99 protein-coding genes and 9 pseudogenes (1 of these 108 cut by a window edge) are annotated in these 115343 nt (G+C 59.8%); 49 read left to right on the top strand and 59 right to left on the bottom strand.

Annotation, left to right across the window (positions count from 1 at the left end; translation table 11 throughout):
- Positions 1-261: 261 nt before the first annotated feature.
- The 4 genes from ACVWY3_RS05720 to ACVWY3_RS05705 form a co-directional block, all read right to left on the bottom strand.
- Positions 262-396: a hypothetical protein gene (locus ACVWY3_RS05720; RefSeq protein ID WP_456837585.1), complete on the bottom strand. Its 135-nt coding sequence runs from the start codon at positions 394-396 to the stop codon at positions 262-264.
- A 580-nt stretch (positions 397-976) separates the two neighbouring features.
- Entirely contained in the window at positions 977-1159 is a 183-nt protein-coding gene (locus ACVWY3_RS05715; protein WP_456837584.1) for a hypothetical protein, read from the bottom strand.
- Positions 1160-1247: 88 nt separating this feature from the next.
- Positions 1248-1409, bottom strand: coding sequence for a hypothetical protein (locus ACVWY3_RS05710; RefSeq protein ID WP_456837583.1), 162 nt, complete (start codon positions 1407-1409; stop codon positions 1248-1250).
- A gap of 689 nt (positions 1410-2098) precedes the next feature.
- A complete protein-coding gene (locus ACVWY3_RS05705) occupies positions 2099-2506 on the bottom strand; it encodes a hypothetical protein (protein WP_456837582.1) in 408 nt (135 codons plus the stop codon).
- A gap of 377 nt (positions 2507-2883) precedes the next feature.
- Here ACVWY3_RS05705 and ACVWY3_RS05700 point away from each other — a divergent pair, with 377 nt between their 5' ends.
- Positions 2884-3240, top strand: coding sequence for a hypothetical protein (locus tag ACVWY3_RS05700; protein WP_456837581.1), 357 nt, complete (start codon positions 2884-2886; stop codon positions 3238-3240).
- 1281 nt (positions 3241-4521) lie between these two features.
- Here ACVWY3_RS05700 and ACVWY3_RS05695 read toward each other — a convergent pair.
- From ACVWY3_RS05695 to ACVWY3_RS05685, 3 genes are all read right to left on the bottom strand, one after another.
- Positions 4522-4710, bottom strand: coding sequence for a hypothetical protein (locus tag ACVWY3_RS05695; RefSeq protein ID WP_456837580.1), 189 nt, complete (start codon positions 4708-4710; stop codon positions 4522-4524).
- Between the two features lie 66 nt (positions 4711-4776).
- The gene (locus ACVWY3_RS05690) at positions 4777-5067 is read right to left on the bottom strand and encodes an ATP dependent DNA ligase (RefSeq protein WP_456843298.1); all 291 of its coding nucleotides are present in this window, start codon (positions 5065-5067) and stop codon (positions 4777-4779) included.
- A 985-nt stretch (positions 5068-6052) separates the two neighbouring features.
- On the bottom strand, positions 6053-7006 hold the full coding sequence (locus tag ACVWY3_RS05685; protein WP_456837579.1) for an FAD-binding oxidoreductase: 954 nt from the start codon (positions 7004-7006) through the stop codon (positions 6053-6055).
- A gap of 51 nt (positions 7007-7057) precedes the next feature.
- Between ACVWY3_RS05685 and ACVWY3_RS05680 the strand changes: the two genes are divergently transcribed.
- Positions 7058-8158: an IS4 family transposase gene (locus ACVWY3_RS05680; RefSeq protein WP_456836948.1), complete on the top strand. Its 1101-nt coding sequence runs from the start codon at positions 7058-7060 to the stop codon at positions 8156-8158.
- 173 nt (positions 8159-8331) lie between these two features.
- On the opposite strand, the gene ACVWY3_RS05675 is transcribed toward ACVWY3_RS05680, so the two are convergent.
- Positions 8332-8772, bottom strand: a complete 441-nt coding sequence (locus ACVWY3_RS05675; RefSeq protein ID WP_456837578.1) for an FAD-binding oxidoreductase — start codon at positions 8770-8772, stop codon at positions 8332-8334.
- On the opposite strand from ACVWY3_RS05675, the gene ACVWY3_RS05670 reads away from it, so the two are divergent.
- The 3 genes from ACVWY3_RS05670 (at position 8771) to ACVWY3_RS05660 (ending at position 12017) form a co-directional block, all read left to right on the top strand.
- Positions 8771-9790, top strand: a complete 1020-nt coding sequence (locus ACVWY3_RS05670; RefSeq protein WP_456837577.1) for a LysR substrate-binding domain-containing protein — start codon at positions 8771-8773, stop codon at positions 9788-9790. The genes ACVWY3_RS05675 and ACVWY3_RS05670 overlap by 2 nt on opposite strands.
- 285 nt (positions 9791-10075) lie before the next feature.
- The gene (locus tag ACVWY3_RS05665) at positions 10076-11275 is read left to right on the top strand and encodes an IS256 family transposase (RefSeq protein WP_456837576.1); all 1200 of its coding nucleotides are present in this window, start codon (positions 10076-10078) and stop codon (positions 11273-11275) included.
- A 235-nt stretch (positions 11276-11510) separates the two neighbouring features.
- Positions 11511-12017, top strand: coding sequence for an NUDIX domain-containing protein (locus ACVWY3_RS05660; RefSeq protein ID WP_456837575.1), 507 nt, complete (start codon positions 11511-11513; stop codon positions 12015-12017).
- A 351-nt stretch (positions 12018-12368) separates the two neighbouring features.
- Here ACVWY3_RS05660 and ACVWY3_RS05655 read toward each other — a convergent pair whose 3' ends face one another.
- The 5 genes from ACVWY3_RS05655 to ACVWY3_RS05635 form a co-directional block, all read right to left on the bottom strand.
- Positions 12369-13133 (bottom strand): SDR family NAD(P)-dependent oxidoreductase, encoded by a 765-nt coding sequence (locus ACVWY3_RS05655; RefSeq protein ID WP_456837574.1) that lies wholly within the window; start codon positions 13131-13133, stop codon positions 12369-12371.
- Between the two features lie 45 nt (positions 13134-13178).
- Positions 13179-13724 carry an aldo/keto reductase gene (locus tag ACVWY3_RS05650; RefSeq protein ID WP_456837573.1) on the bottom strand — a complete coding sequence of 182 codons (546 nt, stop codon included), beginning with the start codon at positions 13722-13724 and terminating at the stop codon, positions 13179-13181.
- On the bottom strand, positions 13711-14337 hold the full coding sequence (locus tag ACVWY3_RS05645) for an autoinducer binding domain-containing protein (RefSeq protein WP_456837572.1): 627 nt from the start codon (positions 14335-14337) through the stop codon (positions 13711-13713). Before ACVWY3_RS05645 ends, ACVWY3_RS05650 begins: the two co-directional genes overlap by 14 nt.
- Positions 14338-14677: 340 nt before the next feature.
- On the bottom strand, positions 14678-15169 hold the full coding sequence (locus tag ACVWY3_RS05640) for a DUF302 domain-containing protein (protein WP_456837571.1): 492 nt from the start codon (positions 15167-15169) through the stop codon (positions 14678-14680).
- A gap of 138 nt (positions 15170-15307) precedes the next feature.
- Positions 15308-16033 (bottom strand): hypothetical protein, encoded by a 726-nt coding sequence (locus ACVWY3_RS05635; RefSeq protein ID WP_456837570.1) that lies wholly within the window; start codon positions 16031-16033, stop codon positions 15308-15310.
- Positions 16034-16230: 197 nt separating this feature from the next.
- Here ACVWY3_RS05635 and ACVWY3_RS05630 point away from each other — a divergent pair, with 197 nt between their 5' ends.
- Positions 16231-17406, top strand: a complete 1176-nt coding sequence (locus ACVWY3_RS05630) for a vWA domain-containing protein (protein WP_456837569.1) — start codon at positions 16231-16233, stop codon at positions 17404-17406.
- 46 nt (positions 17407-17452) lie between these two features.
- Positions 17453-18295 (top strand): AAA family ATPase, encoded by an 843-nt coding sequence (locus ACVWY3_RS05625; protein WP_456843297.1) that lies wholly within the window; start codon positions 17453-17455, stop codon positions 18293-18295.
- Between the two features lie 133 nt (positions 18296-18428).
- Here ACVWY3_RS05625 and ACVWY3_RS05620 read toward each other — a convergent pair whose 3' ends face one another.
- Positions 18429-18902, bottom strand: coding sequence for a MaoC family dehydratase (locus tag ACVWY3_RS05620; RefSeq protein WP_456837568.1), 474 nt, complete (start codon positions 18900-18902; stop codon positions 18429-18431).
- Between the two features lie 123 nt (positions 18903-19025).
- Entirely contained in the window at positions 19026-19826 is an 801-nt protein-coding gene (locus ACVWY3_RS05615; protein ID WP_456837567.1) for an SDR family oxidoreductase, read from the bottom strand.
- Positions 19827-20032: 206 nt separating this feature from the next.
- Here ACVWY3_RS05615 and ACVWY3_RS05610 point away from each other — a divergent pair, with 206 nt between their 5' ends.
- The gene (locus ACVWY3_RS05610) at positions 20033-20821 is read left to right on the top strand and encodes an enoyl-CoA hydratase/isomerase family protein (protein ID WP_456837566.1); all 789 of its coding nucleotides are present in this window, start codon (positions 20033-20035) and stop codon (positions 20819-20821) included.
- 16 nt (positions 20822-20837) lie between these two features.
- On the opposite strand, the pseudogene ACVWY3_RS05605 reads toward ACVWY3_RS05610, so the two are convergent.
- A pseudogene (locus tag ACVWY3_RS05605) lies at positions 20838-22925 on the bottom strand (3-hydroxyacyl-CoA dehydrogenase NAD-binding domain-containing protein).
- Between the two features lie 192 nt (positions 22926-23117).
- Here ACVWY3_RS05605 and ACVWY3_RS05600 point away from each other — a divergent pair.
- Positions 23118-24080, top strand: coding sequence for an NAD(P)H-dependent flavin oxidoreductase (locus tag ACVWY3_RS05600; RefSeq protein WP_456837565.1), 963 nt, complete (start codon positions 23118-23120; stop codon positions 24078-24080).
- 122 nt (positions 24081-24202) lie between these two features.
- On the opposite strand, the gene ACVWY3_RS05595 is transcribed toward ACVWY3_RS05600, so the two are convergent.
- A complete protein-coding gene (locus ACVWY3_RS05595; RefSeq protein WP_456837564.1) occupies positions 24203-25150 on the bottom strand; it encodes a LysR family transcriptional regulator in 948 nt (315 codons plus the stop codon).
- A 765-nt stretch (positions 25151-25915) separates the two neighbouring features.
- On the opposite strand from ACVWY3_RS05595, the gene ACVWY3_RS05590 reads away from it, so the two are divergent.
- The 4 genes from ACVWY3_RS05590 (at position 25916) to ACVWY3_RS05575 (ending at position 28793) form a co-directional block, all read left to right on the top strand.
- The gene (locus tag ACVWY3_RS05590) at positions 25916-26725 is read left to right on the top strand and encodes a 3'(2'),5'-bisphosphate nucleotidase CysQ (RefSeq protein WP_456837563.1); all 810 of its coding nucleotides are present in this window, start codon (positions 25916-25918) and stop codon (positions 26723-26725) included.
- Positions 26726-26771: 46 nt separating this feature from the next.
- The gene (locus ACVWY3_RS05585) at positions 26772-27635 is read left to right on the top strand and encodes a VOC family protein (protein WP_456837562.1); all 864 of its coding nucleotides are present in this window, start codon (positions 26772-26774) and stop codon (positions 27633-27635) included.
- 103 nt (positions 27636-27738) lie between these two features.
- Positions 27739-28218: a serine hydrolase gene (locus tag ACVWY3_RS05580; RefSeq protein ID WP_456837561.1), complete on the top strand. Its 480-nt coding sequence runs from the start codon at positions 27739-27741 to the stop codon at positions 28216-28218.
- A 32-nt stretch (positions 28219-28250) separates the two neighbouring features.
- On the top strand, positions 28251-28793 hold the full coding sequence (locus ACVWY3_RS05575; protein WP_456837560.1) for a serine hydrolase domain-containing protein: 543 nt from the start codon (positions 28251-28253) through the stop codon (positions 28791-28793).
- Between the two features lie 1392 nt (positions 28794-30185).
- On the opposite strand, the gene ACVWY3_RS05570 is transcribed toward ACVWY3_RS05575, so the two are convergent.
- The 3 genes from ACVWY3_RS05570 to ACVWY3_RS05560 all read right to left on the bottom strand — a co-directional run bounded on the left by ACVWY3_RS05570 (position 30186) and on the right by ACVWY3_RS05560 (position 34762).
- On the bottom strand, positions 30186-31271 hold the full coding sequence (locus ACVWY3_RS05570; RefSeq protein ID WP_456837559.1) for an alkene reductase: 1086 nt from the start codon (positions 31269-31271) through the stop codon (positions 30186-30188).
- A gap of 62 nt (positions 31272-31333) precedes the next feature.
- Positions 31334-32518 (bottom strand): acetyl-CoA C-acyltransferase, encoded by a 1185-nt coding sequence (locus tag ACVWY3_RS05565; RefSeq protein ID WP_456837558.1) that lies wholly within the window; start codon positions 32516-32518, stop codon positions 31334-31336.
- A gap of 771 nt (positions 32519-33289) precedes the next feature.
- Positions 33290-34762, bottom strand: coding sequence for a coniferyl aldehyde dehydrogenase (locus ACVWY3_RS05560; protein ID WP_456837557.1), 1473 nt, complete (start codon positions 34760-34762; stop codon positions 33290-33292).
- Positions 34763-34884: 122 nt separating this feature from the next.
- Here ACVWY3_RS05560 and ACVWY3_RS05555 point away from each other — a divergent pair, with 122 nt between their 5' ends.
- The 3 genes from ACVWY3_RS05555 (at position 34885) to ACVWY3_RS05545 (ending at position 36602) form a co-directional block, all read left to right on the top strand.
- Positions 34885-35520 carry a DUF2306 domain-containing protein gene (locus ACVWY3_RS05555; RefSeq protein WP_456837556.1) on the top strand — a complete coding sequence of 212 codons (636 nt, stop codon included), beginning with the start codon at positions 34885-34887 and terminating at the stop codon, positions 35518-35520.
- Positions 35521-35602: 82 nt separating this feature from the next.
- On the top strand, positions 35603-35956 hold the full coding sequence (locus ACVWY3_RS05550) for a nuclear transport factor 2 family protein (RefSeq protein ID WP_456837555.1): 354 nt from the start codon (positions 35603-35605) through the stop codon (positions 35954-35956).
- Between the two features lie 67 nt (positions 35957-36023).
- Entirely contained in the window at positions 36024-36602 is a 579-nt protein-coding gene (locus ACVWY3_RS05545) for a TetR/AcrR family transcriptional regulator (protein ID WP_456837554.1), read from the top strand.
- Positions 36603-36822: 220 nt separating this feature from the next.
- Here the strand turns inward: ACVWY3_RS05545 and ACVWY3_RS05540 are convergent, their stop codons facing one another.
- Positions 36823-37293: a winged helix-turn-helix transcriptional regulator gene (locus ACVWY3_RS05540; RefSeq protein WP_456837553.1), complete on the bottom strand. Its 471-nt coding sequence runs from the start codon at positions 37291-37293 to the stop codon at positions 36823-36825.
- Between the two features lie 373 nt (positions 37294-37666).
- Positions 37667-38662 (bottom strand): quinone oxidoreductase family protein, encoded by a 996-nt coding sequence (locus ACVWY3_RS05535; protein WP_456837552.1) that lies wholly within the window; start codon positions 38660-38662, stop codon positions 37667-37669.
- A 634-nt stretch (positions 38663-39296) separates the two neighbouring features.
- Between ACVWY3_RS05535 and ACVWY3_RS05530 the strand changes: the two genes are divergently transcribed.
- Positions 39297-40493: a thiolase family protein gene (locus ACVWY3_RS05530; RefSeq protein ID WP_456837551.1), complete on the top strand. Its 1197-nt coding sequence runs from the start codon at positions 39297-39299 to the stop codon at positions 40491-40493.
- Positions 40494-40582: 89 nt separating this feature from the next.
- Here ACVWY3_RS05530 and ACVWY3_RS05525 read toward each other — a convergent pair whose 3' ends face one another.
- A complete protein-coding gene (locus tag ACVWY3_RS05525; protein ID WP_456837550.1) occupies positions 40583-41074 on the bottom strand; it encodes a winged helix-turn-helix transcriptional regulator in 492 nt (163 codons plus the stop codon).
- 171 nt (positions 41075-41245) lie between these two features.
- On the opposite strand from ACVWY3_RS05525, the gene ACVWY3_RS05520 reads away from it, so the two are divergent.
- The 3 genes from ACVWY3_RS05520 to ACVWY3_RS05510 are packed head-to-tail and all read left to right on the top strand — an operon-like array spanning position 41246 to position 44957.
- On the top strand, positions 41246-41737 hold the full coding sequence (locus ACVWY3_RS05520; protein ID WP_456837549.1) for a (2Fe-2S)-binding protein: 492 nt from the start codon (positions 41246-41248) through the stop codon (positions 41735-41737).
- Positions 41734-44106 (top strand): xanthine dehydrogenase family protein molybdopterin-binding subunit, encoded by a 2373-nt coding sequence (locus ACVWY3_RS05515; RefSeq protein WP_456837548.1) that lies wholly within the window; start codon positions 41734-41736, stop codon positions 44104-44106. Before ACVWY3_RS05520 ends, ACVWY3_RS05515 begins: the two co-directional genes overlap by 4 nt.
- Entirely contained in the window at positions 44103-44957 is an 855-nt protein-coding gene (locus ACVWY3_RS05510; protein WP_456837547.1) for an FAD binding domain-containing protein, read from the top strand. Before ACVWY3_RS05515 ends, ACVWY3_RS05510 begins: the two co-directional genes overlap by 4 nt.
- On the opposite strand, the gene ACVWY3_RS05505 is transcribed toward ACVWY3_RS05510, so the two are convergent.
- From ACVWY3_RS05505 to ACVWY3_RS05455, 11 genes are all read right to left on the bottom strand, one after another.
- Positions 44937-45434 carry a winged helix-turn-helix transcriptional regulator gene (locus ACVWY3_RS05505; protein WP_456837546.1) on the bottom strand — a complete coding sequence of 166 codons (498 nt, stop codon included), beginning with the start codon at positions 45432-45434 and terminating at the stop codon, positions 44937-44939. The two genes, ACVWY3_RS05510 and ACVWY3_RS05505, sit on opposite strands and share 21 nt — an antisense overlap.
- Before the next feature lie 139 nt (positions 45435-45573).
- Positions 45574-46794, bottom strand: coding sequence for an ABC transporter substrate-binding protein (locus ACVWY3_RS05500; protein WP_456843296.1), 1221 nt, complete (start codon positions 46792-46794; stop codon positions 45574-45576).
- Positions 46795-46880: 86 nt separating this feature from the next.
- Positions 46881-48161, bottom strand: coding sequence for a CaiB/BaiF CoA transferase family protein (locus tag ACVWY3_RS05495; RefSeq protein ID WP_456837545.1), 1281 nt, complete (start codon positions 48159-48161; stop codon positions 46881-46883).
- Between the two features lies 1 nt (position 48162).
- Positions 48163-48960: an enoyl-CoA hydratase/isomerase family protein gene (locus tag ACVWY3_RS05490; RefSeq protein ID WP_456837544.1), complete on the bottom strand. Its 798-nt coding sequence runs from the start codon at positions 48958-48960 to the stop codon at positions 48163-48165.
- 88 nt (positions 48961-49048) lie between these two features.
- Positions 49049-50038, bottom strand: a complete 990-nt coding sequence (locus ACVWY3_RS05485) for a fumarylacetoacetate hydrolase family protein (RefSeq protein WP_456837543.1) — start codon at positions 50036-50038, stop codon at positions 49049-49051.
- 375 nt (positions 50039-50413) lie between these two features.
- Positions 50414-51022 carry an SDR family oxidoreductase gene (locus ACVWY3_RS05480; protein WP_456837542.1) on the bottom strand — a complete coding sequence of 203 codons (609 nt, stop codon included), beginning with the start codon at positions 51020-51022 and terminating at the stop codon, positions 50414-50416.
- A gap of 411 nt (positions 51023-51433) precedes the next feature.
- On the bottom strand, positions 51434-52207 hold the full coding sequence (locus ACVWY3_RS05475) for an enoyl-CoA hydratase-related protein (RefSeq protein ID WP_456837541.1): 774 nt from the start codon (positions 52205-52207) through the stop codon (positions 51434-51436).
- Between the two features lie 72 nt (positions 52208-52279).
- Positions 52280-53425, bottom strand: coding sequence for an acyl-CoA dehydrogenase family protein (locus tag ACVWY3_RS05470; RefSeq protein ID WP_456837540.1), 1146 nt, complete (start codon positions 53423-53425; stop codon positions 52280-52282).
- A 17-nt stretch (positions 53426-53442) separates the two neighbouring features.
- Positions 53443-54624, bottom strand: a complete 1182-nt coding sequence (locus tag ACVWY3_RS05465; protein ID WP_456837539.1) for an acyl-CoA dehydrogenase family protein — start codon at positions 54622-54624, stop codon at positions 53443-53445.
- An 11-nt stretch (positions 54625-54635) separates the two neighbouring features.
- Positions 54636-55373 (bottom strand): SDR family oxidoreductase, encoded by a 738-nt coding sequence (locus ACVWY3_RS05460; protein WP_456837538.1) that lies wholly within the window; start codon positions 55371-55373, stop codon positions 54636-54638.
- 29 nt (positions 55374-55402) lie between these two features.
- Positions 55403-56980, bottom strand: coding sequence for a class I adenylate-forming enzyme family protein (locus ACVWY3_RS05455; RefSeq protein ID WP_456837537.1), 1578 nt, complete (start codon positions 56978-56980; stop codon positions 55403-55405).
- 202 nt (positions 56981-57182) lie between these two features.
- On the opposite strand from ACVWY3_RS05455, the gene ACVWY3_RS05450 reads away from it, so the two are divergent.
- Both ACVWY3_RS05450 and ACVWY3_RS05445 read left to right on the top strand, forming a co-directional pair.
- Entirely contained in the window at positions 57183-57923 is a 741-nt protein-coding gene (locus ACVWY3_RS05450; RefSeq protein ID WP_456837536.1) for an SDR family NAD(P)-dependent oxidoreductase, read from the top strand.
- 2 nt (positions 57924-57925) lie between these two features.
- Positions 57926-58593, top strand: a pseudogene (locus tag ACVWY3_RS05445) (glutathione S-transferase family protein).
- A 222-nt stretch (positions 58594-58815) separates the two neighbouring features.
- Here the strand turns inward: ACVWY3_RS05445 and ACVWY3_RS05440 are convergent.
- Positions 58816-59271, bottom strand: coding sequence for a winged helix-turn-helix transcriptional regulator (locus ACVWY3_RS05440; RefSeq protein WP_456837535.1), 456 nt, complete (start codon positions 59269-59271; stop codon positions 58816-58818).
- Positions 59272-59386: 115 nt separating this feature from the next.
- Here ACVWY3_RS05440 and ACVWY3_RS05435 point away from each other — a divergent pair.
- From ACVWY3_RS05435 to ACVWY3_RS05425, 3 genes and pseudogenes are all read left to right on the top strand, one after another.
- Positions 59387-60504 (top strand): annotated as a pseudogene (locus ACVWY3_RS05435) (alkene reductase).
- Between the two features lie 102 nt (positions 60505-60606).
- Entirely contained in the window at positions 60607-61395 is a 789-nt protein-coding gene (locus ACVWY3_RS05430; protein WP_456837534.1) for a thioesterase family protein, read from the top strand.
- Positions 61396-61887: 492 nt separating this feature from the next.
- Entirely contained in the window at positions 61888-62607 is a 720-nt protein-coding gene (locus tag ACVWY3_RS05425; protein WP_456837533.1) for a hypothetical protein, read from the top strand.
- A 90-nt stretch (positions 62608-62697) separates the two neighbouring features.
- Here the strand turns inward: ACVWY3_RS05425 and ACVWY3_RS05420 are convergent, their stop codons facing one another.
- Positions 62698-63897: a CaiB/BaiF CoA transferase family protein gene (locus ACVWY3_RS05420; RefSeq protein ID WP_456837532.1), complete on the bottom strand. Its 1200-nt coding sequence runs from the start codon at positions 63895-63897 to the stop codon at positions 62698-62700.
- A 49-nt stretch (positions 63898-63946) separates the two neighbouring features.
- Positions 63947-64582 (bottom strand): DsbA family protein, encoded by a 636-nt coding sequence (locus tag ACVWY3_RS05415; RefSeq protein WP_456837531.1) that lies wholly within the window; start codon positions 64580-64582, stop codon positions 63947-63949.
- Between the two features lie 202 nt (positions 64583-64784).
- Here ACVWY3_RS05415 and ACVWY3_RS05410 point away from each other — a divergent pair, with 202 nt between their 5' ends.
- Positions 64785-65303, top strand: a complete 519-nt coding sequence (locus tag ACVWY3_RS05410; protein WP_456837530.1) for a winged helix-turn-helix transcriptional regulator — start codon at positions 64785-64787, stop codon at positions 65301-65303.
- Here the strand turns inward: ACVWY3_RS05410 and ACVWY3_RS05405 are convergent.
- Positions 65300-66920: pseudogene (locus ACVWY3_RS05405) on the bottom strand (long-chain-fatty-acid--CoA ligase). The gene ACVWY3_RS05410 and the pseudogene ACVWY3_RS05405 sit on opposite strands and share 4 nt — an antisense overlap.
- 29 nt (positions 66921-66949) lie before the next feature.
- A complete protein-coding gene (locus ACVWY3_RS05400) occupies positions 66950-68149 on the bottom strand; it encodes an ABC transporter substrate-binding protein (protein ID WP_456837529.1) in 1200 nt (399 codons plus the stop codon).
- A 265-nt stretch (positions 68150-68414) separates the two neighbouring features.
- Between ACVWY3_RS05400 and ACVWY3_RS05395 the strand changes: the two genes are divergently transcribed.
- Positions 68415-69236 (top strand): enoyl-CoA hydratase, encoded by an 822-nt coding sequence (locus ACVWY3_RS05395; protein WP_456837528.1) that lies wholly within the window; start codon positions 68415-68417, stop codon positions 69234-69236.
- 309 nt (positions 69237-69545) lie between these two features.
- Here ACVWY3_RS05395 and ACVWY3_RS05390 read toward each other — a convergent pair whose 3' ends face one another.
- On the bottom strand, positions 69546-70247 hold the full coding sequence (locus ACVWY3_RS05390) for an SDR family NAD(P)-dependent oxidoreductase (protein WP_456837527.1): 702 nt from the start codon (positions 70245-70247) through the stop codon (positions 69546-69548).
- Positions 70248-70479: 232 nt separating this feature from the next.
- Positions 70480-72051 (bottom strand): fatty acid--CoA ligase, encoded by a 1572-nt coding sequence (locus tag ACVWY3_RS05385; RefSeq protein ID WP_456837526.1) that lies wholly within the window; start codon positions 72049-72051, stop codon positions 70480-70482.
- 184 nt (positions 72052-72235) lie between these two features.
- Here ACVWY3_RS05385 and ACVWY3_RS05380 point away from each other — a divergent pair, with 184 nt between their 5' ends.
- From ACVWY3_RS05380 to ACVWY3_RS05370, 3 genes are all read left to right on the top strand, one after another.
- On the top strand, positions 72236-74023 hold the full coding sequence (locus ACVWY3_RS05380; RefSeq protein WP_456837525.1) for an acyl-CoA dehydrogenase C-terminal domain-containing protein: 1788 nt from the start codon (positions 72236-72238) through the stop codon (positions 74021-74023).
- A 146-nt stretch (positions 74024-74169) separates the two neighbouring features.
- Entirely contained in the window at positions 74170-74961 is a 792-nt protein-coding gene (locus ACVWY3_RS05375; protein ID WP_456837524.1) for a crotonase/enoyl-CoA hydratase family protein, read from the top strand.
- Between the two features lie 186 nt (positions 74962-75147).
- On the top strand, positions 75148-76137 hold the full coding sequence (locus ACVWY3_RS05370; protein ID WP_456837523.1) for an NAD(P)H-dependent flavin oxidoreductase: 990 nt from the start codon (positions 75148-75150) through the stop codon (positions 76135-76137).
- A gap of 133 nt (positions 76138-76270) precedes the next feature.
- Here the strand turns inward: ACVWY3_RS05370 and ACVWY3_RS05365 are convergent, their stop codons facing one another.
- Both ACVWY3_RS05365 and ACVWY3_RS05360 read right to left on the bottom strand, forming a co-directional pair.
- A complete protein-coding gene (locus ACVWY3_RS05365) occupies positions 76271-76912 on the bottom strand; it encodes a TetR/AcrR family transcriptional regulator (RefSeq protein ID WP_456837522.1) in 642 nt (213 codons plus the stop codon).
- Positions 76913-77882: 970 nt separating this feature from the next.
- A pseudogene (locus ACVWY3_RS05360) lies at positions 77883-78844 on the bottom strand (PQQ-dependent sugar dehydrogenase); the annotation flags it as partial.
- Between the two features lie 296 nt (positions 78845-79140).
- On the opposite strand from ACVWY3_RS05360, the gene ACVWY3_RS05355 reads away from it, so the two are divergent.
- Both ACVWY3_RS05355 and ACVWY3_RS05350 read left to right on the top strand, forming a co-directional pair.
- The gene (locus ACVWY3_RS05355; protein WP_456837521.1) at positions 79141-80661 is read left to right on the top strand and encodes a molybdopterin dinucleotide binding domain-containing protein; all 1521 of its coding nucleotides are present in this window, start codon (positions 79141-79143) and stop codon (positions 80659-80661) included.
- A gap of 9 nt (positions 80662-80670) precedes the next feature.
- Positions 80671-82163: pseudogene (locus ACVWY3_RS05350) on the top strand (short-chain fatty acid transporter).
- A 399-nt stretch (positions 82164-82562) separates the two neighbouring features.
- Here ACVWY3_RS05350 and ACVWY3_RS05345 read toward each other — a convergent pair.
- From ACVWY3_RS05345 to ACVWY3_RS05310, 8 genes and pseudogenes are all read right to left on the bottom strand, one after another.
- Positions 82563-83519: an FAD-binding protein gene (locus ACVWY3_RS05345; protein ID WP_456843295.1), complete on the bottom strand. Its 957-nt coding sequence runs from the start codon at positions 83517-83519 to the stop codon at positions 82563-82565.
- 113 nt (positions 83520-83632) lie between these two features.
- Positions 83633-84208 (bottom strand): annotated as a pseudogene (locus tag ACVWY3_RS05340) (FAD-binding protein); the annotation flags it as partial.
- An 85-nt stretch (positions 84209-84293) separates the two neighbouring features.
- Positions 84294-85112, bottom strand: a complete 819-nt coding sequence (locus ACVWY3_RS05335; protein ID WP_456837520.1) for a sugar phosphate isomerase/epimerase family protein — start codon at positions 85110-85112, stop codon at positions 84294-84296.
- On the bottom strand, positions 85112-85768 hold the full coding sequence (locus tag ACVWY3_RS05330) for a hypothetical protein (RefSeq protein WP_456837519.1): 657 nt from the start codon (positions 85766-85768) through the stop codon (positions 85112-85114). Before ACVWY3_RS05330 ends, ACVWY3_RS05335 begins: the two co-directional genes overlap by 1 nt.
- Before the next feature lie 14 nt (positions 85769-85782).
- On the bottom strand, positions 85783-86265 hold the full coding sequence (locus ACVWY3_RS05325; protein WP_456837518.1) for a type II 3-dehydroquinate dehydratase: 483 nt from the start codon (positions 86263-86265) through the stop codon (positions 85783-85785).
- Positions 86266-86296: 31 nt separating this feature from the next.
- Positions 86297-87577 (bottom strand): TRAP transporter large permease, encoded by a 1281-nt coding sequence (locus ACVWY3_RS05320; RefSeq protein WP_456837517.1) that lies wholly within the window; start codon positions 87575-87577, stop codon positions 86297-86299.
- Between the two features lies 1 nt (position 87578).
- Complete coding sequence (locus tag ACVWY3_RS05315) at positions 87579-88088, bottom strand: TRAP transporter small permease (RefSeq protein WP_456837516.1); 510 nt, start codon at positions 88086-88088, stop codon at positions 87579-87581.
- A 75-nt stretch (positions 88089-88163) separates the two neighbouring features.
- Positions 88164-89183 (bottom strand): TRAP transporter substrate-binding protein, encoded by a 1020-nt coding sequence (locus ACVWY3_RS05310; protein WP_456837515.1) that lies wholly within the window; start codon positions 89181-89183, stop codon positions 88164-88166.
- 229 nt (positions 89184-89412) lie between these two features.
- Between ACVWY3_RS05310 and ACVWY3_RS05305 the strand changes: the two genes are divergently transcribed.
- Genes ACVWY3_RS05305 through ACVWY3_RS05295 form a run of 3 tightly spaced genes read left to right on the top strand, consistent with a single transcriptional unit; the run spans position 89413 to position 92190 of the window.
- A complete protein-coding gene (locus ACVWY3_RS05305) occupies positions 89413-90072 on the top strand; it encodes a GntR family transcriptional regulator (protein WP_456837514.1) in 660 nt (219 codons plus the stop codon).
- 49 nt (positions 90073-90121) lie between these two features.
- Entirely contained in the window at positions 90122-91294 is a 1173-nt protein-coding gene (locus tag ACVWY3_RS05300) for a M24 family metallopeptidase (RefSeq protein WP_456837513.1), read from the top strand.
- Complete coding sequence (locus ACVWY3_RS05295) at positions 91291-92190, top strand: SMP-30/gluconolactonase/LRE family protein (RefSeq protein WP_456837512.1); 900 nt, start codon at positions 91291-91293, stop codon at positions 92188-92190. The genes ACVWY3_RS05300 and ACVWY3_RS05295 overlap by 4 nt, the downstream gene beginning before the upstream one ends.
- A gap of 60 nt (positions 92191-92250) precedes the next feature.
- Here the strand turns inward: ACVWY3_RS05295 and ACVWY3_RS05290 are convergent, their stop codons facing one another.
- Positions 92251-93996 carry a tannase/feruloyl esterase family alpha/beta hydrolase gene (locus ACVWY3_RS05290; protein ID WP_456837511.1) on the bottom strand — a complete coding sequence of 582 codons (1746 nt, stop codon included), beginning with the start codon at positions 93994-93996 and terminating at the stop codon, positions 92251-92253.
- On the opposite strand from ACVWY3_RS05290, the gene ACVWY3_RS05285 reads away from it, so the two are divergent.
- The gene (locus tag ACVWY3_RS05285) at positions 93977-94369 is read left to right on the top strand and encodes a hypothetical protein (protein WP_456837510.1); all 393 of its coding nucleotides are present in this window, start codon (positions 93977-93979) and stop codon (positions 94367-94369) included. The two genes, ACVWY3_RS05290 and ACVWY3_RS05285, sit on opposite strands and share 20 nt — an antisense overlap.
- A 445-nt stretch (positions 94370-94814) precedes the next feature.
- Here the strand turns inward: ACVWY3_RS05285 and ACVWY3_RS05280 are convergent, their stop codons facing one another.
- Positions 94815-95615 carry a GntR family transcriptional regulator gene (locus ACVWY3_RS05280; protein ID WP_456837509.1) on the bottom strand — a complete coding sequence of 267 codons (801 nt, stop codon included), beginning with the start codon at positions 95613-95615 and terminating at the stop codon, positions 94815-94817.
- 209 nt (positions 95616-95824) lie between these two features.
- Here ACVWY3_RS05280 and ACVWY3_RS05275 point away from each other — a divergent pair, with 209 nt between their 5' ends.
- The 6 genes from ACVWY3_RS05275 (at position 95825) to ACVWY3_RS05250 (ending at position 101751) form a co-directional block, all read left to right on the top strand.
- On the top strand, positions 95825-96703 hold the full coding sequence (locus ACVWY3_RS05275) for a fumarylacetoacetate hydrolase family protein (protein WP_456837508.1): 879 nt from the start codon (positions 95825-95827) through the stop codon (positions 96701-96703).
- A 64-nt stretch (positions 96704-96767) separates the two neighbouring features.
- Positions 96768-98183 (top strand): FAD-dependent monooxygenase, encoded by a 1416-nt coding sequence (locus ACVWY3_RS05270; protein WP_456837507.1) that lies wholly within the window; start codon positions 96768-96770, stop codon positions 98181-98183.
- The gene (locus ACVWY3_RS05265; protein WP_456843294.1) at positions 98098-98385 is read left to right on the top strand and encodes an aromatic-ring hydroxylase C-terminal domain-containing protein; all 288 of its coding nucleotides are present in this window, start codon (positions 98098-98100) and stop codon (positions 98383-98385) included. The genes ACVWY3_RS05270 and ACVWY3_RS05265 overlap by 86 nt, the downstream gene beginning before the upstream one ends.
- On the top strand, positions 98382-99578 hold the full coding sequence (locus tag ACVWY3_RS05260) for an FAD-dependent monooxygenase (protein ID WP_456837506.1): 1197 nt from the start codon (positions 98382-98384) through the stop codon (positions 99576-99578). The genes ACVWY3_RS05265 and ACVWY3_RS05260 overlap by 4 nt, the downstream gene beginning before the upstream one ends.
- Before the next feature lie 14 nt (positions 99579-99592).
- Complete coding sequence (locus ACVWY3_RS05255) at positions 99593-100468, top strand: VOC family protein (protein WP_456837505.1); 876 nt, start codon at positions 99593-99595, stop codon at positions 100466-100468.
- Positions 100469-100512: 44 nt separating this feature from the next.
- Positions 100513-101751: an ABC transporter substrate-binding protein gene (locus ACVWY3_RS05250; protein ID WP_456837504.1), complete on the top strand. Its 1239-nt coding sequence runs from the start codon at positions 100513-100515 to the stop codon at positions 101749-101751.
- Positions 101752-102286: 535 nt separating this feature from the next.
- On the opposite strand, the pseudogene ACVWY3_RS05245 reads toward ACVWY3_RS05250, so the two are convergent.
- Positions 102287-103199: pseudogene (locus ACVWY3_RS05245) on the bottom strand (LysR family transcriptional regulator).
- Between the two features lie 177 nt (positions 103200-103376).
- Between ACVWY3_RS05245 and ACVWY3_RS05240 the strand changes: the two are divergent.
- From ACVWY3_RS05240 to ACVWY3_RS05230, 3 genes and pseudogenes are all read left to right on the top strand, one after another.
- On the top strand, positions 103377-103775 hold the full coding sequence (locus tag ACVWY3_RS05240) for a DoxX family protein (protein ID WP_456837503.1): 399 nt from the start codon (positions 103377-103379) through the stop codon (positions 103773-103775).
- A gap of 103 nt (positions 103776-103878) precedes the next feature.
- A complete protein-coding gene (locus ACVWY3_RS05235) occupies positions 103879-104922 on the top strand; it encodes an Atu2307/SP_0267 family LLM class monooxygenase (protein ID WP_456837502.1) in 1044 nt (347 codons plus the stop codon).
- A 5-nt stretch (positions 104923-104927) separates the two neighbouring features.
- A pseudogene (locus ACVWY3_RS05230) lies at positions 104928-105912 on the top strand (glutathione S-transferase family protein).
- Positions 105913-106479: 567 nt separating this feature from the next.
- Here ACVWY3_RS05230 and ACVWY3_RS05225 read toward each other — a convergent pair.
- Positions 106480-107367, bottom strand: coding sequence for a LysR family transcriptional regulator (locus ACVWY3_RS05225; protein WP_456837501.1), 888 nt, complete (start codon positions 107365-107367; stop codon positions 106480-106482).
- 104 nt (positions 107368-107471) lie between these two features.
- Between ACVWY3_RS05225 and ACVWY3_RS05220 the strand changes: the two genes are divergently transcribed.
- Entirely contained in the window at positions 107472-108614 is a 1143-nt protein-coding gene (locus ACVWY3_RS05220) for an ABC transporter substrate-binding protein (RefSeq protein WP_456837500.1), read from the top strand.
- A gap of 478 nt (positions 108615-109092) precedes the next feature.
- Here ACVWY3_RS05220 and ACVWY3_RS05215 read toward each other — a convergent pair whose 3' ends face one another.
- The 3 genes from ACVWY3_RS05215 to ACVWY3_RS05205 all read right to left on the bottom strand — a co-directional run bounded on the left by ACVWY3_RS05215 (position 109093) and on the right by ACVWY3_RS05205 (position 112052).
- Positions 109093-110070, bottom strand: a complete 978-nt coding sequence (locus ACVWY3_RS05215; protein ID WP_456837499.1) for a tripartite tricarboxylate transporter substrate binding protein — start codon at positions 110068-110070, stop codon at positions 109093-109095.
- A 70-nt stretch (positions 110071-110140) separates the two neighbouring features.
- Complete coding sequence (locus ACVWY3_RS05210) at positions 110141-111043, bottom strand: VOC family protein (RefSeq protein ID WP_456837498.1); 903 nt, start codon at positions 111041-111043, stop codon at positions 110141-110143.
- A gap of 16 nt (positions 111044-111059) precedes the next feature.
- A complete protein-coding gene (locus ACVWY3_RS05205) occupies positions 111060-112052 on the bottom strand; it encodes a zinc-dependent alcohol dehydrogenase family protein (RefSeq protein WP_456837497.1) in 993 nt (330 codons plus the stop codon).
- Positions 112053-112162: 110 nt separating this feature from the next.
- On the opposite strand from ACVWY3_RS05205, the gene ACVWY3_RS05200 reads away from it, so the two are divergent.
- From ACVWY3_RS05200 to ACVWY3_RS05190, 3 genes are all read left to right on the top strand, one after another.
- Positions 112163-112864 (top strand): FCD domain-containing protein, encoded by a 702-nt coding sequence (locus tag ACVWY3_RS05200; protein WP_456837496.1) that lies wholly within the window; start codon positions 112163-112165, stop codon positions 112862-112864.
- Positions 112865-112957: 93 nt separating this feature from the next.
- Complete coding sequence (locus tag ACVWY3_RS05195; RefSeq protein WP_456837495.1) at positions 112958-113821, top strand: fumarylacetoacetate hydrolase family protein; 864 nt, start codon at positions 112958-112960, stop codon at positions 113819-113821.
- Positions 113822-113829: 8 nt separating this feature from the next.
- The gene (locus ACVWY3_RS05190; RefSeq protein WP_456837494.1) at positions 113830-114405 is read left to right on the top strand and encodes an amino acid synthesis family protein; all 576 of its coding nucleotides are present in this window, start codon (positions 113830-113832) and stop codon (positions 114403-114405) included.
- A gap of 497 nt (positions 114406-114902) precedes the next feature.
- Here the strand turns inward: ACVWY3_RS05190 and ACVWY3_RS05185 are convergent, their stop codons facing one another.
- Positions 114903-115343 carry the 3' end of a LysR family transcriptional regulator gene (locus ACVWY3_RS05185; protein WP_456837493.1) on the bottom strand. The gene runs 459 nt beyond the window's last position, so 441 of the gene's 900 nt are visible here — the last part of the coding sequence; its start codon lies beyond the right edge, outside the window; it ends in the stop codon at positions 114903-114905.

The raw sequence follows: 115343 nt of genomic DNA, 5'->3' as shown, positions 1-115343 counted from the left end.
ACATTTGTTGTCGCGGGAACTGGAGGTGCCGGGAAGATTCGGCATACCGGGGCTGGTTGAATAGTTCACCTAGATCGTTTCGCCCGGTTCATTTGACCTTGCGCGGGCCGCAGCGATGGACTTCGCTGCGGCCTTTCGTGATCACCGCCAAAGTCCCGGAGTTTGTCGCGGGCATCAGGTATGCAGTCGAGCACGGCTGGCTCGAGCTGCACGGGACCTATGTGCGGCTACTGACAAATCGAGAGCCGCCAACTAAGCGGGCTAGTTCATCTTGCGGCGCAGCCTCTGGATGATCTCTCGGAGGTCGGCGGCGTACTCCTCAATGATGCGCCGCGCCTCGTCCAGCCGGGACGGCTTGGCTTCCTTACCCTCAATCTGTTTGTCGGGGTCGGGCATGGCTCGATGGTCCGCGGCGGACGCACGCGCCGCTTGAGATAAATCAAGTCTCCGCTGCATGGGGAACGGCTCGTGGGCTTGCGACTTAGGAACGTGTCTGGCTTAGGCAACTTGAGCGCTTCAGCCGCTTGCGCCGTCATTTATCGAATGCGAGCGCACTCTTCTGCGATTCGGAAGCCAGTCCGTGTATTTGCTCGTGAGTAGCCATGACGGCGCTCCCTTCGCTTTGCAGGCGGGAGCGCTCTCGGTCTCTCAGCCAACGACGCCTCCGGCAGAGGCTTGGCCGGTGATGGAAGGTAAACTACCCCGAATTGCTTTGGTTCAGAACTGAACTTATTGCTCAGGCCAGTGGCGATCCAACCAATCCGCCAAGACCTTGTATTCGCGAGCCATTTCCAACAGCTCCAGCTTGGCCGCCGGGGTAGTTGAGACGGCCGCCTGATGGCGGCAGAGGGCCTCAAGCGACCGATATGACTCGGATCGAGGATGCATCAGGAGCACCGTGGCCCTCGATGCGGTTCGCGTCCATCACTTGTGTTACAAAGTGTACATTCGACAATGTGTGCAAGATCCCTCGGCCTTAGTCATTCTCGGCCTTTACTTGCTCGATCGCTCTTTCGAGCTCTGTAGCGAGGAACTTGTAGTGAGAGACCACCCGCTCGAACGCCGCTCGCTTGATCTGCGACTTGGCCGTATCTCTCAACTGCTCGCATTTTACGATCTGCTCGCGCAACGTGGCGAGGTGTTCGAGCATGTCCTTCATGGCGCGTTCCCCTCAGGAACTAGCTTAGGGCCAATCAGGACGCTGGCAAATCAATTCAACACTCGGAATCGAATGGGGACGGCGGCGCTTAATGCTCGCGAGAGGTCCGCCTTTGTGCTTTCTCCGCCATCGCCATCCACTCTTCAGCCAGCTTTAGCCATGCCTGCTTGTCGGCAGTGCGAGTGGCTTTCTCTGCCTCATCAAAGCAAGCCTTCGCTTCGCGGAGGTATCTGGCAGTGATGTCTTCCATGGGCGCAAAATGCATAGGCGGGCCAAAAGTGCCCACAAAAAAGCCGCAGGCTCTGCTCTGGAACAGGCCCGCGGCGCGCGCCACGCCAATGGGGGCAAAGACGCGACACGACATACGCTAACACGAATGCGAAGCGCGCCGCTTCCTAACTATTGCCATGGCGGATTCACATTTGTGATCGCGGGAACTAACGACGCCGGGAAGATTCGGCAAACCGGGGCTGGCTCCATAGTTCACGTAGATCGTTTCACCCGGTTCTTTGACCTTGCGCGGGCCGCAGCGATGGACTTCGCTGCGGCCTTGGTTGTCGAGCACCCTGCTTCGAGCTGCGCGAGAGCGGAAGTTACGTGAGGCTGCTGAGGCCAGGGCAAGCTCGCTCGAATAACTAACCTGCTGCACATCCTTGGCTGCGAAGGCGTCGCGCCCGACTTCGTCCTGCCTTTGCTGGCCAATGCTCGCCACCAGTGGCCTCTGAGCCGCCGGTATCGAATACTTCGCAACGCAAGCAGCGCGGACATTGAAACTGGACTAGCCGGTAGAAGCCTGACACAGGACCAGAGACTGCCATCGGCCAAGCCCCGCACTGCGGACAGGACGGCAAGATGCAATCGGAGAACGACATCGCGCGGCTCGTTTCATGCCCCCGCTCGCACGAACCGGCTTCTTTTGCACAAGTTCCTGATTGCGGCTCAGAGCAGCGCTACCGAGGAACGACGTCGCTTCCGGACACTTTTGCAGGAATGTCGAATGTCTCGCCGGGAATGCTTAGGCCGCTGCGGCTCGCGCTGCTCTATAGGCATCTGGTCGCGCGAGGTAAGTGGCTCTACCATCCGGGCGGGGCGTACCCAGTCTGCAGCTTGTTCTTGGCGCAGCAGATGATCGAGGCCGGTTTGCTTATAAAGGTCGGGTTGCGGTACGAGCTGAGCCTCGAAGGCAGAAGGTTCGCAGCCTGACGAACGAATATATCGCAATCGTTTACTGCCTGTTGAGACGATCCCTGTCGATGGCGGCGCGCGCCATTCGAAGATCGCGACAATGATCGCAACGAGAGCGCCACCAACGAGCGTCAAGATGAGAAGCCTTTCCAGCCGAAGCATTCGCGTCGCCCGCCCCGCCTTTCACGCCGCGAAAGTTAAATTGGACAGTTGTTCCACAAGCGGCGAGGCGGACGTGTCCATTTTTTTCACTTGGTTTAATGCAGAGCTCGAGCAGCATGTGCACCCTTGGCATGCTGCCGCGGCGGATCTCTCCGGCAGACATCGGCCCTAGCCGTTTGGACCCTCCAGACCAAGACGCAGCCGGGCCTATCTGCTCACGCTCGCCGCCGGACTGGCGGAGCGACCCCATGGCCGTGTCCTCCCATAACCCTGGCGGCCCGGGGTCGCTTCCGACCTTCTTGGAAGGCATACGCGCAGTGATTCGCCTTCTCCCTGCGCGCCTCCTAGTTTGGACTCTGGGCACTGGAGTTTTGCGTATGGCCTTCCCTTCCATCGTTCCGAATGATCGCCTCGACAAGGACTTTTACCTTGTGCTGGAGGAGTTCCGGGACGGGGCTGTGTTTCGTGAGACTGACGAGGGCATCGACCGCGCGGCCTTGATCGAAGACCTGCTTGCCGGTCAATACAGTCAGGTACTACGTATCGTCACTTTCAACCCGGTTGAGGGCTGGTCACGAGATGCATCTGAAGACATCGCCGGAGAGATCGAGCGGCGAATGGCCGCCGAAGGTCGAGATATCTCCGACGGCTTAAATGATTTCGTCGAGAGCCAGCTCGGCCGACGTATCGGCGTGCAGCTGGCTCTGCCGCTGAGGATCGATAGCCATGTCTGACAAAGGAAAGCCCGTCGGGGCTCGACCACCGCAACGCGAAGCTGATCACTACGTCCTCTGCACGATCTGTGGTCAGATATTCGACATGCGCGAGCTTGACCACTGCTTGATCATCTGCACGGCCAGGAGATCGAGGAAGAGCCGACGAAGCATTAGAGGAGAACGAAAGTGGCGTGCGTACGTTGCGCCGATACCCACTGGGTTTGCGAGAACCATCGCGACCGGCCTTGGGAAGGACCTTTGGCTTGCGGTTGTGGAGCAGCCGGCGCTCCCTGCCCATCTGCAACGGCGCCGACCCGAACGACCTGCCGTTGTTGCCGGAGGATTTCGAAACAAGTTTCACGACGACCGAGATCATGAGGCCGCTTCTTCGAAACAAGTCTCGCGTAAAACGACCGCGTGACCCGAATTAACCCCTCTTGGCCCGCCGGCCTTTTGGCCGTTTTCTTCTTCTCGACGCAGAAACCTTTGAACAACGGACGAGGCGCGTTACCGGCGCTGCCCGACGATTGTCTCTCTGGCTCGGCATGTTCGGCGCTCTGCACGCCGCCATCCCCGCCCCATCGGGCGGAGCATTACGGCGACTGCCAGCACGAAAGCCAATATCGCAATGCGCTGCATACCCTTAAACGCCTGGTCGGGCTGGTTGCCGATCGCCTAGGAACGGAGGGTGGCGTTCACCCATTATCGCCCTATGGAAAACGCCCCCAACGACCGAGACCCCCGCCAGACGCCGACGGATGATCCTCGGCAGCAGACCGACGAGCCCACCCACAGGCAGACCAACAAACCGTGGACGGGCAACCCCGAAAAGGACCAACTTCCGCCGGACCGGCCCGGATCTCGATCTTGAGAAATGGCTGGAGTCCAACACCCACTGAGGCCTGAGTAGCGTGATGTACCAAACGAGAGAGTACCTGGAGTGCGCCGAGAACTGCGCCGAGCTGGCGGAGGAGGCCGAGACCTCCCCCGCCGCGCGCCGCTTCCAGAGGATGGAGGCGGCGTGGCGCGCTTTGGCCGAGGAGCAGCAGTGGCTTAATGGGGAAGTGCCCCCAGTGCCACTCGTACATTCGCCAGTCATAATGAGGAAGGGCCCTGGCGCCTCTTCCCATTTGTTGTTTGACCTTAGCAAGAACAACGGAGCTTCCGGCGGCCAGTGAGCGCGGCGATCGGCGCGCTCGGAGGGTCGGATCGTCAACATGGCCGATTGACAATCAAGCGGCGACTGCCGAAACGGCCCTCGGCCCGGGAGCAGCGGTGGCAAGAGTTTTCCGGGCGCTCCTAGTGGTCCTGACGAAGTTGCCGCTCAATATCGATTGCTTGATCTGCATTGCGTGCTCGCTTGAGCAAGGCGTTGCGCTCGTCGCCGGGAGGCTTTCCATCCGCCCGCTCACGCATGTCCTGTGCAAATTGCTCGAGTCGCGTTTCTAGAGAATCGGTCTGCTTGAATCGCCTGCGCTTCAATCCCATCGCATGTTCCTTCTGCTGATGGGTATTGATTGTACGTCCGCGTGCAGATCACCGCAGGAACATAAGTTATTTCCGGGTTAAACCTTTGGACGAGCTGGCGCGTAGCAGTCCTTCCGAGGTTATGTCGCGATACGCGATTTCAGCAACAAACTTCGGCTCGACCCAAGTGGCTCTGGGTTTCTTGAGTTGCTTACTCAATTTACTCTTCGAGCTGATTACAGTGTCGAGCGCATCCCTGATGCGCGAGGTGGTCCGGCTCCAACCCGTGCCGACCTTGCCCATGTAGCCCAGATCCTTCCCTTCCTTCTTGCCTAGGTAGAGCGCAGCGACACCCGACGGGTCTTTGATGAACCCCACCACGGGGAATTTGCCTTTCTGCAGGGTCTTGATCTTCTGCCAGGCTTCCACCCTCTCCGACCGGTAAGGAGCATCAACTCGCTTGGAGATGATGCCCTCGTACTTCAGCTTGCTCGCGGCCTCGAACAGCGCCTGCCCATCTCCTTCATGATGCTCGCTGTAGAGGATGCGCTCGCCAACAAGCTCGCCCGGATCGCGTGGTCGGTCCTCAACAAGGGACGCGCCTTCGAATGCGTCAAGACGGATGAAACGGCGTCCCGACCTGCCTGATCCTCGCGCCGTGCTCGGGGCCGTCAAGGCGCAGCCTGGCAGCGGTAGCGCCAGACGTCGGGACAGCACGACGGCCCGGCCTTGACGGCCCTTGCGCGCGGCGCACCTTCGCACCCGCGGGCCGGGACGAAGGAACGACCGCCAGGCACGAACAAAGGAACAGGGCGAAGTGAGGAACGATCGATGACGTAACCAACACCCTTACCCGCCGAGGTCTGCGAGAGGATGAGATGACGATGGAGGATCAGTCTTCCCGGCGCATGCGAACACTGGTGACCCAAATGGCCCGTTCGAGGCCTGTCCGCTAATCAGCTCGCATGCGCGCTGATATCCATGATGGCCCGGAGCACCACATGCTCCAAGCAGAGGCCGGATACATTGATGCAAGACCGCATCTGCCAGGTTGACGAAACCTCTTGCAACGCGCGGCCGGACCATACATTGGGGTCAAAACGTGAAGAGATCACCGTGAGCAAATCCGGTCTGCTGTACTCCGCTAGGCCGACCTTAGCGAGACGTGCAGCCACTTCGCCGATAGGCCATTACCGGAAGTGGCCCAGCGCAAATCATTGACTTGGTGGCGATGACAGTTCGGCGAACCTAGCGGCCGCCAACTATGGGAGTCATTGGGCTCTGTGACGCGCTTGGTCGAATGAGCCATCGCCTAGTCAGGCATGGACCACATTGCCCCTTTGAGCCCCTAACACGATTTCAGTCAGACCAATGGCCTGATATTTTGATTCATGCGGAAAAAGTTCTTGGGATCGTATTTGCTCTTCAGCTCGCGAAGACGACGGTAATTCGATCCGTAGGCCGCGGGAGCGGGATCGATGCCTTCGTCTTCCCCGAGATAGTTCACGTATTTGCCAGTCGCAGCGAAGGGCTCCATCTGTGCGTAGGTATCGCGGGTCCAGGCAATACACCGGTCGGTCATCGCAGCGTCCAGCCATTGGGTCAAGATCAGGAAGTTGTAGCCCTCTTGTCGATGCGGGAACGCCGTTTCCTCGACGCCGACGCGCACTGCGGCTCCATGGATGTGCTCGACAAGAAGCTGGCCCATGGGAGTCGGGCAGCGGGCAAAGCAGGCGATCATGGTCCCTATCGCGTCATCGCTGAGCTCTCGCAGGAAGGTGGATTTCCAGTAGTTGAACGCCCCCTTGGGATAGCCTGCGTCCAGCATGCTGTTGAGCTCGCAGTAGTCCATGGGACCGATGCCGTCCAATGCTGGAGTGCCGAATTGCTTGAGCGGACGCACTGCCAATTCACCGGCTGCGAGCGGACCGCAATGACACGTCGCCATCGCCGCCAGTTTCATGCCCGAGCCATCAGGTGCATGCGCCAATGTGGCGACAAGGATCTGCTCATCCGGAAGCGATGATGTGCTTTCGCGGAACCGCGACAGCACGTCGCGGCTGCGATCGAACGGGTGCGCGATCAGACCACCCGTGATGGTGGGCCCTATTGGGTGAAGCTGATATTCTAGCGTGGTGGCGATACCAAAATTGCCGCCGCCACCACGAGCAGCCCAAAACAGGTCCGGTTCGTCCGTTTTGCTGGCGCGCATCAATTCGCCCTGGGCGTTGACCAATTCGAGCGAGGTAAGGTTGTCGAGAGCCAGACCATATTTTCCCATCAGCCAGCCGATACCCCCGCCCAGGGTTAGCCCCATAGGCGTTAAGTTTATTCTTGAGTGTTGGAATCACACGTGATTCCAAGGGGCATGGCAGACGAATCGCTTCTAAATGAGGACTGGACGAGAGTGGTTGCGCAGCTGGGTGGGGCTGAGCAGCTTGAGATAAGCGCGCGCCAGACGAAGGCTTTCGCGCGGCGGCGCCAAATTCCAGACGCGGTGGCGTTGCTTCGGCTGATGCTGGCCTATTGTTTAGGGGAAAGAGGATTGAGATCGACAGCTGCGTGGGCGGCTTCTGTTGGCCTTGCGGACCTCAGCAGCGTGGCGTTGTTCTATCGCCTGCGTCAATGTGGCGATTGGTTTGCAGTGCTGGTGGAGAGCTTGCTCGATGCGGCAGCGCCGAAGGCGAGCCGAGGCCGCCTGATCCGCATCGTCGATGCGACGACAGTACCTCAGGCCGGGCCGACTGCCCGCAGGAGCAGTGAGCTTTGGCGGCTTCATAGTGCATTTGATCTGCCAAGTGAGCGCTTTGGTCACTTCGAGCTAACGGATCAGCAAGAGGGCGAAACGTTTGACCGGATACCAGTAGTCAAGAACGAGATCCGCATTGCTGACCGCGCTTATCTGCAACCTGACCGCATCGCGGCTGTCCGCGCGGCTGGTGCCGACGTTCTGATCCGAGCAGGCTGGAAGAACGCGCGCTGGCTTGATGCCCAAGGCCTTCCATTCGATCTGATGGCCCAATTGCGTGCGGCAAAGGCACGCGGACTGATCGATCGGAGGATTTGGATCAAACGCAAGGACGGGGCGCCTCTGGCTATGCGTCTGGTTGCGGTCAAGAAGCCCACCGGTGCGGCCGCGGCTTCGCGTCGTAAAGCTCGGCGAGACGCACGAGACGAAAACCGCATCATCTCCAAAGGGACTCTGGAAGCCGCGGATTGGGTCATTCTGGTCACGTCGCTCGCACGGGACGAGTTCTCCGCCAAGGATGTGCTTGCACTCTATCGACTGCGATGGCGGATCGAACTTGGCTTCAAGCGACTGAAAAGCCTGATTGGTCTCAAGACACCGCCTGGAACTGATCAGCGTTCGGCGAAGCCCTACCTGCTGGCTCACCTCTTGATTATCCTGCTGCTCGAGCCGCTTGTCCGCGACTTCGAGGACTCTCCCCACTGGAAGCAGGCCGCCTGACGACACCTGGCGGTTGGCGTATCTTGCAACAACTCGTTGCATCCTTGCTGCAAGCAATCATTCCACAACCAACCATCCGCCGCTTGCGCCGCAGTAAGCGAGCGCTCGGGCGGCACCTGCGCGAGCCTCCCCGAAAACGTCAATATCAATCAATGCTTGCGCTACCTTAACGCCTATGGGGTTAGCCCCGCGATGCCCGTGCTCGAAACGACTCCCCCAGTGACCGCCAGACCATGTCGCTGAGTTTCGCGATTAAGCTCTGCCCAGGTCACGCCGCCTTGTGCGCGTGCCCTTCGACGTTCCGGGTCGACCTCAATACTTTTCATCTGCGAGAGATCGATCATCACGCCGCCGTCGATCGTGGCGCGCCCTGCTACATTGTGTCCGCCGCCACGGACCGCCACCTCGAGACCAAGTCGTTGGGTGAGCCTTATCGCATCGGTTACATCGGAGGTATCGCGACATTGCGCGATGAGCGCAGGCCGTTTGTCGACCAGCCCATTGTGGACCTTTCTTGCCTCCTCGTAGCCCGCATCGTCCGGCCGCATAAGTAAGCCACGGAAGGTTTTGCCAAATTCCGCCGCCTCAGCAGCTACCGATCGGACTGTCGTCATGTGCGATGCCTTCGTTGCGCCTCGTCAGTTGTCACACCCTCATTGCGCGAAAGGCAAATTCAAAGAATTTGACTTGAAGATGAATATTATTCATCTAGGCTGGGGCATGACCAAGTTGCCGCCGCTTATCGAACTACGGGCCTTTGAGGCTGCCGCACGCAACCTGAGTTTCAAGAAGGCCGCCTCCGAACTCGGCGTAACGCCTACTGCGATCAGCCACCAAGTGCGCTTGTTGGAGCAATATTGCGGAAAGGCACTATTCCGGCGCAGACCGAGACCCCTGTCGTTGACGGATGCCGGCGCTCGGCTCTTTCCGGTCGTGCGCGATGGTCTAGAGGCGTTCGCCACTGCGCTCGGCACGATCAGGCGCAAAGACGATCAGCAGGCCCTTCGCATCACGACAACGAACGCATTTGCCGCTCGATGGCTCGTGCCGCGCCTGCCGCACTGGAGAAAACAGCGTCCCGATGCACCGCTCGATATCATCGGCACCGACAGTGTTCTTGACTTACCTGCGGGAGATGCGGATGTCGCAATCCGCTATGCCACGTCCCGCCAAGCGCCGCGAGAAGGCATTGCAGAACAGTTTTTGAGCGACACGTATTGGCCGGTGTGCAGCCCTGAATTGCTTTCCGCCAGAGGCCGGCTGAAGAATGTGGCCGATCTTCGAAAGCAAGTCCTCGTTCATTCCTATTGGTTTCCGTCTGACATAGACCCACCTAGCTGGCAGCGATGGCTCTCGGTGGCCAGGCGCAGGTGGCGCAACCTGCCCGATTTCACGGACATGCAACATCTGAGTTTCCGAGAGGAGCTTCACGCCATCGAGGCGGTCGTCGCAGGCCAAGGTGTCGGGATTTTTAGCGATGTGCTCGTGGCGGCCGAGCTCGCGTCCGGCGCGCTTGTAAAGGCGTTTGACCTCAGTTTACCCGGATATCAGTTCTACGTCGTCCGCAGGCCAAGCCATCCCCGCGAAAAGATCATTCGCGCATTCTCGGCCTGGTTGTTATCGGTTCGATAGGCTCGGATCGACACAGCACACCAAGGCGCAGAGGCAGGTCCCCTCAGGGACCCCGAACGGACACGCATAGCAGGAAACAGCTCTATTCGATCGCCTCGGCGGGCGCACAAGTCGGCTACGGCAAACTCGGTCGTGTCCCAAGGAGTGGTGTAGCTGATTAGCGAAGCCGCTCGCGACGCGCGCCCCCACATAGCGCCGTAGCGAGCGAGCGGCTTTGCGGGTGGTCACCGATGATTCGTCGGTAAGGTTTGGGTTGCGACACCAACCTGATTCGAGGAACCACCGATGACCGACGACATGATGAACCTGCGCGCGCTCGTGGAGAAGACCCCTGATGCCGATCTGTTGCGCGAGATGATCGGCTTTGCCGCCCACCGGCTGATGGAGCGGGAGGTCGAGGGCCTGACCGGGGCCGGGTATGGCGAGAAGAGCCAGGAGCGGCAGGTCCAGCGCAACGGCTACCGCGATCGGAGCTGGGAGACGCGTGCCGGCACCGTCGAGCTGCGCATTCCCAAGCTGCGCAAAGGCTCCTACTTCCCGGGCTTTCTCGAGCCGCGACGGATGGCCGAGAAGGCGCTCACTGCCGTGGTGCAGGAGGCTTATGTGCAGGGCGTCTCCACCCGCTCGGTCGACGATCTGGTGCAGGCGATGGGCATGAGCGGCATCTCCAAGAGCCAGGTGTCGCGGCTGTGCGGTGAGATCGACGACAAGGTGAAGGCCTTCCTCAATCGCCCGATCGAGGGTGACTGGCCCTATCTGTGGATCGACGCCACCTATGTGAAAGTGCGCCAGAACGGGCGCATCGTCTCGGTCGCAGTGATCATCGCAGTCGGGGTCAACAGCGACGGCCGGCGCGAGGTGCTCGGCATGGATATTGGTCCGTCCGAAGCCGAGACGTTCTGGACCGCGTTCCTACGCAAGCTCGCCCGCCGCGGCCTGCGCGGGGTCAAGCTGGTCGTCTCCGACGCCCATGAGGGGATCAAGGCCACGGTCGGAAAGGTTCTCAACGCCACCTGGCAACGCTGCCGCGTGCACTTCATGCGCAACGCGCTGGCGCATGCCGGCAAGAGCGGACGGCGCGTCGTCTCCGCCTTCATTGCCACCGCCTTTGCCCAGGACGACGCGGAGGCGGCACGGGCGCAATGGCGGCGCATCGCCGACCAGCTCCGCCCCAAGCTGCCCAAGCTTGCCACCGTCCTCGACGAGGCCGAGACCGACGTGCTCGCCTATATGAGCTTCCCGGCCGCGCACCGCGCCAAGCTGCACTCGACCAATCCGCTCGAAAGGGTCAATGGCGAGATCAAGCGCCGAACCGAAGTGGTCGGCATCTTCCCCAATGAAGACGCCATCGTCCGCCTCATCGGTGCGATCCTGCTCGAGCAGAACGACGAGTGGGCGGTCCAGCGCGGCCGCTACATGACACTGGAAACCATCGCCCCGTTGGGCGATGATCCCGCCGTCAGCTTCCCGGCAATCGCCACCTGACCGATCCGGCCCATGCCGGCGAATGCGGTGACCGCACTCAGCTACACCACGCCCGGGGACACGATCCAGCAGGCAAGTGCTATTCGATCTCCTTTGTCAGCTCGCACCAATATGGACGTGGGCATCTTTCGAATGTCGAGGGCTCGGCTTCAGGGTCACCAAAAGATTGGGACAACAGCCCGAGAGCCAGTGAAAAACTGTCCTTCTTACCGGCAAAGATAGTAGAGGTTGATCCATGTCAGACCTTGGACAAACTCGACGTTCCACGCTTCTCGATGCTGCCTGGCGGACAGCATACCGCGTCGGTTTCCCGCTTGCCCGCATTTGGTGGCGACTGCGACACCAGCAGCATGAAGGGGCACTTGTGGCTGTCTACGTCGGTCAGGCACTGCTGCTGGTGCGCTCGTCGTATAGAGTCGAGTGGAACTTCCCCGGCGGCAGTGTGCGGCAGGGTGAGACGCCTGAAGTAGCAGCTCGCCGCGAGCTGGCAGAAGAGATCGGCCTCGCCGGAGCACTCCCACTGGTCGCCATGGGCGACGCCCGAGGCCTGTGGGAAGGGCGAAACGATAGAGTGCATTTCTTTGAACTACGGCTGGATCGGCTGCCCGAGATACGGCTCGACAACCGCGAGATCATCGACGCACGATTGATATCACCGAGCGAGTTGCGCGGCATGGCGCTAACCGGGCCGGTCGCCGTCTATCTTGGCAGGACGATTGCGCCGGGCTGCCATTCAGAGTGACCGCGCAACGCTACTGCAATGTTCACGATCCTTGAAGGCTGAAAGCTTCCGATCGAGGCGAGCGGATGGCGACCGATGATACGAATGTCATTGGCACGGCTGGGAGCGCGCATCATTGGCATGAGGGGCTGTGTTGTGCGTCACAACAAAGATTGGCCGCCCATGTCTGAATCGGGTCAATCGTGACGGTTTGGCCCGGTTTAAGTCAGGTCCGGTCTACCCCTAACCGCCGACATATCCCGGACGTGGAATGCGGCTGCGATGGGCCACAACCGGACTCATGGGACGCACCCGAACGATCACCGTTAAGGACCAGGAAGGGACGGAAATCAGTATAACTTGTTCCCGCAATCAGTGAGCAGTGAACCCGCCGTCTACAGGCAAGCTGATGCCGATGACGAAACTCGCGGCCGGGCTGCACAGCCAGAGTACCGCCGCGGCGACCTCCTCCGGGCGCCCGAGCCGTCCGATCGACTGCTGCTTCATGACCTCTGCCATGGCATCGGATTGACCTTGCAGCATGTCCGCAACCATCGGAGTGTCGATCGTACCCGGACAAACAGCATTGATCCGGATGCCGCGCGGCGCATATTCCACGCCGGCGCTCTTGGTCATGCCGAGCACCGCATGCTTGGTCCCATGATAGGCCCCCCGCTGCGGCAAGCCGACGAGGCCTCCGAGCGAGGAGCAATTCACGATAGCGCCCGAGCCCTGTTTGCGCATGACCCGGAGTTCATGCTTCATGCAGCTCCAAACGCCCCGCTGGTTGACGGCGACTACGCGATCGAACTGCTCGATAGGCTCGTCAGCGGCATCCGACGGCACCTGAATCCCAGCGTTGTTGAACGCCATATCGAGCCGCCCGTATTCGGCAACCGCCCGATCGACAGCCGCCGCAACCTGCGCTTCGTCGGAGACATCGCACCTCAATCCGAGCGCCGAGGCTCCGCTGCGGACGATCTCGTCCGCGGCTTGTGCGGCTAAGTCGCCGTCCAGATCGCAAAGAACGACGGAAGCACCGCTCTCAGCGAACATCCGCGCGGTTGTCAGCCCCATGCCCTTAGCGGCGCCTGTGACCAGCGCGACCTGGCCGTCGAAATCGTAGCGGGGATTCATCATGCTCTCCTATCGTACAAGCCTAGCGGGCGGAATTTGCGACGGTCATCGGCTCTTCCCGAACACCGGAAACCTGGACGCTTCGCCGTAGTCGCCGTGCTCGATTGCCTTTAGCGTCGCCATGTCCTCGGCGGTTATTTCGAAGTCGACGGCGATGTTGCTGCGCAAATGTTCGGGGCGGGCGGTCTTTGGCAGCGGCAGGAGCCCGAGCTCCAGGCAGTACCGAATGCAGAGCTGCGCGACGGAGACACCATATTTGGCGGCCAGCGCGGCCAGTGTTGAGTTCGTCAGGACGGCGCCGTGAGCGACAGGAGAATAGGCCTCCACCAGCACATTGCGACTGCGGCAGTGATCAATCAGGTCGAACGGCGTGTTGCCGACGTGCGCCAAGATCTGGTTGACCGCGGGCTTCACGGCCGCATTCTCGAGGATGTTGTCCAGATCGACCTGTTCGAAGTTTGAAACGCCGATCGCGCGCAGCTTGCCTGCGGCATGGCCTTCCTCGAGCGCGCGCCAAGCCTCGAGGTTGCCTGCGAAATAGTGCTCGCCCTTGCGGAATTCGGTCCAGGGCTGCGGGCTATGAATGAGCATCAAGTCGATGAACCGCAATGTCGGCGACCGTCTTTCCTTGCGCCGTCCACGCTAGGCACTGACGCTCACGCTGGGTGAGCTCGCCCCCAACACGCTGTCGCGAGGGCAGCGTGGGTTCAAGCCTGGTATCGACGTGGACGTGGAAGTACAGGCCTACCTGGTGAACAACGTCTTTCCAGATACCATCGAGTTGATCGAACTCGGTTTGACAACGGCTGGTCGCCAACGTGAATGCGGCCATGCGCCCGAATGCGCCTCTGATCGGGACGGTGATTCCGGACCGGATTCCAAATGTTGTCGCCTCGTCAAAAAACTGGCGCTGCGCTCGGTTTCCGGCAGCGATGCGCCCCGCACCTCCCCAACAGAACAAATCCCGCTCGGCCCGGGCACGAAGGATCACGGGATCGAGCTGCTGGTAGCCGAGTTGAAAGTAACGGCTGGTCCATGATCTCGGGTAGGACGAGATCAACAGTGGCGCTTCGCCGTCCAGACGCAAATAGGCGAAGCGCTCAAATCCGAGTTTCTGGGTCAGCCGTGTCGCGATCCGCTCAAAGGCACGTGCATCGTCTGCTGTCTGAATTGCATCCACGAACTCCTGAAATGTGCTCTCCATGGGAAACATTCTATGTGAACCGTTCCGGAAAAGGCCTCGCGCCACGCTGAGCGAGATTTCCGGGGCACTCGCGCACATGCGTTTGGGTCTGTGTCGATGCAGGAACACTCGACGACCAGGGAAGCTCGCTAGCTATTCACGACTGATCAAGCGACCAGGCTCGCATTTTGGGCTTTCAGCGCATCTGTCCCTTGGGAGATCAAGCATCAGAACAAGTAAGCCAACCAGAATGGAGCCAAGTGCAAGGACAAGTTGCCACGGCTCTATTTCCGCTCGGAAGACTTCCGTTTGCGGGGCCAACATGAGTTCCGGGTCGGGGCGCGTTACTGCGCGATCTCCTTCAGCCTGCTGCATGGCGCATTAGTTTTTCCACCTTATCATCCAGCGAGCGCGCAATAGCGAGGCCTTCGGCGTTGCCATACGGAGCGAGAACACTCTCCACTTTATCGTAGCTGAAGTTCACCCCATCTGGTCTTTCGTCCACGAGCACGGAGACTGGCGCATAGCTCCCGGCATCGGGCACATGTTTCACCATCTCCTTCATGACCAAGGGGTTGCCGATGATGAAACGCACGGCCTTCACGTCCCTACCGCTTTCCCTGCGCAGCACCGCACCAAGATCCAGCTTCATGAACAACATCAGGCCGAGATCGCTAACGCTCCGGTCCACCAGAGCCTTGAGTTCAGCATAGTTAGCCGCCTCTCTCACCGATTTGCTGAACTCTCTCATATCGGGTCGCCCAACCGCGGCCTCCACAGCCGAGATTGCAGCTTCAAATGATTTAGAGGAAACGATCGTCAGGCGTTCTATTTCGATCTTCCGTACCGCCATTGTCGCTTTTTCCCAAGAGCTGTGATGAATTCGGCCTACGCTGTCTGACTTCATTCCGGAGCGCTTCATTTTTTGATAGCATCAACGGGCGCGACGTCCTTGGCGTGCACCCGTGAGACGAACCGATCCGATAGGCCCTCAAGTCTCAGAGAATTTGACGTCTGAGATATCGATCGAGACGCCAAGACCATTCGCCATGGGCGTGTTATCCTCGTTCCTACGGTAGGCGCGACGTTTGGTCGGAATCTTGATGCCGTCAAACTCGCGGTAGTCTGACATGTAATGGGCGGTCGGCACTCCTCCCGTCACGTCGGCGAAATAGTCCATTCTCGTAATGAGTCCTTCACTGCCGACGTGGAATACTTGAACCGACGAATGCGTCGGGACCGATGCTGGAAAGCTCACCTTGAGGCGCCGCCATAACTCCCCATTCTCATTCCACGGCTCAATCTCTTCAGTGACGAATCCCGGAAGAGCGAACATGAAAGGCGTATTCAGATAGTTCCACATGGCGTAGCCGCTGAAATAGGCCAACTGCAGATCATCCCAGGGAGTCGCCGGCGTGTGGCCCTCGAACGAGCTGCGGGGATTCGCTCGCTCTCGCAGTCGAGTGCCGTCGTCGATGCGCTCGATTGCGACGAGATCAGGGCTATAGAAGCTACGGAGGCCCGGGGCCGTGAAGGGGCTGTAACTAAGCTGCTGGTTTGCGATATCGGCCTCTACGTGAACGCCCTTCAGCGCCTCCGGCCAGCCTTTTCGGGCCCACAGAGATCCGACGACCGACATATCTGCGTGGATGCGCCGGTAGCGTTTCCACTGTGCCCCGCCGTGAGTCTCTAACAGGATATCTCTGAGATTTGACATTGGTCCTCCCATGCAACTCGTGTCACTCTAATTATCAGAGTTATAAAAGGCAAGCCACGGCCCTGCCGGTCGCTCGCGAGGACGACTGAAAACCCAGGCATTTCGTTATTCGGTAGTGTGCAACTGCTATTCATTCTTCTTTCTACATTCGGGTCCCTTTCGATCTAAGTTGCCGCCCACTGTCCCTAAGGCGCGCCATGTTCCTGCAATTCTTCACCTCTCTGCGCGATGCGCAGGTCCCCGTGACGCTGCGCGAATACCTCACGCTGATGGAGGCGCTCGACGCCGACCTGTCGGACTATTCGGTCGAGAATTTCTACTACCTGTCGCGCGCTTCGCTGGTGAAGGACGAGCGCAATCTCGACAAGTTCGACCGCGTCTTCGGCACCGTGTTCAAGGGGCTGGAAAGCCTGCTCGACGCCATGGAGAAGGCGGAGATCCCCGAAGAGTGGCTGAAGAAGCTCGCCGAGAAATACCTCTCAGAAGAAGAGAAGAAGCAGATCGAGGCCATGGGCTGGGACAAGCTCATGGAGACCTTGAAGAAGCGCCTCGAGGAGCAGAAGGGCCGCCACCAGGGCGGCTCGAAATGGATCGGCACGGCAGGCACCTCGCCGTTCGGCGCCCACGGCTACAATCCGGAAGGCGTCCGCATCGGCCAGGAGAAGAACCGCAACAACCGCGCCGTGAAGGTGTGGGACAAGCGCGAGTTCAAGGATCTCGACGGCAATGTCGAGCTCGGCATCCGCAACATCAAGGTGGCGCTGCGACGCCTGCGCAAATTCGCCCGCACCGGCGCGCCCGACGAGCTCGATCTCGACACCACCATCCGCGAGACCGCCAATCACGGTTATCTCGACGTGCACATGCGCCCCGAGCGGCGCAATGCGGTGAAGCTGCTGGTGTTCTTCGACATCGGCGGCTCCATGGACGCGCATATCGAGCAGGTCGAGGAGCTGTTCTCGGCGGCCAAGAGCGAATTCAAGCACATGGAGTATTTCTACTTCCACAACTGTCTCTATGAGGGCGTGTGGAAGCAGAACAAGCGCCGCTTCACTGACCGCACGCCGACCTGGGACGTGCTGCACAAATACCCGCACGACTACAAGGTCGTGTTCGTCGGCGACGCCTCGATGTCGCCTTACGAGATCATGGTGCCCGGCGGCTCGGTCGAGCACGTCAACGAGGAGCCCGGCTCGGTCTGGCTCGACCGCATCATCCGCACCTATCCGCACACGGTGTGGCTGAACCCGGTGCAGCAGAAGCACTGGGACTATTCGGAATCCACCACCATCATCAAGCGCATCTTCGCCAATCGGATGTATCCGATCACGATCGAGGGGCTGGAGAATGCGATGAAGGAGCTGGCTCACTGATGGCGGATCAAGCAACCTCCAATCTAAGATGGATCAGAACGAAGTCATGAAGTTCAAGGGCACCAAGGACTATGTTGCGACCGACGATCTCAAGGTCGCCGTCAATGCCTCGATCGTGCTGGAGCGCCCGCTCCTGGTGAAGGGCGAGCCCGGCACCGGCAAGACCGTGCTGGCCGAGGAAGTGGCGAAGGCGCTGAACGCGCCGCTTTTGACCTGGCACATCAAGTCCACTACCAAGGCGCAGCAGGGCCTCTACGAATACGACGCGGTGTCGCGCCTGCGCGACAGCCAGCTCGGTGACAGCAGGGTGTCCGACATCAAGAACTACATCAAGCGCGGCAAGCTGTGGGAGGCCTTCACCGCCGAGCAGCGCCCGGTGCTCTTGATCGACGAGATCGACAAGGCCGACATCGAATTCCCGAACGATCTGCTGCTCGAGCTCGACCGCATGGAATTCCATGTCTACGAGACCGGCGAGACGATCAAGGCCAAGCAGCGCCCGATCATGATGATCACCTCCAACAACGAGAAGGAGCTGCCGGACGCCTTCCTGCGCCGCTGCTTCTTCCACTACATCAAGTTCCCCGATGCCGAAACGATGGGCCGCATCGTCGACGTCCACTTCCCCGGCATCAAGAAACGCCTGGTGGAGGAAGCGCTCCGCATCTTCTTCGAGGTGCGCGAGGTGCCCGGGCTGAAGAAGAAGCCGTCGACCTCGGAGCTGCTCGACTGGCTCAAGCTGCTGCTCAACGAGGACATGAGTGTCGAGCAGCTTCGCGAGCGCGACCCGCGCAAATTGATCCCGCCGCTGCACGGAGCGCTGCTCAAGAACGAGCAGGACGTGCACCTGTTCGAGCGACTTGCCTTTATCGCGCGTCGCGAAGTCTGATCCGGTTTCAGAATGGCCGACGAGCGCACCCCGGGTCGCTTCTGCCGCGGGGTTCAATACGGATAGCGCAATCAGCTCAGGATGATCCAGTGGAAAGCAGGCCGCGCATCCAGGCCGCGGCCCTTAGGCGCGCCTAAATCGTGACCGGCTCAGCAAAATACGAGAGACCCAGCCATTCAGCCACTAGCGCAGGTTTGTCCGAGCCCTTGATCTCGACAATGACCTCAGACTTACTCAAAAATTCCTTGGGACTTCTTGCCGTCACTTGGTCGAGCTTGAACCTTGCTCTTACATGGCTCCCAGCGCGCACGGGTGCAACAAAGCGCAACTTTTCAAACCCATAGTTCACAGCCATGACCCTCCCCTCGATTTGAGGCATTGCATCATAAGCCATAGCCGGCAGCATCGAGAGCGTGAGGAACCCGTGCGCGACCGTACCGCCGAATGGCGTCCGCGCGGCCTGTTCGGGGTCGATATGAATGAACTGCCAATCTTCCGTGACATCGGCAAATTCGCTTATCCGAGATTGATCTATTTCGAACCAGCGAGAGACCCCGATTTCTTTTCCCGCTAGAGCGACGAACTCATTCATACCAATGACAGACATTTTCAGTTCCGCTTCTTGTTCGACCGATCGCGTTCTTGAAGTAGCGCCATCTTGCGTTAGCTACTCCAATCGGACGGAACTGCCTCCACAAAAGATCGGTCCGCTTGGAACGCGCCCTAGCTTTTATGATGAAGACAGCACCGCAGTCAGGCCGCCATCAATGGCTAGGATCTGCCCGGTGATGTGTTTGCCGGCGTCGCTCGCAAACAGAGCAGCCGCACCCTTCAGATCGTCGCCGTCGCCGATGCGCTGCAGCGGCGCGCCGGAGGCGAGTTTTTCGACCCCCACACTCTCGATCACGCCCTTCGTCATTTTGGAGGGAAAGAAGCCGGGAGCCAGCGCATTCACGGTAATACCGTGTCGCCCCCAACTGCCCGCCAACGCCCGGGTAAAGTTAACAACGGCGCCCTTGCTGGTGTTATACGCGATCGTCTGCATTTCACCGCTGCTGCCCAGCAGGCCGGCGATCGACGCAACATTGATGATTCGCCCATACTTGTTGGGAATCATGGACCGCTTACCGATTTGCTGACTGAGCAAGAACAACGATCGTATGTTGAGATTCATGATCTTGTCCCAAGCCTCGATGGGATGGTCTTCTGTCGGTGCCCCCCACGTCGCGCCTGCATTGTTGACCAGGATATCCACCCGTCCGAGCCTCTTTACCGCCTCCTCAGCCAGCCGGTGAACATCGTGATCCTGCGAATTATCAGCAGCTATCCATTCAGCCTTGATACCCAAGCCAAGCAGATGCTTCTGCGCTTGTTCAAGGTCAGACGATTTCCGTGATGAAAGGAGAATCTTCGCTCCGAGCTCGCCGAGAGCCTCAGCGATTTGGAGACCGAGACCTCGTGAGCCGCCAGTGACCAATGCTGACTTGCCTTCGAGGTCAAAAGCCTTCTTTACGCTTCCCACCTTGCTCACTCCCACTCGATTGTTTGAAGTCTAACTGAAATGAAGACAACCCAGGGCGCAATCCTGCAACACAGATTGTGGTTCGGGGCTATTCCTGTGTGAATAGGGAGCCAGCGGCCAGACGCCCACGGCAATGAATAGCGCCGTTTCATTCTTGGACTGGCAGGGGTCGATTTGCCGGGCTTACCTGACCAGGCAACAGCGGGAGAAAGTGCATGGCGCTTGTTCGATTTGAGCCTGAAGACAATCTTGGAGTCATTACGATCGATAGTCCCCCTCTTAACCTGGCGGACAACCCTATGTTTGCCGCGCTGGTTGACGCTCTCGATCGAGCAGAGTCATCCGGGGTCAGGGCGCTCCTGGTGCAGGCAGAAGGTGATCACTTCGGATGCGGCGTGAACGTCAAATCGACCTTCGTCGGTTTGGACGGGAGAGCCGGTCGAAAGATGCTCAGTCGGGGCATCGAGATGGTCACGCGAATGGAAACTCTGAACCTTCCCACCGTATGTGCCGTTCAGGGGCTGTGCCTGGCGGCTGCGCTCGAAATCGCGCTCCGATGTGATGTTATCGTGGCGGCCGAGGATGCCAAGTTCGCGCAGGTGGAACAGCACATCGGAGCGGCCACCTTTCTGGGCGGTGCACATCTTCTGGCGGAGCGCTGCGGTCCCGCGCGTGCTCGGGAGATTTGCTTCTCGGGCGAGCAATACGACGCGGCGAGCTTCGAGCGCTGGAACATCATCAACCGGGTCGTGCCGCGCTCTGCGCTTCAGAGCGAGGCTAAGCGCTGGGCAAAGCGCCTGGCCGATGGTCCGACGATGGCGCATTCCGCAACCAAGCGTATGATCCGCGCCTTTCTGGATCAGGGCGTGCGGGCAGCGGACGCAATCCTGTTGGATCTCAGCCCGCCGATTTTCGACTCCGCAGATTTCAAAGCAGGAGTCGATGCGGTGGCGCGGCTCGGCTCGAAGAACTTCCGCGGCACCGTCTCCTTCACGGGAAAATAATCAGCGGGCTTCTGCCTTATGCTTTTGAAGCTCTACTAAATGACTCCCCTGCGAATGCCAGCCGTTCTAGCAGGGGGGTAGGTCGCAGCATCGGATCACGGTCAATCGTCGCGTAGTACGTCAGTCGCTCCGCGACACGCGGCAAGCCGATCTGTTCGCCATAATACATCGGCCCCCCGTGGAAAATCGGCCAGCCGTACCCATAGATCCAAACGATGTCGATATCGCCCGCTCGGGCTGCAACCCCTTCCTCCAGGATACGGGCCCCTTCGTTGATCATCGGATAAATCATACGCTCGAAAATCTCATCGTCGCTAATGGAGCGTCGGCGAATGTTCAGCCCGCGGCAGGTCTCCAGGATGAGGGCTTCCACATCGGGGTCAGGTAAGGGCGCTCGCGCCCCGTTCTCGTATTTGTAATAACCCTTGCCGGTCTTTTGCCCCAGCCGCCCGGATTCGCACAACGCATCCGCAATGGGAGATTTCTCGCCGCGGTCTTTGCGGGACCGCCAACCAATATCGAGTCCCGCCAGGTCCGCCATCGCAAATATGCCCATTGGCATGCCAAATTTCGTCAGCACCGAGTCGACCTGCTGCGGCAGCGCGCCATCGTACAACAGTTTGTCCGCTTGCCTGATCCTGACCTCCAGCATCCGGTTGCCGACAAAGCCGTGACATACCCCCACCACGACCGGGACCTTGCCAATGCGGCGCGCCAATGTACTCGCGGTGACCACGATGTCGGGCGCAGTCCTCTTTGCCACGAACGATTTCGCATAACTTCATAACGTTGGCCGGGCTGAAGAAATGCATCCCGACCACGTCTTCCGGTCTGGTTGTGACGGCTGCGATCTCATTGATATCGAGATAAGACGTATTGGTTGCGAGGATTGCGCCAGGCTTGGCAGCTTTGTCGAGGGCAGAAAATACTTGCTTCTTGATTTCCATGGTCTCGAACACGGCCTCGATGACCAGGTCTGCGTCACCCAGCTGCTCAAGACCCACGGCCCCATCGATCAGTCCAATTCGGCGGTTCATCTCGGCTCCCGAGATTCCGCCACGGGCTGCAGTCGCTTCATAATTCTTGCGGATATTGCCCAAGGCGCGCGCCAAGATCTCGTTTCCGACCTCGATCAAAGTGACAGGAATCCCTGCGTTTGCAAAAGCCATGGCGATACCTCCGCCCATGGTTCCACCTCCGATGATCGCCACTCTCTCGATCATTCGCGGTTGGGTATCGAGCGGCACTCCCGCGATTTTCCCGGCTTCGCGCTCGGCGAAGAAGACGTGTCGCTGCGCTCGTGACTGGTCGCCATTCATCAAGCGCACAAACGTCTCGCGCTCCTTTTTCAACCCGACTTCAAAGGGCAGATCCAACGACCATCCAACGGCCTCAACGCAAGCGAGAGGCGCTTCGAGACCACGCGTTCGCTTGTTCGCCGCAGCAGCCGCCTCGTTAAATTCGACCGGTCCTTGCGAGCCGCTGACATCTTAGATTCGTCGTCGCGCAATCGACGAAGTGGCCTCTTCTCGGCGACAAGCTTCGCAACAAACTCGCGTCCCGCCGCAACTGCGTCCCCCGCAAACAGATCATCAATCAAGCCGATGTCCAAGGCTTGCTTTGCGTCGATTGACTCTCCACTGACGATCATTTGAACCGCTCTCTCCGGCCCGATCGCGCGCGGCAGACGTTGCGTGCCTCCACCGCCGGGAATCAGCCCGAGCTTCACCTCCGGCTGGCCAAGCTTTGCATCGATTCGTGCGATCCGGAAATGACATCCCATTGCCAGTTCCAAGCCGCCGCCTAAAGCCACGCCATGGATGGTGGCGACGACGGGTTTGGCGCTCTTCTCCAACATCTCGATGATCTCATCAAGCAGCGGGGGCTCGAGGGGCTTGCCAAACTCACGGATGTCCGCTCCGCTGATGAACGAGCGACCGGTACCCGCAATGACGATACCCTTCACCTCATTGTCCGACGCAACAGCCTTGAGCGCCTCGACGAGGCCGACCCGAACTGCGACACTCAGGGCGTTCACAGGCGGATTTGTGATCGACAGGACAGCAATTCCATCCTTCTTATGAACTTCGACAATCTGGTTCATTCGCTCTCTCCCGTTCAGCCTCAGTGTCAGTTCGACAGTCGCCGGCGCAATTGAGTGTGCTCACGGCGTCCAAATAAGCCTGACTTCCTCGCAGCAAGTGCAGTGCTTGACGGTTCCAAAATTGAACTTACGTTGAACGTAGCTGAATACCCAGCGAGGCGCACGCACGCCTCACAAACGGGATAGGGTGGCATGTCGAAGGTCAAGGATCTTAAACGTTTGCTACGGCTACCGGTGATTGCATCACCCTTGTTCATCATTTCAAATCCGGACCTCGTGATTGCCCAATGCAAGGCCGGAATCATCGGTTCCTTTCCTGCACTCAACGCGCGGCCCGCGCCCGTGCTGGAAGAATGGCTGAAGCGTATCACGTCCGAATTGGAGGAGTACGACGCGCGGCACCCGAATCGGCCCGCCGCGCCGTTTGCCGTCAATCAGATTGTGCACCGATCAAACGACCGGCTCGCGCACGACGTCGACGTTTGCACAAAGTACAAGGTGCCGATCGTCATTACGTCGCTGGGGGCGCGTGAGGATCTCAATGCAGAAGTGCATTCCTACGGAGGTGTCGTCTTCCACGATGTCATCGATCAGATGTTCGCGCGAAAGGCAGTGAACAAAGGCGCAGACGGACTGATCCTTGTTGCTGCCGGCGCCGGTGGGCACGCGGGAACGACCTCGCCTTTCGCCTTCGTCCAGGAAACGCGGCAATGGTTCCACGGACCGATCGCGCTATCGGGGGCGATCGCGACAGGACGCGCGGTTCTCGCCGCCGAGGCAATGGGAGCTGACTTCGCTTATATCGGCTCGGCCTTCATCGCGACGAGGGAGGCGAACGCCACCGAGGCGTATAAGCGGGCGATCGTGGACTGCAACTCTAGTGATATCGTCTATTCAAATCTGTTTACCGGCGTGCACGGGAACTATTTACGCCCGTCCATCGCCGCAAGCGGCCTGGATCCGGAGAATTTGCCTCAGAGCGATCCCTCGAAAATGAACTTCGGCTCGGGTGGCAACATGGGCATGAAGGCGTGGAAGGACATTTGGGGATCAGGCCAAGGAATTGGCGCCATCGAGGAGGTTCGGCCCGTGGGCGAATTTGTAAGTCGGCTTGAGCACGAATACCTCGCCGCCAAGGCGCTTCTCGCAGCCTAGTGCAGCCGGCGAATGTCCACTCAGAAGTATTGAAGGGCGCTTTTTGCGCTGACCAACCGCGCTGCAAATCCGGCTGGGATCTCATTCAGGTGCGGGCGTTACGGCGGCCGCCGCTTGGCTTTTCACTCACTCGCAAGCCACTCCCTTGACTTCGCGAACTCTCGCTCGAGGAATGAGCGAACGTCTCTCGTCATCTTGCGCAGATCGCTTTCGCGCCTGCGCAAGAGCCAAATGTTCAGGGATGCCGAGTGCTGCGGAAGCACCCGTGTCAGCCCTTCCGCTAATGCAAACGGCACGGGGAGAAGTGCCAATCCCAATCCTTCGGATGCCGCCGCGAAATGATTTATGATTGGAGAAATACGAACTGCGCTCCCGGATTGAGCGGCGGCTAAGAACCGCGCGAAGAGCTGATTATCACCGGAGGGCTCGCCTTGGAGGCTCGGAAAATCATTGGTTACCCCAATGAGATCGTGGTCGGAAAGCTGCGCGAGCGATTGAGGGGCTTGACGTCTCGCCAGGTACTTCTCAGACGCGAAAATGCCAAACGCGATCGCCGCCACCCGCTTGCCGACGAGATCCTTGTCATGAGGATCGCCCATCCTGATCACGATATCGAGATCGTTGGACGAGACATTTTGCTGTTGAACGGTCGCGAACAATTCAAGTCGCAGCCGGTTGTGGAGTTTCCGTAGGCGTTCAATGCGTGGCAGCAACCAGTGCTTGGTTAGCCCCTCGGTGGCGGAGATCCTGACCAATTGCGAACGCTGTCCAAGTCTAGACCGCAGATCATCGTGAAGTCCTTCGAACGCCGTCATCATGGCGCTCGTAGAGCGCTGCAAGTCTTTGCCTTCCTGGGTGAGGCGAACCCCCGAGGACACGCGGAAAAACAAGGGTGCCCCGACATAGCGCTCCAATTCCTTGAGGCGCCGGCTCAGGGTTGGCTGGCTCATCCCGAGCTCGTCGGCAGCACGATTTATGCTCCCGGTTCGAGCGACGACCGAGAACAGTGGAAAGAGATCCCATTTGGGACCTCCCAGCTTGCGATCCGATCTCTCGACGACTTCGCTCAATTTGGTCAGATCTCCCTGTTGCCAGACGGCGCACGTCTTCTCCCCGAACCTGGCCATTCTTGAATTCCGGCCGCGGCCGCGTGACCAATTCTGAATACATGTTATACCAATATGAAATGACGTTCATCATCTAATTTTGCGGAACCGGAGCTGTCTCCTTGGCCCGGCGGGGCCCGCGGAATGTGCGGAATGCCTGCCGCCGGGTCGGGCGGCCGAGCCAACAAGTGAGTCTCCTCGGGGAAAGCACAGCCAGCCCATCCGAGCACGTCCTGGAAATCGCAACATTGGCCGGAGCGAGTGAAGTCGCTTCACGCGGGGATCAGAGGTCACCCTTACCTGGCGGCGGTCCCCGCCCCCTTTGCAGCAGCCGTGAAAAAATGTTCGGCTCCACATGAGTGCCCTGATCGGGGGAGCAAACAGGGCCGGACGCAGATGGCAACTAGGTGCTCGAGCTTTCGTTGTTGAGGAAGCTGCATTCCCATTCCTCGGCGGCCCACATGGCTGGGATCGCCTCATTTGAATACCCCTCATTCAGATTTGGCTGTGGCGATCCAAGGACACCGGGACCTACCTTTCAGAACATGCGGTTGCTCCGGGTGCTTCCAATGACTGTGAGGACTTCTCGTGCGTGCGAACGCGGGACGAATCCGCTGGTGCCTCGCATAAGCTCACCTGGACGCTCGCAAGTGCGTGGCCAAGTAAGATTGCAGCTCGGCAAGTTGCACCGTAGCAGGCCCCGACAAGACACGCCCTTCGAGACCCCCAATGAGCGATTTGAGCGATGACTACGCACTTCTGATCGCCGCGGTTCGGGACGCCGGCACCCTAGCTATGCGATATTTCGGTGCCAGCCCCATAGCCTGGGAAAAGCAAGGAGGTACGCTCGTCAGCAACGCGGACCTCGCTGTCGACGCCTTCCTGAGAGGACGATTGACAAATGCGCGTCCCGAATATGGTTGGCTGTCTGAAGAGACCGAAGACGATCACGCAAGACTGACTCGTTGCCGGGTCTGGGTTGTCGACCCGATCGATGGCACGCGTGCCTTCCTGGAAGGTCTCCCTCACTTCTGTCACTCGGTCGCCCTGGTCGAAGACGGATGGCCAATCATGGGCGCGTTATATAATCCCGCGACGGATGAGTTTTATGAAGCATTGGCAGGCCGTGGCGCCAAACTAAACGGACGACCGATCAATGTCAGCGCGCGCTCTGAAATAGCTGGGTGTCGCATGGCTGCATTTGCGCCAATGTTCCGGCACCCAGCGTGGCGCGAACCTTGGCCCGAAATGCAGATCATACAGCGTGATTCCGTGGCTTACCGCATCGCACTTGTCGCCAGCAGTAACGCCGATGCCGCATTCGGTCTCAACCCAAAGAATGACTGGGATCTGGCGGCGGCTCATATCGTCGTGGTGGAAGCAGGCGGCGTTATGACGTCCCATGATGGTCAAAAGATGCACTACAACCGGGAGACACCTATCCAAAAGAGCTTCTTAGCCGCCGGCCATCCATTGCACGCTGAGATTTCGGCACGGGTGGGCCATATCAGGCTTCCTCCCCGGCGAAACCTGCCATGAGCGCAGTACTCACAAAGCTACATCCCCTCCACAATCAGGCGATGCAATGATTATCGGGCTCCACCACGTTTCATTGTCTTATTCCAATCTACAGGCTGGTATTGATCTTTACTGCGACCTGCTGGGCCGGAAACCGTCCGCACGAACGACCGAAGACGGTGCCGATTGCGCATACTTCGTACTCGACAACGGGACGTTGCGCATTGCATCACCAAGGGGTACCGGCCCGGTCGCCGATCGCATCCGCAAAACGCTATCCTTGAAGGAGGGCGCACTCTTCGATCTTGCGTTTCTCGTTAACGACGTGGAACGAACGAGGCAGGCGTTGAAGCGGATCTCTCTCCCACTGGGCGACATCCATGATTTTTCGGCGCCTAACTTGCTACGAGAGAATGCCGACCTCAGTTGGAGAATTCTTGAGCTGGACAACGGCTTATCGAACGGCGTGACCATACGCTTTGTCCAATCTCCAATGCTCTTGCCCATTTCGGAAGCGTGCGCCGATGCCGCAATCTCACGAATGGACCTGGTCGTCATCCAGACCGCCGATCCCGAGCGTGCTCTCGGCCTCTACGCCGCACGTTTCAATCTTAAGCTTCTATTCGACAGGACAAACGCCGGTACAGGCGACAGGTTGATTCAATTGGCATGCGGAGACATGCTGATTGAACTTACGCATGTGCCGGCCAGAAGCTCGCCTGGTAAGCCTGACGCGATTTGGGGACTGGGCTGGACAGTTGCCGATGCGGAAGCCAGTCGGGCTCGGTTAAATGCACTTGGGCGTAACGTCTCCCTAGTGAAGGACGGCGCAAAGCCCGGCACGAGGGTCTTCACTGTTCGGGACGGTACGTGCAACATCCCGACGCTCGTAGTGGAGCACGTGCAGCCTCATAGACCAACAGGCTCCTAGGAAGGAATCCTCTCGCTTATCGATAGCGCGATAAAAATCACCTTGAGCTCTAAGACCAATGAAGGCATCGCACCATCGTCTTCGCTTGCAATGACGGCTTCTCATGGACGCTTGGACACGTGCGACTCATCACAATGCCATCGATCGCGGGCTCTTGAGGGCAATCGCCCAGCGAGATTTGCCGAACGTCGTCGCGGCAGCGGCATCCGAGCATGGGATCCTATATCGCGGGGCATTTGGTTCGCTCGGGATATCTCAAACTGCCTCCGTGGATCTTGATTCGATTTTCTGGATCGGCTCGCTGACCGAGCTGGTCATGATCGTTGGCCTACTGCAGCTGGCTGAAGCAGGTAAGATCGGGCTTGAACAGCCAATGTCTCGCCTGTTGCCGGAACATGCCTTGGTGGATGTTCGGTTGACATCCGTGAGCTTGCACCAGTTTCTGACACGATCGAGCGTTCTCCAGGGTCGGTTCTCGGACTCAGGGGGCATCAATTACGCGCGAGCTCCGGGACCGGTTTCCGCTGCCAGCAAAAAGATCCAGATGCCAAGCTCCAGAGACGGGATCGTCTCGGGAACCTAGCAAGAATCATCGAAAAGGCCAGCGGCAAGGACGTGGAGAGCTACCTCCAAGATCATATCCTCCGTCCGCTGGACATGAAAGATACGGCATTTGTGCCGACAGATATCCGCCGCTTGGCAAGCGTTCATGTTCGCAGGGCCGATGGTTTGCTCCATGAGGTCAGCTCTTCGTTCCAGGTACCAACTGTGTCCGGGAGCGATCTTCTCTATAGCACGGTGCGGGACTTTTTGACCTTTATGCAGATGTTGTTGCATGATGGCTCGTTCATGGGGCTTCAAGTGCTCAGCCCCACCATGGTGGAGTTCATTGCTAAGAACCGGCCACCGGCGCTTCTCTCGTGGCGAGGTCCGGACGTTCTTGAGCCGTGGGACGAGCCGAGAAAATGGAGCGCTGATGGCTTGGCGTTGGTGGGTTTAGCCAATACGCAATGCTGGCTGGACCCCGCGAAGCGCGTGACCGGCGTGCTATTTACCCAGCTTCTTCCGTTCCTCGATGCGCGTTTGACAGGAACCTATCGTCAATTCGCGAGGGGCGTTTACGACGCATTCTCCGCGCTAGAAGAGCAAGGTGCTTAGCGGCTCTTTGAGCGATCTCGGCATCCCTTAACTTGATTACAGGCCTGCTCGTGGTGGTCAGGCGGGCAGCCCCGACCACCGGCAGTTTCACCTTATTCAAACCTGAAGAATCCCTGATGCGCGATCTACAGCGCGGCGACGACGCGCCAAACTTGCTGAAGAACTCGCCGGCAGGCTTCTTCGCGGCACTTCGATCAAGCGGCCGAGGAAGCTAGGCGAGCGCGCTTTCAATCCGTGCGCAGACTGATACTGCAGGATCGCTTCACTCCACCCGGCAGCCTCCAGCTCGATTGTCGCGCCGCTCTCGGCAAAACCGCAATACCGCCGGTTGCTTCTCCAACGATCTCGCAACCAATCGGAGGATGCAGATCACTCAATCTGAGTTTGTCGCCGAAAGTCGCCTTGACGGGGCAAACAACGGTCGCCGTCATAGGGCATTAGAAAACGGCTCGCACCCGCGCGGACGTCCTTCTGATGGAGTCGATCTCACCGCCTCAGAAACTCCTTACTTTATCCCGGACGGTCGTGAATTCCTTTTCGGTATTGACATTGATCTCCTGTTGAGTGTCATACAAACTTGTCTCTCCTCCCGGAGACGCGGTTTCCTCGTCTGAAGCCGCAAACTGCTATAAGGCCGTCCCTGTGGCGGCCTTTCTTTTTGGCCTCGGGTCATTCATTCTATTTTCGAACTTATATTTGAACGCTACGGCGTCGGCGGTCAGCCCCGGTCCGAGGCCAATATCGCGACCGTCGCCAAGTGAGCGTGCGGTCCTAGCGCGCACCGCGGGCCCGGGAGCGATCTTTCTACCGCGGCCTCCAAGTGCCGACCAGGGTGAGGTCCCTTGCAGAAAGCCACCGTCTGTCCTCCCCCTAGAACGGGCATCGGCGTGGTCAAATGCTCACTTCCCCTATCTGGCCAAACGATTTTGGGTGGACGAAGACGATGACCTGCACGCAAGTTCGGCCTGGCCCCCGGTGACCTAGCCGCTGTCGAAATGACGGACATGAGCTTGACGGAAGGCAGGAAACATCACTCGAGCGGCTCCTCGTCGATTCTGGGACTCCGCTCCCAGCCCCGCTTCAAAGGCGATGGTTCATCGCGAAAAGAAATGATACGGGGCATCGAGGTAACTCTCACTATGCATTCCTATATTGCGCAGCACGACTGGTGCGTGCTTCGCCCTCGAAGGGCCCGAAATGCTCCGCGAGCGCAAATTCGGTCGGGTGTGATCCAGCTACTCGATGTTCGGCGCCCCGTTTGGCGGATCTGGCGACCCGGCCCGAAGAGCGGTGGCCAGCGTGCGCGCCCAAACAGGGCGCGCCCATCGCAGTTCTATCGATAACAACGCGCAGGCACGCGGGTCGCGACGCCGCTAATGAAAATCAAGAGTTTTAAGGCCCGCTCGCAGCGACGGCCTCGGGGGCTTTCGTCAAGGCAGGATAGTCCGTATATCCTTCGGCCCCGGGCCCATAAAAGGTGGCCGGTTGCGGTCGGTTTAGCTCAGCGCCGATCCTCAATCGCTCTGGCAGATCTGGGTTGGCAATGAACGCTTTTCCGAAGGCCACAGCATCAGCCCATCCATCGGACAGAGCCGCTTCGGCCGACGCGGCCGTGAAACCCTCGTTGGCAATGAAGATCCCGCCAAAGGCCTCCTTTAGCTTCGGGCCAATGCTATCCGGCGCCACTTTTTCTCTCGCACAGATAAACGCGAGCTTGCGACGCCCAAGCTCTCGAGCGACGTAGGTAAATGTTTTGGTGCGGTCGCTGTCTCCCATCGAATACACGTCACCTCGCGGCGCCAGGTGCATCCCCACGCGTGACGCTCCCCACACCGAGATGGCGGCATCCGCTGCTTCCAGCATGAGTCTCGCCCGATTCTCGATCGGCCCTCCATACTCGTCGTCGCGCCGGTTGGATCCGTCTTGCAGGAACTGATCGAGCAGGTAGCCGTTCGCGCCGTGTAGTTCGACGCCATCAAACCCAGCCATTTGTGCGAATTGCGCGGCACGTCGGAATGATTCCACGACCCCGCGAACTTCCTCTGTGTCTAACGGACGGGGCGTCACAAAGGGACGCTCGGGGCGCAGAAGGCTGACATTGCCACTTGCCGCAATCGGACTTGGTCCGACGGGCAGTTCGCCGTGATAGAAGCTCGGGTCAGAAATACGGCCCACGTGCCAGATCTGCATAAACATTCGTCCACCCGCGCGTTTCACCGCGGCCGTGACGTTCTTCCAACCCTCGACATGCTCAGGCGCCCAGTTGCCCGGCACGCCCTTGTAGCCGACCGCCTGCGGCGAGACGGGAACTCCTTCGGATATGATCAAACCCGCCGATGCTCGCTGGCTGTAATATTCAGCCATCAGATGATTGGGGATCTTGGTGGTACCCGCCCTCAACCTAGTGAGTGGCGCCATGATCACCCGATTGGGGAGGAGCAGGTCTCCTAGCTTCAGCGGGTCGAAAAGATTCGGCATGGGTTGCAGTCCTAGCGGTTTCAAGCAGTGACGACCGTGGCAGATGAGCCAGCGACACCGGCTCAATGAACGAATTCGAACAATCCCGCGGCTCCCATGCCGCCGCCGACGCACATGGTTACCACTCCATATTTTGCCTTCCTCCGCCGTCCCTCAAGCAAGATGTGGCCGGTCAATCGCGCTCCGGTCATACCGTAGGGATGTCCCAGCGCGATTGAGCCGCCGTTGACGTTCAGTTTTTCCGGATCGATGCCTAGCTTGTCGCGGCAATAGATCACCTGTACCGCGTAAGCTTCGTTCAACTCCCACAGATCGATATCGTCGACCTTCAGGCCATGACGCTTCAACAGGCGCGGAATCGCTGCCACGGGCCCGACGCCCATTTCATCTGGCTCGACCCCCGCTGCAACAAAGCCACGAAATACACCAAGCGCCTTGAGCCCCTTTTTCGCAGCCAGTTTGTCGCTCATGAGAACGCAAGCGGCAGCACCATCTGACAGCTGGCTTGCGTTACCGGCGCTAATTGTCTTTCCCTCGAATACCGGTTTGATTTTCGCAAGACCTTCCGCTGTGCTGTCCGGCCTGGGGCCTTCATCAGCTGCGAGCGTTACCTCCTGGTAGGTCACCTGACCGGTCGCCTTATCCACGACCGCCATCTTGGTAGTGAACGGGACGATCTCGTCCTTGAACCGACCGCCCTGCAGCGCGGCACCCACGCGGCGCTGGCTCTCGAGCCCATACTCGTCCTGCCGTTCTCTTCCGATCTTGTATCGCTCGGCCACGACTTCAGCGGTCTCAAGCATCGACATGTAGATTTCTGGCTTCATTGCCATCAGTTCCTCGTCGACGACGTGAAACTTGTTCATATGATCGTTCTGCACAAGACTAATGGATTCCACACCGCCTCCAACAGCAACCTCGACGCCGTCGAGCATGATGGACCTCGCGGCGACCGCGATCGACTGCAAACCGGAGGCACACTGCCGGTCGATGGTGGTCCCGGCGACGGTCACTGGCAAACCGGCCCGAATGGCGGCCTTGCGCGCCACGTTCATGACCGCGGTGCCCTGCTGCATGGCGCAACCCAGTACGACATCTTCGACTTCCTCGGGCTGGATGCCCGCGCGCCGAACGGCCTCGCGGATGACGTGGCCGGCCATGGTTGGAGCTTCGGCATTGTTGAGAGAACCCCGATACGCACGACCAATCGCGGTCCTCGCCGTCGAAACGATTACTGCGTCTACCATTTTACTCTCCTCACGTATCCGGCACGGATCTCGGCGCCTCAAACTCGCTACGGCGTGGACTATCGTTCTTTTTTAGAACTCGTCAAGTTGAAAGGCACACCGTGAGGCGTGAACAATTCGCTCGACCTCGCAGGGACCGGCCGACATTTTGAGTTTTTCCTGAGGCACAAATGGGCCGCCCTCGCGGCCCCCTATCAGACGCGTGGCTTCCCTGCGGTTGATCGCGCCAATCCGTTATCCGTTCCTGTTTGATACTTATTCAAAATTGATATTCGCAGGCCGGCTTGGCCAAGCATCACGCGCGGCGCTCGCGCAGCTTTCGCCGTGGAGCACAACCTGCACCTTGCTTCCTCTTTGGCGTGACAGCGTCTCTTCGCCATCGCGAGAGTGGGTGGCGCGCTGTCGTGCTCTCAGACCTCCTCAACGTTCACCGGCCGTCCATGACGAGCATCCTTATTGACCATTCGACGCCAATTTACTGCCAGAGTCCTCATCACAAGAGCAGGAGCAAAATCGGCACAGACTCGAGTTAGTCGGCTACGACAAAATCCCTTTGCCGAAACTTGACCTCCGCGTTGATGCCGCCGTTCGCCTATCAACACCGAAAAGGCGTCCAACTGCGGCAAAACCCCGCCAATAGACCGCTGAAAGGCATGTTCCGGCCAATTGAAGCCGGCCCGCTCGACGGAGCGGGCGCATCATCAGCGAACTCCGGCTCAGAAAGAGTTGAAACTGGGGAGAGTTCTGCCTTGTACAGGATCGCAAGCCAGCTCAGCTCGCGCGAGGCCGCGAAGAACGCCGGCGCAGATCAGACAGGAAATGCTCGAGCAAGCCTGATGAAAACGGCGGCCTCAATGCGTCGGCCATTGTTTGCTTTGATTGATGATAAACCGCCCGCGCATGAGAGAAGGTCAAGAATCCGTCTCGACCGTGATAGGCTCCCATGCCGGAGGCGCCTATGCCGCCAAAGGGCAGATCCTCCTGAGCATAGTGCATCAAGATGTCGTTGACGGTCACGCCGCCGCTTTGCGTGTGGTCGAGCACGTATGCTTCCTCGGCTGCATCGCTTCCAAAATAGTAAAGACCGAGCGGCTTGGTTCCTTCGGCGACGTAGCGCGTGGCTTCGCTGATCTGATCGTACGTCACGACCGGCAGGAGAGGCCCGAAGATTTCCTCTTGCATCACCGTCATCTCGCGCGTTGCCGCCTGTATAATGTGCAACGGAAGACGCCGCGAGCGGCTACTTGAAAGACCGTCCCAGTCGCCAACAACCGTAATTTTCGCGCCCTTCTCCCGCGCGTCCTCGATATGCGCCAGCAGACGCGATCGGTGCACATCGTTGACGATGGCGGTGACGTCCACGTTGTCCCGCACCGAGGGATACATCGACCGCGCCTCTGAAACGATCCCTGCAACCAGGCCCTCCTCGGCCGATCGCGGCACCAGCACATAGTCCGGCGCCAGACATAGCTGCCCACCGTTCAAGAGCTTGCCGAATGCCAAAGTCGCCGCCGTTTTCTGCATGTCGGCACTGATACCGACGATCACGGGTGACTTACCACCTAGCTCCAATGTGATCGGAACGAGATTCTCGGCTGCGCTCTGCATAATATGGCGACCAACCGCAGTGGAGCCCGTGAACAGCAGATGGTCGAAGGGAAGCGCCGAAAATGCCGCACCGACTTCGGCTCCGCCAACGACAACCGCGATCTCTTCCTGCGCAAAGTACTTTGGAAAGATCTCGACCAGCAGCTCGCTCGTTCGCGGCGTATGCTCTGACGGCTTGATCATCGCACGATTGCCAGCAGCGATCGCGAATGTCAGAGGCGCAACAGTGATCCCGAATGGTACATTCCAGGGCGATATAATGCCGACCACCCCCTTCGGCTGAAACATGACCGTTGACACCGCACCCAACGCCTCGAACTGCGGATTGCTGGCGCGTCGCTCGGGCTGCATCCAGCCTTCGAGATGATCGCGAGCGTGCTCCATGCCCTGCACTTTCGATAGGATCTCCGTCAACACGGTCGTGTGCCGGGACCGCTCGCCGCCATAGTCGGCGCAGATGGCATCCAGGATCCGCTCGCCGTTGTCCGCGGTCAACGCAATTAGCCGGTTCAGCCGGTCGATGCGCGTGGCGGCGCTCACCCGACCCTCCGCCGCAAAAGCAGCCTTCTGTACCTTCAGCAATTGACGAAGAGGAAGGCTCCCTTGCTTGCTCTCCGCCGTAGGCATCGTGAGCATAACGCTCCTCCTTGTGTCAATGTACTAACCTAGTACATTTTTTGGACTAGGGCGTCAAGAACATCTGGCAGTCCTCGCAAGCTCAATGTACTATACTAGTACATTGAGCAGAGAGGCTAGCTATGACGCAGACCGTCGATACGATTCAGACAGAACATCGGTTCAAATCGATCATTGCGGTCGTTGCTGCATTGATGTGTATGGGCGTGGCCTTGTATTCCTATCGCTACGTTGCCGCGATCGGTTTTGTCCCACCGATCGTCGGCTCGAACGCGTTTAGATATCCTTGGCTGGTCGTACACGTTGCGAGCGCAGCGACCGCCCTCTTGATCGGCCCCTTTCAATTTTCGTCCAAGATCAGGCAGCGCGCTATCTCTACCCACCGCTGGACCGGACGGATTTATGTCGCGAGCTGCTTTGTTGGCGGCATTTCGGGTCTTTGGCTCGCATTCGGCATCTCGACCGGGCCCGTTTCGGCAATGGGCTTTGGTTCGCTTTCGGTCGTTTGGCTGCTCGCCACCGCCCTTGCATGGCGCGCGGCAATGCAACGGCGAATTGCCGACCATAGGGCCTGGATGATCCGTTCGTTTGCACTGACATTTGCAGCCGTGACGCTCCGGCTCTACATTCCAATCCTTCTCCTGCTGCCGGTTCCGTTCGTTGCTGGCTACCAGTTCATCGCATTTGCCTGCTGGGTCCCGAATATCATCGTGGCTGAGTTCTTTCTCAGCGCGAAATATCGCAAACCCAGTATCTAGTCCTGCGCTCCTTCGTATCGAAGCTCCCCCACGCAGTACCGAGGCAGATACCATGTGTACAGGAGAGGTTACCCAGGAGCTGTTGACCGCAATCGCAATGGCTTTCCGCGAGCGCCGTGTGAATGATATCGCGAACTTCTTCGCGGAGGACGGCGTTTTCGTCAATGCGCGAGGGCCTCAGCTAGCAACCGACATCTTTCGCGGGAGGCTGGCGCTTCGAGTTTTCCTTACCCGCCTGTTTCAGATGTCGCCGGACGTCAGATGGGATCGGGTTGAGGAAGATTGGATTTGCGGCGATCGCGCCGTAACTCAATGGCGCCGAAGGGCAACTGCTGCGGACGGGACGCGCCAAGACTGGCTTGGCTGCGACCTCTACTTGTTCGAGGGCAGGCTCATTAAGCGGAAGGATACGTTCATCAAGGCGATCGTCTTGTAGGGACCGGCGTGGGGAAAGGGGCGATCCGTTCTGTTTTCGAGCGGCAGGATCGTGATATGATGGCCGGATGAGGATGAAACGAAGCTCCGCCAAACCCGCCGAGGCCTATCACCATGGCGACCTTCGACAGACATTGCTAGATCTGGCGCTATCGCAGATCGAGCTATCCGGACCAGAAGCGGTCAGCCTGGCGGCGTTGGCGCGTGAGCTCGGTGTATCTCAATCGGCACCATACCGGCATTTTCAAGACAGAGACAGATTGCTGGCCGCGGTGGCTGCTGACGGTTTTAGGATGTTCGCTGCAACGCTGCGGAAATCGACCGAGGGTCTTTCTGGAAGACGTGCCGTGTCGGCCATGGCCAAGGCGTACGTCGCATTTGGCACGGCGCGGCCAGGACTGTATAATCTCATGTTTGCCTCGGGCATCGTCGCAAACGCGTCCGAGAACGACGACGTCAAGATTCACGCACGAGAAAGCTTTGCGATGCTGGTCGGAGCGCTCGCTCCATCGCGGACGCGCAAGCTCAGGGCGCTCCGGATTTGGGCGGGATTGCATGGGGCGGTGACGCTGAACCGCGAGAAGCTCCTCAACAGCCACGTTTTCGACGTTTCGTTCAACGAACTAATCGAGGATATCATCGCCTGACCGCGGCGCGGGCGACATTCAGGCCGTTGGCGCCTTCAGCGTAGACGTGGCAGCGATCAGCGTCCTCTTCTGGAACAAGTCCCGACATTTCCGGATCTCGAGCAAGAATTCGCGGCGCTTCGCTGAGAAGGCCCACGCAGCGCATCCGATCGAACCGACCGCATCCGGCAACGGACGCTGGTACAAGCGCCTGGGCTACGGACCTGGCGATACCTTCAGCCTACCGAGCCTTGTGTCGCTCTGGTTCGGTTCTGATCGTACGAAAGTCACGTGGGCCGACGGAGCGGCCATCCTTCGCTCTAATCTGCAACCTCTCAAGCGGCTTTCGATTACGAGTATCGACGATCACGTGCTTCAATTCACCAGGCTTGAAGCAATTCTCTTCGCCCCACTGCCACAGAGCGATCAGGACCACGTAAAGCTTCTCACCCTTATCGGTCAGAAGGTAACGATTGATCGACGGCGAGACGTCGTCCGGCTCGACTCTAAAGATGTCGGCTTCGACTAGCTTCTTCAGGCGTGATGACAAGATATTCTTTGCCAAGCCGAGGCTCTTTTGAAACTCGCCAAATCGGCTGGCACCCTGGAATGCATTGCGGATGATGAGAAGCGACCACCAGTCTCCAACGATCTCCAGACTACGCGCGATCCCGCAGTTGGCTCGATCGAGGCTGGTTCGTTTACCCTTCATCCGTTTCTCTCAGTCGATAGCAAGTAAGTTTCAAACTTAAACCAGCTGCGCTGAAATGTCGAGGACTTAATCACAGATGCCATGCGGCAGAGCGCGAGGCGCGGACCGCCAGTGGGTGCACCTCGCGACAGTTGGCAAATTTGCACGGCACAAGGGCGACGCGGCCGGACGTTATCCGTGAACCAGCATCCAGGACCTTAGGCCTCCCCGCGTACAGCACCGATCGCGGGCGCATCGCCAAAATCACGTCGGGCTTCCGAGCGGCTGAACGCGGCGTCCAAAGAAAAGTCTCTAGCAGGCGCCACGTTGAGCGCGCAGCAAGCTGAAGCGGATTCTCGGTCACCTGCCGCGTTAGCCACCTCTGATCATTGCCTTACAGCCATGGCTTGAGAATGATCTTTCCGGCACTCTCGCGGGCGGCCAGGATCCGGTGCGCCTCGGCCGCCTGACTGAGCGGCAAGACGTGACCGATCTGCACCTGAATGCTCCCGGATTTGATTAAACCGATCAGACGCTCAAGCGCTGAGATGGCCTTCTGCGGCCGCAACTGAAACCAACCGCCCACATAGTATGTGATGAGTGATTGATTGAAACCGAGCATTGCATAGGGATTGACTGGCTTGCGCTCGCGGGATGCAGCTCCATAGACAACGATGCGCCCGAAGGCTGCCATCGCCTGGATGCTCTGCGTGAGAATGTCACTGCCGGTCGCCTCAAGCACGATATCGACGCCTTTTCCATTCGTGAGCTTGCGCACCTCCTCGACCCAACCCGGTTTGGTGTAGTCGATCGCGTGGTGCGCTCCGAGCTTCGAGGCGAGCTCGCGCTTGGCCGGTGTACTTGCGGCGGCGATTACGTTACTCGCGCCGAGCTGCTTGGCAAGCTGCACAGCATAAGTTCCCACCCCGCCGCCTGCTGCCTGTACCAATACGCTCTCGCCGGACTGAAGATGGGCGCAATCGGTGAGCGTCTGCAAAGCGGTCATTCCGGCCACCACCAGCGAACATGCCTGATCAGGCGAAAGTCCCTCCGGCAAGGGAATGACCTTGGGAGCCTTCGCTATGGCATATTGTGCGTATCCACCAGCTCCGCCGTTCTCGAGCGAGGCGAAAACAGTCATGCCCTGCTTGATGTTCGCCACCTTGTCGCCGACTGCCTCCACAAGGCCGGCCACTTCGCTCCCTGGGATAAACGGAAGCGGCGAGGGAAAGGGATAAGGATCGTTATTCCGTCTCACCACATCGGCGAAATTGACGCTGACTGACTCGACCTTGATCAATACCTCACCCGGACCCGCCTGGGGCTTGGGTGCGTCCTCATAGACGAGGACATCCGGACCACCATACTGGTGTAGTTGCGCCACCTTCATCGATCACACTCCTAAGCGAAAATTACCAGATATTGCTCAACCGGATGCCGTTGTATCGAGACGAATGCGAACTCAGGCGCCGCAGCTCCATTCGGGTTGCAACGCAATCCTCACCGTCCCGCCGGCAGGACGCTCCTCCACCTCGATCTTCTCGCACTTATTCGACCGAGCAAGCCAAACATCATAACCCCTCCCGGAAACGGGCCTTTTCTTTCGGGAGACTCGCACCTTGATCAGAATGGTTTAACTTTGCAACCTCGCCGCAGCTTGCCAGAGCCGGTCTCGATTTGCAACCGCTCATTTGCAAACCATTCAAGCGAGCGCCAATCCCATCGTGTCGGGCGCCGGCGCATAGAATATGGCGAGGAGTGCCGACGACCGACGCGCCTGCTGCAGCTCTGAGTGCGATCTCGGCTGAACGGGGGACGCTTTGAGACAAGGTCTCGGCTTACATGAAGAATTTCAGCCGCTTGATAGCCGCCGGCGCGCCGCAACAGTGTTCTGGCGATGCGTTTGATTTCTTTACGGCGCCCTCAATGCCGCCACATGTGGAGCGACCACACGGCATTGCAATTTTGCGAGTTTTGCATGACTATCGTCATATAACCAACGTTCTCATCAGGAGAAACTGCCCATGTCCAGCGTCAACGACCCAGTTGTTATTCTCTCTGCTGTTCGCACTCCCCTCGGGCGTTTCATGGGCGAGCTGTCGCCATTTTCCGCCCACAGGCTTGGCGCGCATGTAATGGGCGCAGCGCTCGAACGAGCAAAGCTTGCGCCTGAACGGATCGACGAAGTGTTCATGGGCAATGTTCTGCCCGCCGGGCAGGGCCAAGCTCCCGCCCGTCAGGCCGCGCGCGGGGCAAAGTTGCCGGACGCCACCGGCGCCACGACAGTGAACAAGGTCTGTGGTTCGGGCATGAAGGCGACCATGCTGGCGCATGACATCATCAACGCCGGTTCGGCTGAGATCGTGTTATCGGGCGGCATGGAGAGCATGAGTAACGCGCCGTATCTCTTGCAAAAGGCGCGCGGCGGCTATCGCGCCGGCCACGACCGCATCATCGACCATATGATGATGGACGGCCTGGAAGATGCCTACGAGACGGGCCGCTCTATGGGAGATTTCGGTGAGGCAACGGCGGAAGCGTACCAATTTACCCGGGCCGACCAAGACACCTATGCGATGGAGACGTTAACCCGCGCCCGCAGGGCCGTGGAGAGTGGCGCCTTTAAGGCGGAGATCGCGCCCATTACGATTACTGAGAAGGCCGGACCCCGCATCATTGCCAATGATGAGCATCCGCTGAAGGTGGATCCCGCGAAAATTCCGGGCCTAAAGCCGGCATTTCGTGCCAATGGCACGATTACGCCGGCCGCGTCCTCCGCCAATGCGGACGGCGCCGCGGCACTGATTCTTGCGAAGCGCGCGCTTGCCGATCGCGACGGTCTGCCGGTGCGTGCCGAGATCAAGGGTCATGCCACCCATAGCCAGGAGCCACAGTGGTTCACCACTGCACCAATCCCGGCAATTCGCAAACTGCTCGACAAGGTCGGCTGGAGCGTCGGTGACGTGGACCTGTTTGAGATCAACGAAGCCTTTGCGGTCGTCGCGATGGCGGCCCAGCGCGATCTCGGAATTCCTCGCGAAAAGCTCAACATCAATGGCGGCGCCTGTGCGCTTGGCCACCCGATTGGGGCCACGGGCGCACGACTGATCGTCACGTTGCTGCACGCGATGGAAGCCAACAATCTCAAGCGCGGCATCGCGTCACTGTGCATCGGCGGAGGCGAAGCGACCGCGATTGCCATCGAGCGCGTCGCTCACTGATCCATCACACGAGGGTCTGACGGGTGGCACCTACGGCCACCCGTCGCCAGACAAGAGCAGGACCGATCCCTGCAGACGATTGGAAGCACTTACCCATCAAACTTCGTCAGCCGCCAACGAACCAGGTCGTCGGCTCCGGGGCCCGCCTGCGGCCGGATGTCCTTGGCTCGCACCGGGCGGCTGGACTTCTCATCGACGATAGCAAGCCTCACCGAACGGCCATTGGTGCTGTCCACAAATCGGAGGGGCGGCCCCGCATCTCCCGTGATCGCCCATTTATCTCCGACCTGTGCCAAGGCCTGAAGGACCAGAATGACGTCCCTTCCCTTCCGGCTTAGTAGATATTCGAATCGATCGGGGCGCGTCTGATACTGCCGCCGCTCAATCAAGCCATTTTCCTCCAAATGCTTGAGCCGGCTCGAGAGCGTTGCATGCGTTATGTCGGTGGATCTGCGCAGGTCGTCGTATCTTTTCAACCCCAGCGATAGATCACGAAGGATCAGCATCCCCCACCGGTCGCCGACGGCATCGAGCACGCCGGCAATCGAGCACGTCATTCCTTCAAATCCCTTGGACTTCACCTGTATCGGCCTCCGACCACCGCTTTACTGCCAGAATGCGCGTGTCTTGGAAATAGGACTGGGCGACGCGGACAAGCCTACAAAAATCACTTGCCATCAGCAACTCTTATTATTAGAGTTATAACTCAAAGCAAAAGGCCGTTTGGACACCAACGGTCCGCAGGAGGATAAATGTCCAAGCCCGACAGGCGTCACTCAGTAACAGTGACCATCAATGGTCGTCATGAAACCGTGGACGTTGAGGCGCGCAAGCTTCTCGTTCACCTCATCAGGGACGATCTCGGCCTGACAGGAACCCATGTTGGCTGCGATACTTCTCAATGCGGCGCCTGCACTGTCGAAATGGACGGGCAAGCGGTCAAGTCCTGCACCATCCTCGCGGTGATGGCGGATGGTCGCTCAATTACGACGATCGAGGGATTGTCGACCGCCACCGCCGCGCTTGATCCTGTGCAATCCGCCTTCCATGAACATCACGCCCTGCAATGCGGCTTCTGCACGCCGGGCATGGTAATGAGCGCTCGACAAGTCCTTAGGGATTATGCGGCTCCGAGCGAAGCGGATATCCGCCACGGACTGGGCGGTAATATCTGCCGTTGTACCGGCTACAACAACATCGTTCGAGCCATTGAATCGGTTGCATCGAGGGGATCGAACCCATGAACGACATGACCGTGACCCGTTACGTCGGCCAGCCGGTCAAACGGCGCGAAGATTTCAAGCTGCTGACCGGCAAGGGCCGCTACGTCGATGACATCAGAATTCCGGGCATGCTGCATATGGCAGTGTTGCGGTCTCCCCATGCGCATGCCGAGATCAAGGCCATCGATCTAGACACCGCCAAAGCCGCGCCCGGCGTACGGCTTGTGCTATCCGGAAAAGAGCTCGTCGGCAAGCTCGGCCCTATTATGCCGAACTGGATCATGCCTGGCAGCAAGGTCCCGTTCCGGCCGGTCGTTGCGACTGAGCGCGTTCGCTTTGTCGGCGAGTGTGTCGCGTTGGTCGTCGCCGAGACGCTGGCGCAAGCCTACGATGCGGTCGGCTTGATTGAGGTGGATTATCAAGTTTTGCCCGTCGTCACCGACGAAGAGGCCGCTGTGCGCGAGGGCGCGCCGCAACTGCACCAAAACGTCCCGAACAACGTCACGACGATCTACAAGGTGCGCGGCGGCGACTACAAGAAGGCCGCCGAGGAGGCCGATCAGGTTATTCGTTTGCGGGTCGTCAACAATCGTCTGATTCCAACCTGCATGGAAACGCGCGCTATTGTAGCCGCCCCTGACCCCGATGGTACGCTTTCGGTCTATATCGGCAGCCAGGTCCCGCACATGCATCGACGCTGGATTGCCGAGACGATCGGCTTTCCCGAACATCAATTGCGGATCATCGCCCCGGACATTGGCGGCGGCTTCGGCGCGAAGATGCATCTTTATCCGGAGGATCTGCTCTGTCCTCACCTCGCACGGGAGCTGGGCGTGCCGGTCAAGTGGTGGGAGAGCCGCTCGGAAAGCCATCAGTCGACCAGCCACGGTCGCGCCCACACCGAGAAAATTGAAGTCGCCTTCAAGAACGACGGCACTATTCTTGGCTTGAAGGTTGATACGCTCGGCAATGTCGGTGCGTATCTGTCCAACATGGCGAGCGGCGGTCCCACCGTGAATACCGTCAATTTCGGAACCGGCACCTACAAGATTGACAACTATGAGGCGACGTCTCGCGTTGTCGTCACTAATACTGTTCCGGTCGACGCCTATCGCGGCTACGGTCGCCCCGAAGGCGGATATATCGCCGAGCGCGCGATCGACGCTGTGGCTCGCCATCTCAGGCTCGATCAGGTCGAAATCCGGCGAAGGAACTTCGTGAGGCAAGCCGAATTCCCGTACCGGCCCTATGGCAGCCAGGCTGTAATCTACGACAGCGGAAACTATCAGGGACTGCTCGAGAAAGCGCTCGCATCCTTCAACTATGAGGGACGTCGCAACGAGCAGGAGAGCCTCAGGGCCAAGGGCGTTTACCGGGGTATCGGCCTCGCCGCCTATGTGCATATGTGCGGCATGGCGCCTTCACGGCGCCTGTCGATGATCGGGTTTGATCGCGGCGGCTGGGAGAGCGCACGCGTCGCGATCGATTCCAGCGGTCGGGCCACCATCTTCTCGGGGTCGATGAGTCAAGGACACGGTCACGTGACATCATTGTCACAGATCGCTGCGGATGTTCTTCAGATCCCCATCGAAAACATCGACGTGGTTCAAGGTGATACGCGTCAAGTCCAGGCTGGCCATGGTACCTTCAACTCGCGTTCAATGGCGGTTGGTGGCTCGAGTGTTCACGTCTGTGCGCAGCGCATCGTCGCCAAGGCGAAGAAGATCGCGGCGGGCATGCTGGAGGTCGACGAAAAAGACGTTTCATATTCGGCGGGCTCATTCAGCGTTCCCGGCACCGATATCAAGCCGGTCACCTTTCCAAATGTGGCGCGCATGGCCCTTGTAGGTCACCAGCTTCCGAATGATGTCGCTCCAGGGCTCGACGAGACAGTGTTCTATGATCCAATGGGTATGGGCTCCCCCTCAGGGATCCATCTTGCCTATGTCGAAGTCGATCCGGAAACCGGAGTCGTCGATATCCTCGACTACGTTGCCGTTGATGACGTCGGCACCGTGGTCAATCCTTTGCTGGCCGCCGGACAGATCCATGGCGGCGTTGTGCAGGGTATCGCGCAAGCGATCTATGAGGAGGTGAGCTACGATCCTGACGATGGGCAGTTGTTGACGGGCTCGCTGCTCGACTACGCAGTTCCGCGCGCCGAACACGTACCGAATATTCGTTCGGAGTTTCAGGTTACGCCCTCGCCCACCAACCCGATTGGGGTCAAGGGCATCGGGGAAAGCGGGTCCATCGCAGCTCCGCCTTGCATGGTTCATGCCGTGCTCGATGCCTTAGCACCGTTTGGCATCATGCATCTCGATATGCCCCTGACGCCGCCTCGCGTTTGGGCGGCGATCAGCAATGCACGTAATGGAGCAACCCGATGATTCCCGCAGCGTTCGACTATGTTCGTGCCTCGACGCTGAAAGAAGCGATTGGCATGCTGCGCGACGATCCAGACGGGACAAAGCTCGTCGCGGGGGGCCACACCCTACTGCCGGCCCTGAAGTTGCGTTTGGCAGCTCCAAACCGCTTGGTCGATATCGGCGGAATCGCCGAGCTGAAGGGAATCGAGATAGGCAGCGACAGCATCAAGATCGGCGCGCTGACGACGCATGCTGAACTGCTTGCCTCTCAGGCCCTGAACGCGGAATTGCCAGTCTTTCGCGAGGCTGCACGTCTGATTGCTGACCCGCAGGTGCGCAACCGCGGAACGATCGGCGGTTCACTCGCAAATGCCGATCCTGCGGCGGATTGGCCAGCGATCATCGTTGCGTTGCAGGCCGAGGTCGAAATCGCGGCTTTCAACAAGTCAAGGCGTGTTGCGGCGAAGGATTTTTTCGTCGACATCTTCTCGACCATCCTGGAGCCGGATGAGATCCTGGTGGCTGTTCATATCCGTAAGCCAACGCCGGGTTCGCGCTTCACCTATCGCAAGGTCCGTCATCCCGCGAGCGGGTTTGCCGTGGTGGGTGTCGCTGCCGGCCTATGTCTCCAGAATGGCACCGTCGAGGCAGCGTCAGTCGGCATCACCGGCGCTGCGAATCATGCCTTCCTCAGTCAAGAGGCTGCAGACTTTCTGATCGGCAAAGCGTTGTCGCGCGACAATATCGACCACGCGGCCAGGCTGATCAGCGAAACCACCGAGTGCCTGTCCGATCGGTACGCATCGGCGGAATACCGCGCGAACTTGATCAACACGGAAGTGCGGCGCGCGCTACTTGCGCTTGCGTCGTGAGGCCGGGGCGACGATATCAGAAGCACTGGAGCCAGCGCCGGCAAAGCGCTTGCGGTTGAAGGGAACAGCCCCCGAGCCGGCGATCACTTCAACGTCGTCGATACTCAGCAACTTGCCGTTCTTCGTCTGCAGTCTCGGATATTCGATCGGACTGCCGCTGTGGCGTTCGCGAAAGACTACCTGCGGCCCTGCCGGTTCGGCAAGCCAGTCATCTCCCCATTTTTTCAACGCGAGATAGGCCGGAAAGAAGTCGCGCCCCTTCTCGGTGAGCACATATTCGTAACGTCTGGGATGCTCGGGCAATGAGTGGCGCGTCATCACCCCCGCGTCGACAAGCTTCTTTAGCCGGTTGCTCAGGATATTTGGCGCAATACCGATGTAGAATTCAAATTCATCAAAGCGCTTCACACCATAAAAGGCTTCGCGCAAGATGAGGATCGACCAGCGATCGCCGACGACCTCCATGGCTCTTGCCATGGAGCATTCTTTGTTGGCGAGACGTCCTTGCTGCGAACCTGGCATGGCTCTCCCGGGTTGAGAGTGACCCTAAATCATACCGTCAAGCCGCATGCAGGTCCAGAAGGCAGCTTGAAGCTGCCTTGGTACTTGCTCGGTCCTAGGGGTCGGTTGCCGCCTCGATGACGGGACCGAACGCCTGCCATCTCTCGCCGACAAGGCGCCGAAGTTGGATCGATTCCACGGGAGCGAAATCATCGGGACCGGTCGTGACCTTGATGCCAGGCATCAACATGTCGATCTCGAGCCCCCTGATGGCAGCAGCCTGCCGCATGATGTTCTCGCGCGTGAGATCATCTCCAGCTTGTTTCAAGACGTGTACCAGGGCCTGCGCCATGACGTATCCCTGCGTGTTGCCCGTCGAGGTTACGTCAGCTCCAGGGTAATACTTCTGGATAAAGTCGAGGTATCGTTGAACACCGGAATCATTGGCCATGGCGGGGTCGCTCGCATCCTTGAGGAAACCGCCGGAGATGATCCCTTGTGAGTTTTCAAAGCCCGCCGGCTTGATCACGGCGCCGATCGATGCTGCTGGGATATTCAGAATATGCACCGGTTTCCAACCGAGCTCTGCGGCCTTTCGGATCGCCTGCGCGGCAAATTTCGGCCCGGCGAAGTTCATAAATATGTCGGCGCCAGAAGCTTTCAGCTGCACCACCTGAGAATCGACCGTCGGCATCGAGACCTCGTAGCTTGCCTCGGCGATGATCATAGATGTCCTCGAACCCAATCCCTGCCTGAGCCCGTTGAGGATATCTTTCCCGTAATCGTCATGCTGATACAGCACCGCTATCTTGCCATTCGGATGGTTTTTCGCAAGGTACTGGCCATAGGCCCTGCCTTCGATCAGAAACGAGGGCTGAAATCCCATTGTCCATGGGAAGTTCTTGGGATCATTCCACTTCGAGCCACCGCCCCCCACGAATAGCTGCGGTACCTTTTTGGCATTCATGTATTTATGAATTGCCGTATTCGTCGGAACACCAAACGGGCTGAAAACCAACAGCACCTCGTCATTTTCGACAAGACGGCGGACCTGCTCGACCGTCTTTGGTGGACTATAGCCATCATCGTAGCTAATGAACTTGATCTTGCGCCCGGCAACGCCACCTTCGGCATTTACTTTTTCGAAGTACGCGGCCTCGGCTTTCCCGAGCAGCCCCCACGCCGACCCCTGTCCGCTATATGGCATGGTATTGCCGACCTTGATCTCGCCGTCGCTGGCACCGGGGTCGTATTTCGTATCCGCCGCCAATGACGGAATAGCACCGACGATCGCCATTACAGCCGTAAAGGCGAGCGCTTTTCCATTCGACGGCATACGCATGTGTTGTCTACCTCGCAGGCGGATTCTCGCGGTGCGGCATCTACCCGACCGCCCCGCACTCCACCAATCGATCTCAGCAGTCATGCGGCCTGGCCCGGGCCAGCCTGTGTCCTGAGCGCCGGCTGCTTTACGGCGACGTCGGGCTCAAGCGCGCGACGATGGGTTACGAGCGCTCCGACCTCAGTCAGCCGCTTCAACTCAGCCTCCGTCACGCCGAGTTCGCTAAACACCGCCCGATTGTGCTCACCCTGAAATGCGGGCGTTCCGATTGGCGTCAACTCTTCGCCGGAAAACTGCCAAGGTCTGCCCGGCAGCACATATTCCCCACCGGTGCGGTCGGAAACGCGCTGAACGGCTCCCCAATAATCGCTCCATTCCGAGGCAGCAATCTCCTTGATGGAGCGAATCTCGCCCATAGCAATCTTGGCTTCGTCGAACTGGGCGTCCAACGTCGCCATATCGGGAAACGTCAAAATCCACGACTGGATGATCTGGTGAAGCGCGCCGAAGTTCAAGCGACGCGCCGCCGCACTGCCAAAACGCGGATCATCGATGAGGTCGGACCGGCGCATGGCGCGCATCCACGACGGAAAGGTCCGGCTACCAATGATGCTGGTCGCCACAGTAAAATGCTCTCCCTGCGGTCCCGTGAAGAACGAGCAGTCCGTCGCCCCTAATACGGCAGGCTCGGCACCGATATCGTCATCGGATAGATCGACATGAGCGCGCTCATTTACAGCCAACAGCGTCGCTGCCATCGCGACGTCGATGTATTGACCACGCCCGGTCTTCTCCCGGCTATTGACGGCCGCAAGAATCGCGATGACAGCCTGCAATCCAGCGTAGACGTCAGCATGCGACAGGCTATCAGTTCTCGGCTCTGTCAGAGCAGAACCGTAGTGACGAATGCTATTGTCGGTAAACCCGGCCTCGGCTTGCACGGTCGGCGCATAAGCCATTCGGCTTCGCCAGGGGCCACCCTGGCCATAGCCGGTGATGGACGCATAGATCAGACGCGGGTTGCGCTTTGACAGCGTCTGATAGTCGAGACCGAAGAAGCCAAGCGTTCCCGCCCGGAAATTTTCGACGATGATGTCGGCAGTGTCGCAGAGCTTCAATGCGAGCTCATAGGCACCCGGAATATTGAGATTGATGCTAACATTGCGCTTTCCAGCATTTTGCTGCGCATAGTAGCCCGACATCCCGTCGGTCGACGGAAACGCAAAGCGCGAAACATCCGGGCTCGGCGGCTCAACCTTGATGACCTCGGCTCCGAGATCCTGCAAAGTCCGGGCGCACAGGGGGCCAGCCAACACGCGGGAGAAGTCGACGACGCGAAGTCCGCTGAGAGGTCCGCTCATGTTAGCGCCCCACGAATTTCGCGAGACCGGGGCCGTTCTTGCGGAATGACGCAAGCCCCGTCTTTAGATCCTCGGAAGCCCAGATCGGCGCCTGCACGCGCGCCATCGCCTCGTCGGCGGCGCCGACCCCCTCGTTGACGGCAATATGGACGAGTTCCTTGGTCGCTGCATGCGCCAAGGTTGGCCCTTGCGCAAATTCCTGCGCGATAGACATCGTAGCCTGGGCCAATTGTTCCTCGGGTACAGTCAGATTGATCAACCCCCATTTTTCCAGAGTTGGTGCATCGTAGCGCCTGGCCAGCATCGACATCTCCTTGGCGCGCTGTGCCCCGATCCGCTGTACTTGGCGTTGAATTCCTCCCAACAGAGGATGAAGGCCGAGTGTCGCCTCGACCGATCCAATCTTGGCCGACGAGGCTGAGATGATGTAATCGCAGGCCAGCGCAAGCTCGAGCCCGCCTCCCAAACAGACGCCATGGACGCTTGCGATGATCGGGATTGGCAACAGCTCCATGAACCGAAGAAATTCGACACCAGTGAGCCGCCTATTCTCGCTCGCCGAGCTGGAGCTCCCCGTCTCGATCCGTTTGTCGAAAATATCGAGATCGGCGCCGGCAGAAAAATGCCGCAAGCCGCTGCGGATCACAATCGCCCGACTGCCGTCCTTTTGTGCGGCCTCGATCTGCTCCACAATTGCGTTGATCAGCTTTGGGCCAAGTAGATTGTAGGGCCGGTACGTCATCGTCAACACCGAGACTTGGCCGGTTTGTTCACGGGACACCAGTTCATTGTCGGACATCGTCACCTCCCAATTTTCAAACAGTCTTCGCACTTTCCCGGCGAGACGCTCTCGCGAGGCCGCCGCAGGAGCGCCACGCAGACGCCTCTCAGGGACCTTGGCGCTCGACTCTATTCTTCAAGATACCAATCTTCTCGACTTCCAACTCGACAACGTCGCCATGTTCAAGGTACCACCCGAGCTCAAGGCCACAGCCATTTCCCACCGTTCCGGAGCCGATGAATTCGCCTGGCATCAAGGTCTCATCGCGAGACACGTGAGCGATGATCTCCTCGAACGAAAACAGCATGCCCTCGCTCGTACCCTGCGACCGCACCTCGCCATTGACCCTGGCTTCCATTCTGAGCTGGTAGGGATCTCCAATCTCATCCGGCGTGACGATCCATGGCCCGAGAACGTTTCCGCCGTCGAAGCTCTTGCCTTTGGCAGGCCCGAGACGCCCCTCCATCTCGACGCGTTGCGCATCACGCGCGGAAAAGTCATTGAATATGGTGTAGCCGAATATGTGATCGCGCGCGTTCGTCACCGTGATATTCGCAGCCTTGCCCTTTGTGATGATCCCAAACTCAAGTTCGTAATCCATTACCTGGCTGTAACGCGGCCACTTGATCGTCGTGTTGGTTCCGTTCACGCTGAACCGGTTCGTGATGTAGTAGATTGGTTGCTTGCGATACACCTCCGGCAACTCCGGCAACGGCGCGGCTTGCAGACGCGCAAGCTCCGCAATGTCCCCCGCCTTTCGAGCCTTCAGCTTCAGATGCCCGATCGGGCTTTGAACAATGTGCAACGGAAACGACATGCCGTCGCGCATTTGACGTGGCTCGGGTAACGGAGCCAGAATCTCGGATGCGTCGATAGGATGCGACAGTTCCTGGTCTTTTTCAAAGCGATCAAACAGCTTTGACGCCTCCTCCAAGGCTGCGTCGCCCCGATCGATCAGCGCGAGCATTGAGCTAAACGAGGGATCGTCCCTGCCTGCGCGGAGGGCTGCGGAAGCAAGATCGAACAGCTTCCTGTCACCCTCGTGAACCAGGCCGACCTTCTCTCGACCGTTGGCGCGATATGTCGCAAGCTTCACCCGCGTGCTCCCATGCTGGCGAGCGTTTCCTCGCCTCTCAACGGCAACATACATCATGACTTGCATTTTGCAAGTTAGATATGGTGGCCGGACGAGGAAATGATCGAACCGCGGAAATTACTCGTCGACACAACCGGGCGCTTCCCGACCCGTTGCGGCGCTGACCCAAACTTGGGCCCGGGCTGAGCGCTCTGCCAAACGGCAGCGCTCTGCGGGCGGGTTCGTCACTACGGCAGATCTTCGCCGTCGCCTTTTCGCACTCAGGGCGGTGCGCCGGCTTTCGAGCCAATCACACCGGTCGGTTTGAGACGTTCAGGTTCGATGCCGGCATCCGTCCAACCTCACGGCCAGAGTCGCCATGAAAACTGGAGTCCGTCACCATTTCTCAAGCCACGGTCGCAGTACGATTTCGACAGCCCAAGTCGAGCGATGCTGACGGTGCAGTTGCAGATAGGTTTCAGCTATATGGTCTGGATGAGCCATGTTGTCGTCGACGGTCGTGCCAGCCAGACGGTGTGCGCGCGTTCCGTCCTGTTGCTCAAATCCGATCGCCGCGTCGATGGGTACATTCGCCACATGGATACCCTGCGGCATCAGCTCCCGTGCCATGCTCTGTGCAAGGCCTGCCTTGGTGTGGCAAGCCATGGCGAAGGCTCCGCTAGCCGGATAGCCCTTGAGTGCTGCGCTTGCGTTGGTGAAAATAATCGTCCCCTTTGCGCCGTTGGCACCCAAATGATTTCCAAGCATCAAACGAGCTGCATGCTGCCCAACCAAGAAAGCGCTAAAGGTCGCGTTCTTGATAGTTTCGAATGCCAGGGCGGGGTCCGCCTCGGTGATACTCTTGCGCAAAATGCCGGGCACGCGGCCATCGATGTTATGGACGACAAGGGTCGGAGCACCGAGGTCCTGAACGACATTCCCGAACATCTGCGACACGTCCGCGGGATTGCTGGCATCACATGCGTATCGGCGCACGCCGTGCATCTTCTCAAGGACTCAAGTACAGGTTTCTCCGGATTCCTGGCCGCTACGGCGACGCGCATGCCACTCCGCACAAACAATTTCGCACAACTCGAACTGATGCCGGGACCTCCCCCGACGATCAAGGCGACGTCCTTGGTTTGCTCCTGAGTGTTCCGTGGTGCCTCGGTCATCACGCCCCCTCTGACCCTCGCCTCGGTTGATGCGTTCCGACGTTTGTGCCGGACATCAAGCGAGCAAATTGATCGTGCTTGATTGCCAGATCAAGCAGCCGTATGACGAATGAGCGGGTCAGCGCTTTCCGCCAAAGCGCGGCACCGTGTCGCCCATTATTGGCAATCGCGTTCCGTCACCTGAAGCCTCGATCTGGCGCGTTGATCGCTGCGGTATCGTCTTCCTGGATGAGATGGCCTCTCACCCGGACAGTTTGGTAAAATCAGGCGGGCGGCGTTCCGCGAAGGCCGCGAAAGCCTCTCGCGCTTCGGGAGTCTTAAGCCGCACTTTGAAGGCCTCGCCCTCATCCGCCATCTGTGCTTGAATGCGCGCCACGTCGCGCATCAGGCGCTTGGTCGCACTCAGGGCGCCCGCGGGTCGCTTTGCCAGCACGTCGGCGGCGGCTTTTGCCTTGGCCCTGAGCTCGGCCGCGGGCACGACCGCGTTGGCAAGCCCTGAAGCAACCGCGGCCGCGGCATCGATTGGCTCGCCAAGAGCAAACATCTGATAGGCCCTGACGTGACCAATCCGCAGTGGCAGCAGCCAGCTCGAGGCAGCTTCGGGCACGAGGGCCAAGTTGACGAATGGCGTCGCAAGCCGCGCATCTTCGGCGAGGTACACCAGGTCACAATGCAAGAGCATGGTCGTTCCGACCCCGACGGCATTGCCCTGGACGGCCGCGACGATTGGCTTGGACGCCCTGCCGAGGGCTCCAATGAAACGGAACGCCGGGGATTCATCTTCGGTGTTTGCAGTCGACCGAGCCTTGAAGTCGGCGAGATCGTTTCCGGCGGTAAAGCTGTCGCCGTCGCCCTGGAACAGCACAACCTTAATTGCGTCCTCAGCCTCCGCGCGAGCGAGCGCGTCGGACATCGCATGATACATCGCACCAGTAATCGCATTTTTCTTGTCTGCGCGCTGCAACGTGACCACCAACACGCTGCCATCGAGTTCCGCTCTCACATGTTCACTCATTGCGCTTTCTCCTACTGAATCCCTCGTGCAACTGCGCGTAGGCGCTTCGGCGCTTGCACGGGGTTCTGCCAATCAAGCAGCCGCCGCGTCGTCCTGCCTGGCAAAACTGGCCAAGTGGAACGCCGGGTCACCGAACTGTGTGTTCAACGAGGCGATGCGCTTGAAATAGTGGCCAATGTTCAACTCATCCGTCATGCCCATCCCGCCATGAAGCTGGATAGCTTGCTCGGCAACGAACTTTGCGGCATAGCCGATCTTGGTCTTTGCGCCGGACGCGATCTTCGAGATGTTGCGCTCGCCGGTCGATAAGCTGAGATTGAGATATTGCGCCAGCGAGGCCGCCTCCTCCAGCGCGATGAACATGTCGACCATTCGGTGCTGCAGCACCTGGAATGTGCCGAGCGGCACCCCAAATTGCTTCCGCGTCTTGCTGTACTCAAGGGTCGCCGAATTGAGTTCTCGCATAGCGCCGATCACCTCGGCACAAAGGGCACCTATCGCCCGATCACGGCACCCTTCGAGCAGGCGGACGCCCTCGCCTTCGCCCCCAAGCAGATGATCGGCGGGCACGCGTACGTTATTGAGCGTCACTTCGGCAGCCCTACGGCCGTCGATTGTCCTGAAGCCGCGCAGATCGAGGTTCGTCGCATGACGGTCTACAATGAACAGACTGACGCCTTCGCGATCGCGCTTCTCGCCTGAGGTGCGCGCGGAAACGATCAGCCGATCGGCCCAAGGAGCGGCAATTACCGCGGTCTTGGCACCGGTCAAGACGTAGTGACCACCTTCCCGCCTCGCCTTCGTCGCGACGCAGTTGAGGTCGTAGCGGCCTTTCGCCTCGGTCCAAGCCAGGGCCCATGTCGACCGGCCTGCGATGACCGGCGATAGAAATTGCTCACGCTGCTCGGCCGAGCCGGCACTTTCGATCAGACCGCCCGAGAGAACCACCGTTTCGAAAAACGGTTCGACCACGAGATTGCGACCGAACTCGTTCATGATGATCATCGTCGCCAAGGCTCCGCCACCTAGGCCACCGTGTTCCTCACGAAAGGGAGCCGCAAACAATCCAAGATCGGCAAAGGCGCGCCAATGCGCAACGCTCCATCCCTCCTCGGATGCAACGATCTTACGACGCGTCTCGAAGTCATACTGATTCTTCAGATACCGTTGGAGGCTGCCGCGAAGCAGTTCCTGTTCCTCCGTCCACTGAATGTCCATCGGACTTTCCTCTTCGCCTAAAGACCGAGCACGGCTTTCGCGATGATGTTGCGCTGAATCTCATTAGAACCGCCGAAGATGCTCAGTTTGCGTGAGTTCAGATAATGCTCCGAGGCGGTGTGCGCGTAATCCGGTCCCGGCATGAAGTGGTTATTGCCCGCCGGATGCTCGCGAAGCGCAAGGCCGTAGCTGCCGATCGCTCGATGCGTCAGGTCGGTGATTTCTTGGAGGATCTCGGTACCGCGGATCTTGAACAAGGACGCCGCAGCACCTGGTTCGATGCCGCGCGCCATCTGCGCAACCACGCGAAGTTCGGTCGCCTCCAGCGCCATTACGTCAAGCTCGATGCGGGCGATCTCCTTGAAGAATTCGAAATAGGCCGGATCGGTGTCGTCCATCTCGGAACGAACGATCCGTTTCAGATTCTCAAGCGAGCGAATCGAGCGACCGATGCCTGCCATGCTCGTGCGCTCGTTGCCGAGCAAGAACTTGGCATAACTCCAGCCCTTGTTCTCTTCGCCAATTAGGTTTGCGACCGGCACCCGTACATCTTCGAGAAAGACGTCGTTGACCTCGTGTGACCCATCGATAGTGATGATCGGACGTACCGTCACGCCCGGCGACTTCATGTCGATAAGAAGAAACGAGATGCCTGCCTGCGCCTTGGCTGTGGGATCGGTACGGACCAGGCAAAAGATCCAGTCCGCATGCTGTGCCAAGGTGGTCCACGTCTTGTGACCGTTCACCACATAGTGATCGCCGTCGCGGACCGCTTTGGTACGCACCGACGCGAGATCGGATCCTGAACCCGGCTCGGAATAACCTTGGCACCACCAATCCTCACCGGAAAGAATTCGCGGCAAGAACTTCTTCTTCTGGGCTTCGTCGCCAAACGTGTATATGACGGGGCCGACCATCGTGATGCCGAAGGCGAGCGGCGGCAGCGTTCCGGCGCGCGAGGTCTCTTGTTCGAAAATGAAGCGCTGGGTGATCGACCAGCCGGGGCCGCCATATTCCTTCGGCCACAGAGGCGCAATCCAACCCTTGCGGTAGAGGATGCGATGCCACAGCAGCGACTGGTCCTTTGTCAGATCCGTTTCCGGATTCGGGACGCGCATTTCAGCGGGATAGTTTTCGGCGATGAAGGCGCGAACTTCGTCACGAAAGGCAGCATCTTCCTTCGACAGCGCAAGCTCCACGGGCTCCCCCTTCACCACTTCTCGCCAAAGGGGCGGATTTCGAGCTCGAATGTCCACGCACTCTTCGGCTGCTGGTAGAGCTGCCAATATGATTCCGCCACCGATTTGGGGGGCATCAGCAGATCAGGGTCGTCTAGCGCGTTCGGCCCAAACGCCTCAATTCGGCGCTGACGCACCCACTCGGTATCAACGCCGGCGTCGATGATCAGATGAGCGACATGGATGTTCTTGGGTCCCAGCTCGCGCGCCGCCGCCTGTGCAACTGCACGCAACCCGAATTTCGCGCTGGCGAACGCCGCGTACCCCGAGCCGCCGCGCAGCGATGCCGTTGCCCCAGTAAAAAAGATGTTGCCCTTGCCGCGAGGCAGCATGAGCCTGGCGGCTTCACGGCCGGCGAGAAATCCGGAATAGCAAGCCATCTCCCATACTTTGCGGAACACGCGCTCGGTCGTGTCCAGGATGGGAAAATTGACATTTGCGCCGATGTTAAAAATGCAAACTTCGAGCGGCGCGTGCTTATCGGCGTCCGTAAGAAAGGAGATGACCTCTTCCTCCTTGCGCGCATCGAGCGAACGCGCGTGGATTTCGCCGCCTGCGGCCTCGATGTCTTTGACCAGCGGTTCGAGCTTTGCGCCATTGCGCCGGCCAGCGAAGACGCTAAAGCCTTCTGCCGCGAATTTCTTGGCAATCTCGCCGCCGATAAAGTCACCAGCTCCGATCACGGCTACGGTCGCGTTTCTCTTGGACAAAGCCTATCTCCGTCGTGTGTAACCGCGCCCTATTCGGCCGCGGCAATATTTGGGGAGCCCTTGAGGGACTCCGACAGCTTGTGCTTGAGGATTTTTCCAGTCGAGCTGGCCGGCAAGGCTTCCAGCACAATGATTTCGGACGGCCGCTTGTAGGCCGTCAGTTGATTTTTCAGGTACGCGGACAGGTCGGCTGGCCGGGCCGTCGACCCCTTGATCAACTGAACGAAGGCCACCACCTCCTCGTTGCCTTCGACCAGCCGCCCCACCACCGCCGACTGAAGCACTTCCCGATGCGCATTCAGCACCGCTTCAATTTCGGCTGGATAGACGTTGAACCCCGAGCGGATTATCATTTCCTTTGTGCGTCCAACGATGTAGAGACAATCGCGATCGAAGCGCGCAAGGTCCCCCGTGTTGAACCACCCTTCACCATCGATCACCTTGGCAGTTAACTCCGGGGCGCGGTAGTAGCCTCTCATAACGTTGCGCCCGCGCACGTGAAGCTCGCCGACCTCTCCATCCTCGAGCGGCAATCCATCCCGCGTCCTGACGCGCGCCTCGACGCCGGGCAAGATCGTGCCCACCGTATTGTCGGAACGTGGCGCATCGAACCGGACGCCGGCAATGCCAGGCGCGCATTCGGTGATACCGTAGCCGTTCAAGAGAGGCAGATCGAACTCGGCCTCGATCCGCTCCTTTAGAGTCACATCAAGGGGCGCACCTGCCACCGCCATCAAGCGCAGGGAACCCCGGTCCAGCCGCTTGATGCGCGCAAGCTTTTTGTACTCCAGTAACCGCTGATAGGTTGCCGGTACGCCATTCACGACCGTGACGCCCTCCTCTGCAATCGCCTTCAGCAAGGCGGGCGGATCGTATTTGCTGACGAGCTGCACCGTCCCGCCAACGAGGAGCGTCATTGTGAGCAGTGAGATCCCGACGATATGTGAGATCGGGAGCACGACGTATACTCGGTCGCGCTCGTCGAGCTTGCGAAAGTGCGCCGTGGTTGCGGCGCTGACGAGGAGATTCTCATGCGAGAGCATAACGCCTTTGGGGTCACCAGTCGTACCCGACGTGTAGATCAAGACCGCAATCTGCTTGGCGGCATCATGCTCCACTGGCTCGGCAAGCGTCGCCAAATTCAGCCTACCGACGCCAATTCCTTGAAGCGAACCAATATGACGCACCTCCGCACCAAGACGAGCCGCATGCGCCGCAGCTTCGGTGGAAGTGACGGTCGTGAAGAAAAGCCGCCGCGCGCCGCTGTGATCTCGGATTTGATCGATCTCGCGCGCTGACAAGCGAGGATTGGCAACAATCGCCCAAGCGTCGAGCCGACTGGCGGCGAGCAGCAGAACGGCAAGAGCGATGCAGTTTTCGCTGACGATCATCACACGATCACCAGGCCTCACACCAAGGGAACTGAGATGGCGAGCGACCTCACCGAGCTGCTGATGGAGTTCGCGATAGCTCCAAGCCAGCGCGCCTTCCACCAGAGCGACACTGTCAGGCGCGTGGGCGACGTGCCTCTCAATCACTTCATGAAGACGGCGCGGCAGTGATGCGACGATTCGACCGATGTCGACCGTCTCCGAGACTTCCGCCACAGCGCTCCTCCCTGGAAATGGTTGTCTGCGGCCCGTGAGGCCATCGTGTTTCAGAAAACTATCGTTCTGTTTTAGAACTTGTCAAGCGCCAAAAGCAGGCCGCCCCGAGCTCCATTTTTGCACTTCCCAAAACATTTCTCGTTTACAACAGTAGGCTGACAAGTACTATTTCGTTCTAAAATAGAACCATGGGAGGATCACGATGGCCGGGAGGCGCGGCGTAGCAATATTGGTCGGCGCGGGCGACGCGATCGGGGCAGCCGTCGCGCGACGGTTTGCCAAGGGCGGCTATGTCGTCTGCATTTGCCGGCGCGATGCCGCTAAGTCAAAGGCGCTTATGGATGAGCTCCACGCCGAAGGTCACGCGGCGCACGCGATCAGCGTGGATGCCCGGCAGGAAATTGAAGTTCAGAAACTCTTCGACAGGGTTGAGAACGAAATTGGCTCCATCGAAGTCTGCCTGTTCAACGCCGGGTCAAACGTCAACAAAGCGCTGACCGAAACGACGGAAAAACTGTTCTTCAAGGCTTGGGAGCTGGCCTGCTATGCCGGCTTCTTGGTCGGCCGGGAGGCCGCGCGCGTCATGGTTCCGCGCAACAGGGGCACTATCCTGTTCACAGGCGCGACCGCCAGTGTCCGCGGCGGCAAAGGCTTTTCCGCGTTTTCATCGGCCAAATTTGGGCTGCGCGCGGTCGCCCAGGCAATGGCCCGGGAACTTGGGCCCAAGAATATCCATGTCGTCCACCTCATCATAGATGCGGGTGTCGACAGCGAGGCGATCCATCAGAGGCTGAAGGCGAAGGGCATCGAGGCAAACCAAATCGCGGCTGACAGCCTCACCAAGACGGCCTCCATCGCTGAGGCCTATTGGTTTGCCCATCAGCAAACAAGGGACGGCTGGACGCACGAGCTTGACCTTCGGCCTGCCGTGGAGAAATGGTGATGATGGTCAGGCCAGAGCTGACGCTATGGGGCGTCGGAACTAGTCGGACGATACGGCCACACTGGGCACTTCACGAACTTGACCTAGCTTACGAGACCAAGCCAATTGGTCCGCGAACAGGCGAGACTAAGTCACAGGAGTATACCAGGCTTAATCCTCGTCAGAAAATCCCGCTGTTGCAGGACGGCAATTTTCGGCTCGGCGAAAGCGCCGCGATCGTTGCCTATCTATCATGCACCTATGGAAGGCCCAATCAGACCCTTGTACCCGAAACATCGCAGGAACAGGCCGCTTGGCTTGAATGGTGCTTCTTCATCGTCACCGAACTCGATTCGACCAGCCTCTACGTGATGCGCAGACATAGCGCCGACGCATTGGGACCGATCTATGGTGTTGCGCCGGAGGTCGTCGCGAAGGCTGGCGAATATTTTCGCGAGCAGCTGCGGCATGTGGAAGTCGCACTGAGCGACGGGCGATCCTATTTGATGGGTGAGCACTTCACGAGCGCCGACATCCTGCTCACAACTTGCCTCGACTGGGCGATCGCCTACGGATCTGCGATAATGCACATCCGTATCTCAATCGCATTCACCAGCGCCCAGCTTATCAGCGGGCACTGATAGCGAACCGGCCATTGGCGCCAATTACGCCGGGGCCGGCGAAAACCTGAGAGAGATCAGCAGTTCGTGCGAATCTGGTTGCCAGCGTGTGGTTCTGTCCGCCGGCATCGGTCGAACGACGCAAGCGCGAGGCCTAGAGTCGGCGCATAGCGAAATACTCAGCGACAAGCCTTGCCCACGATGATGCAGGCTGAGAGACTCTCAGTCTGCCCTGGCCGAGCCAACCGGCATCGCAAGGGGTGCCCAATCTCGCGATTGCCATTCGATCAACGTTATACCGGCGTGATTGGCTTCGATACTGATCTCGACGAAGCCGGTCCGATTGTCGCCCGGCGCTCTCCTTCGAGCAAGAATCTGCTTTCCGCTGACGGACCAATATCGACTGGATTGTGCTCCCGCTCGCCCGGTTCGAAGCAAAATTCCGCTCCCCATTTCCAGAGCGCGACCAGTATGACCGCTAGCTTCTTACCTTTTTCTGTGAGCACGTAACGGTGGAATGCCGTGTCCTGGATCGGCTCGAGCCGAAAGATCTCCTTCGCAACGAGCTTCTTCAAACGCGCTGACAGCATATTCTTTGCGATTCCGAGGCCTTTCTCGAACTCACCAAAGCGCTGTGCACCCTCAAAGGCGTTGCGGATGATGAGAAGCGACCACCAGTCGCCGATAGTGCGTAGCGACTTCGTTATTGCACAGTTCTCCTGAAGCACATTGGGCCGTCCGGCTTTCATTACCCCGTCCTCCAATCAACAGCGGTTGCAAATTTAAACCACATGCGCCATTCTGTCGACCGCTTCAAAATGAAACCCACGGATTGGTCAAAGCCGTGCCGGAAAGGAACTTCTCATGACTTCTGCACTTCTCTCTCCCCTCAAGATGGGCGCGCTTTCCTTGAAGCACCGGATTGTTATGGCACCCTTGACGCGCATGCGCGCGAAAGTGCCCGCGAACGCGGCACACGCGCTGAACGCGGAGTACTATGCGCAGCGCGCGACGGAGGGCGGACTAATTGTCGCCGAAGCCTCTCAAGTCTCGCCGAGCGGTCAAGGCTATCCGCAAACTCCAGGGATCTACTCTGAGGACCAAATCGAGGGTTGGCGAAAAGTGACTTCGGCCGTGCACGCGCGTGGTGGCTTGATAATCCTTCAACTCTGGCATGTTGGTCGTGTCTCGCATCCGAGTTTCCAACCGAACGGGGCATTGCCGGTGGCACCGTCTGCTATCGCCGCCAACGGCAAGCATTTCACCTCAGACTGGAAGATGGAACCGTTCACGACGCCAAGAGCGCTGGAAATCGACGAAATCGCCGGCATCATTGATGCCTATAGACAGGGCGCGCGCAACGCCCTCGCTGCCGGGTTCGACGGCGTTGAATTGCACGGGGCCAACGGCTACCTGGTCGAACAATTCTTGCAATCGCGCTCCAATCAACGCACCGACCGCTATGGCGGCTCAATTCAAAACCGCATTCGGTTTCTGATCGAAGTAACCGAAGCACTTGTCGGGTCGTGGGCTCAGATCGGGTCGGCGTCCGCTTGTCTCCGTTCGGGGTTGCCAACGGAAGTGGTGAAGATGATCCCGTCCCGCTTTACCAGGCTGCCATCAGCGCACTCGCGCCGATGGGCCTTGCATATCTCCATTTGATCGAACCGCGCGTGGCTGGGGGAGCAAAGTCAGACGAACTGCGTTCTGACGTTCCGTCCGCCAGCGAACTATTCCGCCGGTCTTGGCCAGGAGTTTTGGTCGTCGCGGGTGGCTATGATGGTCCCACTGCAGAGCGTGCGGTCAGCAGCGGCGATGGTGATGCGGTGGCATTCGGCCGCGCGTTCATCTCGACCCCCGACCTGGTCGAACGTGTGCGGATCGGCGCGGCCTTTAATCCGTGGCACCGGCCAACGTTCTATGGCGGTGACTCGACCGGTTACACCGACTATCCGAGCCTGGAGGCGGTCGGGGCCGATTGATCTCGCGTCAATCGTTCTGCGAGGTTGAATCTTATTCGATTAGCGACGACCGCCGGCGTTTGCCGACGCTGGCCGGTGCGCCGAAGATTAGGTTGGATCGAAATGCCGACGTTCAATACGTTGTTAGAGAGCATGCAAGCCAAGGGTGGCGAGTGGGAAGTCGACGTAGGCAAAGACTGGCTGCAGGGCCGGACGATTTATGGAGGTCTTGGCGCGGCGCTCTGCGTCGAAGCCTGCCGGCGTGCCGACAAGGGCTTAGCTCCACTACGCTCGGCGCAATTCGCCTTTATAGGACCTGTAACCGGACGTCTTCGGCTGCGCCCGACACTGCTCAGACAGGGAAAATCCGCTGCATTCTTCCGGGTTGAATTGCTCGATGATGCGGGTCTTGCGACCCAGGCAACCTTGTGCTTTGCGGCAAGCCGCTCATCGTCACTTTCTTTCGATGGGCTTGCCTGTCCAAAGGTGAACAAGCCTGCCGAATGCCCGAATGCTTTCCTCGACGCACCGCCTTGGCTTGCCTTCACGCAACACCTTGAAGCGAGGCTGGCATCTGGAGATCGTCCCTTCCAAGGGAACACGCCGGATACAATGACGTGGATACGCTTTCGTGACAGGTCGCACGGCGCCTCAATAACGAACGTGATCGCACTCGCCGACGCGCCCGTGCCGGCAGCGCTTATTCTCGCGAGGCAGAAAGGCATCATAAGCACGATGACATGGTCGATCGACATGCTGACGACTGGCTACGAGACCGACGACGGCTGGCTGCTCGTCCGTACCAATGCTGAAACTGTAAAGGAAGGTTATTCCAGTCAGTCGATGACGATGTGGTCGATGGATGGTAAGCCGATCCTTGTGGCCCGGCAAAATCTCGCTCTTTTTTTCTGAGAGCCCTCAACGGGGGGTTAGGGCTCGATGAGCGATCGATCGCGGGTGGCGAGAGCTACCCGCGATCGTGGTCCGACAAGCGACGCGAGGGCCCGGCCATCTGCAATCTGGCCCAAAAGGTCGAGATCATAGTTTGCGCGCAATCGACCGACGAGATGTCGGACAGGAGATCTTTGACAGCGGTTTGCCGTGCTGTCGCGAAGCGCGGACGGCACTGGCTGACAGCGTTGGTGCGGCACGTCAATATCCTGCACCACCGACCTCCGAGTATGGCTTCGCACCGGCACGGTCCTCCCCCGGCCCGCAAGGCGAAATCCAAGGCGCTCTACTTTTTCACGCTGGAGCTTTCGCCACGAACCTAATCCTAATGACGGCGTCTTCATGCTGATCGTCACCCACTATTCGGTTGCAAAGTTAAACTATGTCGGCATACTTCAATGGTTGCAAAATTAAACCGCCAAGCTCGATAGCTGGCGTCACCGGGAGAACATGATGAGCGATCTATTGGAACGTGCGATCCAGGCCCATGGAGGCTGGGATCGGTGGCAACAGACCAAGGCAATCAAAGCCCATATCGCCGCAGGCGGCGCCGTCTTTCCGATCAAAGGCTTTCCGAACGCTTATGCTGATATTCACTGTTCGATCGATACGCGAAAACAGCACACTGAGTTCACGCCGTTCCTCAAGAGTGGTCAGCATTGCGTTTTCGAGCCCGGCCAGACTTCAGTCGTCTCCGCGACCGGCGAAGTTATGGAAAAGCTTGAGTCTCCCCGAAACTCGTTCGCAGGCCACACCGTAATGACGCCTTGGGATGCCCGGCAACTGGTCTATTTTACCGGTTATGCGATGTGGACATATCTCACGACACCCTTCCTGTTCAAACTTCCTGGTTTCAAGACCGAGGAAATCGATCCTTGGAGCGAGAATGGCGAAACATGGCGCCGGCTTAAGGTGACATTCCCGGCAGAAATTCACAGTCACTCAACCGTGCAGACGTTCTATTTCAATGCCGACGGGCTGCTCAGGCGGCACGATTACAGCGTCGAGATCATGGGCGGAACAAACAGCTGCCACTACTCGAGCGACCACGTTACATTTGGCGGGCTCGTATTCCCGACCAAGCGCCGCGTCTACTCAATCGGCGAGAACAACCTGCCAGTTCTCGATCGCGTTGCGATCTCGATCGATGTGCGGAACGTTGAGGTGATCTGAAGCTCACAAGTCTACGACCGAGCCGGTAGAGCCGGTTCGGTCGGCCCGTGCGACGAACACCTGCTCTGATCAGGCCAACCGCGCCGGGCTTTAGTCTACTAGGCGCACGACCTTATCCTCGGCCATCTTGCGAATGGCCGTCTCGTCATAACCGAGTTTGACCAAAACGTCGCGCGAGTGCTCGCCGATTCGGGGCGCAGGTCCCGCGATCGTCGACCCGTTGAGCTCAAAGCGCGCCGCCGGCTTCGGCTGCCGAACCTTGCCAACGGTAGGTTGATCGATTTCGGCGATCAGACCTCGCGCCACGACTTGCTCATTATGGATGATTTCCGATCGGCGGAGGATCGGCGCGCAGGGCACGTCGGCGGCGTCAAGGCGATCGAGCCATTCGGCCGTGGTGTACCGGCCAATATATTCCTGCATCTTATTGATCCGAGCGGTCGCATTGACGTTCCGCGCTGTCGGGGTTGCGAAGCGTTCATCGTCGGCCAAGTTGGGATCGCCGGTGGCGCGACAGAACCCCTGCCATTCGGAATCCGAAATCGTCCCGCATGTCAGATAGCCATCGCTCGTCTTGAAGACGAGATCCGGCCTGTCATTTGGGTCACTTGGCTTGGCTTCGGCGCCAACCACCGTATATTGCATCATGCCTTCGGGCCACAGATAGGATATCATCGTGTCCAACATCGCGACCTGGATGTGATCCCCCAGGCCGGTCTTTTCTCTGGCATAGAGCGCAGCGGCAACAGCCTGTGCCGTCACAACGGCGGTGGTCTTGTCGCAAACGATGGTGCGGATCATCTGCGGCCGGTTGGTCACCGGCTGCGACTGAATATCGGCGAAGCCGGACAGGCCCTGAATGATCGGATCGTAAACCCGCTTCTTGACGTAAGGACCACTCTCCCCCACGCCACTGATCGACACATAGATGAGGTGCGGATGACGCCTACGCAACTCTTCCACCCCAAGACCCAGACGCTCCATCGTGCCGGGGCGGAAGTTCTGGACCAGCACATCCGCATTGGCCACCAGTTTTGCCAGCACCTCGCGCCCGGCGTCACTCTTGATATCAATGGAGAGCGAGCGCTTACCCCGGTTGGAAGAAATGAAGAGAGCCGAGAACTCGCCCTTCTTGTCGATTGTTGCACGACTTCGGCGGGTGATGTCTCCGCTGATCGGCTCGATCTTTAGAACGTCGGCGCCCTGATCGGCCAGAAACATGGTTGCGAACGGGCCGGATACGACGCCCGTCAGATCAAGAACACTGACACCGCTGAGTGGACCAGGCATAGATTCTCCCTGTTCTGTTTGACAAGGCAACGCAGGCCGAGCGCTCGCGCTAGGTGACTTTCGCGAGCTCGGCTTTCTGCGCTTCAATTTCTTCTTCGACATCGCGGAGCTGATCCTTACCGAAGAACATCTCGCGGCCGACGAAGAACGTCGGAGAGCCAAACGCACCGCGGGCAACCGCGTCATTCGTCAGATCTATGAGGCGCTTTTTAACGTCATCCTCCTGCGCGCGCTTCATCAAGCGATCGATATCAATTCCAGAGGATCTGAATGCGGCTCGGAAGATTTCGACGTCATCCATCTTTTTCGGCTCTTCCCACATATGATGATAGGCAGCGCGGAAGTATGGTTCGAACATCCCCTCGAACTGGGCCGCCACGACGCCGCGCATAAGCATCAAGGTATTGACCGGAAAGAACGGGTTCTGCCGAAAGCTCGTGATGTTATGACGGCGAACAAACCTCTGCGTCTCCAATGCCATGTGTTCCGGCTTGTTCTTGATTCCGCGAAGCGCATCCCCGGGAGACATGTTGCCAGTAGCCTTGTAAATGCCACCGAGCAGGACCGGCACATACTCGAACTTCACGCCGGTGCGCCGCTCAATCGAGGGGATTACGAGTTCGGCGAGATAAGCGTTCGGACTACCAAAATCGAACTGGAACTCAACTTTGAGCGGACTTCGCACCACTTCCTCCCTTGCCGGGTCAATGGCCGTGTTCTATAGTTCCAAATTAGAACTGTCAACGACCCACTATTTATCCAGCTTTTTGCTGTATCAGCATCATTATTAGATCGCTTGTAAGACCGTTCGTACCGATTTAGAATGGCATATGCCAGTGTTGCTTACCGATTCGAGCTTATGTTCGACTCGCGCGTGGAGAGTTGAAATGAAGTGGGAAGACCTCGAGGAAGAGCCCTGCTCGCTTGCACGCACAATCAGCGTGGTCGGCGACCGGTGGACGCTGCTGATCTTGCGGGAATGCTTTCTCCGGGTCCGCCGGTTCGAGGAGTTTCAGTCCACGCTTGGCATCACGCGCCATCTGCTGGCGGAACGGCTGAAGAAGTTGGTGCGCACGGGCGTGTTGCGGCGTATTCCCTATCAGGAAGCGCCTAAGCGCCACGAATATATCCTGACCCAGAAAGGACTGGACCTCTATCCAATCATGATGGCGCTGGTGCACTGGGGCGACACACACATGGTTGATGAGCGTGGTCGACCGTTACTGCACGAGCACAAAAAATGCGGAAAGCTATTCAATCCGATCATGGTGTGCTCGGAATGCAATGAGCCATTGCTGGCTAAGGAAGTCACGACGCATCCAGGACCGGGCGCTCGCTCGAAAAGCGATCGTGCTCCCGAGTCGCCCAAGGGAGCGAAGGTAAGGGCGGGCCGCCGCGCCGCTTAGCCGGACGTGCTCTTCGCCGCCACGGTCGAGTAGTGTCCGGCGAATGCGCGGCGCAGGTCCATTTTCTGGACCTTGCCGGTGGCTCCATAGCTCAAGGCGTCCACGAAGACGACGTCATCGGGTATCCACCATTTGGCAATCTTGCCTTCGAGATACCCGGTCACAGCTTGGGGCGTCAAAGCAGCGCCCGGTCCTGGCACCACAACCAATAGCGGCCGCTCCTCCCATTTTGGGTGCGGGATACCGATGACGGCCGCCTCCGCTACTCCCCGGGCAACCCATCGTGATATTTTCGACATCTATCGAGCTGATCCACTCACCCCCAGACTTAATGACGTCCTTGGCGCGATCGGTCAGTGGGATATTGTTGTCGTCATCCATGACGGCAAGATCGCCGGTGTCGAACCATCCATCCTCGAGCAGTGGCTTTTCCTCTCGGTAGTAGCCGGAAATGATCCATGGACCACGCACCATGAAACGGCCGCTCGATTTCCCGTCCCTTGGCATCTCGTCGCCGTTGTCCTCCGCGATCTTGACATCCACCCCATAAATCGGCTGTCCCTGACCGGTCTTACGCCGCAGTCGCTCCTGCCCTGTCGCTGCGGAGGAGCGCCGCGACGGTTGCGAACTCGTGCCGCATGGGCTGGCCTCCGTCATTCCCCAGACGTGCTGAACCGTGACACCCAGGCGCTCGTAACTCTCAATCATCTTCGGCGCCGGCGCAGAGCCCGCAACGACTATGCGCTCGAGCGTGCCCGCCCCGGCCCCTTCCCCTTCAAGGTGGCGAAGCAGATTTGAATAGAGAGTTGGCACCCCGGCCGCGACTGTAACGCCCTCACTTTCGATCAATTCCGCGATCGAGACGGCGTCGAGCTTGGGCCCCGGCAGCACCAGCTTCGCACCCACCATCGGCGCCGCATGAGTGAACCCCCAGGCCCCGTTGGCGTGGAACATCGGCGTCATGGGAAGAATGGTATCGCGCGCGGCAAATCCGATCGAATAGGCGCCGGCAATCGAGAGGCAATGCAGGAGATCAGAACGATGGGAGTAAAGCACGCCCTTCGGATTGCCGGTCGTGCCCGACGTATAAAACAGCGATGACGCCGACAATTCATCGAAGACGGGCCATTCGAAGTTTTCATCACCATCCTCAATCAGTTCCTCGTAGCAGATGAGGTTGGACAACGACGTCTCGGGCATATGCGACCGATCGGTCAACAACACGATCAGGCGAATAAAGCCGATCTCGCCGGCGAGCTTTTCCACGATCGGCAAGAAGGTCGCGTCCACAAAGAGCGCCGCGTCTTGAGCGTGATTGGCGATGTACGAAATCTGGGCCGGAATCAGCCGCGGATTGATCGCGTGCCAGACCGCCCCCATGCCGGTAACGCCATGCTCGATCTCAAAGTGCCTATAGGTGTTCCAGGCCAGAGTCGCAACCCGCTCTCCCTGCCCAACGCCTTGGCGGCGCAGCGCGTCTGCCAGCTTCCGCGCGCGACGCGACGCCTCCCCATAGCCGTAACGATGTATCGGGCCCTCCACGGTTCGCGATACTATTTCCGCATGCCGCAAGAGGGACGATAGCAACAATGGCTGGTTCTGCATCAACCCTTTCATCCGATTTCCCTCCTCGCACCAGTTCTTTGTCAGTCGGACGCCGCGTCGATCGCATCGGTGAACGGATCCCAATTCGCTCCCGTCCAGCGCTGGAGTCGCATCTGTGTGTAGTTCATGTTGATTTTTTCCGACGTGTTCACCTTGATGCCCGGCTGTACAGTTGGCAAAACGACGTTCTGGAAATTGCGCGCTTGCTTGATGATGTTCTCGCGCGACAAGTCATCGCCGCACTGCGTGATCAACTGCTCAAGCAGCAAACCTTGGGTATAGCCAAAAAGGTAGTTGTTGTCGGAGATGTCGATCCCGGGCATGTACTTCGCGGCAAAGGCCTTGAAGCCCTTCACACCTTCATCCTGCTCCCAGCTCGGATCGCTCGCATCCTTAGTGACGGTCCCGACAACGACCCCCTTTGAGACGTCCAGGCCTGCGGGCTTCAGGGTTGCACCCACGGAGCTGGACGGATAGTTCAGAACGATGAGCGGCTTCCAATTGAGCTCGTGCGCCTTGCGGATGGCTTGCGCCGCGAATTTCGGTGTACCGGCGACCAGGAGCGCGCCTGCTCCGGAGCTCTTCAGATTGACGACCTGAGCGTCCACGGTTGGTTCAGTAACCTCATAAGGCAGCGCAACGACCTTGTTGTCGAAATCGCTTTTCAAAACCGCCTTAAACGCATTGACGTAGTCTTTGCCGAGATCGTCATTTTGATAAAGGATCGCGTATTTCACCGTTGGCAGCGTCCGAGTCAGGAACTTCGCGTAGATCTTGCCCTCGGTGTCGTAGCTGACGAGGCTTGTGGTCGTGAACGGGAACTCCTCAACATTGGTGAACTTGCTTGCCCCCGAGACGATCCCGATCGTAGGGACACGTTTCACGCGCAGGTATTTTGCAACAGCCGCGTTACCCGGCGTTCCGAGCTGGCTATAAATGAACGCAACCTCGTCGCTTTCGACCAGCCTACGGACATGCTCGACGGCCTTGGGCGGACTATAAGCATCATCATAGGCTATGTAGTTGACTTTGCGCCCATTGATGCCCCCGCGATCATTGATGGACTGCACGTAGGCGAGGATACCTCTCCCCACCAGCCCGATGGATGAAGCAGGCCCGCTAAACGGAAAAATTCCGCCAATTTTGATTTCCGTCGCCGTGATACCAGGCGTATCGGCGCCCCGCGCGGACGTTCCCAAGACCGCAATCAACGCGCACGCGAGCGCCCATGCCCTTGTCATTCCGTGCCTCCACTTTAGTCGGGCCCAGCCCGTTAGAATTATTTGTTTGCGCGCCTTGGCGCACTCGAACCGTTATAGTTCAATTTTAGAACTGTCAATCTACCATGCGCGATAATCGTCCGTGCTTGTGATCTATTGATCAATTCTATTTTGAGACTTATACATATCGTAAAGCCGCTTTTGTCTCACTCCGTCCGCCTTATCTTCCATGCCTGCCCATTCCCTTGGGACGAGCGGCTGATCGTCGGCCAGGAGACCTCCATCGATGCCCGCCAACTCCATCGACACCGGGACGAACGAGTTGCTTTGCGACATCATCGACCGCGTTGCGGTCGTAACGTTGAACCGTCCGGAGGCACGAAATGCGCTCTCCGATAATCTGACGCCTGCCCTACGCCGAATGATTAAGCTGGCAGTTGACGAAGCGGAGGTTGGAGCGCTTCTGATCACGGGTGCTGGCTCGGCCTTCTGCGCCGGAGGCGATGTCAAGGGAATGGGCTCCGCCGGGTCGCCTGTCGAGACATCCATCGATGAGCGCATAGCGACATTGCGCACGCGCCAGCGAACCTTGACGGGCACACTTGCCGCTTTTCGAAAACCGACAATAGCTGCGCTTCCCGGGGCAACTGCCGGTGCCGGCATGGCCATCGCGCTCGCCTGCGATATACGGATCGCAGCTCAATCGGCGTTCATGACGACGGGCTATTCCCGCATTGGATTGACCGGAGACTACGGCATCAGCTGGCTGCTCACCCGTTTGGCGGGAACGGCGCGCGCGCGGGAGTTGATGTACCTGTCCGAGCGCCTTGACGCCCAGCGTTGTGAGGCTCTCGGTCTGGTCAATCGTGTGGTGCCTGACGACGAATTGCGCGGCGCTGCCCTCAAGCTGGCAAAGGAGCTTGCCGGAGGTCCGTCATTGGCGTTTGGATTTATCAAGGACAATCTTGAGCACGCACTATCGTCTAACCTGCTCGATTCGCTGGATTATGAAGCGGAAAATCTCGTGATGGCGGCACAAACCTATGATCACAAGGAAGCCGTCCGCGCCTTCGTCGAGAAGCGACGACCAGCGTTCCGCGGGAGCTAAAGCGAGGCAGAGAACACCGTCGTAGGGCTCTTGAAGCTCGCGCACACCTGCCGATTGGCGCCCCATCATGGACAAGGCGCGTGCGACTATCGCAAATCGCATCCATTTTTGGCGTTCCGAGTCGGCAAGCTTCATTCCGTAGGCTAGCTAAAGCGTCGCCGTCCTGTGGATCTCCCTCTAAATTAGTACCAGGGCAATGGGCTGCGAAGTAGGCGCGCGCATCTCTCGACCCGATCCGACAGACACAGCCTGATGCGAGTCATGGCAGCAATTACGCCCGGCAAGCCTGGGGTCGATTGGAGAGCGCGCTTACCATGCCTCCCCAAACGGACGCAGCTCGACATTAAAGGACCATGCACTGCGGTCCTGATGAACGATATGCCAAAGCTCCTCGGCAATTGCGGCGGGCTTTATGAAAAAGTCGTCAGGCTTCCCTCGAAAGCGTTCACGGGTCCAGGCCAGATCTATCACCGCATCGATGACCAGGTAGGAGACATGTACCCCCTTCGGACCGAGTTCGCGCGCCATCGCCTCGGCCAAAATCCGCTGCGCTGCCTTTGTGGGGGCAAAACCTGCAAAACTGGCTTTTCCGCGCAACGCGGACGTATTGCCGGTCGCTACGATGGCACCCCGACCTGCGTCGATCATATTCGGAGCAAAGCGCCTCGCGAGGTGGAGAAGCCCCATTGTGTTGACGCGAAAGTTGCGGTTGAGGATCTCCGGATCAATCTCTAGGAACGACCCGAAGGCTCCGCCTACGGCGTTGTGAATCAGGACGGAAGGGTGGCCGAGTTGTCGCTCAATGGCAGCCGCTGACTTTTCGATCTGCTCCGGATCTGACAGGTCGCATGGAAATGCTACCGCGGTGCCGAGCTCCTTCGCCAAGGCAGCCAGTCGTTCCTCATTTCTTGCGAGAAGTGCGACGTGATAGCCACCATTGACGAATCGTCTCGCCAACGCCGAACCCGTACCGGGCCCGACGCCGGAAATGACACAAATCCGCTTCTCCATGGTCGCTCCTACTGTCGAAACGTCGCGCATCGCATGCTGCGCCGGCCAAAGGCGAATGTCCTTAGAAGGCGCAGAAACAAGGGACGGGTTTCGCGGTCGCGCCAATCCGCCAACGCCGTAATGCCGTTCGGACCGGCGCAGCCGGTCGAGGTAGCGCTAAGCTTACAAAAGGAGAACACTGCCTGTCCTCGCAGTCCTGAAGCGTGGCAGCGCGCTCGGACTGCATGCGCCCTCAATTGACGTGCCGCTCGAAACCCTTCCAGTATTTCTCGCGCAACTGTCGTTTCAAGACCTTACCAGTCGAATTCCTCGGAAGAACATCGACAAACTCAACTGATTTGGGAATTTTATATCCAGCTATACGTTCACGAGTATAGGCGAGAATATCCGCGATACTGTCACTCGCCCCCGGCTTGAGGACCACGATTGCCTTAACTGCCTCTCCCCACCGTTCGTCAGGAACACCTATCACGGCCACATCGGCGATCGCTGGGTGTCCGAACATCGCGCTCTCGATCTCGGCGGGATAGATGTTCTCGCCCCCAGATACGATCATATCTTTGACCCGATCATGGATATACAAATAGCCTTCTCGGTCGAGATAACCGGCGTCTCCGGTGTGAAGCCAACCGTCACGAATCGTGCGCGCGGTATCGTCCTCGCGATTCCAGTACCCGCTCATGTTCCTGGCTGAGCGGCAGATAACCTCGCCGACCGTGCCTTCCGCGACCTCCTCACCAGAGGAGTCCACCACGCGCAGTTCGACGCCGAGCATGGCGCGACCGCACGATTTCATTCGGGGATGGTCAGGGTCGGCATGATCCTCCGGCGAAAGAGACGTGATGCCACCACTGGTCTCGGTAAGGCCGTAGGTCTGGACGAAGCCGGTACCCGCGAAGCGATCAAGCGCCCTCTGCAGAAGCTTTGACGGAATGGGAGAAGCCCCGTAAATAATTCGCCGCAGCGAACTCGTATCCGCCTTGGCTATGCCGGGCTCGTCCAGCAAGGCCATAATCATCGCTGGAACGAAAAACGCAATCGTAGCGCGCTCGCGCTCGATCAACCCGATCACCTGCGGCGATCGGAATTCGCGTACCACTACCATCCGCAAGCCACCGATCAGACTCAGCAATCCAAATCCGCAACCGGCGATGTGAAACAACGGCATTACCACCAAGCAGGCGTCGTCGGCCGTCCAGTTACCCCACTCGACCACAGCGCTCGACGCTGTGCTAAACAGATTCCGGTTCGCGAGCAGGACCCCCTTTGGATGACCGGTCGTGCCGCTGGTATAAAGCTGCATGCTCACGGCATCGGCGGAGTTCGACGGCCCGACATGTTCAACCGGAAAGCCCTGCCGCCATTCCTCGTAGTCATCGTTCAAAACGATGATGCTCACCACGCTACTGAGGCGGACCCGGATCTTGTCCAGCAGTTCAAGGAAGGATTCGCCGACAAACAGGACCTTTGCACAGGCATCACTCACGACATATTCGACTTCAGGGGCTGCAAGGCGCGCATTGACGGGGACGATAACCGCGTTCAATTTCGAGACGGCGACCCAGATTTCGAAGAAACGCTCCGAATTCTTGTCGATAATCGCAACTCGATCGGATGCTCCGACGCCAAGCGCAGCTAAACCGTTGGCCACTCGATTCGATCCTCGGTGAAGATCACCGTAGGTGATGTGCCGATCCTCGAAGGTAATCGCCACTTTGCCCGGGCTCAGCTCAGCGTGCTTGCGTACAGCCTCCGCGATTGAATGCGGTTGCCGATCGACGAAACTGTCGGCTGACATGGCCATGGTGTCTCCCTCCCCGTAGCGCGCAGCTTAGCTTCTATTCGCCTAGGTTGGGCCGCCCGCTATCGGCTCCGGTAGGTCGAAATGTGACAAGCAGTTATTCAAAGGAGAATTGGAACAGGTCGTATTTGGCAGGCTACGATTTCGCCCGCGCCCTCCGTTCCAGCTCAGCGCAATAGGTTCGACAATGACTGTCTATAGCGCCCCCGTCGGGGACATCCATTTCCTCCTGGACGATGTGCTAAAGATCGATCGGTACAATAACCTGCCGGGCTTCTCCGACCTATCGCGCGACGTTCGCAAGGCCATTCTTTCTGAGGCCGCGCGCCTTGCGGAGGATATTCTACATCCCCTTAACGCTCGGGGCGACCTCGGTTGCGTGCGGAATGAGGACGCCAGCGTCACAACGCCAAAAGGATTTCGAGAGGCTTATGCGGAAGTCGGACGAGGCGGCTGGATTGGCTTGACGGCACCGGCGGCCTACGGCGGACAAGGTCTTCCGACCGCGCTTTCCTGCGCGGTCAGCGAGATGTTCTCATCTGCGAACATGGCCCTCGAGGTTTTTTCCGCCCTGACGCGAGGGGCCGTCTCGGCGTTGTTGGCCAACGGCACCGAGCACCAGAAAAGCACCTATATCCCGAATATGCTCTCGGGACGTTGGGCCGCAACAATGAACCTCACCGAACCGCATTGCGGCACCGATCTGGGCATGATGCGCACGCGGGCAACCCGGCAGGCCGACGGCAGTTACAAGCTCTCAGGGACCAAGATTTTTATTTCGGGCGGAGAGCAGGATATCACCGAAAACATCATCCATCTTGTCCTGGCCCGCATCGAAGGAGCCCCACCGGGCATCAAAGGAATCTCGCTGTTCCTGGTTCCGAAGCGGCTCGTGCGCGAGGACGGCTCGTTGGGTGAAGCGAACGCCGTGAGTTGCGGTTCGATCGAGCACAAGATGGGAATCCGAGGCAATCCGGCCTGCGTTCTCAATTATGAAGGCGCAACAGGTTGGCTGGTCGGCCGTGAAAACAAGGGCATGGAAGCGATGTTCGTTATGATGAACGAGGCTCGTCTCGGCATCGGCTTTCAGGCGGTTTCGCAGGCCGAAATCGCCTATCAAAATGCTTCCAAGTACGCGAAAGAACGTCTGCAAGGCCGGGCCATTGCCGCCGCTGCGCAGCCGGACAAGCCTGCCGACCCGATCATTGTACATCCGGACGTCCGACGCACACTGCAGAACATACGCGCCTTCAATGAAGGCGCGCGCGCGCTTGTGTTGTTCACCGCCCTTCGCAATGACGTCGCCCACCGTACGGACGATCCGGACTTAAAGCAAGCCAACGACGACTATATGGCTCTGATCACACCCGTGATCAAAGGCGCGCTGAGCGACCGGGGGTTTGCCAATACGGTCGCCGCGCAACAACTCTTTGGTGGTCATGGCTATATCGTAGAAACCGGAGCGGAGCAGTTCGTTCGGGACGCCCGGATCACGATGCTGTACGAAGGCGCCAATGGTGTCCAGGCCCTCGACCTAGTCGCGCGTAAGCTGCCGCGGGATAACGGCCGTGCCATCTATACGTGGCTTGCTGAGCTCGAACGCTTCATTGGAGAGAATTCGAGGCGCAACGGCGCTTCCGACATCATCCCTGCCCTGCATGCGGGCGTTTCCGATTTGAGAACGGCTACGACGGCATTGATGCGCCTCGCAACGAAGAACCCTGACGACGCCCTCACCGGCTCCACCGACTATATGCACCTCGTCGGGTTGGTCGCGATGGGATACATGTGGGCGATCATGATGTTAGCTGCTCGGGACAAAATCGCCTCCGGCGAGCCATCGGACTATCTGCGCACGAAGCTATCAACCGGGGCATTCTACCTCGAGCGGGTCCTGCCAGAAACGTCACTCTTGTTGCGCCGCATCGAACTCGGCGGAACAAACGTCATCGACGTACCTGCGGAGGCCTTCTGACCGCCCACACGACGGTTCTGCGAGAGCCGCGAACGGATCCGAATGGAGACCAACTCACAACAACGATCTCGTACGGCAGAACGACTACGGTCTCCCGTACTCGCCCAGAGATCCGGCAAACGACAATGCGACAATGGAGGATTGAGATGAGTGAACAAAAGGTTCAGCCCGGCCAGATTCGAACCGAAGAGCATGGGCACGTGTTGAAGATTATCATCGACAATCCGACCAAGAAGAACGCATTCAGTCCGCAAATGATGTCGCAACTCTCGGACGCCGTGACGCAGCTGGATCGCGTCGAGAACTACTGGGCGGGGGTCATTTGCGCCGAGGGAAACGACTTCACAGCCGGCCTCGACATGCCGAAGTTCTTTGGCCCGAAAGCGGAGAAGCTGAAGGAGAAGCCCGACAACATTGACGCGTTCGCACTCAAAAGGCGCTGCCGCAAACCGATCGTTACCGCAGTGCAAGGCATCGTCTATACCATAGGAATCGAAATGATGATGGCTGGCGATATTGTCGTGGCAGCCTCCGACAGCCGCTTCTGCCAAATGGAAGCCAAGCGCGGCATCGCCCCGCTCGGCGGAGCGCATTTTCGTTACCTGACTCGGGCGGGTTGGGGTGATGCGATGTATCACCTTTTGCTTTGCGATGAATTTAACGCCGAGCGCGCGCACAAGATTGGATTCGTTCAGGAAGTCGTTGAACCAGGCAAACAGATCGAGCGTGCAATGGAGATTGCGCAGACGATAGCCAAGAACGCTCCGCTCGGCATTCAGGTGACCAAGGAAGCCGCCTTGAAATTCATCGAGACTGGCGAACGCGCGGCGATTGACTACATCCCGACAGTCAAGGACCGCGTCTTCAGTAGCCAAGATATGTTAGAGGGCATCCAATCATTCGTCGAGCGCCGCGCCGCGGTCTTCAAGGGCCGCTAGATCCCTTGCCATCGCCTCGCGCCGAAGGTCGCGCCGTCGCCATTCATCCTTGAATAATACCACGACAGCAATTGATTGGACGATGCCTAGGTGTGCGGATAGCTCTAACGCGCGCAGACTCCCTAACAACGCCATTCCCGCCCGACGGCTTGCCGGGCAAAGTGTCCCTAGACAAAGAGAATGCTCATGAAGACCCGCATCACCGAACTCTTCGAAATCGAACGCCCGATCATTCAGGGTGGCATGCATTACGTTGGTTTCGCTGAAATGGCTGCCGCCGTTGCTAATGCCGGCGGGCTTGGCTTGATTACTTCGCTCACCCAGCCTTCGCCGGACCACCTCGCGGCAGAGATTCGCAGGTGTCGAGAGATGACCGACAAACCGTTCGGTGTAAATCTCACCTTCTTGCCGGCCGTCAACCCGCCGGACTACCCCGGCTACGTGCGCGCAATCATTGAAGGTGGCATCAAGATCGTCGAAACGGCAGGCAATAATCCCCAGAAGTGGATGCCCACTCTCAAGGAGGCTGGCATCAAGGTCATCCACAAATGCACGTCCGTACGACATGCATTGAAGGCTGAGGCCATTGGTGTGGACGCCCTCAGCATCGACGGATTCGAGTGCGGCGGACATCCGGGCGAAGACGACGTTCCGAACTTCATCCTTCTACCGCGCGCAGCCGATGAACTGAAAATTCCGTTCGTCGCCTCCGGCGGGATGGCCGATGGCCGGAGTCTCGTCGCATCATTGGCCATGGGGGCGGACGGCATCAACATGGGTACGCGCTTTATCGCAACCAAAGAGGCTCCTGTGCATCCTCATGTGAAGGAGGCAATCCTTGCCGCCACGGAACTGGATACCCGGCTCATCATGCGCCCCCTTCGCAATACGGAACGGGTGCTCAAGAACGCTGGCGTTGAGCGGTTGCTGCAAAAAGAGCGTGAACTCGGCACCGAGATCACGTTTGCGGACATCGCGCCAGAAGTCGCCGGCGTCTATCCGAAGGTCATGAAAGAAGGCGAGATGGACGCGGGCGGCTGGAGCTGCGGCATGGTGGTTGGCCTGATTAGAGACGTCCCCACCGTGAAAGAGCTGCTGGACCGCATCATGAACGAAGCTCAGGCAATTATCTCCCAGCGTCTCGGGGCACTCCAGGCGATGGGCGCGCGGTCCTAAGCGGCGCGATGCGAAGCGACCTGACCGGCATCTCGAACTGGCACGGCCGGTATCTGGCCTGCGTTCTCAATCGGCGACGTAGGTGTCGAGATCGCGCCTAGCAATGCGCGTGAGACGTCCGTAAACCGCGAATTCATGATTGGTCGCGCGCACAACGGCTTTTCACGCTTCTGGCCGCTCGAACGGCCAGCCGATCTCTCGCATCCGGAATACGTCTAGCTAACGCGAAGCGCATCTCGCCTTCGGACTCATGCCCTGACAGCGCCAGCGCTAGTGCCGCCTGTCGCCCAGAACTTAGTATTCCTTCCGAAAGATCCGGGTCTTCGACGGTTCGGGCGAGCTGAAGCGAACCGACCATGATGCAGAGTATCTGCATCGCCTTTCGGCGCCCCTCGGCCGGAGTTTGCTCCGGCAACTGTCTTGCAATCAAGTCAAAAACGGCTCCCAATTCTCGGGTTAGCGCGCCCCGCGATTTGCGGGACAGACGAGAAATTTCCGAACCCAATGCGGCAAAAGCACAGCCCGTCTCTGGACGGTCCCGATGCGCGCGTCCCAAGTATTCCCGGAGCATGCCTTCCAACCCCCCTTGTTCTGCAGCGGCGTTCATCCGCTCCCGCTGTCCTGCAGACGCCTCCAGAACAGCGCTTCGGACCAAATCCTCTTTCGAATCGAAGTGACTGTAGAATCCGCCATGCGTCAGTCCGGCTGTCTTCATCACCTCGACGATACCCAAGCTCACTCCATCTTTGCGGAAACGTTTCGATGCAACGTTCAAGATGTGCTGCTTCGTCGTTGCTGCGTGTCCCCTTACATATCTCACTGGACCCTCCGTACACCGCATATTGACAATTTCATATGATGGTCAACATTTCAAGCGTGAGCTGCGACATACGCTCGCGATGGTTGCGCAGAATTTGTCTGACGTTTTCGCCAACATGAGGCCGATTGGATTAGCTTTCGCTTCTCCGCATAACGACACTCCTTGAAGCGACTGAGGCCCCTAAACGTTTGGCGCCGAGCCGCATGGCCTTTGGCCGGGTGGAGGGAATGCGTAATCGGGAGGTGGGCAGCAACAGCGCCGGACCTCCGGTCCGACGACGAAGTCATCGGAACGCCAGCGCTATGCAAGATCGATGCGAGGTTTTGGATATCCGCGATCATTGTCGATCATATGCTTGCGGAGATGACCTTCTTGAGGATTTCCTCTCCAGCGACTGTATTCCCATCGCCCCGCGTCACGCACGGTCACCGCAATCGGCCTCATCTAGTGTTGTAGTGATTCGGCTCATCCTCCTCGCTGTAGGCGACATCAGAGAACGCCAGTGCTCCAACCCACCGTGCGCCGCGGTGGCCGATGACAGCAAATCGCCCATTTAACCCCAATCCAAGCGGCAGTTGAACGTACGGTCGAGAAATATCAGTTCAACCAACTGGAACTTAGACTAGTCTTGGCGCGTCCGACCAACCACACCAACAATGGTCATCCGTCCTTCGTTCGTGAATAGCTTGATGTCGCCCGGCTCACCTCGGGATCTCACGGGCAACTCACATGAAAACGTGCGATCGGCTGGTCGAGCACTGCGCTGATATGGCGGCACACGTCCCAGCGATGCTGCAACGCCATGAGAGCGTTGGCATCGGCCAAGCTCTGACAATAACAAAGAGAGACTACGGTTCGCCTGGTATTATGCCCGCTGGCAGACGCTTGCACCAGCGTATCGCTGGGCACCGGCACTCGTCCTTAGTCATCTCGACGCCCCGGTGACACGCCAAATAACATTGCCGACATCATCGGCGACTAAAAGCGAGCGACGTGGACCGAGTGTGACGCCAACTGGTCGGCCATAGGAGGTCTTTTCGTCGGAAGAAAGAAAACCCGACAGAATGTCCCGCGGCGGACCAGATGGGTAGCCATTCTTGAACGGCACAAAAACAACCTTATAGCCGCTCAATGTACTCCGATTCCAGGAACCGTGTTGTCCGATCGCCATACCGTCTGGAAATCCGGGCAAGGTGCCTGCAGGCATCCAGCACAAGCCTAGCGATGCCGTGTGCCCGCCAAGGGCATAGTCCGGCGTGAGCGCGCGGGCAACCAGTGCCGGATCCTGCGGCACGCGATCGTCGACGATCTGTCCCCAATAACAATACGGCCAACCGTAGAATCCACCATCTCGCACCGAAGTCAGATAATCAGGCGGCGTCTCGTCGCCAAGGCCATCGCGTTCATTGACGACCGTCCAGAGCACGCTACTCTCTGGCTCCCATGCGAGACCAACCGGATTGCGTAAACCGCTGGCAAAGATGCGGTAAGCCCCATTTACAAGATCAAGTTCATAGATGGCGGCCCGCCCCTCTTCGACGGCCATTCCCATTTCGCCGATATTGGTAAGAGAAACAACACCGACATAGAGCTTGCGGCCATCGGGGCTCGGCAGCAGGCTTCGCGTCCAATGCCACCAGGCCTGAACGAAAGAAGCTTGTGTCCAGACCCAGCGATGCGGTCAGCGCCTGGAACGTATGGAAACGCTACGACGCCATCCGTGTTACCGACATAAAACGTTTCATCTACGAGTGCCATCCCGAACGGTTGGCTTAACCCTTCGATGAATGTCTCACGAGACTCCGCAACACCGTCACCATCGCTATCGCGCAACAGCGTGATACGATTAGCACTGACGCCAACCGCTGCGGCACGCCGCATCGTCGCCAGGGCCATCCGACCGGCGGCGCGCTCTGCGCGAAGGGCCGGGCCGCGCCCGAGATGGTGCACAGCCCGCGCCGCCTGACCAAACCGCTTCGCCGTACCGTGCCCAGGGACGCAGCCGATCCCGGCTGGTGCGAAATCTCCTGGGAAGAGGCGTTGGACGAGATTGCCGAGAAGCTCGGGGATATCCGCAAGACCCGCAACGCCTTCGTTACGAGAAGTATGCGCTCGCGCAAAGGGATGGCACGATTGCCGGCTTTGCCACCGCGACGCGGCGCGTCGAGATCTATTCGGAATTAATGCTTGATCACGGCTATGCGCCGTTGCCGGGCCACATCGAGCCCGCCGAGAGTCCGCTCGCTGACCACGCCGACGGCCGCTTTCCACTGGTGCTCACCACGGCCAAGAGCGGCTGGTTCGTCCACTCCTCGCATCGTCACGTCGCTTCGCTTCGCAAGAAAACGCCAGATCCGGCGATCGAGATCAGCCCGACGCTCGCAGCCGCGCGTGGCCTCAGGGATGGCGACTGGGCCATCGTCATGACCTCGACGAGCGAGGTCCGGCTGCGCGTGCGGTTGAACGAGGCCCTCGACGATCGCGTCGCCGTCGCCGAGTTCGGCTGGTGGGAGGATTGTCCGCCGCTCGGACGAGACGCGATGCCGCCTGCGGGACGATCGACGTCGAACATGAACGATGCCCTGAACGACGCGGCTCGCGATCCCGTGAGCGGCTCGGTACCGCTGCGCGCCACGAGTTGCAACATCCGCAAGGATGCGACCGCAAGCCGCGGCCACTGGACCGGCAAACGCGACTTCGCGGTCTCGGCCGTACATCGCGAGGCCGACGACGTCGTCGCCCTGGAGCTTTCGCCGCGCGACGGCGGCGCGCTTCCCACCTTTCTTCCCGGACAGCACGTCATGCTGAGCCTGCCGGGCCTCGATGTTGCCCGCGCCTATTCGCTGACCGGCCAGGACGGCCGCGATGGTCTGTCGATCGCGGTCAGGAAACGGCGGACCGACGCTTCAGGACTAGCCGACGAAACGGTTCATCTTTCCGATCACGTTCATCGTCTGGCAGTTGGCGATCACGTTCGGATCGAGGCACCAAGGGGCATCTTCACACCGCCGCTGCAGGGAAGCCGGCCGCTGATTTTCCTTGCCGCCGGAATCGGTATCACGCCGTTTATCGGTCATCTCGAAGCGCTGGCGAGGCTGGAGCCTGCCGAACGCGTCGCTCGGGTACTGCTGCTCCATGGTTGCCGCAACGGCGGCGAACATCCATTTGCCGGCCGGTTGCGAGAGCTGGCGGACCTGCTGCCGGAGCTCGATCTCGTCACGGCGTACTCGGCGCCGCGCGCACAGGATCGTTGCCCCCGCGCCTACGACTACGCGGGACGGCTGGACCTCTCGGCGATCGATCCTTTGCTGCCGCAAAGGCCCCTCGCCTATCTCTGCGGTTCGCGGGACTTCACGGCATCGATGACGGCCCGCCTGATCGACCGGGGCGTTCCGCGCTACGATGTTTTCTCGGAAGCTTTCGCTTCGCCGCCGGTCGTGCCGCGCACATTGAAGTCGCAAACCGTCCACATCGTCGACAGGGACAGGAGCTTCACCTGGACGCCGCAGCTCGGGACCCTTCTCGACGCGGCTCAGGCAGCCGGTCTGTCCCTGCCCAGCGGTTGCCGTGTCGGCCAATGCGAGAGCTGCCTCATGCGCGTCGTCGACGGCCATGTCGCTCAGCTCGGCGGCGAGGAGAGCACGCCCGATCAGTGCCTGACCTGCCAATCCGTTCCGCTCTCGGAACTCACGCTCGCACTCTGATCCACAGCAATGAAACGAACGCAACACCAACGCGACTATGGGGCCGCAATGACCGACACGACGGATAAAACCATCTTCCTGGATGAGACGCCGACAAAGGCCAATGTGCTTGCGAGATTCTCCCAGCACATGGTCAGCTTCGCGGAGCGCTGGTTCCCCGATGCTTACGTGTTCGTTCTCGTCGCCGTGGTGGTCATCGCACTCGGCACCATCGTGCATGGCGGCTCGCCGCTCGCGGTCAGCCGCGCCTTCGGCGACGGTTTCTGGAATCTCATTCCGTTCACGATGCAGTTGGCGCTCGCTGCGGTCGCGGGCTACGTGGTTGCGATGTCGCCGCCCGTCGCTGCGCTGATGCGACGGCTTGCCAACGTACCTCCACCGCCCGCGGCGCCGTGGTCTTCGTCGGCGTGCTGAGTATTGCCGCGTCATTGCTGAACTGGAGCCTGAGCCTCATCTTTTCGGGCCTTCTGGTGCGCGAGATCGCACGGCGCAAGGACATCAAGCTCGACTATCGCGCAGCCGGCGCGGCAGGCTACCTCGGCCTTGGCTGCGGCTTCACGCTCGGCATCACCTCATCGGTCGCCCAGCTCCAGGCCAATGCGGCGAGCATTCCGGCCTCGCTATTGCCGATCACCGGCGTCATCAGCTTCTCCGAGACGATCCTGACATGGCAGAACCTCGTCACGATCGTCGTCGTGACTGCACTATCAGCGGCGATCTGCTATCTGACGGCGCCAAACGAGGCGCTGACCAGAACCGCAGAAGATCTCGGTGTGTCTCTCGACGACGACCGGATCGAGCCGAAGAAGCTGGCCCGGCCGGGCGACTTTCTCGAATTCAGCCCCGTTCTGACCATCCTGATCGTCGCACTGGCGTCGGGCTGGCTCTGGCAGACCTTTCAATCCGGCAATCCGCTGATCACCCTGTCGGGCCTGAATACCTACAACTTCGTGTTTCTGGTGCTCGGCATCCTCCTGCATTGGCGCCCCCGCAGCCTTCTCGTGGCCTTTTCCAAGGGAACACCGAGCATCTCCGGCCTGTTGTTGCAGTTTCCCTTCTATGCCGGCATTGCGCATATGCTGACCAAGGTTCCGAACAGCAGCGGCCTGACGCTGTCCGATACTGTCGCGCACTGGTTCGCAAACGTCTCGGTCAACTCAACCGTGTTCTCGTTCCTGATCGGGCTCTATTCCGCGGCGCTGGGTTTCTTCATACCGTCAGCCGGCGGAAAATGGTTCATTGAGGCGCCCTACATCATGAAGGCGGCCAACGAAGTCGGAGCTCATCTCGGCTGGACCACCATGGTCTACAACATCGCCGAGACGCTGCCGAATTTCATCAACCCGTTCTGGATGCTGCCTCTGCTGGGCGTGCTCGGATTGAAGTCAAAAGACCTGATCGGCTACACGTCCGTGCAGTTCTTCGTACACTTCCCGATTGTGATGATCCTGGCTGCAATCCTGATGACGACCTTCACCTACCATCCACCAATTCTGCCTTGATCTAACGCCGTCACGCATAAGCCGAGACTGGCGGACGGGATCCTCGTCATCATGAAGAACGGCGGCAACTTCCTCTGCAAGCGTCGGTTCGGCACCTCCTTGGCGATCGCGACGTGATCGGAGAGTTCGGGCTCCCGACGGAGCCCGCCGTTCGCCCTGTCTTCCTCGGCCTCCGCAGCAGTTGAGCATGCCGTCGGCTTCAGCGGTCCGAGCGCTGACCATCCGTCCGTTCGCGATGACCGGCCGGCGCTCGCGGGATCGGGCGGAGGCAGAACCCGTTCGGTGAACCACCGATCCTCGTAGTAGCGGACCTTCTTCGCCCTGATCGGCGCCGTCCCCGCCACCATGACGATCTGATGCCGCCGAACTGACGCGTTGCGGCCAGCAGGACTCCCCAATTCAAGCACCTGACTGCGGGAGGTTAGGCAGAGTACCTGCAGCGTCCATCGCGGCGCACCAGCCAAAGACAATGGCCGGGCCGATCATTGCGCCAGGTCCCGGGTAAGTGCCGCGGAAGATCGAGGATGCATCGGTCCCGACAGCGTACAGCCCAGCCAAGATCGTCCCGTCACCAGACAAGACCCGGCCGCAATAATCCGTGCGCAAGCCAGCGCTGCTGGCGAGATCAGAGGGCCACACGGCCACCGCATAGTACGGCCCCGGCCCGATCCGTCGCAGGCAGGGGTTCGGCTGGCTCTGGGGATCGCCATTGAATCGATTCAGTTCGCTGGAGCCTCGGCCGAAGTCTTCGTCCAGGCCGGTGTCCGCGAAGCCGTTGTATCGCGCGACTGTTCGCGCAAGCTGGTCGCCATCGACGCCGATCTTGCGCGCCAAGGCTTCGATCGTGTCGCCCTCCACCAGATAGTGGGCGCCCAAGAAGCCGTTTAAGTCCCTGGCCCCGGGGCGAACCAGCCCGAGGCCAAAATCCCTGACGAAGCTACGATCGCAGATCAGGAACGCCGGTGTCGCTGACGTCGCCAACATCGCCGCGACGAAGTCGTGATAGGAGTCGGCCTCATTGACAAAGCGGCGGCCAGATTTATTCACGGCCAGCAGCCCCGGCTTGGCGCGATCCAGCATGATATGCGGGTAGACCGAAACATGGCCGTCGGCTTGCGTCATAACCGAACTCGGCATCCACAAGGCCGGGCTTTCGAGGTCGCACGCAACAGCGGCGTTAAGGCTCTCGGCTGCCAGAATGCCGTCGCCGGTGTTGGATAATGGCGCAAGCGAGAGCCGGCGGGCGGCATCCGGAAACAGCCTGTTGCGAAGGTCCTGGCTCCAACCGACGCCTCCTGTCGCCAGCACCACACCCTTATTGGCACGGACGGCGATCTCTCCGCCTGGGGACGACAGGATGGCCCCAGTGATGTCCTCGCCCTCGCGAATGATCTCGCGAAGCGACGTCTCTCAAACCGCACCTCGACGCCGGCGCGGAGGACACTGTCAAACAGTCTGGCGACGAGCGCATTGCCCATGATCAGGCGCGTCCCGCGCTTGTGCGTGAGCCGATCCAGCGCATGCCGTGCGAGCAGGCCGGCAACGTGCATGAAGTTTGCCCAGCTGCGGAAGGGCGCCAGCAGGGGCGCAATGTCCGCCTTCCCGACCATCATGCCGCCGAGAACCATGAACTCCCGGCGTGGCGGCCTGACGCGGGCAAAGTCCTTGCCGAGCTTTCGGCCGTCGAACGGAATTGCGCCGAGCGCCCGACCGCCGATCGCAGCGCCCGGCAGGTTCTTGTAGTCGGGATGGACGGCCGGCGCGGCGAACTGCACGCTCGTCTTCTGCTCGAGATAGTCGAGAACGATCGGGCCGGCCGTCAGGAACGTCTCCAGGCGCTCGTCTGTCGTGTGCGCGCCTAGCATGGCCGCCAGATAGGCCTTGGCGGATTCAACCGTGTCAGGCGTGCCGGCACGCTGTCCCTGCCGGTTGCCGGGGATCCAGACGGTCCCGGCCGAGGTCGCGGTCGTGCCGCCGACCATGTCCGACTTCTCGCAGAGGATGACGTTGAGCCCTTCAAGGGTTGCGACCAGCGCCGCTGTCATGCCGCCCGCGCCTGCGCCAATGACCAGCAGGTCGGTCTCGATGTCCCAGGAATGATTGCCTTGCGGCATCCGGAGCACCCTTCCCTCAGGACTTCGCGCGCGCCCTTTCGACCACGGACTTGCCCGCCGCGAGCGCCCGGCGTGCCTTCGTTTCGGCATCCACGGTCTTCGCCAGCTGAACGGTCGGGACCTCGATGCTGATCGTGAGATGGTCCGGCATCGCCCGCGTCAATCCGACTAGGTCGATGCCGCCCTCGCCCGGAAACATCCGGTCCTCGCGCGCGGCGTGGATGAGCTGCTCGGTTGTCGCGGGACGCTCAGCCGGACCGTCGCAGAGCTGCCAATAGTGCAACTGATGACGCGGGATGGTGTGGAGGTCCGCAAGCGAACTCTGCGACCGATCGAAATGCAGCGCGTCGACGAGCACGCCGGCCGCGGGATGATCGACCTCGGCGACGATCCGCATGGCTGTCTTGAGGTCCGGGACGCTGGTCCAGGGCATGAATTCGAGATCCGACGTGAGCCCATATTTGGCGGCGTCATCGCAGAACTGCCCGAAGCGGTCCGAGAATCGCGCCAGATCCGGATCGTAGGCCGCGACGAGGATGTGCCTGGCGCCAAGCCGCGCGCCCGTCTCGAAGAACGGGGCGAACGACGCGAGATCAGTCTCCGGTCTGAACGCCACGACCTCGAGATCGGCGACGGTCACACCCGTCGACTGCAGTCGCGCCAGCGTCTCCCGCAATAGCGCCGCATCATCCATCAGGCGATAGGCAATCCCGCCCGGCATTGCCGGCAGTAGCCTTAGCCCGACTTTCTCGTAGCCGCAGCGCGCCGCCAGCTCGACCATCTCGGGTGGCGCCAGCTCGAGCACGGTCAGCGCGGCGAGCGAGAAGGTGGCCATCAGCCGAAATCCGCGATGCGGGCGTCGAGCGTAAACATGCTTTGATAAACCTCCGGCTCGCTTGCCCGGTTGAGGACATCAGGCGCATGCGTGCGCGCCTGCTGCAGGGCAGCTTGCAGTGAGGCGCCGTCGAGCGCCTCGATCAAGAGAAGACCAGAGAAGAACCCCTCCTCCTTGCGCATGCCCTTTTCAGTTGTCGACACCGATGTCCGCGCCTCGTCGGTTGCTCCGATTTGCACGGCGGCGATCCCGTCGCAGACACCCAGCGCGTCTGCCAATTGTTGCGGGTTTCCCGGCAGTTTTTCAATCCGCAGCGCCATGATCGTGGCCCCCTCACCGCGCCCTGCCCGCGCTACCATGACACCGCCGCCCCGCTTGAAGTTGCCGAGCCTTGGCATGATCCGTTGCGACCACGGCGTCGGCGCGTTAAGCCGCGCCAGATAGGCTTCACCGTCGAGCACTTCCGGTGCTTCCAGCTCGTACAGGATGAAAACGCGGTTGATGTCGTCCCTGACAGCGCGGAACACGCGCGATGCCAGGAAGCCCCTCGTCGTCACGCGCTCGGTGGTGTGCTCGCGCGTCAGCCAGTGCCGGTAATCGGTCCAATCCTGCGCCGCGACGTCACTCCAGATGGCGAGAAATCCCGATCCGCGCATGATGCCCCTCCGTATTAGGTCTTAAGCCCGTGCAGCGCCGGCGGGATCGTTGCAGGCAATTGTCCGAGCCGCTGGACGACCGCCAGCATAGCGGCGAGATAGCCGTAAGGACCGAGGCCGCAGATGACGGCGGTGCTCGCGCTCGATGTGATCGAATGCCGATGAAGCTCGTCGCGGGCGTGGATGTTCGAGATATGCAGCTCGATCTTCACGCCCTCGAAGATCTTGAGCGCATCGATCAGCGCAATCGAGGTGAAGGAATAGGCCGCCGGGTTGACGATGATCGCATCCGCGCTCCCATACGCGGACTGGATCAGTCCGACAAGCTCGCCCTCCATGTTGGATTGGTGGAAAGAGATCGACACGCCGAGCTGGTCGGCCAAGGCCTGGCAGCTCGCCTCGATCTCCTTCAGCGTCGTCCGGCCGTAGATGTGCGGCTCCCTGATGCCGAGGAAATTGAGGTTGGGTCCGTTGAGGATCATGATCTTTGCGGCCATTGCCCTGCTCCTTCAATTATGTCCGGTGCGACTAGCCGCCGAGCCATCTCGCCGGGATCGTGACCAGCCCCGGGAAGAGTACCATCGCGAACAGGACAATCAGCTGCGCGATCATGAAGGGCCAGACGCCCTTGATGATATCCTCCATGCTGATCCTGGAGACGCCGCAGACGACGTTGAGCACGATGCCGACCGGTGGCGTGATGAGGCCGATCGAATTGTTGATGATGAAGAGCACGCCGAAATAGACGGGGTCGATATGCGCCGCCTTGATGATCGGCATCAGGATCGGAGTCAGGATCAGGATGGTCGGCGTCATGTCGAGCGCCGTTCCCACGATCACCACCACGACCATAATGGCCAGCATAAGGATCGTGTTGTTACCCATGAAGGGCTTCAGGAGATCGACGACCTGGGCAGAGATCTCGGATACCGTGATCAGCCACGACGACACCAACGCCGCCGCGACGAGAAACATGACGACGCTCGTCGTCACCGCGGACGACACCATCACCGCGTAGACCTCTGACCATTTCAGCTCGCGGTAGATGCAGGTCGCGACAAACAGCGAGTAGACGGCGACGACGACACCCGCCTCGGTCGGCGTGAAGATGCCGAAGCGCAGGCCCACGATGATAATCCCGGGCAGCATCAACGCCCAGAAGCCGTCGATGATGGCGTGCAGGATTTCGCGAAGCGAGGCCCGCGGCGGCGGGGACAGGTTTTCCTTGCGCACGACCCAGTACCAGGCGCCGCAAAGACCCAAGCCAAGGAACAATCCGGGTACGATGCCGGCCAGAAACAGCTTGGAGATCGACACATTGGCCGCGACACCGAAGATCACGAAACCGATGCTGGGCGGAATAACCGGGCCGATGACGCCGCCGGCGGCTACGAGGCCTGCCGCGTAAGTCTTCTTGTGCCCGGCGGCCACCATCATCGGCACCAGCAGAGCGGCGAGCGCGGCGGCGTCGGCGGCAGCAGACCCTGACAGGGACGACAGGATGCAGGCTGCCATGATCGTGACGTAGCCAAGTCCACCGCGAAAATGTCCGACCGCAACGAGGGCGACATTGACGATGCGCTTGGCAAGCCCGCCCTTGTTCATGACCTCGCCCGCGAGCATGAAGAACGGAATGGCCATCAGCGGAAAACTGTCCGCGCCGTTGATGACGTTCTGCGCCACGATCTGGGAGTCGAACATGTCGATCGTGCTCATCAGGGCGACGCCGCAGATGAGAAGCGCGAAGGCGATCGGCATGCCCAGCGCCATTGCGCCAAGCAGGGAGAACGTGAAGACCGCGATTGTCATGTCACTGCTCCTCCGATTCCCTGATGGCGACCATATCTTCCTCGCTCGCCTGCCCGCTGATCACCCGGTACAGGTCGTAGAGAAGGATGATTGCCGTCGAGACGCCGAAGATCACGCCGACAGCGTAGAAGAGACCCATCGAAAGGCCGGTGGCCGGCGCGCGGTCGTCCAGATTGATGATGGTCTGCCGCCAGCTGCCGGACAGCAGCAGCCAGTCGGCGAACAGCATCAGACAATAATTGAGGACAAAGCAGATACGCTTGCCGGATGCCGGCAGCTTGCGGATCAGCGTGTCGACGCCGAGATGGGCGTGCTCGCGCATCGCGACAATCGCGCCGAGGAATGTCAGCCACACCAGCAGCCAGCGCGACAGCTCCTCCGAAATCGTGATTCCGGAGTTGAAACCGTAACGCAGGACCACGTTGCCGAAAACAAGGACCACCATGACCGCGAGACACGCGGCGATGACGGCCTTCAGGAAGGTGCAATAGAGATCGAGAGCTCGCGCCATGCGTGACGTCCGGGCAAATGAGGGGCGTGAGCCGGCCATGTGCCGGCTCCGCCGCCTGCGTGATGGAGAGATCGACTACTTCACGTCCTTGCGGATGCGCTCGACTTCGTCGTTGAACAGCTTCACCGTCTCGGGACGAAAACCGGCTGAGATCTTGTCCGCGACCGGCTGCGACGTCTTGCGCATGCGCTCAGTCTCTTCGGGCGCGATTGTGTTGTACTGCATGCCCTTGGCCTGCAATTCCGTGAGCGCCTTTTCGGTCTGAAGACGGGTCTGCTCTTTCTGATAGCCGCGGCTTTCTTCATAGGCCTCGCGCATCAGCCGCTGCTCGGTCGGTGACAGCTTGTCCCAGAACGCCTTGCTCACCAGGATGATGTTCAGGGTGAAGGTGTGGTTGGTGGCGGAGACGTATTTCTGCACCTCGTAGAACTTGTTCGAGAGAATGACCGTGTAGGGATTCTCCTCGCCGTCGACGGTGCGGGTTTCCAGCGCCGAATACAGCTCGCCGAAAGCCATCGGGACCGGATTGGCCTTAAAGGCGCCGAAGGTTTCGAGATAGACCGGGTTCGGAATCACGCGAAGCTTGAGCCCGCTGAAATCCTCGAGCTTCGTGATCGGACGGGTGCTGTTGGTGACGTTGCGGAAGCCGAGGCCCCAATAGCCGAGACCGATCAGCCCTTTCGACGGCAATGTATCGAGCATCGCCGTGCCGAATTTGCCGGTCGCCAGCGCGTCGGCCTGCTCGACCGTGTTGAAGAGGAATGGGAAATCGACGAGGCCGAACTCCGGAATGACGGTTGCGAGCGACGTCGTCGAGGCCGACAGCATCTCCTGGGTGCCACCGCGCAGCGCCGATTGTTGCTGCAATTCGTTGCCGAGCTGCGAGGCCGCGAATTCACGGACCTTCATCTTGCCCCCGCTCTTCGCCAGCAGGATCTCGGCAAACTTCTGCACGCCAAAGCTGACGGGGTGATCGGTGTTGTTCAGGTGCCCCCACCTGATCGTCCGCTCCTGAATGTCGTCAGCGGCGGATGCACTGACCGTCAGCGCCACGCAGATCGCCGTCGCAGACAGCGCCCGTACCCACAAGCTCATCGTTTCCTCCCTGTTCCTAGGGGACCGGACGGCGGCTTAAGCGCGCTCATTTCCCGAACCCTCAGGTTATTTACACATCATACATATATTTCGAAGTCAAACGACATTAAACGTTTTATATGATATTATTGTAGACGTCTGATGTGCGAAGCCTGCTATAGTTCTGGCAATATTGATGGTTCGGACGCCCGGACGGCAGCCGGCGGTCAGAAAAGCGGGATCAGAGGAAATGACGGCACTCGAGGAACGACCGATGTCGGCGGGCGATAGCGGCTATCAGCGCATCCGCGCCGACATCATTTTCGGCGTGCTGACGCCTTCCGGGCGTCTCAAGCTCGATGCGATGAAGGAGGATTACGGAGTCAGCATCTCGACGTTGCGCGAGATCCTCAATCGGCTGACGTCAGAGGGCTTTGTCGTTGCCGAAGGCCAGCGCGGCTTCGAGGTGGCACCGGTCTCGATCCAGAACCTTCGTGAGCTCGCCGAGCTGCGCATCTTGCTCGAGCATCACGCAATGGCCGAGTCGTTCCGCGCCGGCGACGTCGAATGGGAGGGCCGCGTCGTCTCGGCGCACCACAAGCTGGCAGCGACCGAACGCACCGTCCAGAAGGAAGGCGACGATCCCGAGCTACGCAAGCGCTACGACGGCGAATTCCACCAGGCGCTGATTTCGGCTTGCGGGTCGCGCGAGTTGATGCACACCCACGCGATCGTGTTCGACAAATACTTCCGCTACGCGCTGCGCTATCGCGGTAACGAGACAATCAACCAGCATAAGGCATTGCTGGAATGCGCCCTGAAGCGGGACATCAAGAACGCCCGGGCCGTGCTCACTGACCACATCAACGGCTGCGTCGCGCATGCGCTGTCGTCCTGGAAGGATGCCTGATCGCCCTCGCCTGTAACAGAAGCAAATCGTCGACGCAGAAGAACGATCAATGCACGCCAAGATTCCCTTCTCCACGGCCAGGCTGGACGGCCTGCTCGATGCGTCAGGCATCGACATCCTGGTCGTCACCTCCAAGCACAACATCCAGTATCTTCTCGGCGGCTACTATCACTTCCAGTTCGACTACATGGAAGCGATCGGCATCAGCCGCTATCTCCCCGTCTTCGTGTACGTGAAGGGAGATCTTGACAAGTCGGCCTATATCGCCAACCGCAACGAGCGGGACAGCGTGCAGAATAGAGCCGACGCCGGCTATTGGATGCCGCCGGTAGTGTTCGGATCGTCAACCTCGGTCGAGGCGATGACGCTTGCGCTCAAGCACATCAAATCGATCGCAACGACCTCGCTTCGGATCGGTGCGGAGCTGTCGTTCCTGCCAGCCGACGCCGCCGATTTGCTGCGCAGGGACTTGCCCCATTGTCGGCTCATCGAAGCGATGCGGCCGCTGGAACAACTGCGCTCGATCAAGACCGCAGCGGAGCTGGAGATCCTCCGCGAGGCATCGGAACGCGTGGTTGCGTCGATGATGGATGCAGCCAGCCGCACCTGCCTCGGCCAGACCAAGCGCGAGATCATCGCGCATCTGCGCCACGCCGAACTCTCGCGCGACATGATCTTCGAGTATGCGCTGATGACAATGGGGACGAGCCTCAACCGGGCACCGTCAGAGCAACCGCTTGAGCGCGGCGATATCATCTCGCTGGACTCGGGCGGAAACTACAAGGGCTATATCGGCGATCTCTGCCGGATGGCCGTGCACGGGACACCGGACGGCGAGCTTGTCGATCTGCTCGACGAGATCGATGTGATCCAGCAGGCGGCCCGCACGCCGATCCGCGCGGGTCTCATCGGCCATGAAATCTATGCCGCCGCGAATGAAGCGCTGTCACGGTCTCCTCACGGCAAGCGGATGAATTTCGTCGCGCACGGCATGGGCATCGTCAGCCATGAAGCGCCACGCCTGACGGCGGGCGGTCCGATCCCCTATCCCGCCGACGATGCCAACGCGCCGCTCGAAGCAGGCATGGTCATCTCGATTGAAACAACGCTGCCGCATCCACGACGGGGTTTTATCAAGCTCGAGGACACCATTGCGGTGACCGCGAACGGATATCAGGCCTTTGGTGATGGCGCCCGTGGCTGGAACTGGATTCCGGCATGACCGTGAATTCGATTCCCTCGAACAAGGTTGAGACCGCCGTCGCCAGCACCGATATTCTCGGCGAGACGCCCTTGTGGTGCGACCGGACCCGCAAGCTGTGGTGGGTCGACATTGATGGCCGGCTGCATCAATCCTTCGACCCGGCGACGGGCGCCCATGAGGTTACGTCCTACGACTGCCAATTCCTCGGCGGTCAGGGGCTGACGGCAGATGGCTCGCACCTCCTTGCGATGGATCTTAGCCTGTTTCGCCGCGACGCCACGGGTGGCCTGACAGGCCGCATCTGCGAGGTCGAAACGGGGCTGAACAACCGGCTCAACGACGGACGCGTCGACGCACGCGGCCGCCTGTGGATCGGCACGATGGACATCCAGCTGCATCGTCCGAACGGCGCGCTGTATCGCGTGACCGGCGACGGTCAGGTGGCGCGGCTCTTCGACGACGTCATCGTCACGAACGGCATCGCGTTCTCGCCGGACAACCGTACGCTCTATTTCACGGACACCCGGCGGTACCGTACTTGGGCGTTCGACTTCGATCTCGACGACGGCGCGATCGACAACAGGCGCTTGTTCGCGGACTATTCGGCTTCCGGGGAGCGGCCCGACGGCGCCTGTGTCGACGCCGATGGTGGACTCTGGACGGCGTTCTTTTCTGGAGCCCGCGTGGTGCGCTACCGGCCGGACGGCCGGATCGATACGATCATCCCGCTGCCCGTGACCAATCCGACCTGCGTCTGTTTCGGCGGCAGCGACTACAAGACGATGTTCGTCACCAGCGCGCAAAAGTTTCTCAACGCAGAGCAGTTGAGCAGCGAACCCGAAGCCGGCCATTTGCTTGCGATTGAGGGGATCGCTCAAGGGTTTCCGGAGAACCGTTGGGACGCAGGCGATTGACTGAGAACGCCTGCGTCACATCGCAACAATCAGGTTTCGGTGCCGGCAACGCTTCAGGAACTAGCGGCAGCTGAAGCTCGAAGACTGCGTCGCCGGGCCGTGGCTATCCCACGTCGTCCGCTGCGGATAGACGCAGACCGGATAGCTCACACTGCCATCGCGCGAAGTCATCGTGATCTCGCCCGGCGCAACTCCCTTCTCGACCCAATCGGTCAATGCGGAGAAGAACTGGTCCTGGTCGCGGGTCGGCGTTTGGTTGGCGTTGCCCGGCAGCTTCGGCAGCGGCACGGCTTCGTTCTTGCCGGTCACGGTGTACGGGCGGCCCTGCGAGGAATGCGCGACCCCCGGCACCAGATACATCCGCATGAATTTTGAGACCTCGGCATTGCCGCCCATCGCAGCAAGAACGCTCTCGTGATAGTTGACATTGCCGGCCGGCGGGATCGCATCATCCGCAAGTCCGCTCCACACGATCACCTTGCGGCCGAGATCGCGCAGCTTGGAGAGATCCGTCTTGTCAGTGATCAGATTGCTGAACAGCGTGGCCTGCAGCGCGACGTTCTTGTCGACGCCAGCGGCGAGGTCTGCATAGTCGAGCTCGAGCCAGCGGTTACGCTTGGCGGTCGAGGCGTTGGTGATCGGAATGGCTGACGTTGCACTGGCATCGGCGGCGTAGCTCACGTCCTGCACGCCGAGCGCAAAATTGTCAGTCGAGGCGCTCGTGATCTGCATCGAGATCGACGTGCCCTTGGTAAAAGTCCACCACAGCTGCTTCACGCCGAGCGCCTTGCCGCTACGGGCTTCCGCCGTCTGGGCCGGATCAACGCTGCCATCGCGGGTCGCGCCGTACCAGATCTTGTTGAGTGCACCCGCTTCCTTCGGGCTCATGCAGGCCGCCTTGTCGGCATTGCTGCCAGTGACGCCGTCGCCCGCTTCGCCCGCACAGAGCAGCGCTGCGTCACGCGCGGGATTGTAGTCGCAGGCGAAGGGATCAAGCAGGAAGCCGAGGCCGGCCTTGTCGCAGGTCGCCACGGCGCGCTTGTTGGCGGCCTCGACCTTCGCGGCGAAAGCGGCGGCCTCCGGCTTGTTGATTGCCGTGAAGCCGAGCTCGGTCTTCATCACGATCTGCGGATAGAGGCTGGTGGTGCCGAACTTCGGGATGTTCAGCGCAGGCTGCGCGATCATGTAGCCGTCATAGAGCTCGGGATATTCCTGCACGATCTTCAGGCCCTGGCGGCCGCCCTGCGAGTGTCCGTCGTAGTAGACGAATTTCGGCGTCTTGCCATAGTAGAGGTTGACCAGCGCTTTGGTCTTGACCGCCTGCTCAACCATCGCCCGCACCGAGAAATCGCGGAAGCCTTCGACGTTGATCTTGCCGTCTGAGAGGAAGGCGAACGAGCCGTCCTGATACCAGGGCTGGCCGGCATCCGTTGTCCCGGAAGCATAGCCGATATTGGCATTGACGATCGCCGGCACCTTGCTGCCGATCTTGTCGGCATAGCGATGGCCGCCGCCGACCCAGCCGCCGCCGCCATAATTGCGGATGCGGTCGTTCCAGTTAGCCTGCGTTGGCAGCCAGACCTCGATGCCGATACCTTCTGAATAAGAGCGGGCGGTCTTGTCTTTCTCGGCCGTGACGCCGGGACCGACCAGGAGCTTCACGAGGCAAAGATCGGCCGCCGCCGTGATCGGCTTCGGCGCATCGGGCGCCAACAACTCCTCACCCTTCTTGACTTGGCGGACCGCGATCACGGTCGTGAGCTCGTCGGGATGGAAGGCAGCCTTGATGCCGTCGTCACAGGCCATCGGCTCCGCCGACGCCGATGTGACCTGGCAAGTCGCAGCCACCAGCAGTATTGCCCAAAAATTCCTTCGCGCGATCGGCATCGGTTCTCTCCCCTCGCTTATTGTTTTGTGTTGGCAGCCTGGAGCCGCCAAATCCATGATCGGCATTGTCAGGGGCCGCGACTCGCGGGTCGGCGCGGCGAGCCGGACAGCGACATCGGTGGCAGATAGTTGCGCCGCTCGACGATCTCGAAAAGAAGCGCGGGAAACGACACGTAGACGAGCTCGCAATCGTCCATCCAACACGGGCCACGCCGAAATGCGCGGCAGCCGCGCCGATCAGGCCAGTCAGGAAGCGGCTGTCGCCGAGGCGGTCGGCTGCAGTGACTCATGAGCGGTTCGCTGCCCTTCGGGAAAACGCCAATGCGGAGGCCCGACTTGCGCGACGATAGCGTGTTACTGACCTAGTACAATTATCGATTTATTACACGAACTTAACATGATGTTATTTTTTGGCGGTGCCCGATTGGCCGTCCGCACCCTACCTCCAAGTGCAAGCGGACAGACGAAAACGGACCGAATTCTGCGTGTCTGATGGCATGAGCGAGTAGTCGCCGACGTCCGATCGTTGTCGTGCCGATGCGCCCAATTCTCATCAACTCATAAAACGAGTCGGATTGCAGGTTCAAATCCCGGAGGCGCAACCACCGATACGGACATTCCGATCAGGTGGTGATCTGACCAGCGGGCTTCCTGCGTCCCGAACGCAGTGGCTAATGTCTAGTCATTGAGAGATAAACCGAATCCGCCTTGAGGGCTTCGGATCGGGCTGCGGCGCTTTACCCAGGCGATTGTGCACGTGGATTTCTGCGCGGACGGCTCGTCGTGCGTGCCTGAAACGGATTCCCACCCGCAGCGAGGATAATGTCGGCCGTTTTCCAGAGATGCTCATTCATCAGCTGCACCGCCAAATCGGCATTCCCGGCCAGGACGGCCGCAGCAATGTCCCGGTGCTCTTTCTCAAGATCGCGCTTCTCTTTGGCAATGGCCGTCGCGTACCACCGATATCGCTCGGATTGGTTGAAGAGGATTTGCCTGAGCTGCATGAGCCATGGACTTCCGCATCCGGCCGCAAGCACCTCATGGAAGATGGCATGCGCCTTTGCGAATTCGCCGTTGAAGGAGGCGCCATCCTTGCCGGGCTTCATCGGCGTGTGACACAAGCGATGCAGGGCGGCGACCACCTGCGATTGCCATTCGATGCTGCCTTTCTCTATGGCCCCACGCAAACAAAGACCTTCGATCTTGCAGCGTACGTCGGTGAGATCTCGCAGAACATCAATCGATAGCGGCGCAACCCGAAAACCGCGCTGCGGTTCGCTGACGACAAAACCCTCTGATGCGAGCCTCGATAGCGCTTCACGGACTGCGCTCGAGCCTACACTCAACCGCTCGCATAGATCGTCGATCTTCAGCTTCTCTCCGGGCGCGAAGCGGCTGCTCAAGAGCTCTGACCTAAGGCGCGCATAAGCACCCTGGGTAAGACTTGAAGACGAGTCGATCGCATGGCTGTCCGGCGGGGTCAGCCGGGCGCTTTCGTTCGCGCCGCCCTGACGCAATAGACCCTCGTCGGTCGACATCGATTTGAAGCTCCCTGCACTACGAATCCTGGACTTCTTGCCCACGGCTCACACCGGGCATCACCGACCGCCGTGAAGAAGGGATCGCCTGACACCGAGCTGGCATAATGTTGTAACATGCACAATCAAAAATAAAATGCATTTTTATTTGACTTATGCACAGAAGCTCGTTATCGGACAATCTGAGGAAACAGGAGCACGGCACGCCGATGCGCTTTCTGGCCTATGAAATCGATGGCATTCAGGGATTGGCTGCGGCTGACCAGAACGAGTCGTACCGAGGTTTGCCAAGCTCGCAGCTGGACATAGGGCTTGAGGCCGCCATCGCGAGCGGCACGGCGGTGCTGCGGGACCTCGCCCAGGCGCTTCTCAACGGCGAGCTGATAGACCTGCAGAGGGCCGCGTGCCTGCCGCCGTTGCCGTCACCAGGCAAGATCATTTGCGTCGGCCTGAACTACGCCGATCATACCGCTGAGAGTAAACAGCAGCAGCCGGATTATCCGACCCTGTTCGCACGATTTGCATCGGGCCTCATCGGGCATGGAGCTCCACTCATTCGACCCAATGCCTCGGACCGCTTCGACTATGAAGGCGAGCTCGTTGCCGTCATCGGCAAGGCGGGCCGGCACATTCCCGAAGAGACAGCCCTTGAACACGTTGTCGGCTATTCGATCTTCAATGACGGGTCCATTCGTGACTATCAGCTGCGCACCCCGCAATGGACCATGGGCAAGAATTTTGACGGCACTGGTGCATTCGGGCCGGCCTTCGTAACGGCTGACGCGCTGCCGCCAGGAGCGTGCGGACTGAAGATCGAAACGCGCCTCAACGGCAAGGTGATGCAGAGAGCATCGACCGATGACCTTATCTTCAACGTCGCAAAATTGGTCGCGCTTATCAGCGTGGGCATGACGTTGTTGCCCGGTGACCTGATTGTAACGGGCACGCCGGCAGGAGTGGGCGCGGCACGCACGCCGCCGGTTTTCATGAAGCCCGGCGACGTATGCGAGGTCGAAATTGAAGGCCTCGGCATCCTTCGCAATCCCGTGATTCAGGAATCTGAAAGCTCCGCGACCATCGCCGCTTAGTTTCGCGAACGTCGGCGACAACGCTCGAAATAAGGGCGGCCGCATAAAACGTTGGGAGTGATCAATGAAGTCGGTTCCCGTTCTCATCGCTGGCGGCGGCCCGGTCGGCATGACGCTTGCCAATGTGCTTGCTCATTTCGGCATCCCATCGATGCTGGTCGAGCGCAATCCCGGGACCACGCGTCATCCCAAGATGGACATCACCAACGGCCGCAGCATGGAGCTGTTCCGAAGGTTCGGTCTTGCAGACGCGCTGCGCCGTGTCGCGGTGCCAGAAAGCCATCCGTTTGATGTCGCGTGGATGACCAATCTGTCCGGCTACGAACTGCATCGATTTCGTTATCCAAGCCCGCAGGAGTACCGAGCCCGGAGCCGCATCCGCAACGACGGAACCTTCACGCGCGAGCCGCCCATGCGGGTTTCTCAAGTCGAGATCGAACCGGTACTGAAAGCGGCAATCGATCAGCTCGAGAATGTCGACGTCCGGTTTGGCGTCGCACTGGAAAACTACGAGAGCGACGATGAAGGTGTCGTCGCAACGGTGCGTGAACGCGAAAGCGGAACGGAAGAGAGGATTCGTTGTGAATTCCTGGTGGGGTGCGATGGCGGGTCGAGCCGCGTCCGCGAGATTTCAAAAATCAAGCTTGAAGGACAGGCGCGCATTGGCGTCCTTTACATGGTGCATTTCCGCTCGAACGAGCGCGAGATCCTACAGCGGTGGGGCACAGCCTGGCATTATCAGTCCCCCTTCGGAACAATGATCGCGCAGAACGACAAGGACATCTGGACGATCCATTTCCGGGTCAAACCGGACCAGGATCCGGCATCGATGAACCCGCGAGAGCTTGTTGAAAGGTTTGTCGGTCGCTCTTTCGACTTTGAGGTGCTCGTCGCAAATCCGTGGACGCCACATCTGCTGTTGGCGGAAAGCTATGGAAGCCATCGAGTCTTCCTGGCCGGAGATTCCGCCCACCAATACATTCCAACCGGCGGCTATGGAATGAATACAGGGATTGGCGACGCGGTCGACCTCGGGTGGAAGCTTGCTGCGACGCTTTCAGGATGGGGCGGTCCGAAGCTGCTGCCATCCTACGAGATCGAACGTCGACCCGTTGGTGCCCGCAACCGCGAGGCGTCCGGCAGGCACATGCAGGTTCGTATCAAGATCGCGGAAGCCTACGGCGCGGCGATACCTGAGGATGGTGATGGCAACACCGTGAGCCGTGCCGAGGTGGGCGCGCATATCTCCCGCCTCGGCAATGCTGAAAACGAAAGCTTCGGCATCGAGCATGGCTTTATCTATAGCGACTCACCGATCGTGGCTGACGACGATACCGAGGCATTTCCCTTTGACCCGCTAACCTACAAGCCCCACGACAAGACCCGGCGCTCGGCTGCCGAGCATCTTCCTCGAGGATGGCAAGGCCCTCTACGATCAATTAGGGCCATATTTCACGCTTCTCGATTTTGGCGGTCATGACACGTCTGCATTTGCATCTGCTGCAAAACGGCGAAACGTGCCGTTGTCGATCTTTACCGTCAAGGAAGCCGCCGCACGAGGGGTCTACGGCAATGGCATGCTTCTTGTCCGTCCGGACCATCATATCGCCTGGCGCGGACCAACCACAGAAAACGCCGACCGGGTGCTGGGAATGGCGGCCGGCTGGGGCGAAAGCCAATGAGTGGCCTGCACGCGCTCGTCATCGGAGGCGGGATCGGCGGAATCTCGGCCGCCATCGCGATGCGCCGAGCCGGCCTGGATGTCTCGGTATTCGAGCAAGCCTCGACAATCAGTGAAGTGGGAGCCGGCATCCAAATCAGCCCAAACGCATCGCGGCTCCTGAACCGGTTTGGCTTGGGCCAAGCGATGGAGCGGGTGGCCGTGCGGCCCTCTGCGGTCGTGCACCGGCGCTGGGAGGATGGAAGCGAACTCTCTCGGCAGCCGCTCGGCGACGCAATCGCCGACAAATATGGCGCGCCGTATTACCATTTCCATCGCGCTGGCCTGATCGAGCTGCTGGCGCAGAAATACGGCAAAGAGCATATCAGGCTGGGACATCGGCTAACCCGCCTCGATCAGGACGAGCGCGGCGTCGTTGCGCATTTTGACAACGGTGCGATCGCCCGGGGTGATCTCCTTGTCGGTGCGGACGGAATTCATTCGAAAGTCCGGGAACAACTCTTTGGGTTTGAACAGCCACGCTTCTCCGGCAATGTCGCCTATCGTGGCCTCGTGCCGGCCGAACGAATTGCGCATCTGAAGCTCGCGCGCGAGGCCACGAATTGGGTGGGACCGGGCGGCCATTTCGTTCACTATTTTGTTGCCGGAGGTCGTTACCTCAATTTCGTTGCCGTGACCGAAGAGAGCAACTGGCAGCGGGAGCAGTGGTCCGATCGCGGTTCGGTCGATGATGCCGTCGATAGCTACAACGGGTGGCATCCGCAGATCGCCACCATTCTGCGCGCCGTCGATGAAACGTTCAAATGGGCGCTGTTTGATCGCGATCCTCTTCCGCGGTGGAGCACCGGACGCGTCGTTCTTGTCGGCGACGCTTGCCACCCGATGTTGCCGTACATGGCGCAGGGCGCGGCTCAGGCGATTGAAGACGGCGCTTGCCTCGCCGCCTATGTCGGCAAAGTCGGCCGAGCCGACATTGAGAAGGCCATTGAAGCCTATGTGCTGGCCCGTCAGCCCCGAACGACGTGGGTACAGCAAGCAGCCAGAGCCAACTCGCTGACGTTCCATCTCCGCGACGGCCCCGAGCAGCGCGCCAGGGATGCATCCTATCGAAATATTGGCGGTCGCGGCGGGCCCCAGGTCGCCGACAGGCTGTTTGGCTACGACGCCGAAGATATCACGCCGGTGACGGCGTAACGAGGAGGTGTTCAATGACGCGTGCCTATCAGCTTGCTTACGTCGACCTCGAGACAAACCTCCTTGACGAGGAGATAAGCTACTATCAACGAATCATCGGTGCGACTGCAGTTGAAGCCGTCGCCAGCGATCGCGCCTATTTCAGTCTCGGCCTCGACCATCATAACATCAGCCTCAAAGCGGCACCGACCCCACGCTTGGCGGCAATCGGCTTGCGGATCGAACCACAGCCGATTGCGGATACACTTGCGCATCTTCAACGACTAGGCCTGTCAGGCGTGTCGAAAAGCGATTCGCGCCCAGGTGTTTCCGCGCTCGTTGAAGTGGACCTTGGGGGGCAAACGTTCCATCTGGTGCCGGACATGGCCATGACCGGCGTGGGCTTCCGCCATTCTGGCATCGTTCCGACACAGCTTGGGCACCTGGCTGTGATGTCAAGTGAAGCCGAAAAACTCGTGAAATTCTTGAGCGCGATCGGATTTCGCGCCACGGACTGGTTTGAGGAAACAGCGACATTTCTCACCTGCAATCGGCTGCATCACGTACTCAACGTGGTCAATGCGCCCTTCAACAAGCTGCATCATCTGGCGTACGAGCTGCGCAGTCGCGCCGCTCATCATGATGTCGCAGATTTCCTCGCGACCGAGGGGCACGGCATCGTGTGGGGACCGTCCCGGCATACAGCGGGCCACAATCTTGCTTCGTATCATTTCGATCCAAGCCACTTCCTCGTCGAGTGCTATACGGACATGGATATCGTCATTCCCGAACTCGACATATTTGAACCGCGCCCATGGCATGACGCATTTCCACAGCGGCCGCGTGTTTGGCCCTTGGGACAACTCACGACCTGGAACACACGCTTCGACTTCGACTTCCGGGCGGTATAGACGCCAATAGTTCCGGCAGTTCTTCGCGCATGACAGGAGCATCCATGTCTCACAGGATCGGACAGACATCGCGCGCCTTCTTCAGCGCGGCTGCGGCAATCTATTGTATGCTATCGCCTGCGGCACAGGCTCAGAGCTCGAAGGCCTATGGACCAGGTGCATCGGACACGACGATCAAGATCGGCAATACCGCTCCCTATAGCGGTCCCTTGTCCTCCAATGCCGCCGTGCCTCGGACCGAAGCTGCCTACTTCAGGATGATCAATGAACGAGGGGGCATCAACGGCCGGAAGATCGAGTTCGTCTCCTATGACGACGCCTACAGCCCGCCAAAGACCGTCGAACAGACCCGCAAGCTGATTGAAAACGACGAGGTCCTCCTTCTGTTCAACCAACTCGGCACTCCGACAAATGCAGCCGTCATAAAGTACGTCAACAGCAGCAAGGTCCCTCAACTCTTCCTGGCGACCGGTGCGACGAGCTTCGGAGATTTCAAGGTGTACCCATGGACCATGCCTCTTGCGCCGAGTTACCAGAGCCAAACGCGCATATTCGGGACATTCATCGTCGAAAACCATCCCGATGCCAAGATTGCGGTGCTGTCCTCGAACGATGATTTCGGTCGGGACAACATCAAGGGATTGAAGGACGGGCTTGGCGCAAGAGTAGGCAATATTGTGGCTGAGGTTACCTACGACACAAGCGCTCCGACGATCGATTCGGAAATGGTCAGAATGAAATCGTCCGGCGCGACCATCTTCGTCAACTTTGCTTCGGCCAAGTTTGCCGCGCAAGCGATCAAGAAGGCGGCTGAATTGAACTGGCGCCCGATCCATATCCTACACGGCAATTCGCAGTCCATCAGCGCGGTTCTGAAACCTGCCGGCCTTGAAAACGCCAAGGATACGATCACGGCTAATTACATAAAAGACCCGGACGACCCGGCATGGAAAGATGACGCTGGCATGCAGCGATACCTGACATTCGCCGCAAAATATCTGCCGAACGAAGAGACCAACAACGCCTACGTGGCCTACGGATACACCGCAGCACAGACGATAGTGAAGGTGCTCGAGATGTGTGGCGATACGCTCACGCGCGAAAATGTTCTACGGCAGGCAGAAAGCCTCAAAGACGTCGACTTGGATCTCCTGCTACCGACCATCAGGCTGAACACCTCTACGACGGATCATTTCCCAATCGAACAGATGCAGTTGCAACGATTCGATGGCGTGCGATGGGTCGGGTTCGGTCCCGTGATCGAGGGCTCGGTCGGGAATTAGGCGTGGCACCACCGACGCTATCCGCTTGGCTGATCACGAATCCCGATGCCGCGAGCAGATGTTGGATGCTCGGCGCCTTGTGGCCGATGCTGAATAGAACGAGAGGTGGATCGGCTGAATTGAAGGACCTGATGGCTAGGCCGAGCGGCTCTCGTCCAAGAAACGCCCAGGGTGACGAGCGCGCTCGCTTTCCATACTTCAGCAGCCAGCAAGCTACCGCTCCATATCCGACTCGCCATAGTTTCGCCGCTCGATCGTAGATCCGGCGGCACCATCGTGAGGACCAAACGGGGGGACACGCTTCCATTGACAAACGGCCTATCAGCCGTCGAACTCGTTTCAGAATGCTGTGCGGTGTTTTCGGGCTGTAGCCGTACACATCAGCGTGTTCTCCCTGACTGCTAGGCACCTTGCTAACCGGTGTTGGCGATCCAGATGATTCGAGCAGAGGAACGGGACGGGCAATTTTCGCGTCGCCATCGCTCGCGAAGCAATGACGTCGTCGATAGAATTGCGACGTTTCACTTCGCCCTCGTCAGGAATCTGTCTGGTGATGCGCGCATTTTCCCAATCGCTGGATAAGCCATCGGCCGGCCGGTCCCGGGGGATCATCGGCGCGATAAGCGATGGACATCGGCAGTTTGAGATCGCTGGCGGCGACGCCTTCGATGCGCAGGCGGGACAGCCGCCCTTCCTCTATATCTGCCCTCACGGCATGGCCGGGCATGCCGCCCCAGCCGAGGCCGTTGAGCAGGAACGTGTGCTTGGCGAAAAGATCCGCCAGCCGCCAGGTCTGTGACGACAGCACCCCGAACTCCCGCCCCTGGGAAAGTTCGGTCCGATCGGTAAGGACGAGTTGGATATGGTTGCTGAGTTCACCGCGCGGGATCGGCGCGTCGAACGCGGTAAGCGGATGGTTGGCAGCGGCCACGACTTCAAAGTCCACGGCGCCGAGCGGCTCTGTGCTGATGCCGGGCGGCATGACAGGCAAGGTGCCGACGATGCCCAAATGAGCGCGGCGATCAAGGATCGGCAGAACCGTGCCACCCAGGACCTCGACGAAGAGCCGCAGCGGCACGGTAGGGAATTGCTCCCGAAAATCCCGGGCGGCCCCGGCAATGACGCTGATGGGGAAGAACACGTCGATGACGACCGACAGCTCGGGTTCGAGCCCGGATGCCATGCCTTTCGCCTGCGACTTGAACGCATCGACTTTGGCGACCACATCGCGCGCGGCCGCGAGCAGCATGCTTCCGGCTGGCGTGAGTTGAGGGTAGCGACCGGTCCGGTCGAAGAGCTCCACCCCCAACTGATGCTCAAGAGCGGCGCACGAGTTCGCTGACGGCGGACTGGGCGCGACCCAGCTTGCGGGCGGCGGCGGAAAAACTCCCCTCGTCGACCGCAGCAATGAAGGTGCGCACTTGATCAAGCGATAAACCGTCCAGCATGAGATATGAACCATCGGATTGGCCGATGGTATGTATCTTATAATAACGGCTTTTCAGATGGCAAGGACCGCGAGAAAAGTGATGTCGCGATCAGCTTTCATGCCCTCGCAAATTTACCTCGCGGAAACTCGTCTGGACTGCGCAGTTTCCCCCCAACACTCAGTTTCAAGGTGCTCTATGCCATCATCGCAAAACTCACAGACTCCCACCAAAGCTGTCACGATCACTTCGTGGGTTCTTCGCCTGCTCAGTGCGGCTGCATTCATTTCTGCCGGCGGCGCCAAGCTTGCGGGCGTGCCGATGATGGTTGCTATTTTCGAGCAGATCGGGGCCGGCCAGTGGTTCAGGATCCTCACTGGCGTGGTCGAGATCGTGGGCGGTATTGCCATTCTGGTCCCGGCGACGGCGGCGTTCGGCGCCGTTCTGTTGGCTGTTACCATGGTCTGCGCCGTGTTCACTCACCTGGCGCTGATCGGCGGGAGCCCGCTCCCGGCTATCGTGCTGCTGGCGATCACATCGACTGTCGCATGGCTGCATCGCCGCAGTCTGTCCAACGTCCTCCAGAACCACGGCTGAAACCGAAGTCGGGCTCAAAACAGGCACTCTTGAAGATCAACATCGCAGGTCGAGGTTACAGATCGCGCAAGTTCTCGGCATCGCGCCTCGAAAGGAATGAAGATTGGAGATCGGTATCGATAGTTTTGCGATGCTTGCGATCGACCCGAGGACAGGCCATTTGCAGTCCGCCCCTGATCGCATGGAAAGCGTGCTTGCAGAAATGGAGCTGGCCGACCAAGTCGGCCTGGACGTCTTCGGCATGGGCGAGCATCACCGGGAGAACGCGCTCGACTCGGCGCCTGCCGTTATTCTCGCGGCTGCGGCGGCGCGCACGAAGACTATCAGGCTGACAAGCGCTGTGGCGGTCATCAGCGCTGCCGACCCGGTACGGGTGTTTCAGGAGTTCGCGACACTCGATCTTATTTCGAAAGGCAGAGCCGAACTTGTGGTTGGCAGGGGGTCTTTCACCGAAGCCTATCCGCTGTTTGGCTATGACCTGCGCGACTATGATGCGTTGTTTGCCGAAAAGCTCGACCTCCTGCTCAAGCTCAACGATGCGCCTCATATCAGTTGGAATGGCCGTTTCCGGCCAGCGCTGAATGGTGAAGGTATTTATCCTCGCCCGCATCAGGAACGGTTGCCGATCTGGCTCGGCGTCGGCGGTACGCCAGGTTCGTTCGCCCGCGCCGGTACGCTTGGCCTGCCGCTGATGGTCGCCATTATCGGCGGCAGTTTCGAGCGCTTCCGGCCTGCTGTCGACCTCTACCGGCGCGCTTGGCGGGCCGCGGGTCATCCGCTGGCCAAACAAAAAGTCGGTGTCCATGCCATGGGTTTTGTCGCCGACACGGACGAGGCGGCCAGAGAGGCTTTCTTTCCCGGCTGGCTCCAGGCATTTAGCACCGGCGCGAAGGAGCGGGGCTGGTTGCCGCCGACGAGGGCGCAATTCGAGGCGATGTGCGGTCCCGCAGGGGCCTTCCTGATCGGCAGTCCGCACACGGTCGCTGCCAAGATAAAGGCTTGCATCCAAGCATTGGGCGGCGTGTCCCGCATCACCTTTCAGATGAGCACCGCCGCGCTCGAAACAGAGGCTATGCGGCGATCGATCGAGCTCCTTGGCACCAAAGTCGTGCCACTGCTTCGAGACGCGCCAGACCGGAAAGTGTAGATAGCATGGGTGAACTGATCAATGGCGTCTGGCAGAAGGTAGATCTGGGCGGCGATATCTCAAAAAGCGCCGATATGTCGAGTGGGACGATCAAGCGTCGGCCGTCGATATTTCGCGACTGGATCACACCTGACGGGGACGCCGCCGAGGGAAAAACGACGCTTCAGGGCCGAGGCAGGCCGCTACCATCTCTACGTCTCGCTCGCGTGCCCATGGGCGCATCGAACGCTGATCATGCGACAACTCAAGGGTTTGGGCGATCTGATCGGCGTCTCGGTCGTTCACTGGCTCATGCTCGATGATGGATGGACCTTCGAGCCGGGACCCGGTGTCGTCCCCGACGTCGTCAATGGCGCCACGAAACTCCATGAGCTTTATACCCTCGCTGACCCCTCCTGTACGTCGCGGGTAACGGTTCCCGTCCTTTGGGACAAGCAAGAGAAGACAATCGTCTCGAATGAATCTTCCGAAATTACCCGAATGTTCAACTCGGCGTTCGATCATTTGGGTGCAAAAGCCGGCGACTACTATCCCGACGAGCTGCGGGCCGAAATCGACGCCGTGAATGTCCGCGTCTATGACAATCTCAACAACGGCGTCTACAAGACGGGCTTCGCCAGTACCCAGGAAGCCTATGAGCGCGAAGTCGCGGCCGTTTTCGACGCGCTCGACTGGCTCGAGGACCGGCTCGCGACGCAATCCTATCTGGTTGGAGGGCAGCTGACCGAGGCCGATATCCGCCTGCTGCCGACCTTGCTGCGCTTCGATCCCGTCTACTTCGGGCATTTCAAATGCAATTTGCGCGCGCTCGTCGACTATCCGGCGCTATGGTCTTACACCCGGCGCCTCTATCAGCATCCGGATATTCGGCCGACCGTCAGTTTCCTACACATCAAGGCACACTATTATGGCAGCCACAACTTCCTCAACCCAACCGGAATCGTGCCGGTCGGTCCTGAGCGCGACTTTGATGGGATAGTGGAGGTGTAAGGGTCCGCTTGCCTGGCTGGCGAATTTGCGCACGGGCACACTTCTGATAATCCGACGAATGGCCTCACGCTCTATGGGCCAGCATCGACGTCTGATCGGACGGAGATTACGATCGGCGCGATCGGCACGAAGCATGGCCTTGCCTTGCCTGTTAGGCGAAAAGCGGCGTGCCGCTGGGCTTCGAACTCGCTTTCCACGGCATCCACACCTCCCGCAGAACCAAAGCGGAAAGTGTAACCCATGTGTCCGGTACGTTCTGTCACCTATGTCTCGGGCCGCTCACCCACACCAACCAAACCTACGATATCTCATCCAAACTTACGCGTAGGGCAGTTCGTGGACCCTGGGGTAAGCGCAGCTTTACGCTCATGCAGGGGAATGCTGAAAGATCTCGGGCTACCAGTCGGGTGAAAGCGGCCTTTGTCGCGAAGGATCGCGAACGCATTTTCGATGCCGCTGTCGTGTGGTAGGACGCGGTGTCTCTGGTCAGAATTTCACACGGTTCGGATTGCAGGTTTCACATCCGGAGGCATACTGACATCTGACCCACGCCAGCCTCGGGCATCGCTAGTATTTCTCAAGCCGCATCGTTTCGAATAGAAACTCCGAAAGCTTTGCAATGTCCTTGCGGGGGCGAGCGGTCGGAATCGTGAGCGATTGGACGAAAAACTGTCTCGTCTTGTAGCACGCGAGCACCGGTACAAGTCGACCGTCCGCGATTTCGTCGGCCACAAGGAAGCTCGGCTGAAGCACTAGTCCTGTTCCGGCCACTGCCGCCGCCACCAGGGCGTCGCCATTGTTGCAGCTCAGCGTGCCTCGGATAGGCACCCGATGGGATTTCCCATCGGCATCGCGAAGAACCCAGTCGTGGCCGTGTTCCGCCGACGTATAGCGCAGGCAATTGTGTTTGCTCAGATCAGTCGGAATTTGGGGCGTGCCGGCGCGGGCGAGATAGGAGGGCGCGCCGCAGATCACCGTTCGCGAATGAGTGAGAAGCTTGGTGCTAAGCGCGGGATCGAGCCGGTTGCTGACCCGCACTGCGAGATCCAGTCCCTCTTCCGCGAGATTGACCAGTCGATCGCTCAACATCAGCTCGATCTCGATCTCTGGGAACATCTCACTGAATTGCCCGAGGATCGGCATGAGGCAGCGCAAGCCGAATGAGATTGGCGCACCGAGGCGAATTTTGGATTGATGCGTCCCGGCGCCGCCGCGGAGCGCGCCGTCATAATCATCGAGGATGTTCCGTGCTTCGCGGAGCAGACGCTCGCCGGCTTCGGTCAATGATTGGCTGCGTGTTGTGCGTATCAATAACGGACCATCCACCCGCGCTTCGAGCTGGCCGATCAGCCGGTTGATCGCCATGCGGGAAATACCGAGCGCAGCGGCCGCCGACGTCTGGCTGCCGCGCTCCACAGTCAGCACAAATGCCTCAAGCTCCCGAAGCTCGCTCACGTCTCATTTGTAAAGCAATTCGATACAATACCCAAGCTCATTTGAGTTGCACCGCAACAGATCGTCTAACATGCTAATTTTGCTAACCAATTTGTGGAGATACAATGGACGCGAAAGCACAACCGGCCCTGCTCGATCGACGAAGGCTGCTAACGACGGCTCTGGCGGTACCCGTGGCGATAGCCGCAGATCACGCTTTGGCCGCGCCGCCGGCCGCCACCGGGCGTGGCGGAGCGGAGACGCGCAGCCTGGACGAGCTGTATCAGGATGCATTGGCGGAGGGCGGCAACCTCGTCGTTTACGCGGGCGGCGATACGCCGACACAGCAGGACAACAACAAAAAGGGATTTCTTGCCCGCTTCCCCAAAATGAACATCTCGATCATCGTGGACTACAGCAAGTATCACGATGTCCGTCTTGATCGTCAGCTTGCCGACCGTTCAGTCGTCCCCGACGTCGTACAGTTGCAGACCCTGCAGAATTTTGCGCGTTGGAAAAAGGAGGGACACCTCCTCAACTACAAACCTGCCGGGTTTTCGAAACTTCACGATTCTCTTCGGGATCCGGACGGCGCCTGGATGGCAATCGGCGTCATCGCATTCAGCTACATGTATGACCCGTCCGCCGTGGATGGAAAGCCGCCGGCATCGCCGAAGGAGCTGACAAATCCAGAATGGCGCGGGCGCATTGCGTCCTCATATCCGAGCGACGACGACGCCGTGCTCTTTCTCTACAAGCTTTATGCGGAGACCTATGGCTGGGACTGGATCCAGAAGCTGGCAGATCAGGGCCTGCAGTTCGCGCGCGGCACGCACTCGCCGGGCCTCGCCGTCTCCCAGCATCAGAAAGCGGTTGGTCTCGGCGGATCCGGATCGCTGACGACACCGGCCAACGCGCCGGTGAAATGGGCCATCGCAGACGGACATCCATTCCTTGCTTGGGGGCAACGAGCCGCGATCCCCAAGGAGGCGCCTCACAAGGCTGCTGCCAAGCTGTACATGAATTGGCAGATCTCGGAGGAGAATCAGCGCAAGGCCTATAACGGCTGGTCGGTTCGCACGGACGTGCAGCCGCAAGGCGGCCTGAAGCCGGTATGGGACTATGCAAACTCCCATTTCGCCGAGTTTCCGCGGTTCATGGAAGATCGAGCCTTGGTCGAGAGGTGGCGCCAGACTTTTGCGATCTACTTTGGCGAAGTGAGAGGCGAGCCGAGTCCGGGCTGGCTGGGACAGCGGCCCGGCGCCTGAGAGATCTTTAAATGACAGGTCCGCCAGCTTGCGGCTGCAACTGGCGGACCAATAGGTGATCGAGCCTGGGAAAGACCGTTCGGGAAACCGGGAAACTGATGCTCGTCCAACGCCCCCTCTGAGGCGGTACAGTTCAGCAGCCTTGTCACTCGACGCGTGCGATTATCATCAAACATTTGGCCATCCCAAATCGCACCAGCGCGCCTTTCGTCGCCGTCCTGCCGCAAGGTCGTCGATACGACACCTCATGCGGCCATTTCAAATTTGTGCCTCACGGCGGAGTTCGCTTCTCGAACCGTCGGCATCACGTCCTTCGAGAATGTTCGGACTGAGTGAGACACCTCACCGAAGATCAAATCGCCGAAAGCGAAGGTCCCCTGACACGTTGACTCCCCTTGGACTTGCTGTGCCAAACGCCTGCTGGCGGCAACACGACGTTTCGGCGGCTCCCCTGATCATCGTGAGGTGTTGCTCGCGATCAGATCTTCGGGATCTTCGCCCCCTCCACGACGCCCGTCCATTTGGCGATCTCGGTCTCGATCAGCGCCTTCATCTCGGCTGGCGAGCTGCCGCGGACTTCACCGCCGACCGCCGTCTCCAGGCGCTGCCTGATCTCGGGATCTTTGATCACATCGAGCGTCGCCGCGTTGAGCGTCGCCACGATCGCAGGTGGCGTGCCCTTCGGCGCCAGCAGGCCCGCCCAGGTGCGCACGTCATAGCCCTTGATGCCGGTTTCCTGAATCGTGGGAACATCGGGCAACAACGCGGTGCGCGTCGGCGACGTCACCGCGAGGCCGCGGATCGCGCCGCTCTGGATCTGCGGGGCGAGCAACACGGGCGTGCCGACGATGACCGGAACCTCGCCACCGAGCAGCGCGGTGATGGATTGCGAATCGCCGCGATACGGCACGTGCACGATCTCGACGCCGGCAGTCGCGTTCAACAGCTCTCCCGCCAGATGATGCGTGCTGCCGAAGCCGACCGATCCGAAGCTGAGCGCGCCCGGCTTCTCCTTCGCGATCGTGATGAGCTCGCCGAGCGATTTTGCCGGGTAATCGCTGCGCACGGCGACGACGAGCGCGTAATAGACCAGTGTCGAGATCATGTCGAAGCTCTCCGCCGGCTGATAGGCGAGGCTCTTGTAGGTCGCCGCGGAAATCGCATGCGCCCCAGTGACGAGCCCGAGCGTGTAACCATCCGGTGCCGCCTTTGCGACCGCGTCCGCCGCGATATTGCCGCCAGCACCAGGCTTGGCCTCGACGATGATCGGCTGGCCGAGCTTCTTCGACAGTCCATCGGCGATGATGCGCGACAGCGTGTCGGCCGCACCGCCCGCGGCAAAGCCATGAAGCAGGCGGATCGGACGCGACGGATAGGTCTCCGCCGGCGCCGAGGTGGTTGCGAGACAAATGCCCAGCAGAAAAATGGACGCAGCAAGCCGCTTCATCCGACGCATGGATGCTCTCTCCCTTTGACTATTCTATCGTTGACCGCAGCGCGTGCGGCGTCTTCAAGTCGCGATCGCGCTAGCGCGCGAACTCCGTGCATTCAGGCGATGGCGGCATGCCCCAGATATCGCGCGGCAGACCAACCCAGACCTTTGGCCGCTGCGGACGATCGCGGTGCCAGGGCCGCGGCTCGAAATAGCCGAGCGCCTCGTCGGTCATGCGGTCGAGATCGCAAAACAGCTCGACCAGATGGCCATCGGGATTGCGGTGGTAGATCGCTGTGTTGTGGCCGGGGCCGTGACGAACCGGCCCCCAGAGCACTGGCAGCTTGTGCCGCGCGAGATGATCGCAGGCGCGATGCATGTGCTCGGGGCCGCGCAGCTCGAAGGCGAAGTGATGAAGACTGCGCGTGGGCGCGCGGGCGAAGTTCAGCGTGTGATGTTCGAAGCCGCTGCGCATGAAGACGAAGCGATCCTCGATCCAGTCGGAAACCCGCAGGCCCATCATGTTGGCGTAAAACTCCGAAGCGGCTTTCGGATCGGGCGTGCGCAGCGCGACATGGCCGAGCTTGGCGACAGCGAGGGCGCCGATCCGCTCCTGCGCGGGCGTCGGCGTCCAGCCCTGGATCAACTCGAAGCGCGTGCCCTCGGGGTCGCTGAAGGACAGCAGCCGGGACACGCCAGGCAGGGCATCGCTGTGGAGCTCGGGCCGCAAGTCAGCCTGCTTCAGCGCGGCGCCCAGCGCCTCCAGCTGGACGTCGGGAGATATCTCGAAGGCGATGCTCTTCAGCGCGGCGTCCCCTCGCTCGATCACCAGCGACAGCTGCTCGGAGTCGTTGGCTAGGAACAGGCGGCCTCCGTCGCGGGCAACCAGGCCAAGACCGATCACGCCGCGGTAGTAGTCGAGCAGCCGCTCGGGATCGGGCGAGGTGAAGGTCGCGTGCCGCAGCCGGGTGAAGCGTGCAATGGGTGCTTGTGTCATCGTGCGGTCCATCCCCTCACGGCGTCATGATGATCTTGCCGAGTGCGGAGCCTTGCTCCAGCAGCGTATGGGCTTTCCTGACCTCGTCGAGCCTCAAGACCGCCGAGATCGCGGGCTTGATGGCATTGCGGCCCAGCGCTTCGATCACGCTGCGCATCAGGGCGCGGCGGCCGTCGCGATCATGGTCGTAGATGTGGAAGGAGAAGCAGCGCACGGCCGGACAGATGTCGAGATGATTGCGCATCGCCGCCATCAGATTCTCTTCCGGCAATCCGGCGAAGGCGTTGTATGACAGCAGCGTGCCCCATTTGCCGAGCGCGCCGAGATAGGCGGTGAACTCGGGCCCACAGACGTGGTCGAGCACGAGGCCGACACCTTCGCCCTTCGTCAGCTCGCGCGTCCGCGCCACGACATCCTCGCTGCGATAGAAGATGACGTGATCGGCGCCGTTGCTTCGTGCGAATGCGGCCTTCTCTTCGGTCGAGACCGTGCCGATCACGGTCATCCCGGCGAGCTTCGCCAGCTGCACCAGCGCAGTGCCGACGCCGCCGGCGGCGCCGATCACCAGCACGCTGCTGGGTGCGCGCGGATGGCGGCACTCATGCAGCAGTGCCCAAGCGACCTGGTAGTTCGAGAGGCACACAGCAGCTTGCAGATCGACATGGTTGGGCAGCGCGTGAACGGCGTCCGCGGGCGCGACCACATAGTCGGCGTAGCAGCCGCCGCGCTGGGACAGATCACGCGCGCTCAGCAGCACCTTCTGGCCGATTGCAAATCCCTCGACGCCGGGCCCAAGCGCGGAAATGCGGCCGGCGACGTCGTTGCCGGGATTGGCCGGCAGCGGCGGCATCCATTTGTAGACGCCGCGCCGGATCAGCGCGTCGGGCTGCCCGACCCCGAACGCCTCGGCCCGGATCTGCACCTGGCCGGCGCCCGGCACAGGCACCGGAAGCTCGACCACCTCGAGGGCATCCGGCCCACCCGGCTGACGCACCAGCACTGCCCTCATGATGTCACGGCCTCCCAGCCCGATATTTTCGAAAATAATACCGTTTACGAAAATTATTGCAAGATGGTCGTTGTCGCGGCATGTTGAGGCATCGATTCATTGGCTGAGCCATGTCCGAAAGCGCCATTCGCCCCCGCAAGGAATTCGGCAAGACCATCGCCGCCGACATCACGCATCGGCTGCGCGAGGAGATCATTGCCTGTGGCCTCGCACCTGGCGAGCCGCTGCGCTTCGACGTGCTGCGCGAGCGGTTCGGCGCGAGCTTTACGACGCTCCGCGAGGCGCTGACCGCGCTCGCCGCCGAAGGCCTGGTCGACGCCCAGGAGCAGCGCGGATTTCGCGTGGCGCCGGTCAGCCGCCAGGATCTGGTGGAGGTCACCGACGCCCGGGTGCTGATCGAGGTGGAATTGATCCGCCGCTCGATCGAGCGCGGCGACGATGACTGGGAAATCGCCGTCATTTCGACGCTGCACCGCCTGAAGCGGATCGAGCAGCGTGATCCCGAACATCCCCTGCGCGATCCCGAATGGAAGATCGCCCATCGCCAGTTCCACCAGGCGCTGGTGTCCGCCTGCGGCTCCGCGACACTGCTCGCCATTCGCGCCGAGCTGTTCGACCGCGCCGAGCGCTACCGGCACCTGTCCGCCAATTTCCGACCGCGTCCGCGCGACAAGGCCGGTGAGCACCAAGCGATCATGCAGGCCGCAATCTCCCGCAACGCCGATCTCGCCGTGCAGCTGATCGAGGCGCATATCCGCTCGACCTCCGACAACGTCGCGGCCTACGCCGGGCATCTGCTCGACACCGAATAGGCCGCCCGCATTTTCATGCGGGGCGGGCTTGCGTCCCGGCTGATTTTCGAAAATAATATAGATATCGAAAATTTTGACCCTAGGGGCGAAACCATGAAGCTGCTGTCGTTCTTGGACGGAAATCGGGAAAGCTGGGGCGCCGTTGTCGAAAACGGCGTCGTGGATCTCGGCCGCGCCCTGCCCCAATACCCGACGCTGGCCGACTTCCTCGGCAGCGACGACTTTGCGCGCCGCGCGGCCATCGTCGCTCAGCACAAGCCCACCCTGGCCCTCGGCGATATCAAATACCTTCCGGTGATCCCGCGTCCCGAGAAGATCGTCTGCGCCGTGCGCAACTATCTCGACCACCACAACGAGGCGGTGGCGTTCGGCATGAAGCGCGAGATCACGGAGTTTCCGCCGATCTTCCTGCGGGTCTGGCGCTCGCAGGTCGCGCACAACGCGCCGGTGATACGGCCGAAGGTCTCGGACAATTTCGACTGGGAGGGCGAGCTCGCCGTCGTGATCGGCAAAGGCGGCCGCCACATCAGCCAGCTTGATGCCTGGAATCACGTCGCGGGCTACTCGATCTACAACGACGTCAGCGTGCGCGACTGGCAACGCCACGCGCAACAGATCGCTTCGGGCAAGAACTTCGTCGGCACCGGCCCGTTCGGACCGTGGCTGGTCACGCCGGACGAGATCGGCGATCCCACCAAGCTGAAGCTGGAGACGCGCGTCAACGGCGCGACCGTGCAGTCTTCCGACACCTCGATGCTGATCTTCTCGATCCCGCGACTGATCGAATATTGCTCGACCATCTTCGACCTGGTCCCCGGCGACGTCATCGCCACCGGCACGCCGGCCGGCGTCGGCTTCACCCGCAAGCCGCCGGTCTTCCTCAAGCCCGGCGACGTGGTCGAGGTCGAGATCGAGAATATCGGCGTGCTCAGCAATCCCGTCGTGGACGAGGCCTAGAGCCACGCATGTATGACATCCGCAAGTCCGCACTCAGCGTCGAGACGATCTTGCATGAGCGCGGCCCCCGCCTGGAGAAGCCGCTGCTGGTCGGAACGGCTGTTGCGGTGATCCGCAATCCCTTCGCCGGCCGCTATGAGCCTGACCTGATGCCATTTCAGGCGTCCTTGCGTTTGCTCGGGCGCGAGCTCGCAAGCGCGTTGATCGCGCAGCTCGGCGGCGCATCGCGCATCGAGGCCTATGGCAAGGGCATCATCGTCGGCGAAGACGGCGAGCTCGAGCATGGCGCCGTTTGGCACGAGGCCGGCGGCCACGGTATGCGCGAGGTGCTGGGACAACCGAAGGCGATCGTGCCGGCGGCGAAGACGATCGGCGGGCCCGGTACGCGGCTGATGGTGCCGCTCGGTCATATCCACGCTGCCTATGTTCGCAGCCATTTCGGCACCGCCGAGATGACGCTGTGGGATGCGCCACGTCGCGACGAGATCGCCTTCGGGCTCGTGATGGCGACCGGCGGCCGGCCTTACGCGCGCATCGGCGGACTCGCAGCGTCCGACATCTCCGTAGGCGATGGGCAGCGTTGATAGAACCGTCAGATATTCTTGCCGCACATTACTTGGGTCGCGATACTCAGCTCGCCGAAGCTGCGGTGCCGAAGCTCGAAGCGAGAACAATCTGTAAAATGAGGCCACCTCACCGCGTCACACCTGCTGCTAAGTGCTTGATTTATATGGTGGGCGCACCAGGGCTCGAACCTGGGACCCGCTGATTAAGGGGCGTATGATTTCCTAGTAAAATCAGTAGCTATTCCGACAAACCTCTCTCGATCCTGCATTGAACCCCCAACAGGTTTTACCCTTGTCGGAATGGCTCGGTAGCAAACTCTCGACGAAGAGCAGCTTGAGTTTGAATGAGTTCTTGGAGTTGTCGGGGGTTCGAGTCGCTGGAGCGCTACCGCCTTTCCCCACACCAGCCAAACCTACGATATCTGATCCAATCTTACACATAGGCAGTTCGTGCGCCTTACGGCGAGCGGAGTGCGGATATCGAAAGATGAAAATGCCCGAGGTGCGTTCAGGGCTCATAGCGTGGTGGCGGCTTCGATGATGGTGCTGCGCAGCCACCGGTGGGCGGGAACATCGTCAAAGCGCCGATGCCAGCTCATCACGCTGTGCAGAACCGGAGCTTCGAACGGCAGCTCCCTGATCTCGATCGGATGCGCGCGACGGAACTCCATCGCCAGCTTGCGTCCGAGGATGGCGACCAGGTTCGACTGCACCAGAACCGCCCCAGCGGAGAGATAGGGCACCTCGGAAGCGATCAGGCGGGCGCTCTTCCGCGTCTTCAGGAACGTATCCAGAAACTCCAGATTCTCTCCGCTCGAGCTGATCGCTAGATGCCGCAGCTCGGCCAGGGATGCCGCCGTCAAGCGCTTTCGCAGCGCTGGATGACCGCTACGAAGCACGGCTACGAAGCGATCCTCGATCAGCCGTTGCGCGCCGAACCGCTCTCCCTCGAGGGC

The sequence above is a fragment of the Bradyrhizobium sp. USDA 4486 genome, assembly GCF_054057995.1.
Note: the sequence above shows the minus strand (reverse complement) of the source record. Positions and strands in the feature narration are given on the sequence as shown.

Bases quoted from the DNA above. Each gene is read 5' to 3' on its own strand.
- ACVWY3_RS05325 (WP_456837518.1), bottom strand. From the start codon at position 86,265: ATGGCCGCAAAGATCATGATCCTCAACGGACCCAACCTCAATTTCCTC.
- ACVWY3_RS05655 (WP_456837574.1), bottom strand. From the start codon at position 13,133: ATGAATCCCCGCTACGATTTCGACGGCCAGGTCGCGCTGGTCACAGGC.
- ACVWY3_RS05645 (WP_456837572.1), bottom strand. From the start codon at position 14,337: ATGGAGAGCACATTTCAGGAGTTCGTGGATGCAATTCAGACAGCAGAC.
- ACVWY3_RS05430 (WP_456837534.1), top strand. From the start codon at position 60,607: ATGCCGACGTTCAATACGTTGTTAGAGAGCATGCAAGCCAAGGGTGGC.
- ACVWY3_RS05335 (WP_456837520.1), bottom strand. From the start codon at position 85,112: ATGGCCACCTTCTCGCTCGCCGCGCTGACCGTGCTCGAGCTGGCGCCA.
- ACVWY3_RS05700 (WP_456837581.1), top strand. From the start codon at position 2,884: ATGGCCTTCCCTTCCATCGTTCCGAATGATCGCCTCGACAAGGACTTT.
- ACVWY3_RS05570 (WP_456837559.1), bottom strand. From the start codon at position 31,271: ATGCCGAATCTTTTCGACCCGCTGAAGCTAGGAGACCTGCTCCTCCCC.
- ACVWY3_RS05195 (WP_456837495.1), top strand. From the start codon at position 112,958: ATGAAGCTGCTGTCGTTCTTGGACGGAAATCGGGAAAGCTGGGGCGCC.
- ACVWY3_RS05250 (WP_456837504.1), top strand. From the start codon at position 100,513: ATGTCTCACAGGATCGGACAGACATCGCGCGCCTTCTTCAGCGCGGCT.
- ACVWY3_RS05300 (WP_456837513.1), top strand. From the start codon at position 90,122: ATGCACGCCAAGATTCCCTTCTCCACGGCCAGGCTGGACGGCCTGCTC.
- ACVWY3_RS05425 (WP_456837533.1), top strand. From the start codon at position 61,888: ATGAGCGATCTATTGGAACGTGCGATCCAGGCCCATGGAGGCTGGGAT.
- ACVWY3_RS05480 (WP_456837542.1), bottom strand. From the start codon at position 51,022: ATGCACGGCGTGCGCCGATACGCATGTGATGCCAGCAATCCCGCGGAC.
- ACVWY3_RS05330 (WP_456837519.1), bottom strand. From the start codon at position 85,768: ATGCGCGGATCGGGATTTCTCGCCATCTGGAGTGACGTCGCGGCGCAG.
- ACVWY3_RS05215 (WP_456837499.1), bottom strand. From the start codon at position 110,070: ATGCGTCGGATGAAGCGGCTTGCTGCGTCCATTTTTCTGCTGGGCATT.
- ACVWY3_RS05680 (WP_456836948.1), top strand. From the start codon at position 7,058: ATGGCAGACGAATCGCTTCTAAATGAGGACTGGACGAGAGTGGTTGCG.
- ACVWY3_RS05290 (WP_456837511.1), bottom strand. From the start codon at position 93,996: ATGGCCTGTGACGACGGCATCAAGGCTGCCTTCCATCCCGACGAGCTC.
- ACVWY3_RS05640 (WP_456837571.1), bottom strand. From the start codon at position 15,169: ATGGCGGTACGGAAGATCGAAATAGAACGCCTGACGATCGTTTCCTCT.
- ACVWY3_RS05315 (WP_456837516.1), bottom strand. From the start codon at position 88,088: ATGGCGCGAGCTCTCGATCTCTATTGCACCTTCCTGAAGGCCGTCATC.
- ACVWY3_RS05450 (WP_456837536.1), top strand. From the start codon at position 57,183: ATGGCCGGGAGGCGCGGCGTAGCAATATTGGTCGGCGCGGGCGACGCG.
- ACVWY3_RS05505 (WP_456837546.1), bottom strand. From the start codon at position 45,434: ATGGCAAGAGCCATGGAGGTCGTCGGCGATCGCTGGTCGATCCTCATC.
- ACVWY3_RS05585 (WP_456837562.1), top strand. From the start codon at position 26,772: ATGATTATCGGGCTCCACCACGTTTCATTGTCTTATTCCAATCTACAG.
- ACVWY3_RS05400 (WP_456837529.1), bottom strand. From the start codon at position 68,149: ATGACAAGGGCATGGGCGCTCGCGTGCGCGTTGATTGCGGTCTTGGGA.
- ACVWY3_RS05545 (WP_456837554.1), top strand. From the start codon at position 36,024: ATGAGGATGAAACGAAGCTCCGCCAAACCCGCCGAGGCCTATCACCAT.
- ACVWY3_RS05665 (WP_456837576.1), top strand. From the start codon at position 10,076: ATGACCGACGACATGATGAACCTGCGCGCGCTCGTGGAGAAGACCCCT.
- ACVWY3_RS05320 (WP_456837517.1), bottom strand. From the start codon at position 87,577: ATGACAATCGCGGTCTTCACGTTCTCCCTGCTTGGCGCAATGGCGCTG.
- ACVWY3_RS05520 (WP_456837549.1), top strand. From the start codon at position 41,246: ATGTCCAAGCCCGACAGGCGTCACTCAGTAACAGTGACCATCAATGGT.
- ACVWY3_RS05560 (WP_456837557.1), bottom strand. From the start codon at position 34,762: ATGCTCACGATGCCTACGGCGGAGAGCAAGCAAGGGAGCCTTCCTCTT.
- ACVWY3_RS05220 (WP_456837500.1), top strand. From the start codon at position 107,472: ATGGACGCGAAAGCACAACCGGCCCTGCTCGATCGACGAAGGCTGCTA.
- ACVWY3_RS05500 (WP_456843296.1), bottom strand. From the start codon at position 46,794: ATGCCGTCGAATGGAAAAGCGCTCGCCTTTACGGCTGTAATGGCGATC.
- ACVWY3_RS05705 (WP_456837582.1), bottom strand. From the start codon at position 2,506: ATGCTTCGGCTGGAAAGGCTTCTCATCTTGACGCTCGTTGGTGGCGCT.
- ACVWY3_RS05635 (WP_456837570.1), bottom strand. From the start codon at position 16,033: ATGTCAAATCTCAGAGATATCCTGTTAGAGACTCACGGCGGGGCACAG.
- ACVWY3_RS05200 (WP_456837496.1), top strand. From the start codon at position 112,163: ATGTCCGAAAGCGCCATTCGCCCCCGCAAGGAATTCGGCAAGACCATC.
- ACVWY3_RS05410 (WP_456837530.1), top strand. From the start codon at position 64,785: ATGAAGTGGGAAGACCTCGAGGAAGAGCCCTGCTCGCTTGCACGCACA.
- ACVWY3_RS05285 (WP_456837510.1), top strand. From the start codon at position 93,977: ATGCCGTCGTCACAGGCCATCGGCTCCGCCGACGCCGATGTGACCTGG.
- ACVWY3_RS05625 (WP_456843297.1), top strand. From the start codon at position 17,453: ATGAAGTTCAAGGGCACCAAGGACTATGTTGCGACCGACGATCTCAAG.
- ACVWY3_RS05565 (WP_456837558.1), bottom strand. From the start codon at position 32,518: ATGGTAGACGCAGTAATCGTTTCGACGGCGAGGACCGCGATTGGTCGT.
- ACVWY3_RS05205 (WP_456837497.1), bottom strand. From the start codon at position 112,052: ATGAGGGCAGTGCTGGTGCGTCAGCCGGGTGGGCCGGATGCCCTCGAG.
- ACVWY3_RS05630 (WP_456837569.1), top strand. From the start codon at position 16,231: ATGTTCCTGCAATTCTTCACCTCTCTGCGCGATGCGCAGGTCCCCGTG.
- ACVWY3_RS05255 (WP_456837505.1), top strand. From the start codon at position 99,593: ATGACGCGTGCCTATCAGCTTGCTTACGTCGACCTCGAGACAAACCTC.
- ACVWY3_RS05490 (WP_456837544.1), bottom strand. From the start codon at position 48,960: ATGTCCGACAATGAACTGGTGTCCCGTGAACAAACCGGCCAAGTCTCG.
- ACVWY3_RS05495 (WP_456837545.1), bottom strand. From the start codon at position 48,161: ATGAGCGGACCTCTCAGCGGACTTCGCGTCGTCGACTTCTCCCGCGTG.
- ACVWY3_RS05440 (WP_456837535.1), bottom strand. From the start codon at position 59,271: ATGAAAGCCGGACGGCCCAATGTGCTTCAGGAGAACTGTGCAATAACG.
- ACVWY3_RS05310 (WP_456837515.1), bottom strand. From the start codon at position 89,183: ATGAGCTTGTGGGTACGGGCGCTGTCTGCGACGGCGATCTGCGTGGCG.
- ACVWY3_RS05385 (WP_456837526.1), bottom strand. From the start codon at position 72,051: ATGGCCATGTCAGCCGACAGTTTCGTCGATCGGCAACCGCATTCAATC.
- ACVWY3_RS05535 (WP_456837552.1), bottom strand. From the start codon at position 38,662: ATGAAGGTGGCGCAACTACACCAGTATGGTGGTCCGGATGTCCTCGTC.
- ACVWY3_RS05530 (WP_456837551.1), top strand. From the start codon at position 39,297: ATGTCCAGCGTCAACGACCCAGTTGTTATTCTCTCTGCTGTTCGCACT.
- ACVWY3_RS05355 (WP_456837521.1), top strand. From the start codon at position 79,141: ATGCTTGATCACGGCTATGCGCCGTTGCCGGGCCACATCGAGCCCGCC.
- ACVWY3_RS05475 (WP_456837541.1), bottom strand. From the start codon at position 52,207: ATGAGTGAACATGTGAGAGCGGAACTCGATGGCAGCGTGTTGGTGGTC.
- ACVWY3_RS05395 (WP_456837528.1), top strand. From the start codon at position 68,415: ATGCCCGCCAACTCCATCGACACCGGGACGAACGAGTTGCTTTGCGAC.
- ACVWY3_RS05240 (WP_456837503.1), top strand. From the start codon at position 103,377: ATGCCATCATCGCAAAACTCACAGACTCCCACCAAAGCTGTCACGATC.
- ACVWY3_RS05270 (WP_456837507.1), top strand. From the start codon at position 96,768: ATGAAGTCGGTTCCCGTTCTCATCGCTGGCGGCGGCCCGGTCGGCATG.
- ACVWY3_RS05470 (WP_456837540.1), bottom strand. From the start codon at position 53,425: ATGGACATTCAGTGGACGGAGGAACAGGAACTGCTTCGCGGCAGCCTC.
- ACVWY3_RS05380 (WP_456837525.1), top strand. From the start codon at position 72,236: ATGACTGTCTATAGCGCCCCCGTCGGGGACATCCATTTCCTCCTGGAC.
- ACVWY3_RS05420 (WP_456837532.1), bottom strand. From the start codon at position 63,897: ATGCCTGGTCCACTCAGCGGTGTCAGTGTTCTTGATCTGACGGGCGTC.
- ACVWY3_RS05510 (WP_456837547.1), top strand. From the start codon at position 44,103: ATGATTCCCGCAGCGTTCGACTATGTTCGTGCCTCGACGCTGAAAGAA.
- ACVWY3_RS05555 (WP_456837556.1), top strand. From the start codon at position 34,885: ATGACGCAGACCGTCGATACGATTCAGACAGAACATCGGTTCAAATCG.
- ACVWY3_RS05715 (WP_456837584.1), bottom strand. From the start codon at position 1,159: ATGAAGGACATGCTCGAACACCTCGCCACGTTGCGCGAGCAGATCGTA.
- ACVWY3_RS05590 (WP_456837563.1), top strand. From the start codon at position 25,916: ATGAGCGATTTGAGCGATGACTACGCACTTCTGATCGCCGCGGTTCGG.
- ACVWY3_RS05650 (WP_456837573.1), bottom strand. From the start codon at position 13,724: ATGCTCATTCATAGCCCGCAGCCCTGGACCGAATTCCGCAAGGGCGAG.
- ACVWY3_RS05190 (WP_456837494.1), top strand. From the start codon at position 113,830: ATGTATGACATCCGCAAGTCCGCACTCAGCGTCGAGACGATCTTGCAT.
- ACVWY3_RS05305 (WP_456837514.1), top strand. From the start codon at position 89,413: ATGACGGCACTCGAGGAACGACCGATGTCGGCGGGCGATAGCGGCTAT.
- ACVWY3_RS05210 (WP_456837498.1), bottom strand. From the start codon at position 111,043: ATGACACAAGCACCCATTGCACGCTTCACCCGGCTGCGGCACGCGACC.
- ACVWY3_RS05710 (WP_456837583.1), bottom strand. From the start codon at position 1,409: ATGGAAGACATCACTGCCAGATACCTCCGCGAAGCGAAGGCTTGCTTT.
- ACVWY3_RS05620 (WP_456837568.1), bottom strand. From the start codon at position 18,902: ATGTCTGTCATTGGTATGAATGAGTTCGTCGCTCTAGCGGGAAAAGAA.
- ACVWY3_RS05600 (WP_456837565.1), top strand. From the start codon at position 23,118: ATGTCGAAGGTCAAGGATCTTAAACGTTTGCTACGGCTACCGGTGATT.
- ACVWY3_RS05370 (WP_456837523.1), top strand. From the start codon at position 75,148: ATGAAGACCCGCATCACCGAACTCTTCGAAATCGAACGCCCGATCATT.
- ACVWY3_RS05670 (WP_456837577.1), top strand. From the start codon at position 8,771: ATGTGCGATGCCTTCGTTGCGCCTCGTCAGTTGTCACACCCTCATTGC.
- ACVWY3_RS05375 (WP_456837524.1), top strand. From the start codon at position 74,170: ATGAGTGAACAAAAGGTTCAGCCCGGCCAGATTCGAACCGAAGAGCAT.
- ACVWY3_RS05280 (WP_456837509.1), bottom strand. From the start codon at position 95,615: ATGTCGACCGACGAGGGTCTATTGCGTCAGGGCGGCGCGAACGAAAGC.
- ACVWY3_RS05660 (WP_456837575.1), top strand. From the start codon at position 11,511: ATGTCAGACCTTGGACAAACTCGACGTTCCACGCTTCTCGATGCTGCC.
- ACVWY3_RS05295 (WP_456837512.1), top strand. From the start codon at position 91,291: ATGACCGTGAATTCGATTCCCTCGAACAAGGTTGAGACCGCCGTCGCC.
- ACVWY3_RS05540 (WP_456837553.1), bottom strand. From the start codon at position 37,293: ATGAAGGGTAAACGAACCAGCCTCGATCGAGCCAACTGCGGGATCGCG.
- ACVWY3_RS05695 (WP_456837580.1), bottom strand. From the start codon at position 4,710: ATGGGATTGAAGCGCAGGCGATTCAAGCAGACCGATTCTCTAGAAACG.
- ACVWY3_RS05580 (WP_456837561.1), top strand. From the start codon at position 27,739: ATGGACGCTTGGACACGTGCGACTCATCACAATGCCATCGATCGCGGG.
- ACVWY3_RS05260 (WP_456837506.1), top strand. From the start codon at position 98,382: ATGAGTGGCCTGCACGCGCTCGTCATCGGAGGCGGGATCGGCGGAATC.
- ACVWY3_RS05275 (WP_456837508.1), top strand. From the start codon at position 95,825: ATGCGCTTTCTGGCCTATGAAATCGATGGCATTCAGGGATTGGCTGCG.
- ACVWY3_RS05515 (WP_456837548.1), top strand. From the start codon at position 41,734: ATGAACGACATGACCGTGACCCGTTACGTCGGCCAGCCGGTCAAACGG.
- ACVWY3_RS05390 (WP_456837527.1), bottom strand. From the start codon at position 70,247: ATGGAGAAGCGGATTTGTGTCATTTCCGGCGTCGGGCCCGGTACGGGT.
- ACVWY3_RS05675 (WP_456837578.1), bottom strand. From the start codon at position 8,772: ATGACGACAGTCCGATCGGTAGCTGCTGAGGCGGCGGAATTTGGCAAA.
- ACVWY3_RS05685 (WP_456837579.1), bottom strand. From the start codon at position 7,006: ATGGGGCTAACCCTGGGCGGGGGTATCGGCTGGCTGATGGGAAAATAT.
- ACVWY3_RS05720 (WP_456837585.1), bottom strand. From the start codon at position 396: ATGCCCGACCCCGACAAACAGATTGAGGGTAAGGAAGCCAAGCCGTCC.
- ACVWY3_RS05610 (WP_456837566.1), top strand. From the start codon at position 20,033: ATGGCGCTTGTTCGATTTGAGCCTGAAGACAATCTTGGAGTCATTACG.